Consider the following 115,343-nt stretch of genomic DNA (forward strand, 5'->3'; position numbering starts at 1 on the left):
ATTTAGCTACAAAACATCCCTTATTTACACTGTTTAACTTCAAAGCAGACGACAAGTGTATAGATTCTTCATGCATAGATGAGGGGGAGAAAAGGGGTTGCCGAGAGCAACCCCTTTTCTCCCCCTTAAAATGATTATCATTCTTGAGAAAACCTGTCTCTTGTTTTTCTTGGAATAATTTATTCTTTGGAAGTCCCTTAACCATTACCGTCAGGATCATTAACTTGGAAAAGTCATCTAGGCATATCCGACGCCAGACCATTAATGCCAGATACAAGTAAGCTGCTAAACCGAAAAAACCTGAGTCTCCCCAGATTGCTGCCCAGCCAAACAAAGGAGAGAAAAAACTGGAGTCTAGATAACTACCACGCCATACAGACCAAACTGCTTGACTGCATGGATGAATAGTAGCACCAAGTGGTTCGAGTAAATTCCAATAGTCTCTTAGCATCCAACCACCTAATCGCCCAACGGTATGACCAGGGCCCAGACCGAGAAACCAGTTTAGTAATGATTTATAATATGATGGAATAATTCGGAAAGGTGATGTTTTAAGTATTGTGGCATCACCATTAGGTCCATAAATTTCTGGTCTGATCCAGGTTTTAAAAGCTCTAAAAGCTTCTAAATTTTCTATACACCAAAAAAGTATGTAGCCAATGAGGACAGCAGCAATTACATATTGCAATGTTAATTTAATATCTTTTACACTAATTAAAATTAGGATAGCCCAGGCTACTAAATATACCAACAGTACTTGTTTAGCATCAGCAAATAGAAGTACCAGAAACCCAGCGAAAACAAAGCCAGAGCGAATCAAAATTGGCATATTTTTCGCAGTAAAGAAGTAATATAAACTGAAAGACATGGCGACCATAGCAGAGACAACATGTCCACCGCCTGTGAGATAGAAGACTCCTTGAATGTTATCTTCAATAGTCATGCGATTTCTTTGCAGAATTCCAGTTTCTAAAAGAATTTTTTGGATCAAGGCCAATGAAATATGGATAATCATAAAACCCAGTATCCAGCGTCTAAATTGTTTCAAGCTTTCTAAAGAAAAAGGAATACAAATAATCGCTATTAACATGATGAATGGCTCAGCAAGTAACATAAATGCCACAAATACATTAATCAGACCTGCACCATTCAAAAGTGCGCTTGCGGTCATAACTCCTAGCAGAATTACTAGAGCAGACGTTAGCGACCAAGTAATTAAGATTTGCTTTCTGTTTTTAACTCTGGTTTTTGTGATGACAATGCCACATGCTAGGGGTACTATTGCGAAGTGAACAAAGTTGATCGGATCAGGTGCACCAACACTATTAATAATTCGCGGGAAGAAGGCGGTCGCAAAGGCTAGCAATACCAAAATTGTATTTTTGATATATCCCTGCTGAGATTTATAAACTGCTGTCTGTGCATTCATTTATTTTCTTTCCTCAGTTGGCACAACTTTTCATCAGTGATGCCAAGATTATTATGAAAAACTATGTCATTATTGTATATTTTTGAGCAAAATATTGTAATTACTGAGATTCAAGTACAGAAACAATCAATTGTCTGAAGTAGAGGTAGCTTGTGCTTGAAGATAAATTTCCATCATTCTTTGGTAGTTCTTTACAGCAGTGTACTTGGTTTCAAATTCGGCTCTTGCTTGTTGCCGCATCTGAGAGAGGTTAGAGGGATTGGCTAGCAGCCACTTTACCTTGGCTGTTAAATCATCAGCATCACCAGGGCGAAAATGCAGCCCAGTTCGACCAGAATCTACTAACTCTGCGATCGCACCAATATTAGCAGCAATTACTGGAGTACCTTTAGCAAATGCTTCAATGGCAACACGTCCGAAGGTTTCATACCATTTTGATGGAAAAACTAAAAACATTGCCTCCCCCATCAGGTCATGTACTTCGCTCATCGTTTTGCGTCCCAGCCATTCCACTTGTGGAAGTGTTTTTGCCGCTGCCAATACTTGGTCGGCTAAGGGGCCATCCCCTACAATTTTGAGAGGTATTTGTGTCCCAAGATGTTCCCAAGCTTGTAAAATTGTATCTAAACCCTTTTCCACTGAAAGTCTGCCGACAAACAGAGCATAGCCGCCACATCCATTACCAACAGTAGGTTCAAGACTGACAAAGTTTGGCTTGACCACAATTTTTTCTGCTGGTAAACCACCCGCAATAAATTTTTGTCGAGCAAATTCAGTCAGAGCAATGTATAAATCAACTGTTTTACTCCAAGTAGCCATCAGGCGATGTACAGTCAGCATCGTTGCAACACCGCCACTAGCGACTTTACTATCGCGGTAACAACCATGTACAACGCCAGAATAGGGAATGAATTGCCCTAAGCAATCTTCACAAACTTGCCCATCACGAAAAAATAAAGCGTTGGGGCATAACAGTCGATAGTTGTGTAAGGTCTGCACGACAGGAACACCTTCTGTTTTAGCTGCATAGTAAACTGAAGGTGAGACAATAGGAAAAAAATTATGAACATGAACCACATCAAAAGGTTTTGATGCTAGTAAACCCTTGACTGTTTGATAAGATTCATCAGACCAAACTGTTCTCGTAGCTATGTTTAATTTCCCTAAAACTGCTACTTTGTCATTATTTTCTTCATAAATTTCAACTTCATGTCCCATTTGTCGTAACAGGTTTACTTCTGCTTCAAAGCACTCATCTTCTCCTCCTTTAATTTGATAACGGTTGTGGATAGTCAAGATACGCATTAGCGTTGCTTCTCTTATGTATGGGGTATAATCTCAAAAAATTGTAGTTGCTATGTTGGAATCAAAAATTTGCGGTAGCCTGGACAGCTAAAAAGTGTAAAAAGAGCGATCGCCTTTTGCTTAAAAATCTTAAGGTTCAATAAAAACTACCGAGACGAGGTGATTGTCTCATACAGATGAACTAATTCCTTACCCTTAGCCTGCCAGCTGTGCGACTCATAGACTAATTTTTTTCCTGCTTGTCCCATCTGTAGACGCAAGTCTGCATCTTTTGCTAGGCGAATCATGGCTTCAGCCAAACCTTGAACAGCTTGCTCAGGATTACCCGGTGGGATTTTAAAGCCTGTGTCCTTTGTCACTTGTACAGCCGGGCCTCCTAAATTAAGACAAATTACTGGTCTTCCTGCTGCCATTGCTTCCATGCACACCCAACCTCCAGAATCATGTAAGCTAGGATGAACTAATACATGGCACTCTCCTAGTTTGCTTAAAGTTTGCTCACGGGGTAATCTACCCCAAAACTTGACTCTTGGAGCAATACCCAATGTTTCGGCGAGAGTCTGAAGCCGTTGTGATTCCGGGCCATCTCCAACAATCCAGTATTCTGCGGTTGCTAAATTGGCTTGAGCAAAAGCACGCAATCCCAAGTGGAAACCCTTCCAGTGCAGCAGCCGTCCCATGCTGATAAATCGGATGGGGGCACTATCGGGCATAGGATATTGACCAAGGCGTGCTATTTCTTCCTCTGGTAAACCAGATTCGGGTAAAATATCCACATCATTTACACCCATGCGATAAAGTCGCTGTGCTGTATCTTCTGTAGTTGCTCTGACTACAGCACTTTTTTTAGCAGTTAGATATACAAAAGGATCGAGTTCTCCAAATCCACGCACAATATTTCTAGCAATTTCGTAAGCCTTAGCACGTCCACTAAAATCTTGCCAAAACGATTTAGGTGCCGATTCGCCACCACCAACTGGCCCCCAAATGAAGGGAACTGGTAATAGTGAAAGGAAGCTAGGACTGGAATATTTTACAAAAGTAACGTGGTGAATTAAATCAAAGCCAATTTCACGATGTAATTTCCGGGCAATGAAATATGCTTGAATTTGCCAAAGGTAGTAATGGATTTGCATTGCTCCGGATTGCCCCCATCGCAAACTATCTTGCCAAAAAGGCAGGGTAAAGTAAACAAAATGCAAGTTGGGGACTGGGTTACGAGTTAATTCTGCTTCAATTATTTCTTTACTTTCATCCGGTCGAGTCAATACCCAGACTTTGTGATATTTAGCAATTTCCCTAGGAATATTCCAACCTACACCAGGCTCTGAGCCTCTACCAGGTTCACAAGAATAGGCTGATATCAGAACTTTCATACTTAGAATGCCTCTGAAAATTAAGTTAAACAATAGAAAGTTTTCTAGAATTATTGAGGAATATAATTTGTCACAATAAATTTTGCTCTAATTAGTTTGGGCTTTATTTTTCTCAAGTAGTTCCTCATATACTTCAGCGATTTTCTCTGCGGTTCTTTCCCAAGTAAAGGATTTTACTCTTGCCAAACCTGCATCTTTTAATTTTTGATAATCAATAGGGTTATTGTGGAGATGATATACTGCCTCGGCAATTTCCTGAGCATTTGTTGGATCAACTAAAACTCCCGCATCTCCTGCAACTTCAGGCATAGCAGAAACTTTGGAGGTAATTACTGGGGTACCACAAGCCATTGCTTCAAGAATAGTAATTCCAAATCCTTCGTGGGTTGAAGGAGCGATTAAGATATCAGCAGCATTATAAATTTGCACTAAAGTCTGTTTATCTGGTTGTCCGAGATAGGTAATATAATTTTCTAGGGCTTGCGTTTGAATATAGTTTTGCTCTTCTGAAGTAAATGCTGCACCTGCTTTCCAAAAATGAATGTTTAGTCCTTTTTGTTGTAATATTTTGACGACTTGAAGAATGGTAGAGATATTTTTCCGTGGGTGATTTCCGCCAACGTTCAGCAAACAGATAGTTTCTGGTGAGATTCCCTGTTTATGCCGAAAAGAGGCAATCTGATTGTCGGGTAATATGTGGAATGCAGACTCAACAGCATTGGGAGTGACGGTAATCTGCTGCGGATGAATGTTTAATATTTGTGTCACATCTTGAGCAGTGGCAGAAGATACAGCCAGAATATGGTTGGCATTCTGCATTGCTTTTACAGAGTGAAACCACAAATTGCTACTGACAAAAGGCACTTGCACTGAACCTTGAAGATTATCAGGATAAAAGTAGTTAATTAAGTCATGGCAAGTAACAACAATTGGTTTACCTTGGTTTTTTACCCAATTAACAATATGTCCCTCGCTATGGTCGATGATATGAAAAATGTCTGCTACTTGGTTTTGTATGGTGCGAGGAAATCCCCAAAAACGCTCATAAAATTTTTTCGCTCTCAGCAATAAAGAGCGGCTATTTCTATCTATGGAACAAGGTGCTAACTCCACAATTTCCCATTGTGGTCTCACAACTTTTAGTCCGGAGATTATGCCGTCGGCGTAAATGTCCATACTAAAATTAGGCATGGTACGCACAATCAGTACACGCATTAGTACCTCATTTGGTAATTAAATAAGTTCATCACAGTTAAACTCCACAGATTTAGTGATTAGCTATTGACGGTAGTTACATATTTTCCTATTTTTTGCTTTAGGACTCTGTTCCAGAGGTTGATTAAACGTTCGGCAATGCGTTCGTGGGTATAATTTTGAGTCACCCTGGTAATGCAGTAGTGCTCTAGTTCTTGTCGCCAATTGAGATCACAGATCATGCGCTCGAGAATTGCTGCTAATGCTTGGGCATTTCCTTCGGGAAATACTAAGTCAGCACGCCCAATGACGTTAGGAATTTCTCCACTATTAGAGCCAATTACAGGAACACCCATTGCCATTGCTTCGATTAGCACATGACCAAATTGCTCTTTCCAAGTAGAAGCAGTGCGAGATGGTAAAATCAATACATCAAACTGACTGATTTCTTCTGGTGCTTGTTTGTGGGATACCGATCCTCGCCAAATTACTAAGTCTGCAACTTGCTGTTTTTGAGCTTCTTGTCTAAGTGCGTCTTCATGGGAACCCGAACCACAAAGAATTACCTGAGACTTCAGTCCACGTTCTTGAAGTATGCGAGCGGCTGCCAATATAGTATCTATACCTTTTTCTGGGACTAATCTTCCTAAAAAACCGATGCGAAACTCTGGATTTTGGCGATCGCCTTGGCGTGGACTAAATAAACTAGTATCTACTCCCATCTGAGGGATGACTTCCATTAATCCGGTGTAACCCCACTTTTGCAGTAGATTAGCTCCGTCTTGGTTACCAGGAAGCATGAGTTTGGCTGTGTCGATCACAAATTGACGCACCCAACGGCGTGGCATGGATAAGGTTCTATCCATGTTCTCCCAACCGAAAACTACTAATGGCTTACCTGTAATTCGGCTCCAAAGTGCTAACTCAAAGGCACATAGGGAAAAGACTTCTTCTTCCACCTGCACCAAATCCGGTTGAAAATCGTTGACTACTTGCCAGATTTTCCAAGGTGCGTAGATATGAGCGCCACCTTTACCTGTAAACAACACGGGGGCTGTATAAACTTTAATTTTGGGGTAGGGTTTTTCTACTGCAAATACACGATTCCATTCTAGGGCTTTCCAGTTGCTAGGAGCCAGCAAGCCGACTTCTACTTCACCTGTTTGGGCGATCGCATTTAGCTTGCCTTGATTCACGCCAACTACGTATGTGTGGCTGATAAACAGTACCCGGAGTGCAGACACATTCTCGGCGATAGCTTGTTTCATGTTCTTATCACTCCTTTATTTAGTACAAAAATAAACATCTTCGGTGTTAGTATCTTCACTCACCAAGCGATATTTTTCGGCTAAATCCGTTCCTAGTTCTTGAATGTAATCATGTACTTGGACTTGAAAACCTGCTTCTAACCTATTTTTATAGTCTTGTCCGTAAAGCCGCACATGGTCTTTTTGACCGTAAAATTTGATTCTATCTGACTCAGAAGTAATCTGCGGATCTTCAAATGTTTCTGCTAAATTATTATCTAGATGTACTTGGAGAATTGCCCAACCATTTGGTTTGAGTACTCTGTAGAGTTCCCTCATTGCTTTACCGTCATCGGGGATACGCTCTAATACGTGATTGCAAAGAATTGCATCAAAAGATGCATCAGCGAAAGGTATATTGGGAATATTTATATTCATCATTACCCTTAAGTCAATCATGCTCTTATGTTCAATGCAAAAATATGTGATGACATCAATGAGGATCGATTTAGGTTTGTTGTAATGTGTGCAATATATCTGGTCTCAAGCGGTGGGGAATAGACAAAGATGGCTTGATTCTGACTGCAAGCAGATCGTGATAGCGAGAATAATCCTCCGGATCACTGAAATGATCTAAGTAGGTTTGGCTGCCTTTATTTTTGACTCCAAATAAAGTAAAGCCGTTCCCTGTCATTGACTCAAACAGATGTTTCCTTTCTTGTATTGGTAAGTGTGTATTTTCAAAAACAACAAAACGCATCTGTTGCTGCTGAATCAACCAGGGCAAAAGATAAGGTTCAGCCCCTTCCACATCAACCTTTGAGCCAAAAGACCTTCCAGCCAATAATGGAGGCAAATAGGTAGCGATGTTTTTGACCTCCAGGCGGATTTTATTTGCCGATTCCTGTTGGTTAAACACAAAGCTGGCTTCGCCTGAGTGATTGTCCAGCAAAGACATTTCGAGCACGTCGTCTCGATCCATCAAACCCACCTCATGAAGTTGGACGCGAGATAAATTTTGTTCTTCAATGGCAGCACGCAAGCGCTGACACAAATTTGGTTGTGGTTCAAACAAATACACACCACCATCAGCCCCCACAATATCGCTGCACGATAAACCAACAGCACCATAGTTAGCGCCAATATCCAGAAAACAATCTCCAGATCGCAACAAATAGCGACAAGTATCAACCACTTCTGGATAAGCCATGCCACACAGATACAGCATTCGTCCGTTATAGTCTTTGACATCAACTGTAATGAAGATGCCATTATCCAGCCGTGCAACCATCTGAGTGTAATGGTGTGGCAAAAACAATTTTATATATCGACTATTAGTTAGTTTTTTGTAGAGGCTTCTCTTGGTTGGTAGGATTTGAAAACAGTTTCTAATCAACTGTAAAACTAGTAGATTAAAACTAATTTTGGGAGAGCGAATTTCTTGCAGCATACTTAGGAATTGCTCCTTAAATCAAATAGTTTTTTAGACTTTTAATACATGTTCCAGTCCTGCTTTTTAGGGTTATAACTCTGGTGTTTTGCAGTTTCAATACCTTGGAGAATTGCCATTGCAGTTTGTTCCCAAGAAAATCTTTGGGTGACGCGATCGCGTCCTGCCATTCCCATTTGAAAAGCCTTGTCTGGATTTTCCATAGCTTCCACAATTGCATTGGCTAGCAAATCCACTCTTTGAACTGGTACTAACCATCCTGTTACTCCATTTTCAAGAATTTCTGGAATTGAGCCGCTATCGTAAGAAACCACTGGTAATCCAGAAGCTTGGGCTTCAGCGATCGCTCTGCCAAAAGACTCTATTCGTGATGGTAAAATTGCCAACTCAGCATCTTCCAGTTCTCGAATTAGTTCTTGGGTATTTAGCTGTCCCAACATTAAGACGTGGCTTTCAATTTGGTGTTCGCGGATTGCTTGCTTTATCTGGGCTTCATATTCCCAACCAGCTAATTTGAGAGTCCAATTTTTATAACCTTTGGCTGCTACTTGACCTAAAGCCGCAATCGCATCAAAAACTCCTTTAGGGGGAGCAAAGGAGCCGTAAAAAATCAAATTGGATACTGATTGTTTTGGCGATCGGTTAACTTTGCTAAATGCATCATCTATTCCGCGATGAGTAATTTTAATTTTTTCCTCATTGACTGCAAATAAATTCAGCAATTCTTGCCTGGTAAAATTTGAGGAAACAAAAATCACATCCGCACATTTAAAAAGTCGCCAACGAAACCAGCGATCGCTCAACCTTTTGATGGCTTGCAATCCTGTTTGCCGATTTACCCATGTTGTGTAAGAAGGATGAGCTGCTATCATCCCAAACACAATTTTTTTCGATTTTAATACTTCTGGTAAAAATGCAGCTTCATGTTCCCAGCTTAAAACTGCATCAACTGGCTTTTCTGTCAGCAGATTTTTGACAATCTTGGCAACTGAACTGCCATCCCAAAGATCGTGTAAGCGACTTGGTGGTGCGGGGATAACTGGTACTGGTTTACCTTTTAGTTTCTCAGTAGCAGCATCAGAAGAGACAGATACAATAATGACTTCATTACCCATCTGTTGTAGCTGATGAGCAATTTGTAAACAACTCCTCGTTCCTCCTCCTGGACTAGTAAGAGAGCGGGGATAAGTGATAATAATGCTTTTACTCATCTTCTACTTAGCTCATGTATACAAAAAAACAAATTTCAATTAGTTTTGACAACTTTAGATTTCATATAGTAGTAAGCTGCTCTTAAATTAATTTCCAGTTGTTCTACTAGGGAAGTAACATTCATATATTTTTCTAGAATTTCCTGGGTGACAGCATCTTTTTTATTGTTCTGCCATTTATTAGAAAGTCCCACAGAAACTAGCTTATTAGCAAATTTTTTCAACTCTGGAAACTCCTGTCTAATCCAAGAACCATTGCTTATATACTGCACAGCCCGAAGGCTTTGGTTATCAACTTTTAAAGTAGCTGCATTATTACCATGTATTCTGTGAAATGCTAAAACCTCACCAAGGAAGTAACCCTTGCTAAGTGCTACTGCCATAAATTTGAAATAGAAATCAGTAGATTTAACAGCTTTAGATATAGGCATAGGCAAAAATTTTGCTAATAGCGATCTTCTGAAGCATAATGCAGATGTTGCGGGAAGAGGAGGAGGAATTCTCCCTGATTTGACAACATCTCTAAAATCACATTCAATAGTAGGACGTTGCGTACTTAATTGGGGTAATAATTCCCCCTTTTCATCTACCCACCGGAGATTGTGAAAGCACCATTCCACTTCTGAAGAAGTATTAAATATTTCCACAACTTTTGCAACTTTTTCCGGCAGATAAATATCATCGGCATCTAAAAAGCAAATAATTTCTCCGCGACTAGCCTCAAAACCTGCATTGAAGCATGAACATTGTCCACCATTTTCTTTGAGGATAGGAACAATGCGATCGCCATAACTTGCTATAATTTTTCGGGAATTATCTTTTGAATCATCATCAACAACAATAACTTCAATATTTTTATATGTTTGATTTAAAGCAGTATCTATTGCTTCTTTCAAAAAACGTTCGTAGTTATAATTGTCGATGATTATACTAACTAGCGGTTTTGCTTCTATAGATGAGAAATTAGTTGAGGATGTCATATTGATGAATTAGTAGAAAAGGGAACTATAAATACAGATATAGATAATGTTAGAATTATGCCTAGCCATTTTACATGAGTTACAAATAATTATTTTCCTTGTCTTCCCTATCCTTTTTGTTCATATATCAAATAGGAGGGCTATCACAAATTCAAGCTCGCTTAGATTTACCTCCCATATATAATCTTAATTTTTCGGAAATATTTACATATCTTATAAAAAGCATTACCAAAGTAAACTGCAACTTTTGGCTAACTCCATGCAGTTTCTCATCGTTCCAAATTATATAAAAACTTCTAAAGGGAGGTTTGAAAGTTTCCAATAAATCTACTGCTATTTCCCTTAATGAAGGATTTTTACTCATCAAGCGATCGTGGCTTCCTCCAGCAAAACGAGCAACTCGCTGGCGAAGCTGGGAAAATGAATGTCTAGCAGGGTGAGCGACAAAAGCGTTATCGGCATAAATTTGCTGGTATCCAGCCGCGTAAACTCGCTGTCCCCATTCCCTGTCGCCACCAGACTTGAGAGTATCATTAAAACAACCAACACTGTCAATTACATATTTGAATGTAAAAAGATTTGCTGTAACACCATAGCGGCTTTGTTTTAAGCATCTTTCTTGGGGAAAATCCATAGCAATGCTTTCGTATAGTTCCACAGGAGTTGGCTTATCGGGATTTTGGAAAAAAAGGTCTATTTTTCCAGCCACTAATCCACAATTAGGTGTACTAAGCAGACTTTTCACTCCATTTTCAATCCAATTTACGGCTGGAATGCAATCTGAATCTGTAAAAGCTAAAATTTCACCTTTCGCAATTGAGATTCCTTTGTTGCGAGCCGCATAAGAACCAGTTTTTAGCTCTTGCGTAAAGACAGATTTATGAAATTTTTCTACAATACTTTTAATATCATCATCTGAACCATTATCAACTACAATAATTTCATACATATTATGTGGATAACTTTGGTTTTCTAAAGCTTGCAGGCAAAGCTTTAATCGTTCAGAATCATTAAATACTGGAATAATTACCGAAACAAAAGATAGTGTCATAAGGCTATACCGTTAATCATGCTCTATTTCAAAAATATTTACTTAGTGGATGCAGACTTAAAAATAGGGCTTGATATTACTTAATAATTAAGATAATGTTCATAAACATTAAGTGTTAACTTGGCAACATAATTCCAATTCCATTGGCTCGCTAACTTATAATTATAATTGCCCATATTAGATAGAACACTTCGTTTATCAACTACAGAACTCAAAGCTTTTAACAAACCTTCTTCACTATCTGGATCGTATAAAAAGCCTCCTTGATCGTTTAAAACTTCACCGATGTAGCCCTTATCCGGTGCAATGCAGACTTTGCCAAATGACATAGCTAAAATCAAAGCACCTGATGTAAGAAATTCACGATAGGGTAATGCAACTAGATCACAAGCATTCATATATACCTGAACTTCCTTATTCTCTACAAATCCAGGTATAAATTTAATATTTTTGTTATCTTCTGCTTCTTTGCTAAGTTGAGCAGCCATAACTTCATCACATGGTTTACCAGCGATTAAAAGGAATACGTCATCGTATTTTAGTTGCTTAAAGGCTTGTATTAGTTTCAATACACCTTTATAAGGATGAATTAATCCAAAAAATAATAATACTAAACTTGAATGGGGAATATTTAACTGCTTTCTTGCTTCTAGCTGGCTGATACTGTTTTCGTAAATATCAATGTAATTACCATGCGGGATGATAAAGATGTTATTATCTTTCCGTAAATAAAATGTTTTCATAACCTCATGTTTAGCTGATTCACTATGAACTATAAGTCCATGTGCTATTCTAGACACCAAAATAGAACCAAGTCTGTCTAGTATTAAGTGCTGATTTCTGTGATTTTTAAGATTATGAACAGTCCAAATAACTTTAACGTTTGTTAACCTCAAAATTAATAACTGAATAGTAAATAAAGTTAGTTTCAATAAAGACTTTAAAAAGCTAACTTTTCGTAAAAAGAAATGGTCTAGCCAATGTATGTGCAAGATATTGGCTTTTTTTTGTTTAATTGTGGATAATAAATTTAAAGTACTACAACTAGTAGGTTCTATGTTAACACCCAAGGCAATCAAGTTTTCAGTCAACTGTGTTTGATATGGATTCTCCTGAGTGTACCAGGGTGCAAATACTACTCGTAAGCTAGTCATTCTGTCATGATTTGTTGCTAAATTCATTATTTTCATAAACTATTTCTATGTTTTTCAAGTCGATCAGCAATGATTTAAACTGAAGTTCTAGTATACATTTCTAATCTTAGAACCATTTTTGAGAAGCTTCTTGCAAAAGAAGCAAATTTCTTTGCTAGGTATATATAGTTTCTAAAAACAATCACAAATTATTCCAAATTTGTAAAATTATGAGAATCCAAACTACTGCCTGTGCATAGAGAAAAAGATGTGTTTGATAGAAAAGGAACACCATAATAAAAAGGGTTTAATGGTTTAATTTTCATGCTTGTCTTTGAAAAAATTGGATTACATAAATGTCTGCTAAACTATATAATTTATCCAGAGAAGCAACATAATCTAGAAACATTTTTTTGTGATTTATTAAAAAATATCTTGACAAGTATTGCCAAAAATCTATATTTCATAATGATATGTTGCTAAACTGGATTCTTCTTGTCTAGGTTTTCTTACATCTGATTTAATATCAGAGAAATCATTTCAAAGTTACTTTCTGAATCTTTCTTAACCCTTGGCAATACCTCTTTGAGTTGAGCGGCTATTTCTTGTCGGCAGTTCCAGGCATTACAGATAGCAGTATAGGTTTTATCAGGGTCAAGAAACTGATCAATTGGGATGAGCAAACCTTTATGAAGAGACTCGGTTCCCAATAGGTTGGTCATAATTCCTTCTGCCTTGATAGAATACCCAACTGCAACAGTGCAGATACCACTGGAGAGTCCGGCAATAGCAGCGTGCATCCGCTCGGCAATCACCATGTCGCAGGCTCCAATCAGCCCTTTGAACTCCGCAGCTGAGTGATCGGCTCCAACCAAGCGAATGCGTGGATCGAAATCAAAGCTTCTGAGCAGGTGTGTTGCAGCAATCCGATCATCATTACTTGCGTAAGTCTCCTGGACATGGGGAATAATCAGAACTTGGGCATTGAGTTCATCAATAATTGTTTTGATTACCTGTTGCCAAGCCTTTATATGTGTTTCGTAATCGCAACCAGAATACTTACTTATCCCCTGACTCACTGCGACAGCAATAACTGGCCGGTCTTTTTTAATGCAGTAAGAACTCAGCATATTAGCTACCTGCTGAGGCGGAGGTGGAGCCAGCAAGAAAGCAGGGTCAGCAGTAAGTTTGACCAAATCTGTCGAAAGACCAAGTTTTTGAATTAAGTATTTGTATGAAATCTCCTCCCGAACCGTAATCAGCTTTGAGCGGCGGGCAACGTTTACAAAAGCCTGGGCTTCTTCATCGGTTTTGAATGGCCCGATGGATTGAGCCAAAAACACTACGGGTAAATTCGCTTCTAATGCTAATTGCAGTGGTTGGAGATGTCTGTGGAGAGAGCCATAATCAGAGCTAAAGACATCGCCGCCAGAAGCAATCACAACTGATGCTTCACGCATTGCTTTCATAGCAGGTGTTTCTTGAGGTTCAACAGTCTTAGAAAATGGGAGCTTGGCACGCCATCGTTGAAGACGACTACGCAAAGAAGAATTAGAAAAAGGGGTAGCTTCAATTAATTTGGTGTCATACTGATGCAGTCGAATTTCATCATAATCAGGCGTTCTTGTCAAAATACTAATTGGGAGATGAGGAGAACGCTGACGCAACTGCTCCACTGTGGGTACAACTAATGCTTCTACTCCGCGATTGCGTAACCCTGTAATCCCTGTAATCAATACGTTCACTGTTCAACTCCTATTAACACTAAATAACTATTTACATCTAATACTTCATATACGCGATGCAAGTAAGTCCCATCCCATTTCTTGAAATCGACGCTTAAGATATTTCTTAATACGTGATAACCCTTTTTTCCATAAGGGTGGTTGGTAAAGAGAATCATAAGTTGTAACAAGAGGCTCCATCATTTTTTTGAAAACATCAAAACTGTTCATTTGTATAGATTTATAGAATGCAATATGACTCTCATTTGCCATTAGCATTCTCAATATATAAATCTTTTTGAGTCTCTCGTTAAGATGCTTAGCCGCTGCTTTAACTCGCTTATTAGGTCGCCACTGCTTTGCTTTATCTTTCAAATATAAACGGTAGGCTAGACCCTCACGCCGATGACGTAAACCACTATCCTGTGATTTAGCTACAGCATCTGCATTAATATAATCTAAATGTAGCCGTCCACCGTTTATCCCATCCTCAATTAGATGTTTGATAACTGGATTACGTACAACAATAACATTAGTTCCCTGGCTATCTTTGACATAATCAGGAAGCCAAGCATCTCCAACTGTGACATCGGCCGTTTCAGCAACTACATCATCGCAATAATCACATGCTTCATATTTAAAGAAGCCATGTCCCCACAGATAACCAAAGAATTCAAAATTTGATTTAGTTATGCTAACTTCCTGATGATTCTGAGATCCTTTAACCTCAACACCATATTTATTAGCATCCTGTCCAGGTATTTTTTTGCGAAAGTCAATAGATTGGAGTTTTCCAGGTGCAATTCCACACTGCCAAGCAAACATTTCCGCAAAGCGAGTGCTTTTCAGATGTCCGCATACAAGACCAACACAGAAATGAATGCGATCGCTAATTACTTGATCTTTTTTTGCCAGCAAACGAACTGCTTTAATAAAGCATGGAACTCCCACTATTGCATATCTTCCTGGTCGGTTCCGTACAATGCTCAGTACTTCTGACATTTCAACTGGATAGTAACGTGACTTTGCACCTGCACGGATTTGCTCAACCGATTCAGAAATTCTAAAACTAAACAGCTTGGAATCAGTTTCTGAGGGTTTTTGCTCATGCACATGAATGACGGCATCAATTAATCCATGATTGAAAAGTTCAGTTATAATCCATGTACCCATTCCCCCAGAACTACCGTATTTACGAAAATTATTTTCTGTAACATATCCAGCATAAGTTGCTAGATGATAACCAATTCGACTATGATGCTGACATTCTTGAGCGAAAAGCTCTTTCCCTATCTCATCTTCATTAGGAGCAGTATCAGAAAAAGGACATACATCTAGTATGGCTAAATTTTCATTTTTTTGTTCATTTGATTGTTCCAGCGATGCACAAAAACGACCGTATCTATCTAATTTTATGGTGATGGGTGAATCGGAAACTGATGCACATGCACCGCAGCCAATACAATACCCACCATCAACTACAGTCTGAAATAGTTTAGAGATATCATTGGGTTGTTCTTCATTGAATGTTGTATTCATACTGAAATTTTTGTAAGTTAGTACTCGGATAAATTCTTAACTTCCACCAAACCCAATCCTTAGAGCTTTATTTTTGTATATCTTTCCTTTTTCGTTTAAAGATGACAGGAATTAAGTCCTTAAAATCCTGAAGTGCCTTCCTTCCTGCCGGAAAAGCCGCAAGTATTAATAAAGTTGTTCCTAGGTTGATGACAAATGCGATAACAATACCAATTAGAGGATGGGGAAAATCAATATACCGACGAACGGCAATCATAACTACAAAGGCGCATAATGAAGCAAAGGTAGAAGGAGCTATTGTGCGGTAAATGTCTTTGGTTCTCACTGAACCAGCACGTCCAACAAACCAAAACAGTATTGGGGTACGAATCAGAAGCCCTGATATAGAATAAGATGCAGCTACTCCGCTTGCGCCCCAAGGTAACCCAGCAATAATCGAAATTATTGATAAAGTACTACCAATTGCGCCCCATTGCACCATATGATTAGTACGATTTTGGGTAATAAAAATCCATCCAGTAGTATTTGCCACAGGTTGAGTAAAAGCTGCAATACCTAAAATAGAAAATATACGACCCACTTCCGCCCATTGATCGCCTAAAAGTAACCACACTAACCAGTCAGATGTGGCAATCATAAAGGCAACGAGTGGTGTTGTGAGCATACTTATTTTTTCCAGAACTCGCAGATATGTCTGTCGATACCGTTCTGGAGAATCTGTCAATCTACTCAAGGTCGGTACAGCTACAGCCGCAATGGGTGAGTTAATTTGATTGAGTGGTAAGAGTAATAACTGGTAAGCTTTGGCATATACACCTAATTGCTGCGCACCCCAAACTCTCCCAATCAGTACGTTATCTAGATTGCGGGAAAAGTAATTCATGATACTGAAACCTGTGAGGTTACGGCCAAAGGCTAGCATGGAGCGAGTATCTGATTTTCGACTAGGAAAACCTGGACGCCAACTACAAACCATCCAAAGTCCCACAGTACCAACCAATCCTGTAACCAAAGGCATAATTACCAAGGCCCAGTAACTCAATCCATACCAAGCAGCAACAATCGCCGCCGCCAAACCAATCCCCATTGAGAGAAGATCGTTAATAACTAGGGCTTTAAAATCCATCTGGCGATTGAGCAACGCAGAGTGTTGAACACCCAAACTGCCAATGATGAACCCAGTTGCTAGTGCTAGACTAATCCAAATTAAACGGGGTTCATGATAAAAAGCTGCAATTACAGGTGCGATCGCCATAGTGACGATCGCGGTCAATACACCTAATCCTACATTAATCCAAAATAGATTACTAACTTGTTGGTGATTAATCTCCTCCTTCTGGACTGTAGCCATTGACAATCCCAAATCCTTAAACAGGAGAACGAACCCAGTAACCGTAGTGACCATACCAATTAAGCCATAATCTTGCGGTGTTAGTAGTCGAGCCAACACTGTATTAGATACCAAATTCAAGCTGAACTTGAAGATTTGGGCAATCATGGTAAATGCACCACCCCTAACAGACCGACTTTTGAGATCGGCCTTGAGATGATCGGTACGGAAGTACTTTATATTCTTGTCGCTAGAAGAAATATTTTTCATGAAACATGGCTAGATGAAAAATTATTGGTGGCTTCCGTTAATCCAGAAACAGCAATATGGCTGGAACACTTTAATTAGGTAGCAGATGGCTTTTAGTTTTCACGACTAAAGGCAGGATATCCAACAGCATGGATTTCCCTGATGCTTAAGAGTAAATGACTATAATAGTGAATGATTCAATCTCCAGTGCTGTCAACTAAGACTTCTGTGGCACGATTGGATGAAAGTATTTGTTTAATTGCCAGCCACATAAAAGGCGGAATTGTTTTCATATAGCGTCCCCACAACCGTCGCGGTTCTTGAATCCAGCGATAAAGCCACTCAAATCCTAATTCTCTCACTAGTCTTGGCGCTCGCTTGTGAATGCCTGCGTACACTGGGAAAACTCCACCAATACCAATCATGACAGCCTGGATTTTCCCTTTATGCTGAGCCATCCATTTTTCTTGCTTGGGACATCCTAGAGATACGAATACCAAACCTGCACCACTAGCATTAATTTTTTGGTTTAAAGCTGTGTCTTCAGCTTCGGTAAGAGGGCGAAATGGTAAAGGTTCCATCGCCGCTATTTTCAGTTTGGGAAATTCTTGCTCTAGTCTTTTCCGCATTCTTGACAGAACTTCTGTGTGCGAACCGAGAAAGTAGACGCTTAAATTTTGTATTTGCGCTAGCTTACATAATTCTTGGAGAATATCCATTCCTGCTACGCGATCTTGGGAACGCGCACCCATTAGCCGCATCATCCACACTAAAGGCATACCATCAGGCGTAACGACATCTGCATTTTTAACTACAGTAGCAAACTCTGGATTCCAATGAGCTTCCATGAGCATGTGGACATTGGCTACGCATACTGTTCTACTTTCGCGGGCGATCGCCCAGTCAACGATCGTTTGCATCTGATCTTTAAATCTTAAGGCAGTAATGGGAAAATCCAGAACTTCTTTTGTAGGCAAAATCGCTATCTCTCCCATAAATTCCTCCTGGTGTCAAAGACAAAAATTATCAACATCAACTAGTACATTTCCAACTGGGAAACAATTAGGTGGTACTATTGCTGTTTTTCTTCCTAAGCTTATGGCATGGTCTGGCACACACACGCGGAGATGCAATAGCTTTATCCGTAAATTCTGGTAACCCTGGTATTTTTAAATATATTACCACCGTATATAAGCTTACACGTTGAACTAAGGATTTTCCCAATACTCCGAACAAACTTTATGGTTACTTCATAATTAGTTTACTTTTGCTTTATGCAAACATTACATTGAGTTTAAATGTAATTCAATTATCGGCTTAGATTAATCACTTTTTAACTATTTGGTCAAATAAGGCTGGGAAGGTAGAGCCATTTGTCTTGAATATATAAATTTGGTCAATTAGAATACCCTATGACAAGGAATAAAAAATCAGGTTAAGTTTTGGTTAATCTAGATTATTGTGGCTGAATATTTTTGATTCGCATTAAGTGTGGTTAGTTATTGATGATTTTTACAGGGTAAAATATACTATCGGCTGTAATTTGTAAGTACAGACAATTAAATTAATTTGATATTAAAATGCAGATAAATATAAAAATTTACTTACTTTTATTTTTTCGTAAATAGTAAATATTAATTTTTAGTCCTGGAAAAACATTTTACTATCCAAACACCTCAAACCCTTCTGCCAGAAGTCTTTTCGCTGTTTGTCAAAAATCAAAAAAATGATTTTTAAGTAGTTTTTAATTGCATAATTAATTATTTAATATACTTCCATAGTGATTTACATCTACCTGAATGAGGATTTACACAAAAGTAATGATAAATTCGATTTTTATTCTTAAATTCAAAATATTTATTTATATAAAGTAGTTATTTGTGATTTTTGTAACTGCCGAGCAGTTCACATATAAGATAAAATTTTTCGCTCTTTGATAAAAATAAAAAAAGAGAAGATTAACTTATCTTCTCCCTTACCATTATTTTTAGTATCGTCTGCTTTTTTCTCTGATTTTAAGCGTTGGCGCAACATTTGCCTTTGTTTTTTTAGTTGTCGTTTTCTGGCTGAACCGCCTTTACCTTTATCGTTTCGCCCTTCTCTACGGGGCGATTCCCATCTTTTTAATCTCATATTTTCACCTTTAATCCTTAATGACTATTATACATCCTTCATATTTAATTAACAAATTTGAACATAACACCTCTAGGAAGATGGCATCTTTATTTAAGTATAAATACGTAAGCATTTGTTGAAAATTATACTTAATAACTTGAACCTGTTAAGAAATAAAGTATAAATCATAACAATGCTAATCCGTGGCAGGCATCAGAAGCACCTCAATAAAACTAATGACACATTCTTCAATCTCTTATGAGTTCCCTGTGCAATATTCCATCTCCTCAACCGTAACTTGAATTTTGCCTAATTTAGTTAATATTGAAGGTTGCAGTTTGAGATTTGGATATGGATGCCTATGTAACTTTCATACAACAGTAGACACGTTTCCTGGCTATAAGTTCCGTGTTTGAAAAAATATTTAGCAACTACTAAAACTGCATCAAGGAATAAAAGTCTATAGCTTTAGACTGTAAAGCTATGTTAGTTGCAGAATGCATATTGCTAGAGTTAGTTGAAAATTTTTTATAGATGATAAATCAGCTTTTTAACAGTGGGCAGGAGGAGAATCGAACTCCTATGACCGCAAGGTCGCCACATTTTGAGTGTGGTGCGTCTACCAGTTTCGCCACCCGCCCTTGGATGCAACTTTCCTATCATAATCTATTCATCTAGTTTCTGGCAAGTACTCTAATAATTATTTAGGGGCATGGGAAGCAATAATTAAAGAAGCATCGATGTCCTGTAGGTTTTGACAGCCGCTCAAGGCCATAGCTAGGCTGAACTCATTTTGTAGCAGTGTGAGAATATGAGATACGCCTGCTTCTCCGGCTACAGCTAGTCCCCATAAAATTGGGCGACCGATGAGTACTGCTTTTGCGCCTAATGCTAGGGCTTTGAGAATATCTGTACCCCGACGAATACCGCCATCAACTAGTACTTCAGCTCGATTATCTACAGTGGTGACAATCTCTGCTAAGGCATCTAAAGATGCGATCGCACTATCTAATTGTCTGCCACCATGATTAGAGACAATAATTGCCTTGACTCCGCAGTCCACTGCACGTATAGCATCATCTCCGCGTAAGATACCTTTTATTACCAAGGGTAGAGGACAAATTGATTGCAACCATGCTAAGTCTTTCCAAGTCAACGCTGGGTTGAGTTGTTTGGCAAAGTAAGTAAATAAGCCAGATTCCCCTTGGGCGTGGGGAATATCTAAGTCTTTGATAGTTGCAATATTGGCAGCCTGTAAACCTAATGGTAAAGAAAATTCGTTACGGCGATCGCGTTCTCTTTGTCCGAGTAAAGGCGCATCTACCGTCAGACATAATGCTTTGTAACCTGCGGCGTAGGCTCTTTCAACTAAGGCGCGAGTTAAACCTCTATCTTTATGTATATACAACTGAAACCATTGCAAAGCGTTGGGAAAATTTTGCCCCACGGCTGCGACTTCTTCAATAGTTTTCGTGGCTAAAGTACTCAAAATCATCGCGACACCTGCGGAAGCGGCGGCTTTGGCTGTGGCGATTTCCCCATCGGGATGGGCTAGACATTGAAAAGCCATCGGTGCGATGAGTAAGGGTAGTGCTAGGGGCTGCCCTAATATAGATGTAGTTAAATTGCGATCGCTTACATCAACTAACATGCGCGGGCGTAATTTCCAGCGCTCAAAAGCGGCGCGGTTATCTCGTAATGTAATTTCATCCCACGCACCGCTACTGTAGTAATCTAGCGCCATTTGTGAGAGGTGCTGTGTTGCTAGCTGTTCGTATTCAAAAAGGTTGATCGGTTGCAAGTGATTTTCGCCTAGATGTGAAATATTTTTAGGATCTCACAAAAAAGGCAGAGGGCAGAGGGCAGGAGGCAGAAGGTAATACAGTTTTACTTTAAGTTTGATACAAATAAGTTGCAGGGGGCAAGGGGAAAGAATTAAATGTATCAAGATTTTCGTGAAATGGTATAAGAATCGGTTTCTGCCTCTGCTAAAGAAGTGTCAATGCAATTAAATTTTTTATCAATCAGGTATCAAAAATTGTCAATAAAATAGTGCATGGATAAGGATGTCGTTCAATCCACTTCCTTCTGCCTTCTGCCTTCTGCCTTCTTCTTTACCAATTCCGCCATCCCCCTTTAGGGGTAATTTCTTGGGATTTCTGCCCGTGATTATGCAATAAATTTTGATATTCTTTACTACTAGCCCAACGGTCAATTTCTCTGGCGCGTAATACGGGTACGGGGTGACTTAATTGGGCAGTGCGGGCGGCTTTGACCATTTCCCCTAGTTCGGTTTTACTAATATCATCGTAGGCGCGGGCTTGGGCTACGAAAGCATCGAGGTTGAGTTGGGGCGCTAAGGTGGGGGAACCGCCAGCCAACTTCATTAAGACTGACATGACGACTTTAGGATTTTGGGTAGCTAGTAAAGCGGCGCGATCGCAGGTAAACTCAGCACAGCGTACCCATTCTAAAAGCTGTGTCTGGATGGCTTGGGCAATTACCGCACCTACATTGGGGACAATGGCGGCGGCTAAGATTAATAAATTTACCGGAGTTAGGTAAACGCTGTGGTCACATTTGAGGTGTCCTAACTCATGGGCAATGACTGCTTGAATTTCCTCTGGTGTCAGCATATCAATTAATGAGGTATGCAATACCACAAATGGTTGCTGACCCCGCATAGCGAAAGTGTAGGCGTTAGGGGCTGGATGTTGCCTAACGTACAACTGGGGAGGCTCGATATCTAATACTTTGCAAGCTTCTACCAACAATTTGTGTAAATCTGGCAGTTGATTTTCACCTACCAGCACGCTAGAAGCAATATTTTCCACATAGAAAATCTGCTCTGCCATTGGCCCGAGCCAATTCCGCACCATCATATCCAAACCTGGTATTTGCTTGAGAGTTTTGGTAGCTTCCAAGTCTAAGGGATGACGAAAGGAGTCAGCTTTTAAACCAATTAGCGGCGTTTTGAATAATGACATGGTGTAACGAGCTTGAAAATAATAGCATTATGGAACGCTGTTAATTAGATAAACAGCCTCCCTAAAGCTAGTATAACGATTTAGTAAGGGTGGGCATTGCCCACCTACCTAACTATGTCGTTATCGATGCAGCAGAGTTGTTAGAGCTGGGGGTCAGTTCTGCATTGGTAGTTGATTCATTGACTCGCAAAATTTTCGCGCCCAATTGCTGCAACTTCAGATCCAGTTGATCGTAGCCGCGATCTAGGTGGTGCAATCCCTGAATTATTGTTGTGCCTTCTGCTGCCAAACCAGCTAAGACTAAAGCTGCGGATGCCCGCAAATCTGTAGCTAATACTGGTGCGCCTGATAACATAGGCACTCCCCTAACAAATGCTGTGTTGCCTTTAACGCGAATATCTGCCCCTAAGCGGTTTAGCTCAGACGCATGACGCAAGCGATTTTCAAACACAGATTCGTTGATTAGGCTGTCACCTTCTGCCAAAGTCAGCAAGGCCATAAACGGCGCTTGCATATCTGTGGGAAAGCCTGGATGGGGTAAAGTGTCGATATCAGTAGCTTTAAGGCTAGTTGCTGGGAGCACCCGTAAGCAATCCGGAGCTTCTTCGATGATCGTCACGCCAATATCACGCAATTTGGCAATTACGGGGATTAAATGATCTGCGCAAACGCTAGAGAGAGTCAGTTCTGAGCGTGTAATTGCGCCGGCGACTAAAAAAGTACCAGCTTCAATGCGATCGGGAATAATGCTGTATTCCACTGAATGCAACTTATTCACGCCCACGATGGTAATTGTACTGGTACCAGCACCTTGAATCTTGGCTCCCATTGCGTTACAGAAATTAGCCAAATCGACTACTTCCGGTTCCCGTGCCGCATTTTCGATGATGGTTTCGCCATCCGCTAAGGTAGCCGCCATCATCAATGTTTCGGTTGCGCCCACACTGGGGGTGTCCAGGTAAATTCTGGCTCCTTTCAATCTGCCATTGCTCCCAGGAACATAGGCATTACAAATACCATGTTCAATTTGGACTTCGGCTCCCATTGCTTGCAGTCCGCGAACATGCAAATCTACTGGTCTAGCACCAATGGCACAACCGCCTGGTAATGGCATCTGAGCTACTCCCAGCCTGGCCAAAATTGGGCCGATCGCAAAAAAGCTCGCCCGCAGTTGGGTAACTAATTCGTAGGGAGCTTTAGATGTAGTAATTTCACGAGCATTGATGTCTAAAGTGTCACCATTTCTGCTTAAATGTACACCCAAAGCTGATAAAACCTGACCCATGCGTTCCACATCCGCCAATAATGGGACATTACGGATGCGGCAATCGCCTGAACATAGCAGGGTTCCAGCCATGATTACCAATGCTGAATTTTTCGCCCCGCTAATTTTTACATGACCTCGCAAAGGATGCCCTCCCCAAATTTGCAAGACTGAGGAGTCTGCTTCAAGCGGGGACTTAGCATCTGGTAAGCTGCTAGAAGGATTAATAAGCCTACCTCCAGAATAAATACGTCAATTTTAAAGGGTTGAAGTTGGTTTTGATTCTACAGTAAAGATTTGATTTGTCTACATTTTGTCCCCGGATTGGGGGTAAATAAAAGCTGGTTTTGGGTAGTTAGTGAATCTTCAAATCTACTCTAGGCAAGGGTTACAAGAATTTTGAAATTATTCAGACCAGACACAAGAGAAATTCTGTCTTTGGCAAAACTCTATACTCGGTAACAGATGGACAAATGACTTGACAAATATTGATAAATGAGTAATAGTTAGAAATTGTCGATTGTAAATAATTGCCAGCGGAACTGGCGGAATTGGCAGACGCGCTAGATTCAGGTTCTAGTGCCGCAAGGCTTCCGGGTTCAAGTCCCGGGTTCCGCATAATTAATTTTGGATTTTAGATTGCCGATTTTGGATTAATCTAAGAACAAGACAGTTGTATCCACGGGAAGCAGGCTCCAGATGCTTCAAGTCTGGCGACCAAATGGAATGGCTACAAAATCTCAAGTCTAAAATCGTGTTGACCAGTTTACAAAATCCCTTAGTCAAGCAAATTCGCAAATTGCACTCCGCGAAGGAGCGACACAAGCAGCAGCTATTTTTATTAGAAGGGACGCATCTGCTGGAAGAAGCTTTTGCCGTCAATTATCCGTTGGTGGCGGTGTGTTGTACGCCAGAATGGCAAGCAGATCATCCTGTACTGTGGGAGGAGGCTTGTAGGCGATGCGATCGCAGTGAAATTGTCAGTCCGGAAGTTCTCGCCGCGATCGCCACGACAGTCCAACCAGATGGTGTAGTCGCCACAGCCAAAAAAAGCGATCGCTCCTCCCCATTACCTGTGACTGGCGTTGTCCTCGCAGTGGAAACTTTGCAAGATCCCGGTAATTTGGGGACGATTATTCGCACTGCGGCGGCGGCTGGAGCCTCAGGATTATGGCTGAGTGGGGATAGTGTAGATTTAGATAACCCAAAAGTTTTACGCGCTTCTGCTGGACAATGGTTTCGTCTAGCAATGGCGGTGACGGAGAATTTAAAACAGACAATTCAAACAAGTCAGCAAGCAGGAATGCAAGTCATCGCCACCTTACCCAGTGCGACTTTAACTTACTGGGAAGTAGACTGGCGCAAACCCAGTTTGATTTTATTAGGAAATGAAGGTGCTGGTTTATCACCAGAAATCGCCGCAATGGCAGATCGACAAGTAAAAATTCCTCTAAGTCCAGGCGTAGAGTCTTTGAATGTGGCGATCGCCGCAGCTTTAATGTTATACGAAGTCCAGCGGCAAAAAATCCATTAATAAGGCAATTATAGTTGACGTTCAGCTAAATATTGCTCAATATCCGCTACTGCATCCTCAAAAGCTTCTATATCAATAGATGCTAAATCTTGTTCTTCTTGAGCTAGTTGGGCATCACTGACACTCCCATCATTAAATCCTGCCTTAGCTTTATCCTCAGGACGCTTGTCTTGTAAAATCTCCTCTAATTCCTCCAAGGCTGCTTGAAACTCTTGAGCAGCGGTTTCGCGTTCTTCTTGTTGGTGTTGCTCCATAATCTTGACCTGGGAATCTGAATTTACTGGCATAATCTTGAGTGGTGTGACTACAGGCTGATATTTTGTATATTTCACATCATTGTCTCGAATATCGGGAATAATTTTCCTTAACTGTATCAAATTTACATAGTTAAGGTAAAAAAGTCTAATATCATCTCCTGAAAAATAATAAATTTGTGCTGATATTGAAGGCTAAACTCAAGACTTTAGGGTTTGTTGAAATTTCTCTAACATTAGGCTGGGAATCGGTCGTGGGCGCATTGTTTTCCCATCCACCCATACCCACAGCGCTTCGGCTGTGACCAACAAATCCTCTTGGTCTTGTTTGCGAATTTCGTATTTTCGGAAAGCACGAGTCCCCCGTATTTCCCGCAGCCAGGTAGTAACTTCTAAAGTGTCACCTGCAACTGCTGGACGCAGATAATCAATTTCTACCCGACGCATCACAAATACACCGCCTGATTCTCGATAGACATCTAAGCCTAAATCTAAATGTTCTGAGTGCTCAATAGCTGCTTGTTCTAGATAATTTTGGTAGACAGCGTTGTTGACATGTCCGAGAGCATCCATCTCGTAGTGTCGAACCCGTAAAAGAGTTTTGAATATTTGCATGGTTGAGATTAATTTGAGATTTTCATTCAAGGGTATTGACAACAAGCTCAACTATTTTATACCCAACTTTTAGCCCAAATAGGCGATCGCTTGTTTATATTTACCTTGGCTTGTCTTCTTGTGCTTTAATTGGCGTACACCAGGGAGTAATTAGTTCAATTTTTGCCTGCTGCATCAATTCTTCAATTTGCAAATAATTGCAACCATAGGTAGATGTTAGCAATTGTTCAGCCTTTTTTTGGACTTCATTAACAGATCCACCAAAAGTCATAATTTCTTCTTCTTGGTTCCCTGTAAGACTCTCAATGGGAATCATACAAACATATTGTGGTTGATTAGATTGGATTTGTTGCACCATTATTGATTTACCTAACTCATAGTTCAGAATTAATCTATATTTAATATATTGATCGTCTAGTTTAAGAGCGATTTTTCAGAAACTTTGTAAATAATGTAGAGATTGGTATATGTCTATGGCACAACTTATTAGTCTATTGATTTTGCATATTTGCGTGACTATAGTACTTTAGGCAGATTTTTAGGCATATTTCTCAAGCATTGACTATTGAGAAATGAGATTTTGGATTTTGGAGTAAAAATGCCTCACTTTAAATTTATTAAATGTGTGGTTTTTTCTAATTAAACTTAATTACAATCGTCCTATATTTAGCATTTATTTTATGAATAAAATAATTCTGACACTGGTTTTATTAGCAACTAATGTGAGTTTAATAAAAACCGCAGAGGCTCAAGATTCTATTCAAAATGAACCGAAAAACTCCAATCAAGTGATTAATGCTTGCATTCAGAATCAAGCAGAGACTTTACCAAATCCCTTTAGCGATGTCCCATCAGATCATTGGGCTTTTAAAGCAGTAATGACTATGCATTATTGCGGAGCATTTCGCAATGCTACACCCCCTGCTTTGTTTCAGCAATTAAAACCCGCTGAAAATCCCCAAACATTGCCGCCAAATCAGCAACAATTTCAACAATAATATAAAATTATGCTAACTAACTTATACCAATTTGTTAAAAGTGGCATAATAATGTTGTGCTCTAATGAATCATTTATTTGCTGCAAACATTATTTCCCTGAGTATTAGATATTAGATTATATAAGTCTAGAGTTAATTAGGTCTATAACTTAAAATTTGGCTCCTAATTTATGCAGATATTGCCACATTTGCTGTGCTTGTATTTCATCTCCTAAAGATTTATAAATTCTGTATGCTTGATAGCAATAGTAAATTGCTTCTTGATATCGGTTTAATTTTTGCAGAGTCGCGCTAAGAGTAAGTGATATTTGCGCTTCTTCAAAATTATTTTTCCTTGCTTGAGCTAGGATAAGGGCAGATTCTAAAAATTGTCTAGATTTAAAGAATTGACCTTCACTGTAATATATAGCACCAATATTAAATAGCAACTGTTGCTGGCTGGGTTTAATTCCCAGATCTTGCACAATTTTTAAAGATTGTTGGTAGTATTCTAAAGCGCGATCGTTTCTTCCTAAATGTTGATATGTAGCACCTATTCTTGCTAACGCTGATGCTTCACCTAATTTATTTTCTGTTTGACGACTAATACTTAAGGATTCTATATTATATTCTATCGCTTGCTGAAGTAAATTTATTTGGCTACATACATCACTTAAACCTTGCAAAATTGCGCTACGAACTCGTTGATTACCAATCTTCGTGGAAATTTCTAAAGCAGTTCGCAAAAAATCCATTGCTTTTTCATACTCACCAATCCCTTTATGTGATTGACCGAGAATGTGAAGACTAATCATTACCAAGTTTTGGTTTTCAATTTCCCTGGCGAGTAATAGTGATTGATTACAAGAAATAATTGCTTTTTGCCACTGCTGTAAATGAAGATAAATTCCGCCAAGATTAGCGAGTGATTCTCCTGTCGCTTGAATATCTTCCATTTCTTGAGCAATGCGGAGAGCTTTTTGTTCATACTCAAGTGCTTGTTGATAATCTCCTAGACATTGGTAAATATTTGCCAATGAGCCTAAAGCGTTTTTCTCGCACATACGCTCATTTATCTCACAACTAATTACCAACTGATTCTGGAAAAATTCAATGGCTGTTGTATATTGTCCGAGATTATAGTGATTCGTTCCTAATCCCCATATAGCTGATATTTGTAATACTCTATTACCTGTATTATAAGTAACGTTTAGTAATTGAGTAAAATATTTAATTGAATCATGATACTGACAGAGTTGAAGATAACAATTGCCTATGTTGTATAGAGCAATTTCCTGCCAATCTACTACATCTATTTGCTGAGATAAAGCAAGTAACAGCTTATAATATTGCAGAGCTTGCGAAAACTCAAATAATTTTTCGTATATTGCGCCTAACTGGCTCAAGCAAGCTAGCTCTTCTTGTTGATTTTGGCTTTGTCTGCTAATGGATAACTTCTCCAGATAGTAACTAAGTTTTCGCTGGAGAATTTGTGTGAGATTTTGTTCATTTTCCTCTATCATGTTAAGTATTATAAAATATAAACTCCTTTAAACATGACTGTATTTAGATGCAGCCAAGATGATTTACAGTAATACCTAGCATTTTCTAGGTATATTGTTATGTATTAATTTAGTAAAGATTTTGCTTTTTTAGGTAAAAGCTAACTTTGATGAATAGAAAATAGGGTATTGTACTTGCTGCATAGGTTATGGGCAAAATATACCAGCTTGTTAAGTTCAAAGCCTAGTGTTGCTTGTAATGATTAGGAAGTAGTCAACGCGCTCTAATATGGAAAACCGGGTAAACAGAACTGTTTTTTAGTTTGAATTTGCTAGCAAATTATTAAAGATTCGATGAAGTTAGTATTGGTGTGCGGAAATTAAAAGTCAAAATTTACTCAAATTTTATTTGTAGCTTTTATATTTTTATGAAGCTTCAGTATATAAGCGTAAATAATGTATAATTTAATCTAGTATAATATAGGGTCTATCATCTTAGCCTAAAGCTAATTTGTGCCTTATTCTAACTTGAAAAAGGGCTTTGGGCATTGGGAGAGATTTTTATATTTGGTTGTGAGATTTTCTCGTAATTAGCTAGCTTGAAAAAGCAGGGGGATTAATGAATTTTTCATCCGTTGTGGTGTACGCAGTTCATGATGGCTACTTATTAGCTTAAAAGTCTTAAGCCTATTTTGTGTAGATCTACATTGTTGTTAAATTTAGTAGCGCATCTTAATACAATACAAAAACATTAAATATTCTCAAAGATTATCATAACCATGACACCAGCAGACCTCAAAGGTTACCTCGATAACCTGTTGAGCAAAAATATATCTCTCAGTACGATGATTTGGGGCCCGCCAGGAATCGGTAAATCTAGTATTGTTGCTCAAATTGCGCGCAAATATCAAATCGATTTTGTGGATGTGCGTCTGTCTCAACTTGCGCCCACTGATTTGCGGGGTTTACCTGTAGCTGAAAACGGTATTTCTAAATGGTATCCACCGGAATTTTTACCCCGTGATGGTAAGGGTATCCTGTTTCTCGATGAACTAAATATGGCTCCCCCAGCGATGCAAGGTGTAGCCCAACAATTAATTCTTGACCGTCGCGTCGGCTCATACGTAGTTCCAGAAGGTTGGTTTGTCTGGGCGGCTGGGAACCGTAAAGAAGACCGTGCAGCAGTGTTTGATATGCCTTCCCCCCTAGCTAACCGCTTTTTACACCTGCAAGTAGAAGCTGATTTTAATAGTTTCAAAGCATACGCTTTATCTACGGAAGTTCACGAGCAAATTATTGCCTTTCTCTCCTTTCGTCCCACCTTGTTACACAAACTCGACCCCCAGCAGCCATCCTGGCCTTCACCTCGTTCTTGGGTAATGGCGAGTCAATTACACACAGCCGGATTGGATATTACCCCGGCTGTTGGGGTAGGAACGACTGCTGAATTCAATGCTTTTATTAAGCTTTATCAGAACTTACCCGATTTAACTGACATTTTCTTAGGTAAAGGCGAGCGAATTAAATTTCCGACGGAACCATCGGTTCGTTACGCGACAACCATAGGTTTAGCCATTCGCGCCGAATCAGCAAACCAAGCACATAACGCCTTTAATTGGATATCCCAAGCAGCCGCAATGGAATGGGTGCAGTTATTTGCGACAGATTTATTTCGCAGTATGCGCAGTAAAAAGCAAATAGGTGCATTAGTACAGTTAGTACAAAAAGATCCTAAACTTCAGAAATTTATGCAAGAATTTCAGGAATTAATGGGTTTTTAGGGAAAAGGCAGAAGTTAGAGAAAGGAGATGACTGTTGATTGTTGATTGTTGATTGTTGACCAATGACTAATGACCATTTAAACACACTTATCAGTGCTTCGATGCTGCGGTTGCGGATGAAATCTCCGTTTTTTGCAACTTTGGCTTTGTTTGCACAAGTGTTAATTACGCAAAGTTTTCCCACTGCGGCGACGGATGGGGAGGATATTTTTATTAATCCAGATTTTTTGCGATCGCTCTCTTCTTCACAACTTGATGGCTTATTATTACACGAAGTCTTACACGCCGCACTGTTGCATGTTACCCGGCGTGGCGCACGAGAACGCAATTTATGGAATGTAGCGGCTGATATTGTGGTTAATGGGATGATTGCGCAACAGCAAAGTTTTGAACTCCCGGCGGGTGGTGTGCGCAACCAACAGCTAGAGCATTTAAGTGTGGAAGAAATTTATGAAATTTTGTTGAAAGAGCGGAAAATTTGTCCAAAATGCCAACCTGATTTAATATACGAGCCAATAGGCGGGAAATCTGATGGTAGTTTAGATGCAACGCGCCAGAAAGCTTTAGAAACCCATTGGCGTAATGCGATGCAACAGGCGATCGCAGTTGCCCACAGCTGCAATAATCAAGGTAGTATTCCCGCAGGAATTCAGCGAGAACTTACAGCCCTCACAGAAGGGCAATTAGATTGGCGTTCTTATCTCTGGCGCTACTTAGTACGAACGCCTACAGATTTTACAGGCTTTGACCGTCGCTTTATCAGCCAGCGACTTTACCTAGAATCACTCGAAGGCGAAAGCGTCAAGGTATTTGTGGCAGTTGACACCAGTGGTTCGGTAGGCGAAGCAGAACTGCGGCTATTTTTCAGCGAAGTTGTGGGAATTCTCAATTCTTACCCCCATCTTCAATGTCAACTTTATTACGCTGATGCCGAAGCTTACAGCCCTTACGAACTTACTAAAAATAGTCCCCTTCCCAAACCAGTAGGCGGTGGCGGTACATCTTTCGTTCCTTTCTTCGATACAGTTAACAAACAGAGTGATTGGTACAGTAATGGTGTTTGTGTATACCTTACAGATGGCTATGGTACATTCCCTCAACAACCGCCAAACCTCCCCGTATTGTGGGTAGTTACTCCTGGTGGGCTAGACTTAAATCAATTCCCCTTTGGTGAAGCTGTTAGGCTGTTTTCAAATAGTCAATAGTCAATGGTCAGTTGTAAATCTTATCCCCCTGCCTCGTTAGCCGGGCAAAGCCGAGGCGCTGCCTTCTTAAATTAATCTCCCTATGTCAGATATTCCTCATTCTTTAACTCAAACTGAAATGCTGTCCCTACTACAAAAAGGTGTAGATTTTTGGAATGAATGGAGAGCAGAGAATTTAAAATTATTAGAGTATATATCCGAAGTAGAATTCAGTGAATATTTAGCGTTAAATTTAAGTGAAGTTAACCTCAGTAGAGCTAACTTAAAAAAATTCAATTTTCGCCAAGTTGATTTAAGTTGGACAGATTTAAGCGCTGCTGATTTGAGTGGAGCTAAACTCTACAAAGCTAACCTTAGCGGCGCAAATTTGAGTGGGGCAAATTTGAGTGGGGCAAATCTTAATGGGGCTAACTTAACTGCGGCGATTTTACAAGGAGCAAATCTTCACGGTACCAACCTCAGCCGCACTGATTTAAGTGAATTTGATTTTAGTCAAGCTACCCTGCATAAAGTAAATTTTTTTAAAGCAAATCTGAGCAAAGCTAGCTTTAGAAAAGCGAATCTCAGTAAATGTAAATTTACAGGCGCAAATTTAGAAGCAGCAGATTTCCGCGAAGCTAATATGATTGGTGTCAAACTAGGCGAAGCTAAATTAGTTAGAGCAAATTTGAGTGAATTAAATTTAGCTGGATTGAACTTGAGTAGAGCAGATTTAAAAGCAGCTAATCTCAGTAAAACTAATTTGACAGCAGCAAATTTGAGTGGTGCGAAATTAGATGAAACCAAAGTTAGTGGTGCAAAATTTCACAAAGCGAATTTGTGTAATATTATTCTTGTCACACCTGACCTACATGAAGCTGATTTAAGCGGAGCTAATTGGAAAAACTCTCAGCTTTGGGGATTTAATTTTAGTGGATTTAATCTTAATAGTATTAACTTCAGTGGTTCACATCTTAGACAAGCAAATTTCTACAAAGCCAATCTCATTGGCGCTGATTTCCGCAATGTAAACTTAGTAGGTGCAAATTTTCAAGAAGCAAACCTTTTAGGCGCTGACTTCAGCCAAGCCTATCTATATGATGCCAATTTCTCAGGTGCAAATATTTTAGGTGCTGACTTCAGTAGTGCTAAATTAACAGGTGCGATTATGCCTAACGGGACAAAGTATAAATAAATTAGAGAATTGTTGATGGTTGACGGTTGACGGTTGATGGTTGATGGTTGATGGTTGACTGTTGACTGTTGCCCAATGCCCAATGCCCAATGCCCAATACCCAATACCCAATGCCCAATGCCCAATACCCAATACCCAATGCCCAATGCCCAATACCCAATACCCAATGCCCAATGCCCAAACAACAACGTTGCATTGTCTGCAAAGCAACTTTTGTACAAGAACATAATTTTTACACTGGCATTTGTAATAATTGCGGAAATCTTAACTACAGCAAACGTCAGCAAAGTTCTGATTTGCAGGGGATGACGGCTGTTGTCACTGGAGCTAGGGTGAAAATTGGCTATGCTGTAGCGTTGAGATTGTTACGAGATGGTGCTGCTGTCATAGTCACAACGCGCTTTCCTCATGATGCGGCAAAACGATACGCTGCTGAACCAGATGTTCAAACATGGCGAAATCGCTTACAAATTTATGGGCTAGATTTGCGACATCTCCATAGTGTTGAGCAGTTTACCCAACATATCCTCAAATTCTATCCCCGACTCGATATTATTATTAACAACGCCGCGCAAACAGTACGCCGTCCACCTGCTTTTTATCAGCATTTAATTGAGTTTGAATCATTACCTGTGCAAAATTTACCGCCAGAATTGCAAGGTTTACTGAGTCAGACTCATATTTTAAGCGCCGGCAACTCTGATAATTTCCTGCCAACCTTAGCTTCTCCAGAAATACCACCAGAAAACTCAGCATTTCTCTCCCAAATTCCCCTAATTCCTGAGGATAAGTTAGATAATTCTGCTTTATTCCCACCAGGAATGTATGGCGATGACGGACAACAGCTTGACTTGCGTCAATTTAATAGCTGGCTGATGAAAGATGATGAAGTCAGTATTTGGGAATTATTGGAAGTGCATATCATTAATGCGATCGCACCTTTTGTAATTAATAGCAGACTCAAGCCGTTAATGAGCAACCAAAAAGAAACTGCCAAATACATCATCAACGTTTCCTCAATGGAAGGGCGATTTAACGACGTTGACAAACCTTGGCGACATCCCCACACCAACATGGCAAAAGCTGCACTCAACCAAATGACTCGTACCTGTGCCAAAGAATATGCCAAACACCGAATTTTTATGAATGCTGTAGACCCCGGCTGGATTAGCTTTCAACATCCTTATCACCAAGGCAAATCCATGCAAGAACGCGGCGTGCATCCCCCTTTTGATATTGTTGATGCAGCTGCGCGAATTTGCGACCTCATTTATTTGGGTATTAATGAAGGAAAGACCCCTTTTGGTAAATTCTTTAAAGATTACACAGAAATAGACTGGTAGAAAAATGAGAACAAGGAGAATCAGGACGAAAAATTTTCAATGCCCCATGCCCCATACCCCATCGTCGTTGCTATTTTTTTTAAAATGCGATATTACTTGATATAAGTCCGGGTAATTACTATTATTAATCTCCCCGCGTCCTCGCTTCCCCGCCGCCCCTAATCCCCAATCTGTGCGGTTCCGAGTTCCCCGCGTCATCCCTAATAGTAGGTTTTTAACCGGACACAATAATTAACTATAACTATAATTAACTAAGTAAATAACTAGGCAGTGTGGCTTAGTGGTAGAGCGCCTACTCTTCAAGTAGGAGACGACCGTTTGATTCGGTTCACTGCCACCAGCAACGTAGTTCAAGCAGTAGAATTCCTTGGAGTAAACCAGGAGATACGGGTGCGAATCCCGTCGTTGCTATTGCTGAGAGAATAATATATTAATTAACCCGGCAGTGTAGCTTAGTGGTAAAGCGCCTACCCTCTCAAGGTAGGAGGATAACCGTTTGATTCGGTTCACTGCCACCAGCAACGTAGTTCAAGCAGTAGAATTCCTTGGAGTAAACCAGGAGATGCGGGTGCGAATCCCGTCGTTGCTATCGAGAATGTATGATTTCATGGAAGTCGGCGGGAAACTCCACCCACAAGGGGGTGGAGTTTTTCATCTACTGCTATGCTTTCGTAGCCTGTGCTGGTGGCAAATTTAAATCCTTTGCCAAGCCAACTGTTTTTAAACACCAAATCGCCCACCAAGTAATATCAATTTCCCACCAACGCCAACCACACCTGGCTACATGGGGATAAGCATGGTGATTGTTGTGCCAGCCTTCGCCGTAGGTTAGTAAAGCTGCCCACCAGAGATTGCGGGAGTTATCGTTAATTTCAAAGGTGCGGTATCCCCACATATGAGTGACTGAGTTAATCAGCCAGGTTGTATGCCAAAGAATCACGGCTCTGACAAATACACCATACACGACAAATGACCAACCGCCCAAAGCATACAGCAACAATGCAACGGGAATTTGCAGAAAAAGAAAGTTAGTATTTAGCCAGCGATAAAAGGGATCTCGCACTAAGTCGGGAGCATATCGCTGGTAGTAGTCATAATTAAAGAACTCTGCACGGGGATAAAAAATCCACAGCATGTGACTCCACCAGAAACCTTTGCGGGCGGAGTAAGGATCTTTATTTTCGTCTTCGGTATGTGCGTGGTGCAAACGATGTCCAGCCGCCCAAAAGATAGGCCCGCCTTGTAATGATAAAGCACCCAGAATAGCGATCGCATATTCTAAAAATCGCGGCACTTTAAAACTCCGATGGCTGAGGAGTCGGTGATAGCCTAAGCAAACACCAATGCTGCCAAACAGCCAATGCAATAACAGCATAATCCCTACAGCCGACCAAGAAAAAAACCAGGGAGCCAATAATGCCAATCCATGAATAGCCCCAAAAAATAGCACCGTTAGCCAATCCAGACGCAAAGGCTCGTCCTTTTCTGGCAAATTTTGTAATTTTAATCTCACAAATACATCCTCACACAGAATATGCAGGGGGCAGGGAGCAGGGAGCAGGGGGAAAGAAATGAAAATTGTAGAGACGCGATGAATCGCGTCTGCCCAATGCCCTATACCCAATCTTGCGGTTGCAGGAAAACTTCAGTTAGTTGTGCTTCTGGTGTGCCGGGTTCTGGCTGGTAGCAGTATTCCCAGCGTGTTAGCGGTGGTAGGGACATCAATATAGATTCGGCTCTACCATCGGTTTGCAATCCGAATACTGTTCCTCTGTCGTACACTAGGTTAAATTCTACGTAACGACCGCGACGGTATAGTTGAAATTGGCGCTGGCGATCGCTATATTCAGTTTCTTGGCGTCGGTTTACAATTGGCAAGTAAGCAGGTAAAAATGCTTTACCACAACTCTGCACAAAGGCAAATAAATCTTCCCAATTACGTGTAACTTTTCCTACTTGCTGGCTGTAAACTGCTGCTGGTGTATCCGTCTGGGAAGATACATACAGCGTTCCACTGGCATATTGATAGTCAAAAAAGATACCGCCTATACCTCTTTGTTCTTGGCGATGGCGTAAGTAGAAGTATTCATCACACCAGCGTTTGAAGGTTGGGTAATACTCTGGATGGTGAGCATCGCAAGCAGATTTAAATGTTTGGTGAAAATGAATCGCATCCTCTGCGTAGGGATAGTAAGGTGTTAAATCTGCGCCACCACCAAACCACCAAATGGGGCCTGCTTCAAAGTAGCGATAGTTAAGGTGTACCGTTGGTACGTAGGGATTACGAGGATGTAGCACCATTGAGGTTCCAGTAGCAAAAAACTGATGTCCGGCTGCTTCTGGGCGCTGAGTCAAAATTGAGGGCGGTAAAGTATCACCCCAAACTTCCGAAAAGTTGACGCCACCTTGTTCAAACACTCGCCCTTCGCGAATCACACGAGTCCGTCCTTCACCACCAGCTTTGCGTTCCCAATGATCCTCACGAAATTTGGCTTCACCATCCAGCTGTTCTAAGGCGCTGCAAATTTCATCCTGGATGTTCTGCATAAACTGCTTCACCCGTTGGCGTGAATCTGCGGGTGGTATATTCCCTGAATTTACGGGAGGTGTGAGCAATGCTGTGTGATTGATGTTTTCTTGAGAACGATTGTCTGAATTACGACCCATACTGAATATCTCTTAAACTCTTAGTAAGCGCGATTACTTTCTTGAATAACTTTATAGTTATTGAGTGTTTTAAGTACGGGTAATTTTCAAAACTTAACAAATCAGCAATGGTGGCTTCTCCTAAGGCGCGAGTCATCACTTCTAGGATCTCTAGCTTGAAAATGGGCATGGGGCATTGGGCATTGGGCATGGGAAAAACAGATTTTCACGCTTGGTTGTGCCAAAACCTGGCGTGAATGGCTAACTTGAAAATAGGGTTTAGAGGCTAGGGGCTAGGGGCTAGGGAAGAGATATTTTCATGCTCTCGTTGTGTTAAAAATCACATGACCGTCTAACTTCAACACGTCGATAAACTCAGTGACCACAGTCAACAGTCAACAGTCAACAGTCAACCACCATCACTATTTTTTCACTAAAATATACGCATTAGCATATTCAGGTAATCTGCTGATATAGCGGACAAATTCTGTTTGACTGGGAAAAATACCTGCTAAAAGATCCAGTTGATAGAGGTTAGGTAAAAAAGCTCCACCTGTATCAGCCACTACGCCCATTTGTAGCTGTTTGCTTCCACCTGCATTATGCTCTAACACAATTATTTTACCCAAACCAATATTCAGGACATCACCAGCAAAAGTTACGCCTGGTTTGATGGATATTTTCGCATCTATTTTATATCCATAACCTTTAATATCATCAACTTCTCTAAAATACCAGTAACGTTTTTGTGCAGTTGCTTTTAATCCGCGAACATAAGGTATTTCATTACTTCTATCAACATTGAAATAACCTTGCTTACCATCTGGAAACTTAATTAATATTGTGCCCTGCATGAGTGCTTCTTCCAGACCAGTGCGAGTTAAATATGCAAGGGGTTCAACTTTGCCAAATTCTTTGCCACCGGGTTCATAAATTCCTGATAATACATCCTGCTTTGTATATCTTGTATAGAATTTATCGGCGGTGAAATTGTCTTTTAAACTATAAATGGGAATATTAAATTTAGCAGTTTTTTTCCGTGAACCATTATGAATGAATACCGCATACTTTGTCAGTCGCAATTGGCGTTGATTTTTAATTTTTGGGTTATAGGCAGACCATCTGATTACTCTAAAATTAGAATTAATAAAATTAGGATCTTGTAAGCGAGTAGTGCGACGGTTCGCAATATCTTCTTTTAAGACCGCAATCATAAAATCTAAAGTTTTGAGAACATCGTCTACCGTCACGTCTTGAGTTTCAAGTATCCCTTTGCGTAATACATCAGGGTCTGCATTGGCATGGTCTTGGTAATATTTTCTCGTATTAGTAATAACAGTAAGTAAATCTGTTTGATTAAATTTTATTTTTGTACTTGGTAATTTTCCGCTTTTAAAAACTTGACTGGGATTAACATTAAATTTAAATTTTTTTAATTCATCAATAGCTCGATATGGTGTTGCAGCTGATATTAAATTCTGTCCAGATGCTTGAAGATTCTGCTCAGACCCTTGGCGATAGCTTAAAGTATCTAACACATTTGTAGCGATTAGCTGAACAGATTGAATGAAGGGTAAGGAAAGAAATGGTTGAGCTAGAGATTCTTCTTGCTGTGCAACCGCAACATTTTGTATAGTTTGCTGTTGTTGATTTATCTGTTGATTGTCTGACTGAGCAGATAAATGATTTCCACTTAATCCAACAAATAATAAAGTAGCTAAACCTGCCGCTAGGCGAAATTTTTTACTGGATAATATACTCATGAGGATGGGTAATAAACGAGACAAGAAAATACACAGATATGCAGAAAAATACCAACTGACAACTGACAACTGACAAATAACTATTTTAATCTTTCTTCTTGAATTAGGGTACGTTGATAAATTTGATGATTTTTAAACCAATGCCAAGTACGGGCACGATAGTTATTGTCAGGACTAATTTGAATCATTTCATACAAGTTCATATCTGGTGCGTTCTTATAAGCAAACCATAATATAACTGTAGAATCGTCTATTTCCCAAGCTTTGCCGGTAATGCGTTCGGTATCAAAAAATAGGGCTTTGTCACGATATATTCCCGGAAATTCATATTCTTCTTTTTTCCCGTCAGCCCAGGTATAACGATTGATTTGGTAATAGGGATGGGGGCCTGTTTCAGGGAATTGACAGCTCAAGTGAGACTGATATTTATCGAGAATTGTTCCGGCATTATCTACTACTGTATAAGTACCTCCCCATTCTCCTTCATGACGGACAAGTACGGGCATTCCTTCGCGGATTGTAGACATAGAAAACTCCTTGATATTGTTAATGGTCAATGGTCAATGGTCAATGGTCAATGGTCAATGGTCAATGGTCAATGGTCAGTTGTCAGTAGGGGCAGGTTTATGGGAGATCGTTATGGATATTTGAGGATATCTGTTAACCCGCCCGTACAGTTGTCAAACATTATCAAACCACCAAGGGTCATTTGCAGAATTAGTTTTGATCAGAAAAGCTTTTTTACGCATAAATCTTTTCAGCGCTGCTGGCCCCATGCGCGAACCACCCAAACCAGAAAATTTGAATGAATTTTTTTCGCCTTCGTGCATGATAGCAGTCAAAGCTGCATCGTTAATACTAATACCTCCTGCTTCTATTTGTTGGGCAACTTCTAAAGCTAATTCTTCTGATTCAGCAAATACAGATGCGCTTAAACCATAAATTGAGTCGTTAGCTAAATGTATTGCTTCTTCAATTTGCGAAAAAGACATGATTGGCATAATGGGGCCAAAAGTTTCTTCGGTCATAATTTTCATCGAATGATTGACCTGAGTTAAAACTGTAGGGCGACACCACCAACCGCCACCTAATTCTTCAACTTTACCGCCACAATGAATCACTGCTCCTTTATCAACAGCATCTAAAAGATGATCGCTAATAATTGCTGCTTGTCTTTCGGCAATAATGGGCCCGATTTCGCCGATTTCTAATGTGGGATGAGCTAATTTTATCTGTTGGGCTTTATTAACTAATAAGGAAACAAATTTATTAAATATAGATTCGGCAACATAAATTCGCTCAATGGAAAGACAAGACTGTCCGGTATTTACAACTGCACCCCATAAAATTGCTGAGGTTGCTAAGTCTAAATTAGCTGATTCTAAAACGATCGCCGGATCTTTACCACCTAATTCTAAAAATACGGGAATAAATCTTTTGGCTGCAACTTCGGCAACTTTTCGCCCTGTGGCGACACTACCTGTAAAACAGACTAAATCTACATATTCTATTAAAGCTGCTCCGGTTTCACCTGCTCCTTCAATAAAGGTAAAAACATCGCGTAATTTGGGCACAGCATTTAATGCTGTCATTAATGGGGCGACAAAACGGGGCGCTATTTCACTGGGTTTGACAATAACTGCACAACCTGCGAGTAATGCGGGAATAGCATCGATTGTGGAGAGTAATAAGGGAAAATTCCAGGGGCTAATTACGCCGACAAGGGGATAGGGAACGGCTGTTTGTTTTAAGGCGATAAAGGGAATGGCGGTATTTTTGGCTGAGTCTTGCAGTAACTCTGGTGCTAATCGACACCAGCGATCGATACCAGAGATGAAGGAGTCAATTTCCATCTCGGAAATTGACAATCTACCGGTATCATTGACTAAAGCTTCAGTTAAGCGATCGCGTTCTGCTACTATCGCTTGTTTCCATTCCTGTAATACTTCAATTCTCCCATCAATACTTAGTTGCTGCCAACGAACTTGCGCCCGCCGCAGCCGATTACATAACTGCGCCAGCAACTTAGGCGGCGGCGGTATAATCACATAATCAAATTTTCCAGTCCGAGGATTGCGAACATCGATTGAGTTGGGCATGGGGCATGGGGCATTGAGGATTAGTCAACAGTCAACGGTCAACAGTCAACAGTCAACAGTCAACCAGTTACCATCAAATTACGCCTAATTGGGCTAGGCGTTCAATGGTGGCTTGTTGTGTTTGCAGAAAGTGTTTTCGGTCTACTTCTGTATCCAGCATAGTGTTTGGTGGGTAAAATTGCGACTGAAGGTAACTTTGGGCATATAATTCAAATCGCTGGCGGGAAAGTAAATTATTTAACCCTGGTCTTTTGCGATCGCGTCTTAAGGCGGCTAGGTCTATCTCTGCAAAGGCTGCCATGCTTTCGCCTGTAGTTGTCTCTGTTAAAACTATTCCCTGATAATCAACAATTTTAGAACCGCCATCAGCTGAGGATATGGGGATGGGGATATTAGCGATACCTGCGGTATTAGCGGAAACAACGTATGCTGTATTTTCTACCGCACGGGTAATTTTAGCTGCGTCTTTGGGCGTTAAATTTTTGCTGTAAATTTCTGAGGTGGAATGGAGAAAAATTTCTGCGCCGCGCATGGCTAAACAACGGGCGACTTCTGGATATAAAATCTCTTCAGATGCTAAAGCGGCTAAATTCCCAATCGCAGTTTTCGCTACGGGAAAAACGCCTTCTAATCCATAGCAGTCGAGATATTTATCCCACACATCATGGGGTGTGGGTGCAAACATAGAATTTAACCGCCGATATCGTAAGACGATATTTCCGGAGGGGTCAATAACAAAGCAAGTTTGGAAGTACAATTTAGGAAAATTGGGGTCTACTTCGTAGGCATTTCCTGCTAAAAATATCCGATGCTTTTGGGCAATTTTACTGAGGGCTTCATACTCAGCCCCATGCATTTCTAAACAGGCTTTATCCCCCCACACTGTCAGAGATTCACCTAAGGGGAAACCTGTGAGGAAATATTCTGGTAAAACAATTAATTTACAGTCAAAACCAATAAATGCAATACTAGCGGCGATTTGCTGTGATAAGCGGTTAATGGTATTTTGCATTAAAGCACGAGCTTCAGTGCGATCGCTCGCTTGATTGACTGCATGACAGGTAACTTGCAGTGCTAAGGCTCGATAGGAATCTAAATTATTGGTCATTTGTCATTTGTCAGAATTTTCAATCTAGATTATGTTTTGTAATATAGTTGGGTTAATTTCCCTTGGCTTGGTTAAATTTTGATTTAATTGATTAATAAAATTAATGGTTCGATAATGGCGATAATTTAAAATACTACTTAGGGAAATTTATTATTACTTATTTAATAAAAATTTTAGCTAACATTATTCAGGATACCACCCAATGCTCCATGCCCAATGCCCCATGCCCAATGCCCAATAATTATTCCATCGCCGCTAACACCGATTTTGGTAATAACTTATCTTTAAACCAGATAATTCTGGCTGGGACATCATTTAATTTCACTCCTGCTTTTTCTAGATTTAAGCGTTCAGAAATTGCTAAAATTAAATCATCTCTTCCCGCACGACGTACTTGAGAAAACTTTTTTTGTAAATATTCTGGACGCCAATAACCGACAATTTCTAATAAAAATGTCCGCCCATCAGGATGGACTAGGCGAAAATCGGGAATCATGACGCTACCAGGAATGGGAATTAAATCAACTTCTCGCTCTAATACCCATTCAGATTTTAAAGCATCCCATTTATCAGCAAAAGAGGCTTCGAGCATACTGTCGTAGGGTTTACCTGGGGAGTAATGAGTGACTAAACCACATTCAGAATTGAGGGTAAAACGTCCAGTTCTCCAAGTATTGGTATAGGTGTCGCGGGTTTGGAGAGTGGAAGAAAGACTCCAGCGGGTAACGTGAAGTAAAGCGGGGATAAGTTTGGCGATCGCTAATCCATACCTTGTACTAGGATTAAATAAACTTGTCGGCCCGTCAATGGTAATTGTAAACCCATGATCGGCATCACCTTCGATATAAGCCATTAATTGAAAGAGCTTAAGATAGCGGAATAATAGTTTATATTCTCCGGGAATATTGCGATGAGCATTTAATATTAATTGGCTGGCTTTATAAAATACTCCCTGTACCTGGGATAAATTATAGCGATGTAATAAATCTTGCGGTTTAGGTGCATCAAAAACCGTTAAAATTTTATTTTCATTTAAATCGGCATATAAGCCATTATGAACTTGTTCTGGTAATATTTCTCGTTCTAATTCGTGAGTTAATTCATCAGCTATTTTAGTTAAAGTCGCTTGGGTTGATTCGCGGCTAGGAACAGATTTCGCAGATAGTGCAAATACCCTTTCACGTAACATCTGCGGTTCTAAGGGACTAACAACTTCAAAGGTACAAAAGCTACTTTTAAGAATATAAGCTAAACCGCGTTTTACACGGTAATCTGTAGTGTCACCTTCAAATTCTGCTAGTTGGCGTTCTAGTATACCTTGAGTTTTACCAACGGCTGATTGAAAATAATTAATTAATTCGGTAGCGAGATTTAAATGTTTATCATCTATTTTTAACCGCTTGGGGATAATTTCTTCGCCGTTGTGGCGGTGCATTAATAAATCTGAGGGTAGCATAGATAATAATTCGTAATTCGTAATTCGTAATTCGTAATTCGTAATTTAAGTAATATTTTTTATCTCACGCAGAGACGCATACTTCGACTCCGCTCAGTAACCAGAGGCGCAGAGAGGAAAGTTGTATTGAGTAACTAAGTTAAATCAGAAGAATCTTCATCGCGCTTTGTTGAATAATTGATTTCTAATTGTTCCGCCGCTTTTGCACTTTTATGCTTTCCACTTCCATATACAACTTGTAAATGTCCTCTCTTATCCTTCTTCCCTTCGTGTTCTTGGCGTCTTCTCTGCGAGACGCTATGCGAAGGTGGTTCATTACTCTTATCCACCCCTCTCCGTCGCGCCGAAGTTCTTTCTTCACTAGTATCTTCAGCCACTACTTCATATAATATCGCCTGCTTATTTTCCACATTTCCCTTACGTAAAACTCTCCCCAAACGTTGAATATATTCTCTTGTCGAACCAGTACCCGATAAAATAATTGCAATCGAAGCAGCAGGAACATCAACCCCTTCATTCAACACATGGGAAGCTATTAAAGTGTTATATTCACCCTCACGAAATTTAGTTAATATCTCATGACGTTCTTTGACTGGTGTTTGATGGGTAATTGCCGGAATTAACAACTCTTGGGAAATGCGGTAAACCGTAGCATTATCAGCCGTAAAAATAATGATTCTTTCCGGATAATGCTTCGCCAATAAATTCGCTAAAATCCGCAACTTCCCATCAGTACCTAAAGCGATTTCTTTGGCTTCGCGATGTGCTAACATAGCTCTACGCCCAGGTTGCGATCGCGCGCTCATTTGCACAAACATTTGCCAACCTTGAATACTTCCCAGAGAAATCCGCGAATCGCGTAAAAAATCGTTACGAGTTTGAATTAACTCGTTGTATTTCTCACGCTCGTGTTGGGATAATTTCACCTTAATTTGGACAATTTCATGCTCTGCTAACGCCTTACCCGCTAAATCTTCAGCCCGTTTGCGATATACTTCTCTACCAATGAGGATATTTAAGTCAGCGTGTTTCCCATCGGTGCGTTCTGGAGTAGCGGAGAGTCCTAAGCGATAGGGTGCGATCGCATATTCGGCAATTACTCGATTAAAATCTGTCGGTAAATGATGACATTCATCGAAAATTAGCAATCCATAGCGATTTCCCAAGGCTTCGGCGTGAATTGCTGCACTATCGTAGGTTGCAATTAGGATAGCTGTCTTATCCTTGGAACCACCCCCCAATAAACCCACCTCCGCATCGGGAAAGGCTGCGACTAGATGGGCATACCATTGATGCATTAAATCCAAGGTTGGCACTACAATCAGCGTACTGCGGGGTGTGGCTTGCATTGCCATTTGCGCTAAATAAGTCTTACCCGCTGCGGTAGGAAGTACCACTACCCCTTGTCTCCCCGCGAGTTTCCACGCTGCTAAGGCTTCACTTTGATGGGGGTAGGGTTCCATTTCCATAGTGGCGACTAAATCTAAAGCATAAAATTCCTTAGCTTCATCGATAAAGTACGCCTCTTGTGCTTGCAGTGCTTCTACTAGAGAACGATACTGAATTGCGGGTACGCGAAATTTTTCCACTCTATCATCCCAAGTGGCATAGTCCATCCAGGCTTTACCCTTTGGTGGGGGATGTAGTATGAGTGTACCGCGATCGAAAGTTAATGTAGGGGTACGAGCCATTTAGCGCTTTATGCCAACGGTTTCACATTTATCTACTAATAACGCAAAATGTACTTAGTTGAGCATGAGCAAGCAAAACCCGCAGAATTACATTTTTAGCTACCTGAAAAATACTTAGATACTTTTCTCTATCAAAGCTAATTTCTATACCATTATTATTATCGAATGATTGCTAAAATATTGCTCCAAAAAAATCTCTTTTCCTAAAGTAAATTACTCTCATTGGAATCAAGAGAATTTCTACTAAGAAAACATCAATAAAATCTATGTATACTATTATTACCAAATAATAAATTAGACTAAATTCAATGACAGCAATCGTCATTATATATAGATTGTCAAAATTACTGCATTCATGTAAGTTCTATGCAGTGGCAAATTCTCATTAGGCAATAGAATTTTCAGCAATAGCAGACAAATGAATTTTTTCTCAGTAGATTGTTATACAATAATAGTAATTAATGTCGGCTATGAGTTTTTATTACTTTAGATAGATTTACTAGAAGTTCTTATCTGTTCCCTATTTATTCAAGATAAAATAACTAATCTACAATCGCTTTGTTTAGCTAATTGTGGCGAAATTGGCTGCGATTAGCTGCATCAAAGGAGAGGCCACATTGAAAGGAATAATCCTCCGAATTTTGCCTTATACAGTAGCAGTTTTGGCAGTTGGTAGCGCATTACTACTGACTTTCTTATTAGAGCCACTGCTAAGTCCAACTATTTTTTTGCTGTTTTTTGCTGCTGTGGCGGTAAGTGCTTGGTATGGCGGTATGAAATCAGGGTTATTTGCCACTACTTTAGCAACTATCTCTGTGGCATACTTTTTTTTAACGCCAGTATTTTCGCCTTTGATTTATTCTCTAGATAGCCTCTTGCGCTTAGCCTTGTTTGTATTGGTAACAACACTTATTAGCTGGCTGAACTCACAATTGCGCACTGCTAAGCGTCGTTTAGAGAAAAGTATACAACAGCTACAAGCCAGCGAAACCAGATTTAGACGGTTAGCAGAGTCTAATATTATTGGCGTAGTTGTAGCTGATATGAATGGGGCAATTATTGAAGCTAACGATGCTTTCTTAAAAATGGTAGGTTACACCAGGGAAGAATTATTATTTGGCAAAATGAACTGGCGCGAGATGACACCGCCAGAATATCAAGAAATTAGCGATCGCGCAATTGTTGAACTGCGCCATCAAGGTATTAACCAAGCTTTTGAAAAAGAATATTTCCGCAAAGATGGTAGCCGCGTTCCCATTCTTCTCGGTTCCGCTTTATTAACTAATGGTGTAGAAGAAATCATTAGTTTTGTACTGGATTTAAGTAATATTAAACAAACAGAAAATGCTTTACGCGAAAGCCAAAGTAGATTTCATGCCTTAGCGGATGCTACCGTTGAAGGAGTTTTAATTCACGACAATGGTAAAGTCCTTGATGCTAACCCAGCTTTTGCTAACATATTCGGTTATGAAATTGATGAAATAATCGGCATTTCCATTACAGAATTCCTGACCCCAGAATCGCGCCCTATTCTCCAAGACAATCTGCAATCTGGGTATGAAAAGACTTATGAAGTCATGGGTCTGAGAAAAGATAAAACAATTTTAAATTTAGAAATAGTCGGTAAAAATTGTCTATATAAAGGTCGTAACGTCAGAGTTTCCACATGGCGTAACATCACCGAACGTAAGCAAGCAGAAGCAGCAATCAGGCAAAGAGAAGAACAATTGCGATTGATTACTAATGCTTTACCCGTATTTATTTCTTATGTCGATAGCCAGCAACGTTATCGCTTTAATAATCGTAAATATGAAGAATGGTCTGGCATGAAAGCCTCAGAAATGTATGGTAAGCAAGTTAAAGAAATTGTGGGCGATATAGTTTATCAAGAAATTAGTCCTTATATAGAAACGGTATTATCAGGAGTACGCATCAATTACGAAACACTAATTAATACCCCAACTGGTGAAAAACGTGCTGTAAATGTAACTTATGTTCCCCAATTTAATCAACAGTCTGAAGTAGAAGGATTTGTTGCCCTCATCAATGATATTACAGAGACCAAACAAGCTCAAAAAGCTCTACAACAGAGTGAAGAAAGGTTTAGAAAACTAACAGAAAAAGTTCGGGTAATTCCTTGGGAAGTAGATGCGAATACGGGACAGTTTACTTATGTTGGGCCACAAACAGAAGAGATTCTCGGTTATCCCGCAACAGAGTGGTATACCCAGAATTTTTGGGAAGAACACATCCACCCAGAGGATCGAGAATGGGCAGTTGAGTATTGTTTACAATCTGCTCTAACATTGGATAATTATGAATTTGAATACAGAATGTTGGCAGCCGATGGCAGATTAGTCTGGATATATGACATTGTCAATGTAGTGCGTCAAGGAGAAAAACCGCAGTTATTACATGGATTTTTGATTGATATTACCGAACGCAAACTCTCAGAACAAGAACGCGAAAGACTGCTAATAGAAGCCGAAACCGCCAACCGCCTGAAAGATGAGTTTTTAGGGATTCTTTCCCATGAACTGCGTACCCCACTCAACGCCATCACTGGTTGGATACAGCTACTCAAAAAGCGCAAATTAGACGAAACGACAACCACCCGCGCTTTGGACACCATTGACCGCAATAGCAAGATCCTCGCACAATTAATTGAAGATGTATTAGATGTATCGGGAATTATTCACGGTCAACTCTCCTTAAATCTTCAGCTAGTAGAACTGATACCCATTTTAGAAGCAGCAATTGAGACATTACAACCCGCCGCAGCTGCTAAAGAAATTCACATCACCAGCCAATACGATCCGGCAGTGGGGATAGTATTGGTCGATGTCAACCGTTTGCAACAAATCTTTTGGAATTTATTTTCCAACGCCGTCAAATTCACACCCAAAGGCGGGAGAGTGGAAATACAACTAGAACGGATACAAGATCGCATTCAACTGCAAGTCAGCGATACAGGTGGCGGAATTGCTCCTGACTTTCTACCCTATGTATTTGAACGCTTTCGCCAAGCCGACAGTTCCAGCACGCGATCGCACGGTGGGCTAGGATTAGGATTAGCCATCGTTCGCCATCTCGTAGAATTGCATGGCGGTACAGTCGAAGCCCAAAGCCAGGGAATTGGCCAAGGCGCAACATTTATTGTCAATTTGCCGATGAAAGCGGTTAGTCATTAGTCATTTGTCAATGGGCATGGGGCATTGGGCATGGTATTTCTTCGCATCTCTCTTTCTCCTTCTCTCCCTCTGCCCCGCGCACGCTTCGACTTCTCCCAAGGGGAGACGCTACGCGAACGCTCAGCGTGCTCCGTCTGCCACGACAACAATTAAAATAAAGATGACGTACATTCATCAGTAGCTAAAGTGTCAGACTCTCTCCCATTGCGCGATCGCTACCTGGCTTTAATTGACGAAATTGTGGACACCACCCTCAAGGGCAAAATTAGCTCTGTAGAGCAGGTGTATCAAATGTTGCTCAAAGGGGTGAATCCTGGGACAGGAGAAGTATTTGAGTTAGTTTTGAGCGATCGCTCTACAGCCATCCAAAACCAAGTAGATGGGGAAAAGGATGAACTCAAAAAAGCTAAGGCTACCCGCAGTTTAAGGGCAATTAAGACTATTCAAACTCAATGGCAACGGTGGCAAGAACACAACAAAGCTACACAAGCGATCGTTTCTGCTGTCAAAGAAATTACCACAGCTGCCGCTGATGAACGACTAGCAACTTTTCTTAGGTTTACCGATCCCAATCAAAAGCAGCCCCTCAATTCTCAACAGCTACAGCAGTTGTCAAAATCTATACAGCAATTTGCCCAGCCAGAATCAGATTTACAGCAGATATCTGAAGGAATTAACCGAGGTTTAGCGAGTTGGCAGCGATTGCAAGAACATTTAGTTAGCTGGATGTACGAGCAAAATCAATCACTAGGGTTTGGTGGCGTACCCGGAGAAAGCGGCCCTTGGGCAACTTGGGCAAAGCAGGTAAATAGTCAAGTACCCCACAGCCTACTGCGTACCTTAGCAATAGAAGGTTCAGCAATTGAATTCGCCGCTAATCAGCAAATTACCCTAAGTGATTGGGTAGAAATGGCATTAATTCTGCAATATTTGCAAAGGGGTTTAGTTAACTGGTTTGACCAACAAGCTTATAATGTGCAAGCTGGTTCTAAGTTATCGATTTCCACCTATTTAACCTTTGCAGTGATTTGGAGTCAATTAGCTAGCGGTTTTCACAACCTAGCCCCAGTTTACAGTAATGGCGCATCCCAAATCATGCTGCAAATTCTCCGTAATTTTGCCCTGCGTCCTTATTTTCCCCTTTACGGTGGGATTTTTGCTTCATTTTCCGGTAACTATTTGCGGGATGCTTTAGATTATTTAGATGAACCACTGCGCAGAGTCGAGAAAACCCAAGAAAAAGCCAGAATTTTAACTTTATTAGGCTATTCACAACGCGCTTTAGGACAATATCAACGTTCTATTGAATTTCATCAACAAGCATTAGAAATCGCCAGAACCGCAGGCGATCGCCCCTGTGAAATTGCCAATCTTAACCACCTCAGCCGTACCTATGTGCAAGAGCAAGATTACGTAGAAGCCATTAACCACAGCCAACGCGCCTTAATTCTTAGCCGTCAAGTAGGCGATGCCTACGGCGGGCAAAGCCTACGTACAGGCGAAGCCAACGCCCTAATTAACTTAGGCTACAGCGAAGTCATGCACGCCCAAGAACTAGAACAGCTAGAACCCGAAACCTATGAAATGGCAATTAACTATTTACAACAAGGTTTAAAACTAACCGAACAATTAGGTGATATTCAAAGTAAAGCCCTATGTTTTAGTAGCTTAGGAATTGCCCATTTAGTAATTGGCGAATCACAAGCCGCCATTAAATATTTAGAAGAAGGCTTTAAAACAGCACAAATTTCTGGCGATTTATATCTCCAAGGACGCAATTTAGCATACTTAGCTGAAGCTTATTATCAACTACAAAATTTTGAAAAAACCATTTACACTGGTAGTTTGGGCATGTATCTTTTAGAGCAAATTGCTTCTCGTGAATGGCGACAAGCAGCCGGACTCTTAACAATATTACAAGGGCAAATAGGGGAGGAAGCCTTTACAAATTTCCTCCAACAACATCGCCCGAAAATTATTGCAATTATTGGCGTGGATGGATACGATCACATTCCCCAATTATTAGAGACTTACAAAAAATAAATTATCCCAAATTGTAGGGGCGGGGTCACCCCCATTAGTGTCAACTTAACGTGAAACCCTTTTGGTTGACAAGGTTTTGTCCTCACTCCCAACCCCTCGCTTACCCAACAAACCGCCGTCACCCTGCAAGGGTGCGGCTAACTGAACAAAGCCCACAAAGGTGGGCTTAGAAAATTTAGCCCACCTTTGTGGGCTTTGTAGCGTTAGCCCCAGGCTTACAGCCTGTGGGCGGTCTGTTGGGTAAGCCAGAGAACTTAAGTTGACACCAATGGGTCACCCCGCCCCTACGAGTTGCGGGCTTGGCAAGTTAATAATTGGGATGTTTTTTTATTTGGAAGTCCCTTAGCAACATATAAAAATTGACAATCTCCTGGTAGTAGTGGCGATCGCCAATGAGGCGAGACAACTCTTGTCTCACCCCATTTCAAAATGTCTCAACAGCCTTGATTGCAGACGTTAATTAGAACGGGAGGCTGATTATTTCGGCAAACATCTCAGCCTTGATATCGCGCCCACCCAGTCCGGAATTGGGTAGTTGTACTGCTAGTTGATAACCTGCTGTAAGCGAATATTCTCCCGGCTGTGTCAAGGTAAATTTCTCTTCTAAAATTCCATCCGGTGTCTCATTGACAACATGAGGCTGAGAAAATGAAGGCCCATTGAGTTTAATTTCAATAATGTCCAGATCACTTTCAATGTTGGTGCGGAGGATAATTGTCACTGGGCGATCGCCTGGAAGTTGTGGCAAATTAAAGCCCATTTGCAGTCGATCTTGCACAATACCCAAAGCTTGAACTCCTTTGTCCCTTGGTAGATAGATCGCGGCGGTACTTTTCAACCTCAAACCAGAGCATTCTCCAACTTGATAATCTAAAAACTCTGATTGAGTATTCAAGCTGACCTTCAGTAGATTATTTTCATCTCCTTGCTGAACTTCAAGGTAACGGCTAACTGGCGCATTCTGATTTTCACCCGGATCGATATTGTAGGAAGATGCATTTGCATCACCGTATCCTACAACCTCAGCAAAAACTCGACCGCTACGATTGTCCTGATAAACTGAGAATTTGGGTTGAATCATGATACTTAACTCCTAAAATTAAATGTACTGGTTGTTTGTGTGATATGTAACATTACATACTTAGCGTTTGCGGATCTCTGCACCACCTGTAAAAGCAATGGTGAATGAGCCAAAGACTGTTTGTGGTACTACCATTGACTCAGATTCCACCTGACACATCACAACTTGGGTGGAAGCGAGAAGATCGCCTTGAAGGTCTTCAAGTTGCACCTCAATTTCTCGCCCTACAAGGCTTGCAGGCAAAATATCCGTAGGGACAAAGTGAGCAATCAGAAGTTCATTCATTGCTCTCGGTTCTGTGCCGATATAGAGGAGGTAACCGTTAGGTCGATCGTTGTTGGGTAAAAACTTGGTTGTCTTAACTGTGAGTACGCCATTGCAATAAAACGTTTGCTGACCGTCAATCAGTTTCAGCCGCGCTGGCTCTTGTGACCCACCTTTGCGCCCGATCCAGCGACGACCCGGTATAATCGCCCGTCCCCAACAACCTGCAAGTACGGGAAGGGTGGTAAGTGTTGGATCGAGGGGGAGTGATGGATCGCTGGCTAGTTTGCGCCCGCTGAGGATCTCGCCACAGAAGTAGTCTGCACAACCTAACATGATGGCAATATCTGCGGGGATTTCCAGGGTTGATAAAGGTGCATCAGGTAGGGGCAGGACGTTAATTGCGATCGCTTCTATGGAGCGTTGAAATGCCTCAATCTCCTTAGCCAGCATCGGGTAAGCTTCTTTGACAAAATATTCAAGTCCATTCTCATAGGTACCCAAGACATCAGGGACGCTGTAAGCTTCCATTAACAGGCGCATACCTTGAAGTTGCCGCAGCAATACTTGCATAAACTTCTTCTCGATTGCTTCATAAATACGTAGCAGTTGCCCATCTTGCCAACCCCGCTCATTTACCTCCTCAATTGCAAGGTTAGTCCAAATTTCCAAGAAGCCACGCACCTTCTCCGCTTCTACTCCCACTTCTTTGCCTAAAAGTCTAGTGCAAGTGAGATTGATATTCACTGGCACATCACTATCAAGGATTTTTTGGGCAATCTCACGGGCTTTTTGCTTGATTTGGTCAAGGTTCGCTGAAGTTCCATTTTTTTTGATATCTCGTCCCAACTGACTAATTTTTGGATAGAAGAATTGCACTTTTTCCTCATAATCGAGAATGTCCTTCCACAGGTCTTCTTCACGCTCCTCATAAAACTTGGTATTTACACTCCATTTGAATTTTTGCAACTCATTTCTTAGCTTTTCAAGATCCCGATTCACCTGGTCGATGCGCCGATCTAGCTCGGCAAATCGCAACTCTGTCTGCTTCTCAAAGCTGAGATCGGGAACGAGTCCTTCACCAAAAAAGATACCCAGAACTATCTGTTCTCCCCATTGTCCTAGTCCACGCTCTTGAACTTCGATCGCGAGAATTTTGTTGATCGCTATAGTGGCAACTTTAGAGGCGATCGCTTTACCAATTGCCCCAGCAATCACTACTGAAATACCCATAATCTTCCATCTCCTAGTTCCTATTGTTAGCTAGTGTCGATTGGTGATATTACCTGTGCTGTTGACTTACACGGTCAGGGTTAGCAGTTTATGCACCTCGAATTCAGAAATTGAAAATAAAAAATTCTATCCCCTGGTGTTTTCCATGAATTGAAAGCTCGTTTCAAGCATTTAGCAGCTTTTTTATGCCAGTATTCAGCAATTTTAAAAATAGCGATCGCAAAATTTGTTGCTGGCGACTGCATAAATCTTAAAAGCTAACCGTACCGATAATGGTGTATGGCACAAACACTTTGACGACAAATGGTATGAATGGCAGGCACTAGGTGGCGTGGTTACTTTTACTCACAAATATAGGAATCCAATTTGATTATTGAAAAATCTAAGTATGTGTCGTAGCGTAAAAAGTCTAAAATATTACAATAATTTTATAGATGAATTTGAGGAACAAACCTGGGGTGGGCGAGCCTTAAAACCCAGTTTTTCGGTAAGGCTATTTTTTCTAATCTCTGTTATCCTTGACTCCATAGACGAATTTTCTTAACTTAACCGTATTAATATATAAAGACCTCTTTTATTTTTTATCCTGATTAAAAAGATTAAATAAAAATACTGGGCAAGTAGTGACTTTTACCAACCGAAGTATTAATCTGTGTATGCAAAGATGAAGAGGATATATAAAAATTAGAGATATGACCAAAATCATCGTTACAGGGGCAGCTGGATTTATCGGTTCTCACATTGCCGAAGCATTACTGCAACAAGATAAAGAAGTAATAGGTATTGATGAATTTAATGATTACTACGATCCCACATTAAAACACAAGAATATAGCAATTTTAAAAGCATATCCTAACTTTAAACTTGTTGAAGGCGATATTCAATTATTAGATTGGCCGACACTACTCCAAGATGTAGAGGTAGTTTACCATCAAGCAGCACAAGCAGGAGTCAGAGCCAGTTGGGGTAGCGGCTTCCGTGCTTACACTGAACGCAACATTAACGCGACACAAATTTTACTAGAAGCAGCCAAAGATGCAAAAAACCTGCAAAGGCTAGTATTTGCCTCTACATCCAGTGTATACGGTGATGCTGAAACCTTACCTACCCACGAAAATATTCCACCTCGCCCTGTTTCTCCTTATGGTATTACCAAACTAGCAGCCGAGCGTTTATGCGGTCTGTATCACAAAAACTTTGGCGTACCTTTTGTATCTCTACGCTACTTTACAGTTTATGGCCCCAGACAGCGCCCGGATATGGCATTCCATAAATTTTTCAAAGCTGTATTGCAAGATGAAGCCATTCCCATCTATGGTGATGGACAGCAAACAAGAGACTTTACCTTTGTTAGTGATGCTGTCGCCGCTAACCTAGCCGCCGCTACTGCGCCTGATGCTGTGGGCGAAATCTTCAATATTGGTGGTGGTAGCAGAGTAGTTTTAACAGAAGTATTAGACACAATGGCAGAAATCGTTGGTAAACCAATTAAAACCAACCATATAGAAAAAGCTATGGGAGATGCACGCCATACCGCAGCTGATGTATCGAAAGCCAGAAAAATTCTCCAATATCAGCCAGCAGTCTCTCTCAAAGAAGGTTTGACTCAAGAATGGCATTGGATCAAATCTTTGTATAGCTAAATATCAATAGCTTACAGGCTGTAGCTAAATTTGTTGACTGCAATATTAGGTGTGTTACGCCGTCGGCTAACGCACCTTTAATTTTGGAATTTTGTTTTGTAATTTTGAGTAATTTGGTGCGTTGCGCTACGCGACAACACACCCTACTAAACACCCCATTGAATGGCTATTCTTTAACCCATTTTCAAAACCTATCAGCTTGTGATTTTTGGCTAGAAACAGCATGTTCTTGGAAGTCACTTTCCTTGGTGAAATAGTAGTAACTATGGCTTTCATTTTGGGGAATAACAGCATTGATAACTTGTCCCAAAACATTCTGACCAGATTTTTCTAAAATCTCCGCAGCAAGCGCCGCATTCACAGAATCAACTACGCCAGGACGAACTACTAATAAAACACCATCAGCCATTTGTCCCAATGTCGCTGCATCAGCCGCAACGTTTAAAGAGGGCGCGTCAATAATCACAAAATCATAGCTAGAACCAAAATTTTGGATTAAAGAAGCCATCCGTTTTGAGTCTAACAACGAGGCTGGTGAGGGAGGTACAACACCGGCAGTCAAAATATCTAAATTAACCATGACTTTTTTGACAGCATGATTAATTTCTGACTGTCCGACAATTAAATTGCTGAGTCCTTGGCTATTAGTTAATTCCCAAATTTGATGTTGTACTGGTTGGTGCAAGTCTGCATCTACTAATAATACTTGACGCTCCATTTGCGCCATTGCTAAGGCTAAATTAGCAGCGATTGTTGATTTACCTTCTCCTGGTACAGAACTGGTAATGACAATCACTTTTAATTCCTTATCAGCGCTCATGAATTTTAAGTTGGCTCTGAGCATCCGGAAGGCTTCGCTAATTGGCGATCGCGGCATATCTCTGACTACTAGGCTAGATGCAGGAAATTCTAATGATTCTTCGCCACGAATGTACTTTTTAGACTTATTAAATGTGGGAATTACACCCAATATAGTCAATCCCAATAAATCTTTGGCTTCATCGAAGGTCTTAATAGTCTTATCGCGAACGTCTAAAATATACATAGTTGCTAAAGCAGCTAGACTAGCAAGTAACCCGCCACTCAGGTAATAAACTAAAGCAGAGGAAATAGGCGATCGCGGCACAATTGCTTCTGATATTTTACTAGCATTACCTACTGTTTGATTTTCGGCTATGCGGCTCTCTTGCAATTTTTGCAGCAGCAAGGAATAGGTAGATTGGGAGGCTCGTACTTTTCCTTCTAATTGACGTTCTTGTTGTTCTAAACGAGGAATTTTGGTGAGTCTTTGCTTGTAGTTATTTTCATAATTAGATGCAGAAGCTAATTCACTCACTAAACCTTGACGAGTAGACTCTAATTCTACTAGCCTGCTACTTAATTGTTGTTTAATTTGTCCTATTTGTAAATTGCTATTTGCTGTTACTGGCGAACCTCCAGCAACCTGTTGGATTCGCCCTTGGAGTAACTGCTTTAAAGCCGCTAATTTGCTTTGTAATTGCACAACTTGCGGATGATTATCATTAAAAACAGTCCGCTTTTCAGCAAGTTGCACCTCGACTTGCTGAATTTGTTGTATGGTGTCTTGAACTCCTGCTGACTGGCTGAGAGAACTCTGTGTTACTGCTTCTTTTGAGTTCATCTGCAATTGCTTACGGATCTCTTGCGCTTGCGAAGTCAGATTGGCAATTTGATTTTTAATTTCCGCAGTTTTACTTTGAATCTGCGTTATCTCTTTCACTGATTCTGATTTTTCATCTTGGAGAGAAACAACATTATTGTTCTCTCTAAAAGCTGCTAAATTAGCTTCTGCTTGTCTAACAATTCTTTCTGCTATGGGTAACTGCTTTTCGAGAAACCTCCGCGCCGCCGAAACTTCTGCTTTATAGAGTGACTCATAATGTTCTAAATAGACATTCATCAGCATATTTACAACAGCTGCAGCTGTCTCAGGATTTTGATCCTGATAAGCAATTTCTAGAACATCCGAACCCGGAACATTTTTGACAGTTAAGCGGCTGATAAATTTATCAAATATTACAGGTTCTCCTTCGTCATCTGTTAAGTTGAGCCGACTAATAGTTTTATTCACAATTGATACAGAACGAATTACTTCCGCTTCTGTATTTAAAGGGCTACTTTCAGTATTTCTGGTTAATGCTTCTAACCTGTTAATTTCAGTTCCTACGCCTGTCAGAGAAGAAATAGTATTATTTTTCTGAAACAATAATTTTCCTTGGGCTTCAAATAAAGGTTGTCTTATAGAAGCAGCTATGGATGTGAGGAACATTATCGGTATAAATACTGCTAATCCTGGTAACCAACGGCGATTAAATACAGCCCAGATTTTTTTTGTACTGATAAAATTGCTATCAGATGTTGGTAAGTTTTCCATGTCTAATTTTTGTTATTAAGTTGGCATCAGGTAGATGTTTTATTTATGAAAAATTGGCAGTTTTTTAAGTCAATTCAAAAACAGGCAACTACTTCGACACCTGTAAGTACGCTGATACTTAAGTAGTTTAATCGATTTGAGCTAAATTTTGTCTAATGTGCCACAATCTGTAAAAAAATGTAGCGCAGATCAAGCTAATATTTCCTTGATTGCCGCGATCGCTCTTTCGACATCATCTAAGGTCATGCGCGTATAAATCGGTAAACTAACTATACGTTCATAAGTAGATAAGGCGATGGGAAAATCTTCTGGCCGAAGATTATATGTATCGCGCCAATAAGGATGGAGATGCAACGGAATATAGTGAACGCTACAGCCAATTCCTCTGGTAGCCATCTGCTCAATAAAGCTATTGCGGCTAATTTTGACAGTATCATCTAAGCGAATTACATATAAGTGCCAAGAATGAATATCATCACCTGGCACTTTGGGTGGCAAAATTAAAGGTAAATTTTGGAGATGTTCATCATACAAGGCAGCGATTTTTGCTCTTTGTTGCTGAAGCATCCAGGCTTTTTTTAATTGATGGATACCCAAGGAAGCGGCTAAATCGGTCATATTATATTTAAAGCCAGGAGCAATCACTTCATAATGCCAACTCGGTTTAGTTGAAGTGTATCTATCAAAAGCATCGCGACTAATACCATGTAATCGCATCACGCGACAACGTTGGGCAATTTCGGGATTGCGGGTTACTAACATTCCCCCTTCACCGGTGGCAATGGTTTTAGTAGCGTAGAAACTATAAACAGTGGCATCACTTTCTAAACTACCTATAAGTTCTCCTTTATAGGTAGTAGGAATTGCATGGGCTGCATCTTCAACTACTTTTAAGTTATGTTTACGGGCTATGTTGAAAATTGGCTGCATATCCGCAGCTAGCCCACCATAATGCACGGGTATAATTGCTTTAGTTTTTGGTGTAATTACTGCCTCAATTTTTGTCGGATCTATATTTAATGTTTGCGGATCGATATCGACAAATACAGGATTTGCACCCAGGTAACGAATTACTTCGGCTGTTGCAGTGAATGTATAAGTTGTAGTGATTACTTCATCACCAACACCAACACCTAAAGCTTCCAGGGCTAAGTGCAATCCTGATGTTGCCGAATTCACCGCGATCGCTTCGACATCATTACCAATAAATTCCGCAAAATCTGTTTCAAAACGTTTAGTTTTCGGCCCGGTAGTTAGCCAACCAGACCTTAAAGAATCTAAAACTTCGGCAATTTCTTCTTCACCAATATCGGGTAAAGCAAAAGGAAGGAATTCTGTCATAAATATGGGGATGTTAAATTAAATTTGTTAATGGGGTATGGGGCATTGGGCATTGGGCATGGGGCATGGGGTATGGGGCATTAAGTATTTATTTACCCCCTCTGCCTCCTCTGCCTCCTCTGCTTCCTCCGCACCCCTGCCCCCTTGTCTCTTCAACTGCTGCCATTTAAATATTCTTCAACGTTGGTATATCCATCTGCATCTGCATCTTGGGAACCATCCAAGGGATTATCGGGGTTAAAACCATGTTTGAGTTCCCATTCATCTGGCATCCCATCGCGATCGCGATCGCTACATACACTACCCTTTGCTATCTGGGGATAACCACCTACAACACTGGGATTTAGAATAGCGTCTTTTGGGCCTGTGTTGTTGCGGACATCGTTGAGAATTCTTTTATCAACTGCATCAGCATTTTCTATCCAATTTCCTAAGCAATCTAATCTGGCATTAGCACCAACATCAGCCAAAACTGAATTGTAAGCTGCATCAGCAGATTCAATAGTTACGGGAATTTTTGGTTGGGTTAATCGATGATAACGGCGAAATTTATCTGGTAAAGGTTTATAAGAAAAATTATATTGCCAGAGTCCCCAATTATCTGCTTTTGTATTTACCTGAACCGCCGCAACTACATTACCGCTCGTATAAATAGAAGGGTCAGGATAGGGCAGGTCGTTAGGTCTTTGGGGATTGTGATCCTCATGCAAAAATAACCTTTTTGTATTGGACATTGGCCCTGGTTTCGCATAGTTATTAACCACATCAATAATTGACCCGCGAGTAGTTTCGCCAATTTGATATTTCCAGTTGTACATGACATTGTTGATAATTTCCGAAGCAGCAGATGTCACTCTAGGATTGCGATGGGTATTATGGGCAAATAGATTGTGATGAATAGAAATTTGTGAGATTTTACGCCAATCTTCTATCGGGTTTGTGGGATCGGTTTCATTCACTCTTCCAGTGACAATTAAACCGTTACTATGACCTTTCAAACCTTCAGCCATAATTGAACGTTGAATGGTGACGTTATATATTCCTGGGTCTTTTGTAGTTCTAAAAAGTGAAGCGTTTTCATCTGTACTCCAACTCAGAGAAACATGGTCAACAATAATGTTATATCCCCCATTAATTGTTAAATTATCGTGACCGGAACCATTGGCTTTTCCTGAACCATTGCGCAATCTTAAATATCTAATAATTATGTCATGGGCACCCTTACGAATATTTAATATATTGTTATCAGTTCCTTTGAGAATAATTCCGCCCCCTGGTGCAGTTTGTCCAGCAACGGTGAGATAGGAATTTTTGATGCGGATGGTATCTTTTAGCGTAATTACCCCAGCCACGCGAAACACTACTATCCGCGCACCTTCAGCTTCCAAGGCGGCGCGCAAACTTCCCGGGCCGCTGTCGTTGAGATTGGTAACTTCTATCACGCGACCGCCACGACCACCTACTGAAGTAGCGCCAAAACCTTCTGCACCAGGGAAAGCTAAAGGATGTTGGGAATTTGTTGTGGTATTTTTCACAACATAGTTTTTGACTCGTTCCTCTGCACTGTTACCAACAGCACAGCTGGAGACGAGAAGTACTATTCCCCAAGATAATCCAGCTAGCAGTAGGTTTAATTGGTTCATGGGCTGTATTATCGTTGAATTTCTCTCACCAAAAAAAATGGCTCTGCTGCTCCTGCGGCGATCGCACTTCCCCAATGCATTGCACGAATCCGCAAGGCTTCTAAGGAGCGAGGATGGGGAAAAGTCCCTAACTCTGTAGCATAGGCAGACATGGCGTATAATTTCTGTTCTAAATAGGGTGTAATATCTACATAGAGATTAGGGATAAATTGCTTTTCAGGATAGGAACCTGCCCATTCAGTCGAAGAGGGTGTTTCGTAACACAGAATACGCTCGACATAAGGCGTACTATAGGGACGAGCCGCAGTTAAAGTAGCTTCCTGGACAATTTGATGATCGCGATTCATATCGCCGCGATGGTGGGTGTAGATAATCTGCGGTTGGATATCTTTGACAACTTTCTCAATCCATTGAGTAATTTCTAGGATAGGTAAGGTATCCAGTTTTTGATCGGCGAAACCCGCAAATAACACCTTCTCCACACCCAGCCTATGGGCGGCTTCGTAAGCATTTTGTCGCACAGAATTAATGGTGTCATCTTCATAGCGAGCCGTACCATTATCGGCAATAATGACAGTGGTAACGCGATCGCCCTCAGCCACATGTCGGGCAATTGTTCCCCCTAAACCGAGAATTTCATCATCTGGATGAGCCGCTACTACTAGAACCTGTTTTGCCATATTTCTCCTTGCTTCACGTATGGGATAGGTAGAACAGAGGGCAGGGGTGCAGAGGAAGCAGAGGAAGCAGAGGAAGCAGAGGAAGCAGAGGGGGTAAATAAATACTTAATGCCCAATGCCTAATGCCTAATGCCTAATGCCCAATGCCCAATGCCCAATGCCCAATGCCCAATGCCCAATGCCCAATGCCCAATGCCCAATGCCCTTATCTCAACTCGCTGTATCGCTTAATGACACTCGTTGCCGTTTCGGTGGTGCCCAGGAATACATCAATATGGCCAAGGCGATTTGTACCATCAATTTCAAATCAAAGAGGAAGCTTTGCTGTTCCATATAATTAAATGCTTCATCGATGATAATTGGCAAGTGTCTTTGGATATAGTCTTCTTGCGCAGATACACCAGCAGGGCAAGGATGATGGTAGGTGATATCTGGATACCAATTAAGATCGGTGATCGAAGCTAGCCCCGGCACAATTTCTAGGGTTAAGCGTTGTTCGGGAGTGTAATATTTTTCTACGAGATCCCAATCTTCTGGACGAGGGCCAATAATTGACATATCTCCAGTTAACACGTTCCAAAATTGCGGTAATTCGTCAATTTTCAGCTTTCTGAGAATAGCGCCTACAGGGGTAATCCGACTGTCATTTTTCTCTGTAATTCTCCGGTCTACAGTGTCACTATTGACATACATAGAACGGATTTTCAGCATATAAAATGGTTTACCGCCTAATCCAGCCCGTTTAGCTTTGTAAAAGGCTGGGCCGGGAGAAGTTAGCTTAACTAATAATGCACCTATAAGAATTAAGGGAGCAAATAATAATAATACAGAAGCCGAAACCGCAATATCAAATAAACGTTTGCTGAGGTAATATAAAGGCTGCTTTTTGCGGTAAATTAAGGTTTTTGGTTCGATTCTGGGTTTAAGTTGCAAAGACATGGCTAGATTCGCCCTCTAAATTAAATAATCAAATTAAGTAAAATCGGTCACACCAGCGAACTAGCACTGGTTAAATACAAGCCTTTTGCTGCTAGTAATTCGCGATAGGCTGAGCTTGTCTGCTCAGCAATGACGGCGATATCAAAACGTTCAATCGCCCGTTGACGCGAGATTTTGCCGAAGCTTTGCCGGAGTTCTGGCTGAGCAATCAGGCGCTCAATTGCCTGGGTGAGTTCTGCCACATTCCCAGGTGCGATTAAGAACCCGTTGACATCATTCTCAACGACTTCGTTGCAACCCGGTGAATCTGTCGCAATCAAAGGTAGCGCCATCGATGCAGCTTCTAACAACACGCGGGGGATACCTTCGCGGTAAGCTGAGGGAAAGACAAAAATATCAGAGATACCTAAAACGACTGGTATATCTCGTCTAGGGCCTGGCCATGTTACGTTTTGCTTGAGTTTGCTTAGTTCGGTGGGAGTCAGAAAATCGAGATTTTCTTTGTCTTCATCGCCTATTAACAAGAAACGTACTTTTGGGTATTGCGTCTGGAGCTTTAAAGCTGCTTCCATAAACTCCAGTACACCCTTGGAACGGATGACACGAGAGATCATGGTGACGACGATTTCATCAGATTGGATACCTAATTCTGTTCTCAGTTGCGATCGCTCTTTCTCACTCACCCTCTGAGGATCGAAAACTTTGGTAGATACCCCAGAACCTAAAATAATCTTGGCTTTTTCCTGAGTAACTACCCCAGTGGCGAGAAATTCCTCAGCGTCGTCATGATTTTGAAAAATCGTCAAATCGCAACTGTGACAAATTAATGTCTGCAACCATTGGTAAATCGTCCAAGTAAGTTTAGTTTTCCAGTTATCTCTGGCGTAGAGGGAACCTAACCCCGTCACAGTCCCGACAATTACGGGAACACCAGCGATTTTAGCGGCTAAACGACCCCAAATGTCGGGTTTTTTATCAAAAGCGTGGACTACCTGCGGTTTTAACTGCCAAAACAGAGATACTAATTGGATGACACTGATAAAATCTGCGATCGGGTTCACCCGGCGATCGAGATGATAGAGGTTATATGCAAAACCAGCTTTGGAGAATTTCTCTTGTAGCAATGGTTCAGAACCGATCGCACTCACCTGAAAGTCTGTTTTGAGCAAATCCATTAACTCTATTCGCGCATCTACATCGGGGCCGCCCAAAATAGCGACTTTTGGTAATGAATTCATCTTGTTTACTCCTTGAAGCTTGATTTTGCGTGAGTTAGCTTCTTCTCCCACTCCAAAGCTGTTCCCACAATTGCATCCAGGCGATCGTATTGCGGCTTCCATCCCAACAGTTTACGAATCTCCTCTGATGTCGCTACCACACAAGCTGGATCTCCCAAGCGTCTTGGTGCTTCAATTACCGGGAAATCCACTCCCGAAAATTCCTTCACCTTGGCTATGACTTGGCGCACGCTGTAACCATGTCCATAACCGCAATTCAACACCCGACTTTTACCCCCCGTCTGTAAATACCGCAATGCATCGATGTGCGCCGTTGCTAAATCTTCCACATGGATATAATCGCGAATGCCTGTACCATCAACTGTGGGAAAATCAGTACCAAAGATACTCAACGAGGGACGTTTACCTAAAGCTGCTTCACAAGCCACTTTAATTAAATGTGTTGCATTGGGAGTAAATTGACCAATCCGCATTGCTGGATCGGCACCAGCTACATTGAAATAGCGTAAAATTATATATTGTAATTCTGAAGCTAATCCATAATCTTGAATCATCCACTCACTCATTAATTTCGAGCGTCCATAGGGATTAATGGGGATGGTGGGAAATGATTCTGATACTGGACTTTCTTCCGGACTGCCATATACGGCGGCGGTACTAGAAAATACTAATTTTTTGACGCCAAAAGTTTGACAACAACGCAATAAATTTAAGGTATTACGAGTGTTATTTGCATAATAATCTAAGGGCTGGGCAACAGATTCAGGAACCACTGTACTCGCAGCAAAATGTAAAACTGCTGCAAATTGATTTTGGGCAAAAGTGCGGTACAAACTCTCGATATCTGCTAAATCTCCGACTACCAATTTTCCCGACAGCACCGCAGTAGCAACACCTGTAGAGCAGTTATCATAAACTACTACGTCATACCCTGCTTCTCCTAGCTGGCGCACTACATGGGAACCGATATAACCCGCTCCCCCAGTGATGAGAATTTGATGTGTCATAGATTTTCACCCCGATCAATTAAATGCAACCTAATAATCTAAATAGTCAAGTCATTTGTCATTTGTCATTGGTAAGAAGTTTTCTTAAGAGTCAACAGTCAACAGTCAGTAGGGGCGGGTTTATGGGAGATCTTCATGAATCAGTGAGGATATCTATGAACCCGCCCGTACAACAGTCAACAGTCAACAAAATTTATATTCTCCTTATTCACTTTTATTCCTTGTTCTAGTAGTCCCTTCGCTACCAGTAGAGATGAATTATTTTGATTATCTGTCGCTGTGTGGATGTTGCGCTCAGCATCTACTACTAATAAATTATTTTTAATAGTAGAAAATTTGATTAGCTCATCAAAGATAGATACAGCAAATTTAATAAACCGCTCTACTTGCGCATAGGAATTATTGGGAATGCGTTTATGTCCCCTGGTTAAAGTTCTCTCAATCAAAACCGCTTCTTGCTGCTGAAGATAAATCGCCACATCTGGCACAGGAATTAATTTAGCAAAGGTTGCTAAATCTTGGCTATTAGGTTCCACAGAAACATGGACAAAGAGGTAATGGGCTATATGTAATGTCCCTTCATCCAATAAAATAATTTCTTGTGGATAACTGAGATGCTGGATGATTTCATAAACCCCCAGGTTTCTCAGAAAATTCCTGGTAATCATGATTTTTTGTACCAGGTTTATTGTACCAGGTAGATTACTAATAATCTTGCTAGCAAATAGATATAGTTTAAAGTTTCTGTAAAGTTTCAGCCAGCAAGCAAATAATGCCAACAAATCTACAATAAACCTTTGCCAGAAATAGCTTTTAATCCCATTGAGGCGAAATTTTTGCAAGACAAAGTCATCACCTGTAACAGCTGCAACGCCCTGTTGTTGGCAAACTTGGAGTAGATGCTTAATTAATGTAGATTTACCTGCACTTGTACAGCCAATTAATTCAATTTGCATGATGTTTGTCAATGGTCAATGGTGATGGGGAATTTCTGATTTTTTTTCTCTGTTTGATGAGCTTGCTGATAATGGTGGCGATAAACTGCTTCATATCCTTGATGCATGGCGGTTAAGCTGAATTTTTCTTCTACGAGTTGTCTACATTTTTGACCAATTTCTGCTCTTTGAGAGGCGGACATTTGACGAAACCGGGTTATTTCTTCAGCAAATCCAACTGCATCGTCAGGATGAATCAAAGGTACAAAATCGACGCCATCAGCAATTTCTCGGTGTGGTGGGATATCCGATAAAATTACGGGACAGCCACAACCCATTGCTTCTAAAACTGCTACGGGAAGTCCTTCCACCCAAGAGGTAGAGACAAATAAATCGGCGTTGGCTAAATGCTGATATACCGCTTCTCTGGCAATTAATCCGGTCATTTTGATGCGATTTTCTAACTGACGATTGATCATTTCGGCGATGAAGTTAGATTTCATGGCACCATCACCTATTAATAGTAGGTTAATAGTGCGATCGCTAATTTCTTGAAAAATTCTCAAAAGACATAGCGGATTTTTAACTTTGATTAATCTCCCAATAGATATAACCATAAAATCTTGGGTGACATCATCATTTTTTAGAGTTTTTTCACGCTCTACTAAAACGCGATCGATTCTAGATAAATCCACACCATTCTGCACAATTTGTAACTTTTTACCGCCTAAATTTTTGAGAAATTTTGGCAAGCTTGTAAAAGAAGCATGACTACAAGGTATGACTTTTTTAAAAGTAGCAAATATGGGAATAATCAGCAGACGATTTCTGGGTTTTAAATTTGCGTAAGAAGTGTGAATTGTATAGACGGTTGCATCAATGAACTGCTGATATTTACCAAAAATAATCATCCCTAACAGCAATAATATGCCAGTAGGTACTGCATGGGCATGAATCGCATCATATTCTTGATAATCTAAAGCTGCTTTGAGAGCGCGAAAGAAACCAATCAAAGTATTATCGCCCTCAAAAGTAGCAATTTCTGAAGGAATTTTTTTCGCTGATTTATAGTAAGTACAAATAGCGATGTTGCGTTTATCCATCATCGGTAGACAATGGTCATTAAATTGACTATTAGTATCAGTTACCGAAATAATGATATGCAATATATTCAGGGGTTTATTGTGCTGATTCATCATCTAAATTCCTTACCTAAGCACCAAGTAGCCATTTAAAACGTTCGTAATTTTTTCTCATCAAAGGCGTGAGTTTCAGCCGAAAAACTGATGGTGTAGTTTGTTGATAAATACCAACTCGTCTGAGGGTGTAAGGATTTAAAGGAATTCCCGAACGCTTGGGTGTAACAACAGCACCGCGATAACCAGCTTGTTCAACTAGTTGAATTACTTCTGTATTCAGTTTTCCGCGCGGGTAGCAAAAAGATACAACTTCTCGTCCTAATTTCGCCTCTAAATCCTGACGAGAACGAGTGATTTCTTCGATACATTGCTCCCGCGATAGACTAGATAATTCCGGATGGGTACAGGTGTGAGAACCAAATTCAATCCCATAATCCAGCATTTCTTGTACTTGTTCCCAAGTCAGCAATTTATACAAACTTTGTTCATAATTGTTGGAAATTTTGGGAACATCCCAGTAAAATATCTGGTCTGTATTGATATAATCTGATACTAGAAAGATAGTGGCGACAAATCCATATCGCTTTAAAATTGGGAACGCCAAATGGTAATTGTCTGCATAACCATCATCAAAAGTAATAATGACAACTTTTTCCCCCTTTTTCACAGGCTGAAGCAGAAATTCTGCTAAAGTCAGAGAACGATAGCCTTGTTTTTTTAACCAGGCTAGTTGATTGTCAAAATCAATTGTGCTGACAGCTAAGGAATCTTTACGTTCTTGATTGACACTGTGATAAGCCAGAATTAACGGCCAATCATAGTCAATATTTTTGTTATTTCTCTTGTCTTGATGTAGCATCATTTGCTGATTCATAAAAAATCAAAAATCAAAAATTTCAAATTTGCTTGATTGAGTTTTCGTGATTTAATACATATCGCTTAAAGATACTCTTAGTCCGCGATAGATAATAATCTCTAAATAACGTACCACTGACAACAGCTAAACTAAAAAATAGCCATGTTTGCTTGCGCCATTCCCAAGTTAAAGTAGAAGCACCTATCGTCCAAATTATTAGTAAAGTCAGCCAAAACATTGAGTGAACTTTTGGTTGGCGCAATGCTAAATAACAAACCAATAGGAAGATAGCTAAAAACAGCAATAAGCCAATTCCACCAACTTCTACCAAAACGGAAATAAACGAATTATGGGCTACTTTACCTAGACTATTAGTTGTGCGAATTGCACCTAAACCTACCCCTAGAAATGGATGTTGTAAAAACGAAGCAAAACCTTCTCGCCAAATAATTAATCGACCATTGAGGTCACCTGATGTGATTTCACTACCAGTACTTTGTAACCGCAGAAACAGTGTCTCTGGTACAAAAAACTGTAAACTAAATACGACTCCAGAAAATAAGATAATTAAAATAATCCTAGTAGATACTTTAAGACGTTTAAAAGAACTTAAAATCAGCAAAATGGTAGGTAAAGTACAAATTAAAGCTGTTCTAGTTCCAGTTAAAATAATCCCTATCAAAGCTGCTGGGATAAATATATAGTTAATCAGTTTCCACCAATGAGAATCTTGATTATTAGTTGTAGAAGCCAGATACCAAGCAATTGGTATACCTAATGCCATATTAAAGCCACTATCATCAGGCTGAAAACCTGTAACGGCGAAGCGTTGATAATTTCCTCCAGTATTATTAGTTAAAAAGTTAAATAAGGTGAATATAACGGCTACATATACGCCTAGCACATATGCTTGTAACCCATTTTTTAAGTTAGTAAATGTGGTATATGTGTCCCAAATTAGCAGAGTTAATCCTAATCTTTGAATGTAACTAAATAGAAAACTAAATGATTTAGTAGGCTCTACGCTCCAAAAAACAGAAGCTGCATTCCAGGCGATAAAAATTAAAAATAAAATGTGAAAAGCATGAAGTTGACGAAAACGACCGCTAGTCACAATCGCAATTAACCAGCAAGCGCCAGCAAATAATTCAACAAAGTTATTCAGTTTTCCTAAAACAGGAATATCAATGGCAAATTCCCAAGGAAGGAGAAAAATTACTAGCAAAGATAACCGATAAATAAACCGTCTCATGATTAGCTCGCAAACAGAATGTTGATATATTGATTGACAACTGTTTCTAATTCAAAAGGACGCCAACTTTCCACAGGTGCTGGTGGGATTTTATCGACTAGAACCTTTTCTATAGCTTGAGCTATTGCATTGACATCGCCAATTGGTACTAGTTGACCGTATTGTCCATCTTTGAGAATTTCTCGCGCACCACTGAGACAATCTGTTGCCACAATTGGAATACCACAATAAAGTGCTTCGATTAAAACTGTGGGTAAACCTTCCCATCGAGAGGAAAGGACAAAGACGGAGGCGCGAGTCATATATGCATAGGGATTTTTCACAAAGCCAGCGAGACTGACATCATTTTCTAAACCCAACTGTTTGATTAAGTCTTCTAGCGCGTTTCTATCTGGCCCTTCGCCCAAAATTAACAATCTGGCTGTTTGAGTTCGCCGTACTTGCGCAAAAGCTTGAATCAGGGTAGGAAAATCTTTCTGGATAGTAAGTCTACCCACAGCTATTATCACTGGCGGTTGTCCAGGCGCAAACCAAGGATGTTCTAAGGAAGCTTGGGCTTTTTGTTGCAATTCTGGCGTAACAACGGGATTATAAATAATGTCAATTTTTTGGCTATTTAATCCTATCGCTTGGCTTAAGTCATCTGCTACTCCCTGAGCATTACCAATAATTAAATCTGCCCAAGGATAGAAATTTTTCACAAACCAAGGAATTAATTGCTGGCGTTTTTGTGATGAATGTTTTGATGTTAGAGAAATGGTATTTTGTTCGTTGACTATGACTTTTTGGGGAATTTTGGCGAATTTTCTCGCCCAGAGGGCAACTATATTAGCATAGTCTAATACTGATAGTAAGGCATAAGGTTTTTCGCGGCGCAGATAACCGATGAGTTTTGGGAGACTGCTTAAGACTCGCGATGATTTGAGATTTACTAAGCGTACATTGGGGGGAATTTCATCTAAATAAGGCCCTTCTGGTCGCGCTAAGACTAAATCTACGGGGTAATTTTTATCTGCAATTCCTTGGGCGAGTCTTAACATTGAGCGTTCAGCACCGCCTTCATTCATGGAAGGAACAAAAATAGCTAATCTTTTTTCTGTGGTATTCATATTTGGGTTTGTCATTGGTCATTTGTCATTGGTCATTTGTCATTTAGTTTGGTGCATTTACTGATTTGCTTGATTTATTTTTGAAATGCTAGTCTGGCTAATTCTAATATTTTAAATATTAAGGTGCGTGCTGTTAATAAAATCATCATGACATAGCTGAGGAAGCCAATAGAGATGTAAATAAATAGACGATAAGGTAATTCGATTTCTGTCGCTATGGTTTTAACTGCAAAAATGGCGATTAGCATGAATGCTGAACTAATCAATGGTGCAGCAAATTGCAAAAGATAGGTTTTAAAATCAATTTTGATTAATTTATGTACTAACCACAAAGATGTGGGATATAGCAAGTAGCCAATGGCCACTAAAACACCAGCAACAGCGACAATTCCTAGGCGAACAACTGCCAAGAAACCCAGGACATTACAGATGGTGTTAAGTAGCATAATTTTGAATAGCCAAGCAGGTTGACCAGTGGCTTTAATGACGCTGTTATTAAAGTAGGAAATTGAGAAGAGAATGCCAATTAATGACAATATTTGCATGATGGGGACGCTAGCAGACCACTTAGCCCCAAATAATAAGGCTACTAGTTCGGGAGATAAAGCAGCGACGGCGAGGAAGATAGGAAAAGAAATTAAACTTGTATATTGGGTGACTTGATAAAATGCATTTCTGATGCGGATTGGCTCATGTTGCATCCGCGAAAATGTTGGGAATGCTACTTGAGTTGTGACTCCTGTTAGGAGCATGAAAATTACTGAGATGATGCGGTAAGCAATGGTGTAATATCCTAAGGCAATTGGCCCTAGAAAATAACCGATTAAAAAGTCATCGAAGCGCCGATTAACAACTTCTAAAATTTTAATGCCGACGACATTAAAACCAAAGCTGAATAGGTCGTGAAAATGTTTTTTAGAGAAGCGAAATCCTGGTACCCAATTACTAACTCGCCACAAAACTAAGGTAGCGACTAAACTTTGCACGAGGGTTTGAGTCACTAAACTCCAAACACCAAAACCGGAAAACGCCATGCTGACACCAACTATTCCCCCGACAAATGCTGAGGCTAAGGAACGGATTGTGAGGCTTTTAAAGGCAATTTCGCGCCGGAGAATACCTTTTTGGGTACTACTTAGGGCATCAATTGGTAAACTCAATGCCAGCCACATGATTACTGGTACTAGCTGGGGTTCCTGAAATAATCCGGCTATTGGTTTAGCTATGGCGATCGCAATTCCTGCAAGTAAAATCCCAGATAGTACGCTAGTCCAGAAGGCGGTATCTAAATGTTCTGGCTCTAGATCCTTGCGTTGGACGATCGCATCACTAAAGCCTTGATCCATGAAAATCTCAATAAAGGCGGTGAATACTGTCGCCATAGCCACCAACCCAAATGCTTTTGGTTCTAATAACCGTGATAGAAGGAGGAAGGTGACAAACGAAATAACCTGCATCCCCCATTTTTGGGCGATTGACCAGACAATTCCTTTGGTTGCTTTCTGTTCGAGAGTCATCTGATTGTTGCAGGTAATTTTTCTAGTTTGGTGTCTAAGGAAATCAGCATTTCATCTACTATTTGGGCTGGAGATTTTTGCTGGGTATCAAATTTTAAGATTGTGGTTGAGCTATTGTTAGCTATTTGGGTAATTATTTGTTGATAAGTTTGGCGATAACGTTCTAAAAATTGAAAGACTTCTGCTGGGGGTTTGTCTTTAACTTCGTGGTAGCGATCGCGCTTTTGAATTCGTTCTCTTAAGGTTGGATTTGGGGCATCGAGCCAGATAATAATATCTAAGGTATTTGTCCAATTATTCAGTAAGTTATTCCAGATTTTCTGAAATTTTTGGCTGTGGGTGATATCGGGGCCAAATTCTTGCAGTGCAGCTAGTCTAAAGATTGGGCCGTGGTCAAAAATTGTGGCGAAATGTTCGCTAGATTTTTGTTGGGCTAATCCTTGCAGCCATGCTTGTAAGTAGATGAGGGAGCGCATTTCTCCATTGTTCAACCATCGGCTATGACGGTAATTTTTGAGAAAGGTTGGTAGTAGGGAAAGGGTGTTATTTATCCAAAAGGGAATTTGGTTAATTTTGTTGATTTGTACCCCTAGTTGTATGTTTTGTTTTTGTTGGTATAGGGTTTGGATTAAGGTTGTTTTACCTACGCCTGCGACTCCGACTATTTCTATTACCAGGGGTCTGGTTTTTTGAGTGAGATTGTTCATAATGGTTGTCTGGGAGTTAATTGGGGTGGGGTTTTTATGAACCGCAGAGACGCAGCGAAAAGTCTGAGCGGAGGTTTCCTCCGATCAGAACTTTTCAAGACAGAGGGCGCGGAGAGAAGAGAGAAGAAATATTGAGATGTTTTGATTAAAGTATTGACCAAATTAAAGATTTTAATTCGGCGATCACTTCTTCTTTGGAACGGCTAGCATCGATGACATGGGCTGGTGTTTCTTGCCAATCTAATTGCCAAATTTCTGTAGAACGGGGTCGAACGTGGCTTTCTTTTTCTGTGGTTTTGCGTTGAACTGCAATTTCTGGATCTAATTTCAGAACTATTAATAAGTCGGGGAGAGTAATATATTGATACCAATGTTGTTCTAATTGCAGTAAGAATTTGCGAAATCCATTCATTTGACTAGGATCTACTAGCCGTTCGATTTGGGGGCCATCCATTAATTTGATTTGGGGGATGGGAAAGCGATCGCAAATTACAATCCCGCCATTGGTAGCAAAGCGTCGTGCTTTGGCATAATGGAGATAGCGATCGCGTGCTGCACATACTTCCCATAACAAGGGTGAATAGTTGGTTTCTGAGTCTTGTTTGCTAAATGCTGTGGAGATTATGCGGACTATTTTTAATAAACCTCTGATGAGTACGGTTGTTGCAGACCAAGGTGGTTTACCTAAATGTACTTGCATGGTTTCAAAGTCTTTAGATAACCAGCTATATAGTTGATCTATGACTGTTGATTTCCCCGCACCATCGCCACCAACTACAGCAATCATGACGCCACCATTGGTCAAGGATTTTTTGGGTAAATCTTTGACGATGCGTCGTTTCATTGCTCTAAGAAATCGCCGCCAAACTTTTAAATAAACATCTGAAATATGACTGCGGCGAGCATGAGCTTGTAATTGTTTTTGGATTTTATGCCCTAGTTGAATGCGCTCCCAAACTGGGTAATTAGTTTGTAATGATTGCACGCAGGTGCTAAATAATTCGGCATCAATATAAGGTAAATGTTGATTCAATATGCCATAAATTTGAATCCAGTCTACCCGCTCTTGTAAGTAGGCTAATTCATTCCGAGCGCTTTTTGGTAAATCGGCTTGACGACCGAGAATTGCATCCCATGTTGAATATTTGAGAATCATCCGAATCACAAACACAATGAATTCATATTCTGCTGTGGGAGTTCTAAATAATTCTCCTTGGGTGACAGAGGCGAGGAATTGTTTCTCTATTGGGAGGCGATAATTTTTTGTGCGATCGTGACCAACAATTAATTGATAATGGGCATGAACATGGACTAATTTATCTGCATCTGTATCATAGCCATAGTAGTCTATAACGCTGGGCATTTGTTCGTCTTTCGGGGCTTTGGCTTGTTTAAAACCAAAATGCCACAAAATTTCGGTGAATTTTTGTATATCTTCCCGACCTACTAGTAAATCTAGATCATTTTTCCCATTCGCAGAACGATCTAGGGCGTTATTACTTTTCCAATGACAATAATTAATTCCAGCATTTTCTAATGCTTGGCATAACTGGGCTACAAGTTTTAAGGTTGATTGTTCTTGTCTATATGTAATTTCTAACATCTAATTGATTTCCCTGATTTTTTACCAGATATTTTATTGAATTAATGCTGAATATTGCTATTACTAGTTAATATTCAGCATGTATTTAAGTTGTCATTTTTGGGATTTGTCTTGGATTTTATCCAAACAGTCTTTTAATTTTTCTGCCACTACTTGCACATTCGGCTCTTGGAATATATCAGTATGAACACCAGGAATTTCATAAATGTCTAAGCCACCTTTGACTAATTTACCCCAACCAAAATCTGGTTCGTAATCATAGGATAAAGAGATATGATCGACAGGCTTAAAGATAGATGCTTTCCCTTGATATGGTTTGAGAACATAATCTTTATATTTTACTTGTGCCTTATTTACTGCCTGTTTTTGGTTGCGAGTGAGAATTTTTTTGACTAAGTTTTTCTTCGCTCTTTGGATTACTTCACCAGGCCCAATTTTAACGATATTCAAAAGTTTATTTGGCCAAGATAGGGGTTTTGCTCCTTCTTCAATAGTCGGATCGAATAGCGCCAGCATGGCGACTTTTTCGCCTTGGGCTGTTAACTGTTGCGCCATCTCGAAGGCGATGATGCTTTCAATACACAAGCCCATGAGGTAATAAGGGCCTTGGGGTTGGATAATGCGCATTTCTTGGATGTAATGGGCGGCTAAATCTTCCATTTTTTCGGGAAGATTTGGCATATTTTCGCCATTTTCCACTGCTAGACCATAGCGCAATGCATAAATCGGTTGTTCTGTTCCCAGATAATTAGCTAAGGCATGATAGCGCGTACTGTGGATACCAAATAAAGGCGATCGCGATCCTTTTGGTTGCACTGGTACAATAGAATACCAGGGTGATGACTGTCCTTTTTGGCGTAAGGTTGTGGCTAACTGCTCAATAGTTGGTGTGGGGAACATCGCCGCTAATGGTAGTTTTTGGTGGCAAACTTTTTCGATTTGTGCCATCATGCGCACTGCTAGTAATGAATGTCCTCCTAACTCGAAGAAGTTTTCTGTGACTCCTATGGGCTGAATATTTAGAACTTCTTCCCAAATTTTGGTTAGTTGTGCTTCTAAATTGTCTCGCGGTGCGACAAAGATTTTGTCTGCATCTAGCTGAGATTGATCGGGTATGGGTAAAGCACGATGATCTACTTTGCGATTCAGGGTTAAGGGTAGAGTATCTAAAAATACAAAGGCACTGGGCACCATGTACTCAGGTAAATGTTCCTTGAGGAAAGCGCGGAGTTCGCTAGTAGTGGGTAGGGTGGAAGATTTAGCCACTAAATAAGCTACTAGGCGCTTATCGCCGGGGATATCTTCTCTAGCAATGACTATTGTTTCTTGAATGCTGTGATGTTGGGCTAGTCTGGCTTCGATTTCCCCTAATTCAATGCGGAAACCCCGGATTTTCACTTGGTTATCAATGCGTCCGAGAAATTCAATGTTTCCATCTGGTAAATAACGTGCTAAGTCGCCGGTGCGGTAAAGACGGGCTTGTGGTTGCTGGCTAAAGGGATTAGCAATGAATTTTTCGGCGGTAAGTTCTGGACGGTTGAGATAACCTTGGGCTAAAGTCTCGCCGCCAATATATAGTTCCCCTGCAATCCCGATGGGTACCGGTTGCTGATAGGAATCGAGGATGTAAGTCTGAAGATGGGCTAAGGGACGGCCAATGGGCACTTCACCAGCGATCGCTTCGCTGCTATTAGGTATGGTATAAACTGTGGCGGTAACTGTGGTTTCTGTGGGGCCGTAAGTGTTCACCAATTTTAAGCGATCGCTGTTTGGCGATTGGGCTACATATTGTTGCCAGCGCCGCACTGGTTCTGCGAGAACTTTTTCACCACCAATAATGGTTAACCGTAAGGATTCTGGTAAACTAACATCGGTGTTTTTTAATTCACCGGCTAGTTGATGCCAATAGGCGGTGGGTAAATCTAGTACCGTTAGTTGTAAATCTTTGCAAGCTTGGAAGAATGTTGGTAAGTCGCCCAGCATTTCATCGCTACGCAAGACTAAAGTCCCACCTGCACATAAACAAGGATAAATTTCTTCTACCGCCGCATCAAAGTTTAAAGAAGCAAATTGCAAAACGCGATCGCTAGCTGTAATTTCATACTCAGCAATGGCTGTCTGTGTAAATACACTTAAAGCATTATGAGTAATAGTTACGCCTTTTGGTTTGCCTGTGGAACCTGAAGTGTAGATAATATAGGCTAAATCTTCACCTGTATTGATTGGTGTGGGGTTTTCTTGGCTACATTCGGCAATTTTTTCTTGCCAATCTAAATCTAAACAGATAACTTCCGCTTGCTCGCATGGCAGTTGCGATCGCCATTGATTGTGACTGATAATTACCGATACTTGGGCATCATCCACCATGTAAGCCAAGCGTTCAGCTGGATAAGTGGGATCGAGGGGTAGGTAAGCGGCACCGGCTTTGAGAATGGCGAAAATGCCGACTATCATGTCTAGGGAACGTTGTAAGGCAATTCCTACCAGTTGATTGACTTCGACACCCAGTGAACGCAAATAATGTGCTAGTTGATTGGCTTGGTTGTTGAGTTCGCGGTAAGTTAATTGCTCGCCAGCATATTCTACAGCGATCGCGTTGGGTGTGCGTTCTACTTGCGCTGCAAATAATTCATAAATACATTGATATTGGGAATAATTGCCTTGATCGTTCCCTTGTCCCAGCAACTGTTGTGTTTCCGCAACAGTCAGCAAAGGTAATTGTGCAATTGGTTGTTGCAAATCGGCAATAATCCCGGAAAGTAGGGTTTGATAATGTCCCATCATTCTGGTAATGGTGGCATCATCAAATAAATCGGTGTTATAGTGCCATTTGCCAATCAGCACTCCGTCTATCTCTTCCATTGACAAAGTTAAGTCAAATAATGACTTTTGTTCGGCAATGTCTACAGGCGTGGTGGTACAACCAAATAGTTCACCTGCTTGTACTGGTACATTTTGCAGGATAAACATCACCTGAAATAAAGAGTGATAACTAAGCGATCGCTCTGGGTGTAGTTCTTCGACTAATTTCTCAAAGGGTAAATCTTGATGGGTAAAGGCGTCTAATGTTACCGAACGCACTCGCTTGAGTAATTCTTGAAAACTGGGATTACCTGATAAATCAGTGCGAATAACTAAAGTTTTAATAAAAAAGCCGATTAAATTTTCAACTTCCAGCCGATTCCGCCCAGCGAAGGGAGAACCAACAATAATATCTGTTTGTTTGCTGTAGCGATAAAGCAAGGTTTGAAAGGCTGCCAGCAAAATCATGTATAGAGTGACACCTTCTTGGCGACAAATCTGTTGCAGTCCCTCGCTGAGGCTGGATGGTATTGTTAATAACTGGCTAGCACCCCGGTAAGTCTGCACTGCGGGACGAGGGCGATCGGTGGGTAATTCTAATAAAGGATTTGCCCCTGCTAGTTGCTGTTTCCAGTAGTTGAGTTGTTGCTCTAATACTTCACCTGTGAGCCATGCTTTTTCCCAAGTTGCATAGTCTGCATATTGAATGGGTAATGTTGGCAGTGGATTTGGTTGATTGTCCAAGAAAGCTTGGTAAAGTTCGCCTAATTGTTGCCACACTAGGCTGATTGACCAACCATCAGAGACAATGTGGTGCATCGCTAGCAATAGAATATGCTCTTGGGGAGCTAATTTCAGCAAGCAACCCCGCAGCATTAAGTCTGATTCTAAATAGAAGGGGCGTTGGCTTTCTTGTTGCAGCAATTGAGCAATTTGGCTTTCTCGTTCTGCTTCCCCAGTCTCTTGGATATCGATAATTTTTAGTTCTACTGGCTGTGGCGGGTTAATTACTTGTCTGGGAACGCCATTTTCGGCAATAAAGTTGGTACGTACTGCTTCATGATGTACGGCGATCGCATCTAGGGCTTGTTGCAGTACTGGTAGATTTAATTCCCCTTGCAAGCGCACTGCAAAAGGTAAGTTGTAAATTGAGTTATGGGGTTCTAGTTGGTCTAATAACCACAGTGGCTCTTGAGCAAAGGATAAGGGAGCAACATCAGGGTTCTCTCTGGGAGGAATTGCTTGATATGCGCCCAGATTAACGCCTTTGGTTTGCTCTTGGGTAATTTTTGCCGCTAAAGCTGCAATTGTGGGATTTTCTAGCAGCGTGTTCAGGAGGATTTCCACTGAGAAAGCTTGGCGACTACGAGAAATTATTTGCGTTGCTAAAAGTGAATGTCCGCCGAGTTCAAAGAAGTTATCATTGATGCTGATTTTCTCTCTACCTAAGACTTGTGACCAAATATTCGCTAATAATTCTTCTGTAGGATTGCCGGGGGGGCAAAATTCTCTGTCTAAATTAATACTGGATTGTTCCGGCGCAGGTAAGGCACGGCGGTCTACTTTGCCATTAGGAGTTAAGGGCATAGTGTCTAAAAACACAAAGACACTAGGCACCATGTATTCAGGTAAATGTTCCTTGAGGAAAGCGCGGAGTTCGCTGGTGGTGGGGACGATGGATTTAGCGATCGCATAAGCCACTAGTCGCTTATCGCCAGGTACATCTTCTCTCGCAACGACTACAGCCTGTTGGATAGAGTGATGCTGATTTAACAGCGTTTCAATTTCACCCAACTCAATGCGGAAACCACGGATTTTCACCTGATAGTCAATCCGCCCAATTAGCTCGATCCTGCCATCAGCTAGATATCTCGCCAAATCACCAGTGCGATAAAGGCGATCGCCTGGATGCTTGCTAAAAGTATCATGTATAAATTTCTCCGCCGTTAAATCTGGGCGATGAAGATAACCCCTAGCTAACCCCACACCCCCAATTAACAATTCTCCCGGTACACCAATCGGTACTAATTCCACTGAACCATAATTGTAGGCATTGCTATCGATGATGTAGATTTTGGTATTAGCGATCGCATGTCCAATATCAATGGCTCCATCCCCTGGAGTAATGCAGTTAACCGTTGACCAAATCGTCGTTTCTGTCGGCCCGTACATATTCCACAGCGCCGCAGTTCTTGCGAGGAGTTGATTCGCCAAGCTGCGGGGTATAGCTTCCCCACCACAGAGAATTTTTAAGTCTGGTTTACCTTCCCAACCTGCGGTTAACAGCATTCGCCAAGTTGCAGGGGTGGCTTGCATGATTGTGGCTTGTGATTTTGCAATTACCTGCATTAATTCGATGGGGTCGGCGGCTGTTTGTCGGCTAACTATCACCACTTTTGCGCCCACGGTGATGGGTAGAAATAGCTCCAGAACAGCAATATCAAAAGAAATGGTGGTCACAGCCAATAACACATCATCTTCGGTAATTCCCGGCTGATGCTGCATCGATGTTAAAAAGTTGACCACCGCTCGCTGAATGATTTGTACACCTTTGGGTTTACCTGTGGAACCTGAGGTATAGATGGTGTAAGCTAAATTCTCTGGTTGACTGGAGACAGCTAAATTTGCTGATGATTGTTGGCTAATGATTTGCCAATCACTATCTAAACAAACCACTTGAGCAGATGTTTCTGGTAATCCTGCTTGCAAGTGGCTTTGAGTCACAATCACTGGTGCTTGGGAATCTTCCAGCATCAAGGCTATTCGCTCTTGGGGATAGGCGGGATCTAGGGGTACATAAGCGCCACCTGCTTTGAGTATGCCTAATAGCCCGACTACCATTTCTAAGGAGCGTTCTACATAAATTCCCACTAGGGTATCTGGGTGGACTCCCAGGGTTTGCAGGTAATGGGCTAGTTGATTGGCTTTGGTGTTGAGTTGTTGGTAGGTTAATTCCTGGTTTTCAAAGACGACTGCTATCTTGTCTGGTGTTTTGCTGACTTGCGCCTCGAATAATTGATGAATACATTTATCTTCAGGATATTCACTGAAGATATTATTTCCTTGCTCTAACAACTGCTGTGTTTGGTCATCTGTAAGTAAGGGTAATCGCAAAATTGATTGTTGAGGGTCTGCAACTATACCTGCTAGCAATGTCTGGAAGTTTTCCATCATCCGGGTAATAGTGCCATCATCAAACAAATCTGTGCTGTAGTTCCATGTACCGCTAATTACTCCGTCTTTTTCCTCCATTGACAAAGTTAAGTCAAATATTGCTGTGTGTGACGTGCTTTCTTCTACAGCATTTTGCAGATTAAACAATACTTGAAATAAGGGATGATAGCTGAGCGATCGCTCTGGTTGCAGTTCTTCTAACAACTTCTCAAAAGGCAAGTCTTGATGCTCATAAGCCGCTGATGTGACTGAGTTAACCCTAGCTAATAATTCTGGAAAACTCGGATTCCCTGATAAGTCAGTGCGGATTGCTGCTTGATTACGTTCCCCAATAGTCGAGCCAATAATAATATCTTCTTGTTTACTGTAGCGATAAAGTAATGTAATAAATGCTGTTAATAAAAGTGTATATAAAGTTGTCCCTTCTTGGTGACAAAGCTGTTTGAGAGCATCACTCAAGCTGACTGGGAAGATGAATGATTGGCTAGCATCCTGGTAAGTCTGCACTGCTGGACGAGGACGATCGGTAGGTAATTCTAGTAACGGGGCTGCTCCTGCTAGTTGCTGTTTCCAGTAGTTGAGTTGCCGATCTAGTACTTCTTGATTGATTATTGGGGATTCGATAATATGCATGTCTGTATTTTGTTTTTGAGTAATGTGGTAGCTAATGCAACGATGCTTAAAGCATTTCCCACAACAAACGTCTCACATTGGCGATCGTCTGTTCTGGTGTTTGATTGGAACTGATTTCAATAGTTTGAGATTTGGGATACAAAGGCACAATTCGACTAGTATGTCTGCTGACAACATACTCGGTTGGTTCCTGTTTTTGCCGTTGTTGATTGCGCTCTATCGCCACTTCTACAGGTACGCTCAAGCGGACGATGATATCTGCGGGGGGTATTTGGTTGTAAAGGCGATGTTCTAAATTAGCTAAGTATTGCAAAAACCGATTTTTTCCCCCATTATCTGGAGGAACTGTTAATCTAGGGCTATCCATTGCACCTACAGTTGGAGATGGATAGCGATCGCAAATTACTAGTTGACCATTAGCAGCTTGACGCCGGATTTTAATTGCTAATTTCCATCTGTCCCAAGCTACTAAAACAGAACGTACTGCATATAGTAAGGATACAGTTTTTCCTGGATTAGTTGTATCTGTGACTACAGTACTCATTCTATCTTGAGTAGCTACCCCTCTCAATAAAGGTACTGTTAAATTAGGTAAAAAAGTCAACAATGTTGATGGTGGTTTACCCAAATGTACTGAACTAATATGAAATACTTTCCCTAACCAGATCTGCGTATCTTTAACTAATGTTGATTTACCAGTTGCTTCCGCACCGACAAAAGCAATTACTGCACCACCAGATGTCAGTTGTTTAGATTTTCCCGAACCGTATAAACGCCACCATACCCGTTGAATAAACAGCTTTCCTCTTAATAACCATTCGGCGATAGGCGGTAATCTATTAAAAAGTTTTAACTTTTGTCGCAGTTTAATAGATAACCAAAAGAATTTCAAAAATGGCGCTTCTTGTCGCAGACAATCAAGACATTGATTAAATAGATTAATGTCTACAGATGGTAAATATTCTTGCAGGAGTAATGGATATTGTTTTTGCGCCTCTTCATCAAATAAATAATCCAGTTCTTGTTTTAAATTTTCTCCACTCCGCTTTAACAACAGATATTCTAAAATTGCCGCGTGCTTCACCATCATCCGCAGCACAAACACGATTAATTCTCCGCCTTTTGCTGGTATGGGCACGCCTGCTACATTTGTAGTGTTATGTAGCAGTACGTTTTCTAGGGGTAGACAGTAGTTTTTTAATAAACTTTCCCCTGTAACCACACGATAATAAACGTGCAGGTGTACCAATTGTCCTGTGGGAATATCCAGTCCATAAAAATGCTGAATTGCTGGGTAATTGACAGGTAGGATTTCTCTTGCTCTTTTAAAATTTAAAGTTGCTAAAACACTTTCAAATTTTTGCGAGTCTTTGCGGTCTACTAAAATATCTAGATCGCCAATCCCTGATAACGCATCTGCTAGGAACAAATTACTTTTCCAATGGCAGTAAGCAATTCCCTGATACTCTAATTTGCTAATTAAATCTTTTACAATGCTTAACATGAAAATTGTTTGTCTTATATATTCAATATTTTCTTACACATATAAACTGATAAACCAGATTTTTACCAAAGTTTATATTTGTGAGATTCGCTATTTTGTTAGAGAAATAAAAATAGCTGTAAACAGCAGAAGTAAAAAATCAAAATATGCGCGCTCGCTTGCTGCTTAAATTTTCCTGATTGCTCAGGACTACCGATTAGCTGATAACTATTGCCTCCTCCCCAAACGTTTAGTTACTTGAACAATCCAAAAGAGTAAGTCTTTCTCAGCGCAAGCAGTTACTTTAATTGAATTGCTTTTCACTTTTCACTTCTGCTAGACATTTTCCCCTCAACGAAATCTAGGCAGTAAATTCTACGTGCAACACAGGAGAACCAACACCGAGTGGCGTGCGATCGAAAGATTGAGCGACTCGCGATCCAGTTCCACTAATAATAGTTGCTAGAGAATTACCACTACTCCAACCCGAACGATTAACAATTTCTTGAATCACATCCTTGAGATTTGGAGTACGTTGTTCAACACCTGCTAAATTTACAGTATTCCAAATAGGTACATCTTTCCAAAGAACACTAGCATCTGTTCTTACTCTGGAAGAAATATTCCTTGAGATAGTTGTAAATGTGGCAGCATTATCAACATCTTCTCCATGAATTGTCAGGTTGGTTGCTACTGAATTAGCTTCATCAACTTTGAACTGAATATAAGCATTAGTAATGATAGCTTTTTGCGGAATATTCACGCCAACAAAACGTAAACCTACAAGTTGGTCATTACCACCATCATTAATTAACTCTAGATCGGAACTGTCCAAGTTCATTTTTCCAGAGATTCTTTGTTCGGCATCATCGCTACTAGATGAAACCTTGACTTCAATCACCTTGGTAGATGTTGGCAATTTATAACCAAAATCCCAATCGAGCTTGTTTTCTCCTGCTGCCAGGGTAAATGTTGAGGTATTATCCTTAATAGTATCTGGGTCACCAGTTTGCGTAGTACCACTAGGTAACTTACTGCTATCTACTTGCACAGTATAAGTTCCTGCCTGGAGATTATTAAACAAGTAGTTACCATTACTACCAGTTACCTTAGTGGCAAGAATCTTATTATCTGAATCCAGCAGTTTGACGCTAACGCCTGCAATCCCGCTTTCACCAGCATCTTCTATGCCATCGCTATTCGCGTCATTCCAAATGCGATCGCCAATTGAGCCTAAAGGCGGAAGTTGATAACCAAAGTCCTGATTGAGGTTGTTCTCTGTTTCAGCCAAGATAACTTTTGCCGTATTATCGTTACCACCATCAGGATCGCCAGCTTGCGTAGCCCCGCTAGGTAGCGTATTCTTATCTACCTCCACATAATAAGTATCTGTCGGGAGATTATTAAATAAGTAGTTGCCATTACTACCCGTTACCTGAGTGGTTATGATATTCTTAGAAGAGTTAAGTAGTTTTACGGTAACGCCCGCAATGCCACTTTCTCCAGAATCTTGTACGCCATCGCCATCGATATCATGCCAAATGCGATCGCCTATTGAACCTAGGGGTTGGGTAGTAAAACTACTTTCCCAAGCTCCCAAATCTGGGGCATTACCTTTATATGCACTACTAGGGAGATTAAGTACATCTTTCCCCCGCCATTGGAACGCAGCAATTCCCGCATCAATCGCCGGACTATCTGTTTGTAATTGCAAGTTTGCATCTAACAGGGGATTGGCAAATAACGTTGTATTGGCATTGACATTACTATCGAGAATGTCAGTCCCATTTTGCCAAAACAAGTTATATGCAGCAGTGGAACCACCATTCACACCCTTCATGGCAATCTTAGTATGACCGGCAAATATATTATTCAGGGCTACTAAATTATCTCCCCCGGTTAGCCCATAGTTATTGCCATAAAATGTGTTATTCAAAACATCTATGGATTCAGGAATACTAGCCGCTCGATAGTCTTCAGTGGTTTCTTCATTATCCATCAACCCCAAACCAGCTTGATTATTTTTTTCAATCCGGTTTCCTTCGATGCGAATGTAGCGATTAGATAAACCAGCAGAATCTATGAGCTGAATTCCATCATTATTATTGCCAGAAATGAGATTATTGCGAATGATAATGTCTAAGGTGTTACCAGTGTAAGGTTGCAGTCGGATTTCCAATCCATCACCATCGTTATTGCGGATAGTATTATCTTCCACAATCACGGACGCATCCTTGTTTAAATCAACACCATCATCAGTATTATTTTCTAGGGTATTTTTGCGAATTACACCACTAGTTTTCCCTTTAAAATCGATGGCATCAACTGTATTAGTGATGCGGTTATTAATAATTTCTACACCAGTACTATTATTGATTTGGATACCATCATTGCCATTTTGAATGGTAAAACCAATTATTTTTGTCCCAACAGCGCCAGTAACAGTAATTAGATCTAAAGCATCTCGACCATTGGTACCTCCATCCAGAACTGTGCCGATGATATCGCCTGGATCAGCAGTGTTATAAAATTCCGAAGCTAAGGTAATTCTCTTCCCAGTTATCGTCAGTGCTTCTTTATATATACCTTGAGAAACAATAACGATGTCACCATCTACCGCAGCATTGATAGCTTGTTGAATGGAGGAACCAGGGGAAACTCGAATTGTAGCCATAGTAAATCCTCTTCATCATTACTGATGTCATGTTGAGGGCTTTTTTTAACCCTAATTTTCTGTGATTTGTCTTCATGAAATTGATAAATTTGGAAGAAAAACAGGACTTACACATTGATAATAACTGCCAAATATAAGCGATAGAAAAACACATTTTTTGTATGGGTTTAGCACTGCTAAACCCTGAATAGTGCGGATCTATTTATTGTCAAAGTGTTGATTAATCAAAGCCTGAAACTCCCAATTTTGGTAAATTCATAAAACGCTCGATGAGTAAAGTACGTCAGTTTCAAAAAATAAGTCATTAGTGGCAAAATTTAGCGTAAAAGTCAGATTTAAAACTTATTACACAGTAAATTCCACATGGAGTAAAGGCGCACCGAGTCGGTCACCATCAAAGGATTCCGCCACCCGTTCCCCAGTACCGCTAATAATTGTTGCCAAGGCATTACCGCTACTCCAACCAGGACGATTGACAATTTCTTGAATCACCGCAGCCAGATTCGGAGTACGTTGATCGACACCTGCGGCACCCATAGTATTCCAGGTAGGTACAGAATTCCAGACAGCATTAGCATCTGTGAGGAGTCGGGAAGAAATATCACCCCTGGTGGTGGTAAATGTGGCAGCATTATCCGCATCTTGCCCACGAATTGTCAGATTAGTTGCGACTGAAGTCAGTTCATCAACCTTAAATTGAATATAAGCATTAGTAATGTTGGCTCCTTGAGGAATATTTACGCCGACAAAACGCAAACCTACAAGTTGATCTCTGCTACCATCACGAATTAGTTCTAAATCCGTACTAGTCAAACTCATGCTTCCAGAAAGACTTTGTTCCGCATCATCGCTACTATTTGCGACTCTCACCTGGATAACCGTTGGGGCTGTTGAGAATTGATAACCAAAGTCCTGGGTGAGGTTGTTTTGCCCTGCTGTTAAGGTAACTTGGGATTTGTTATCTTTAATACTATCAGGATCGCCAGTTTGTCTAACTCCCGTAGGTAAGGTATTAGTATCTACCTCAACTGTGTAAGTACCCGCTTGAAGATTACTAAATGTGTATGTACCATTAGCACCTGTTGTCTGGGTGCCAAGAACATTACTACCAGAGAGCAGCTTGACAGTAACACCCGTCAGCCCGCTTTCACCAGTATCTTGGACGCCATTGCCGTTAGCGTCATTCCAAATGCGATCGCCTATTGAACCACCTGCGGAAAGTTGATAACCAAAGTCCTGGTTGAGGTTGTTTTGCCCTGCTGCTAAAGTAACTTGGGAACTGTTATCTTTATTAGTATCAGGATCGCCAGTTTGTGTATATCCACTAGGTTGAACTACTTCAACTTTATAAGTACCCGCTTGAAGATTACTAAATGTGTATGTACCATTAGCACCTGTTACCTGTGTGCCAAGAACATTACTACCAGAGAGCAGCTTAACAGTAACACCCGTAAGTCCGCTTTCACCAGTATCTTGGATACCATTACCATTAGCATCATTCCAAATGCGATCGCCAATTGAACCCAGAGGTGCTGTTGGTTCGATATATTCGATCCGCAATAGAGGCGCTCCCAGCGCATCGCCCTCGAATGCTTCCGCTACCCGTTTACCAGTACCCGTAATAATTGTGGCGATGGAATTACCACTTTGCCATCCCGGTCGATTGATAATCTCTTGCACGATCGCAGCAATATTACTCGTGCGTTGGTTAGTACCTGCTGCACCGACAACACTCCAGTCAGCCGGATTCCATGCTACAGATGCTGAGGTTCTACTACGGCTAGAAATATTGTTGCTAACTGTGGTAAATGTGGTGGCATTATCAGTTGCTTCTCCCTGAATTAACAGGTTAGTTGCGTCTGTAGAAGTTTCATCAGCTTTAAATTGAATATAAGCATTGGTGATAATCACACCTTTGGGTACTATGATGTTGTTGAAGCGCAACCCAACGGTTTGATTACTACCATCATTGACCAATTCTAAATCGGAACTATCTATATCAACGCTCGTTCCTTTTTGTTCGGCATCATCACTACTAGCATTAATCCTAATTTCCCTGGTGATGACTTGTGGCCCAAAAGTAGCACTGGCTTGATCATCTTCGTTGGGGTTGTTGTTGTTTGGTGTGGAGTCGGGGTCAGCTTTAGATGAGGCTATTACCTCTGCGGTGTTGGTAATGAGATTGCTTGGTGTGTTTTGTACTGTTGTTACCAAGCTGAGAGTAGCAGTACTATCACTGTTAAGCGCGTTTACAGTCCAAACACCTGTAGTGCTGTTGTAAGTACCTTGACTGGGGTTTCCTTGAAAGGTGAATCCCGCCGGTAAGTAGTTTTTAACTTGGATGCTGGTGGCGTTTTCTGGGCCTCTGTTTCTTAATGTTAGGGTGAAGGTGACTGTATCGCCGGCTTTGGGGGTGGGGTTACTAACTGTCTGTGTGAGTTCTAAATCTGCACCTGTGGGTGGAGGTGGTAGGGTAAACTCAAAGATTTTACCATCATTTTCATTGGGGTTGCTGTCATTATCAACACCGCGATCGGCAACATATATACTTAAGCTATTGGGGTCATTGCTAGTAGGCGCAATTGTTAAACCGGCTGGTTTGAGTAGACCTGGTGCAGAAATAGTCAAATTGCGAATTAAATTTCCAGTTGTGCTAATTTCGGCGATGGTATTTATCGGTTCCCCAATGATGTAGATGGAATTAGTTAGCGGATTATAATCGATACCCTCCGGATCGCGAATTCCTAAACTAGCCGTATCAAATTGGTTGATAACTTCTCCCGACAATCTGTCTATCTGATATACTTCTGCGTTCACCCCATCAAGCACAAAAATCGTTCCGTTGGGGCCCCAAGCTACGCCTTCAGGGTCGCCACTACCAAAACCTCTCGTAGACAAGATTTCCCGGCTATCACCAGCATCGCCATAAATTCCATTTATGGGATCAATAATATAAATTTCCCGTTGATCGTCATCAGAAATCAGCATCCGTCCGTTCAACGGATCGTTTGGATTATTAGGATTAAAGTATATATCTACACCAGTTGGCTCATCGGAGAAAGATGTTGTACTCCATCGGCGATCCCAAGCTGTTTGCGTACTATTGATACCCAGTTCAAAGACGTTAGATCCCTGAAAGATTGACATCTCTTCAACTTCGCCATCAACAATCACTAGCCGATTGGTATATGGGTCGTAAGCGATACCTGATGGATCGGGACTAGCGGGCGAAAATCTTGATGTATCAATGGTGCGTCGTAATGTCAAATTAACCATAATTTTTACTTAATATGTAACTTTGCGTTGAAAACTTTTAACTGTGCTGATCTGAGATATTTCTTAAATTGAAAATACGAACTTAAACTTCGTTATGTGAGGAGGCGATCGCACTTTGGTGACTAAATTGAGCATGAGGAATCAAGAATAAAGTACTGGTTATGAATTGGAAATTAAGAGCGCAAAATAAAGATAATTCGTAATTAATAATTGGGAAGTTTTTTCTATGTAATTTGTTTGGGGAAAGTTGGGGATTCAGGAGTTGAGAAATTTACATCAGAAATTAACCGCCAATTAACAATTACGAATTACCAATTACCAGACAGCGCTACTAAAATATCTGGAAGCCATCAACGCCACTTTCCAAACCGGCGCTAGCAGCATCCCAAAAAGTAGTAACACTACCAATAGTGTTGTCACTATTGAGAGCGACTTTAAAGATAGAAGCACCAGTACCAGTGATACTGGTATCACCTATGCCAAGAACGGCATCTCTTCTGCTACTGAGTAAAATGTTGCCTGAGCTATGAATCCAGGCACTATCCACATCTTCATCGATGTTAGTATCCAGACCTATTTGCGCACCAACAAAATAGAGTTCCCAGGTTTGACTACTGGAATTGAATCTCAGTAAGTCTTCATCTTTAGCAGTCACCCCACCTGCATTAAAGTTACCGTTGACGCTGATAACTAAATCGCCATTTGGTGCAAAGGTAATGGCATCAATGTTTTCTCTTTCGGTATCTTCCAATCCTACTGCGGAACCATCGAGGAATAATTCGTAGGCTCCAGTGCTGTAATCACCTGGTGTTGTTGGTTTAAAGCGGATAATGTCAGAACTATCCACAATTAAATCGCCTAATACAACACCACTCTTGTCAAGGCTAATTAAAATGCTGCCATCGTCTTCAACATAGAAAGCATCGACATCTACACCTCTAGCACCCAACCCAGCTTCGGAACCATCAAAGAATTTTGACCAGGTTCCTTCTTTGCTGTCATACACCAAAATATCTTCATCTGAGTAATCGATACCACTGACAGTACCAGTTTCATTGGCGCTGACATAGTATTTGTCGCTAGCTTTCTCGAAGACGTAAGCTGCACCTGTGTTGGGTTGACTACCGTCATCTCCAAAGGCACCAATTACCAGTGCATTACCGCCATCAAGATCGACGGCATTACCAAAGAGATCGCCTTCATAAGCACTGGGGTTAATAAAAGTTTCTAACAACTTGCCTGTGGTGGCATCAAATCGGTAAGCTGCTCCACTGTTAGCTGCGCCTGTGTCGTCACCACTGGCACCAATCAATACTTGATTTTTGGAAATGGCGACAGAAACGCCAAACTTATCACCTGGCTCTGGAGTGGGGTTTGCTAAGGTTTTTAACAACTCCCCTGTGACAGCATCGAACAGATAAGCTGCACCAGCATCAACGGCACCTACATCGTCAGCGCGAGCACCAACTACGATTTTGTCGCCATCAATATCTACGGCATTACCAAATAGATCGGCATCACCCGGTTGAGGGTTGAGTATTGTATGTAAAAGTTTGCCAGTATCAGCATCATATACAAAGACACTTCCCGCATCAGCAATTTCACCAATATCATCTAAGAAAGCACCAATGACAACTTTGTTACCCGATATCGCCACCGAGAAGCCAAATAAGTCTCCAGCATCAGCTTCAGGATGCTCAAAAGTGTGCAAAAGTTCTCCAGTTTTGGCGTCATACAAGTAAGCTCTGCCACTGTTTGAGGCCCCGCGATCGTCATAGGGCGTACCAATCAGCACTTTGTCTCCAGACATTGCTACTGAGTAACCAAAGTAGTCTCCTCCTGAGCCATTGGGTTTGGAGAAAGTTTGTAAAAGTTTTCCTGATAGCTTGTCGTAGAGATAAACTTCCCCTTTATCGTTATGACGAGGGGCACTAATCAGTACAGTTGTCTCAGAGATGGCTATGGAATTACCAAACATATCACCACTCTTAGCAGAGGGGTTGAGATATTTCTGTACCGCTGTCCCTGTAAGGGTGTCAAAGAGATAGACTGTTGCTAGACCAGACTCACCTTCCTCACCACCAACTGAGGAAATCAGTGCTTGAGTCCCCAAAATAGCCACTGTATTGGCAAACAGTGTGCTATTAGGTAAGGGATTTTCTAAAGTTTGAGTCAGGGTGAATTGAGAAGTAGCCATAATGATGCTTTTTATCTCTGGGTTATCGAAAAAATGGCGATCGCCATCAATACGTCAGTAAAAATCTTGGTTGCAAAGTAGTCAGGGAAAACTAATTAGCTAGAAAAATCAGCCATCAATAATCCCAGAAAATCCACTAGCGGAGCCGTTCCAAAATGAACTGTAGTTACCGCTTGTGTTTAAACCTCATGAGCTAGGGCTAACTTTGAAGATGTCATCACCTCCTTCAATACATTAGAAAAGTTGAAAAACCTGTATTTAGTTAGGTAAAGGCCTCTATTGCTGTCAATTTCTACAGCGTTAATATCTTTGCTGTCCGCATTGTTGAGATCTACGTCAGAGCCATCCACACTCAATAAGGTACTACCAATAAGTATGCGGTTGGTGAAATCATCAACAGTGGTGGTAATGGCCTCACTTTCTCTTGGTGCAAAATTCGTGGCTATTATTTCCCCTGAAGGAGCGATATCCGTAATTTCCGATTGTATCCGAGCGTCTTTACCTTTTCTTAACAAAAAAAATCTTTTGTTTTTTGCTGGGTAAATAACACCCTGAGGTTGAGGTTGGTGAATCAAGCCATCATTGCTGGCTTTTATCACAAATGCACTCTTAATCTTGATCAAATTATTGTCTGTTTTCTGATTCATCAACCCTGCAACACCCAATTGTCTTAGTAGTCTTCAAGTTCCTAGCTTTGTTTATTTTTCAGGGGTTTAGCCTATAGCGAAACCATCGATGCTGTTAGCAGAATCTAACCCAGCAGCCGTACCATTCCAAAATGAAATGACATTACCACTAGTATTTAAACCGGTAGAATTAGGAATGAATGTGAAGATTGTGTTTCCGTTTCCACTAACGGTAGTATTAGTACCGACAACATCGTATTTTCTCTTAAAATTTAAGTATATATTGTTACTATGGCTTCCCCAATTAGCATCAATATCTTCGTCACTGCTAGTATTCATCAGGGATTTCTCAAGCAAACCAGGAGGTATGTTCTTTGTCGAACGTTTAGGATCTCGTTCTTGCTGAGAATCAATAGCGATGATTTGGTTTTTTTCGACAGCAAAGAATCGTTTAGCTTTGTGTGAGTAAGCCAAACTCTGTGGTATCGGAAGTTTAACACCTTTAACGCAATGGTCGAAAATTTGTACTAGTTTTAAGGGACTGAAATTATCTAAATCTTTGTCTTGAAGCATGATGTTTGTTGCACTGAATTAAGTTGTGAAGAATGTTTCTGGAGTTTGTTCATAACCTTTACAAGAACATAGTTGTTTCTCAACAAGAGTGATTAACTCTATTCAGGTGATTTTGATTGAGATGTGAATCTGAGTGAGACATTTTGAGGATATTGGCTAATAGTATTTTGAGCTTCGGTTAATATGCGATCGCTTAAGGATTTAGGCTTGTAACCGGGAACTATTTGCTCTAGTAGACATACTATAGATTTACCATCGTTAATTTCTGCTGCTTTACGCAATTTTTCGACAGTCACCTCCAAGTTTTGGGGAATAAATAAACTAGCGTTTTTCACGACTAATAGCTTTTCGTGTTGGGTTAATTTATATTCTTCTCCAGGAATAAACAATTCCTCAAATAATTTTTCTCCTGGTCTCAACCCGGTAAACACAATCTCAATATCTTTATTGACTTCATAGCCAGAAAGACGAATGAGTTCTTCAGCTAAATCGACAATTTTTACAGGTTCGCCCATATTGAGCATTAACAATTCACCAGTACGACCGAGTACAGAGGCCTGTAATACGAGTTGTACTGCCTCTGGTATGGTCATAAAATAACGGCGAATTTCTGGATGGGTGACAGTTACCGGGCCGCCTGCTGCTATTTGTTTTTTGAAGGTGGGAACAACGCTACCACGACTACCTAAAACGTTGCCAAAACGCACGACGTTATAAGCCTTATTGTTGTCTTTCGCAGCTTGCAGTACCAACATCTCAGCTACTCTTTTACTCGCACCCATAATGTTAGTTGGGTTAACTGCTTTATCTGTAGAAATCATGATGAAATTTTCTACATCATATTGCTTGGCCAGTTCTAGCAAGTTTTTGGTTCCCAGTACATTATTCGTGATTGCTTCTGCTGCATTTATTTCCATTAAGGGGACGTGTTTATGTGCAGCTGCGTGAAAAATTACATCTGGTTGGAATTGCTTAAAGGCCTCTTCTAATCGCGACTGAAAGCGAATGTCAGCAATGAATGCAGAAATATATGGGGTGCGTTGTCGGCCGTTGCTATCTTGTTTAATTAGTCGAGATACTTGTTCTAATTCTTGTTGGATATTGAAAACAGAATTTTCTCCATGTCCTACCATAATTATTTCCGCAGGACAGCATTTAAAAATTTGCCGACAAAGTTCGCTCCCAATCGATCCACCTGCACCAGTCACTAGTACTTTCTTCCCTTGAAGGAAACTGGCGACTTTTTCAATATCCGTCTCTACACATTCCCTTCTTAACAAGTCTTCAATGCGAACATCACGAATAGCATCTACCCGCACGCGACCATTGAGAATTTGGTGTACCCCTGGTAAAGTATTAGTTTGAATTCCTGTGGCTTGGCAAATATCTACGATGTCTCGAATTACTTTTCCTGATACTGTAGGCATAGCAATCACTACTTTTTGAATTTGCAAAGATTTAACAAATTCTGGTATTTGCCAGCGATCTCCGACTACAGGAATTCCACAAATTTTTAAGTTTAATTTTTCTGGATTATCGTCAATATAAGCTACCGGGTAAAAACCTAATTGGGGATTTCTTTGCATTTCTTGAACTAGTGCTACTCCTGCATAACCAGCACCCACTACTAAAACCCGTTCGCCTGATTTTACTGCTTTTGGTTTTCGCTTACCTCTGGCTACAGCACGCACGCTAAATCGTAAACCACCAATAAATATAAATGAAAGCAATCCCTCAATAAATGGTAGCGAGTGTGGCAGTTTTTCTAGGGTAAAATACGGTAGATAATAAAAAGCATCAAACAACAAGTTTTGGATAATTACCGCAGCCAAAACTAGCATACCTATATATATCAGTTCTTCGATACTGGCATAGCGCCAATAGCGTTTATAAAAGCCAAGACTCCAAAACAAAGTTAGTTTGACTGATAAAAACAATATTGTTGCAATTCCCAACTCTCTCATGTATTCCTGGAGGGAAAAATTACCGTCTAACCGGATAATTAGAGCCAATAATGGTGTGAATACAAATAGAATTAAATCACAAATAAATAAGTCTCTATTTCTCAAATTCAGCAGTTTTCTAGAAAAAGTATTGCTAAATTTTTGAGCCGCTAAATGAAATTTGAAGAGTGGGTAATTCATGCTAGTAAAGCAATTAAGCTCTGATAATGTACTTTTTTAAATGGCTAAAGCCTTTGAGCTTCATTTAAGCTGTCATACAAAAAGTTTCTCTTTTTATGTGAATTTTGAATCAGAAATTTTACAAAAATTTTATAATCAAACAAATCTGACATGTATGATTTCGATCTGCTGAAAAAGAACAGAATATGAAGATTTTCATGACAACAGATCGTCGCAAAAATTATTGCGATCGCAACTTTTCTACAGTAGGAATTAATAGTTAAGATTCCCTTCCCTACTGACTGATGTAGCTAAAGAATAAAGACAAACCTATATTCCTGCAACCATATACTTATGCATACTTGCAATAAGCTAGTTCCAGGTGCTCTTGATAAATGAATGACTTGATGAGAGCATGGATGTGGATATATATTTAACTGATTTATCCGATGCATCCTAATTTGGCGAAGGCTATATCTAGCCAATGATTTTTGCCAGCCAAAAAAATTTATCTAACTGAGTACGTCTAAGCAAGCTAATTTATAGTCTGAGTGAGTAGTCAGACTGTTATCTGGTAAGGCGCTTTAAGTCTGCGTGTTAACATCAGCAACTTCCAGCCTGAAAGCGATTTTTCCAAATTAGGTATGCATATCTATCGCATGATGCATTTGAGCTAAAACTGTCTTGCACAACTAGTTTAGTTATGTAAGAATCATTCACCTTGTGAATCTATCTGATAAACAAGAGATTTCCAAAGAGTTTGTTTTAATTTAGGCTGTCAATACCTAGCTTCCCTCGTCAGTTTTATTTGACTGACTATTAACTATCCTCCTCAAAATAGATGACCCTTAAATTAGTGAAACAAGTTTCAATAAGACTATTATTACTTGATTTCACTGAATCTGGATCTCAGTTTATAAACTGCAATATCTGAGATATTACAGTTATCTTTGAGTTTTATAGCACTTCTTAGACAGTAAATTTATATAGATTTTATGAATTAACCCACTAATGTTCAGCAAATATATATAGATTTCATTAAGTAGAGGAACTCACCGACTATTTCCGTAGCGTTAGCCGTTCTCATCTAGCAGATATAAGGTTATTTGCTAGATAAGATTGGTTCCAGTGGAAGGATTGGTTTTTTGTATATAAAGCAAAATACATAGCTGGCGATCGCTATGATAGAACAAATATTCTGTCTCTCAAGGGACTTGACAGCAAAGCAATTTTCTGTATTAGGGTTGGGATTAGGGAAGGATAGGTCTGACTACTACTAGGATTAAGACAGTTTAGATAGGTTACTGAGCAAACATCTGCGATTTGAATGAATACATATTACGAGGCTTTAGGTTAAGAAAATGTTATTAAACAGCATATTTTTGATTAAAGTTTGACGGTTGACGGTTGATATTCTGGGATTGCTTCCCTAGACTACCCTTCGGGAAGCCGCCTTTCAGGTGTCTACGTTCCAGTCGCAATGATAAATTTTGCTTGCGTAAGTCCTGAAAGAAATAAACTGTGATGCCAAAGTATAGGTAAAAATCAGTTTTCCGCCTGCGTAGCTAAGCTCTAGTACGTATAAACTCAGGTATTGGTTCCTGAAGACTTTGGAGACTTTTAGGTACGCTAAAGCGCGTTTTAAAAGCAATATTGCTATTGTACTTTTAAGTAATTCAACAAACAGACTGATGTTAAAAGTTTTTGCCGATCGCGGTGGGACATTTACAGATATTGTAGCTGTAACTAACAATCAAGCGATTGTAGAAAGATTATCCAGGCATAGAGAACGTTTTTTGATTGTGCCGCTTCCTAAGAGAGAATGGATTATAGTCTACAAGTTACTTTCGGAAAATCCAGAACAATATCAAGATGCAGCGATTCAAGGGATTCGGGATATTATCGGTTTGGCTAGCGATCAATCTATCCCCAGTGCCGCAATAGAAGTAGTGAAAATGGGGACAACGGTGGCGACAAATGCGCTGTTAGAAAGAAAAGGCGATAGAGTTGCACTGTTGATTACCAAAGGTTTTAAAGATGCGTTGCGGATTGGTTATCAAAACCGTCCAGATATCTTTGCACGTCAGATAGTTTTACCCACAATGCTTTACGAGCAAGTGATTGAGGTAGAGGAACGCTATGATGCTGAAGGTCAAGAATTAACTCCAGTCAATATTGCCCAGGTAAAACAAGACCTAGAAAGATTATACAGCATGGGGATACGCAGTTGTGCAATTGTGTTTATGCATAGCGATCGCTATCCGCACCACGAACAACAAGTTCAGCAACTCGCCCAAGCAGTAGGATTTACCCAAATTTCAGTATCCCATGAAGTTAGTCCGTTGATGAAATTGGTCAGTCGAGGCGATACAACCGTTGTTGATGCTTATCTGACGCCGATTTTGCGGCGCTATGTCAACCAAGTAGCGAGTCAGTTACCTGGTGTGAAATTAATGTTTATGAAATCTGACGGCGGTTTAGTTGCGGCACAGAAATTTCAAGGTAAAGATAGTATTTTAAGCGGCCCGGCTGGGGGAATTGTTGGTGCGGTACAAACTAGTAAAAGGGCGGGTTTTGACTTAGTTATTACCTTTGACATGGGTGGAACGAGTACAGATGTTGCTCATTTTCAAGGAGAGTACGAACGACAATTAGATTCAGAAATTGCTGGCGCGAGAATGCGAGTCCCCGTATTAGCAATTAATACTATCGCGGCTGGGGGCGGTTCAATTTTATTTTTTGACGGTTCTAGTTATCGCGTCGGCCCGGAATCGGCGGGTTCAAATCCCGGCCCGGCTTGTTATCGCCGTGGTGGGTCTTTAGCGGTAACTGATGCTAATGTAATGTTAGGTAAAATTCACCCGCAATATTTCCCTGCGGTGTTTGGTGTTGCGGGGAATTTACCTCTTGATCAAGAGATTGTGGTGGAGAAATTTCGCCAATTAGCTCAAGAAATTGCTACAGCTACAGGTAACTATCGTACACCAGAACAGGTAGCAGCAGGATTTATTGCGATCGCTGTTGAGAATATGGCGAATGCAATTAAAAAGATTAGCTTGCAAAGAGGTTATGATGTCAGCCGATATGTACTTTGTTGTTTTGGTGGTGCTGGCGCACAAGTTGCTTGTTTAATTGCTGATACTTTAGGAATGAAGCAGATATTTCTCCATCCTTATGCGGGGGTTTTATCAGCTTATGGAATGGGATTAGCTGATGTCCGCGCTATCAGAGAAAAAGGAGTAGAACAACCTTTAACGGCTGCATTAATTCCTCAATTACAACAGTTAATGCAGAGTTTGCTGATTCAAGCGAGAACCGAACTCAGCGAGGGAGATATTGGAAATAATCAGGTGGTGCAAAAAGTTAATTTAAAATATCAAGGAACTAACTCAATCTTGACCATTGATTTTGATACAGATGTAGCGATAATGCAAGCGAAATTTGAGAGCGAGCATAAATCGCGTTATGGGTTTGTGCAATTAGAGAAACCCTTAATTGTTGAGTCTGTTTCTGTAGAATTAATTCAGAAAATGGATACACCAGAGGAATCTTTAATAATTCGCGATCGCGCTTTAGATGAATATCCGCAATCGGTGGAGATAGTGAAGATGTTTGCAGGCGATATATGGCATGATACACCAGTTTATCGTCGGGAAGATTTACAGCCTGAAGATATTATTAATGGCCCGGCGATTATTGTGGAGAAAATTAGCACAATTATTGTAGAGCCTAACTGGATAGCTCAGTTGACTGAACGCAATCATTTGATTTTACAGGTTAAAAATTGATTAATTTATCAGGATTTATGGGTATTTGTGAGAAAATTAGTAATGTTTGATTTTTTTCATCAACTGAAATAATGCCACCTTACATTTACCCAGTTATTGAAACCGCAGAATTAGAAATTACATTTTTAGAATTAGCAGAACAATGGCGACAGGAAACAGGAATGCTATCTGCGATCGCTAAAATATCAATGCATCCTGCTTATCAAAGAATCATTGGTATGGGACAACCTGTTGTACCTTTAATTCTGCGGGAACTTGAACGCCAGCCAGATCATTGGTTTTGGGCTTTAAATGCTATTACAGGCGCAAATCCTGTAAAACCAGAACAACGGGGGAGAATCAAGCAAATGGCTCAAGCTTGGATTGATTGGGGAAAAACTAATGGCTACAGATGGTAGGTTAGAAAGTTATAAAGAAAATAAGTTTCCTAACTTATCCCATACTGAGTATTGTGTAACTAGTAAGCAAAGTACATCATATAATTGTTTTGCTTGGGCTGCCGGTGAGGATGACCGTTGGTGGAGTCCAATAGATCCAGATAATATGTATTACTGGGTAGAAGGTATAACAGCAGAGTTAACTATTTCAGCTTTTATCCAAGCATATCAAAGTTTAAATTATCAACTTTGTGATAATTCTGAGGTTGAAGTCGGTTTTGAAAAGATAGCAATATATGCTACAGAGGATGGCGAACCAACTCACGCTGCTAGACAATTACCAAATGGGAAATGGACAAGTAAATTGGGGCGGTGGGAAGATATAGAGCATGAACTTGAAGGTTTAGTAGGCGAAATGTATGGTTCTGTACAGCAAATTTTAAAACGTCAAATATCTTAAAATGTCACCTGAATGTAATTAATGAATTTTGCATAAAATAAATATGTAATTTAACATGAATTTTAAAAGTAATAATAAATATAAATTTGCGGCTGCTTGCGAACAGGAAAAAATTGTATTTGGTGCTGCAAAACCTGCATATAGTGATGTGCAGATTCAGCAATGGCTCGAATTTATGCAAAGCCAAAATATTCAACGTGTTTGCTGTTTACTTGCTCCTGTTCAACTAAATAAATATTCAGATTTGCTCGGAATATATCAAGATAAATTTGGTAGTGAAAGGGTATGTTGGGCACCAATTGAAGATTTTCAATTAGTCAGTCGGGAAACTTTACAAGAGAAAATTTTACCTTTTCTACTACTAGCAAATCAGCAAAATGAAAAAGTAGTAGTTCACTGTGCTGGGGGAATTGGACGCACAGGACATATTTTAGCTGCTTGGTTAGTTAGAGGACGAGGATTTTCCAATCAAGCAGCAATATCAGCAGTGAGAAAAACTGGTAGAAATCCCTATGAAGCAGCGATTGCAGCTTTTTTAAAAGGTCGAAATCCTTGGAAAGTAATTGCGGAGTTAAACGCACTGCTTGATGATTGTGTTGTTCACAAAACTGGTAGTTGAATGCAGAACTCGCTGCCTTTACCTAACTGAGATTGTACTTCTAAACTACCGCCATGTTTTTCTACCACGATTTGCCGAGCGATCGCTAATCCTAAGCCTGTTCCTTTACCTACGCCTTTAGTGGTAAATAAATGGTCGAATATTCTTGCTTTTACATCTTCGCTCATCCCCTTACCATTATCTGCAATCGAAATGAGAACTTGATTTTCTCCCATTGCTGTGCGAATCTTGATGTGTTGGGGATTGGCTTTAATTTCTTGATAAGATTGAGATTTAGCCATTTCATCGAACATATCAATGGCATTAGCCAGGATATTCATAAATACCTGATTTAATTGTCCTGGGAAGCATTGTATTTCTGGTAACTGACCATATTCGGTAATTACTTGAATGGCGGGACGGGAATCATTAGCTTTCAGGCGATATTTTAAAATTAGTATTGTGCTGTTGATACCTTCGTGCAGGTTAGCCCTGACTTTATACTCAGTATCAGCACGGGAGAAGGTGCGGAGGCTAGTGCTGATAGACTGAATGCGATCGCTTGCACCTTGCATGGAATTAAGTAACTTTGGTAAATCCTCGCTTAAATATTCTAAATCAATGTCTTCTGCCTTTTCTTGCACAGGTGCGGCGGCATCGGGATGATATTGTTGATAGAGGGCGATATAGTCGAGTAAATCCTGCACATATTCTTGGGCATTATTAATACTGCCATTCAAGAAGCCGATGGGGTTGTTGATTTCGTGGGCGACACCTGCAACTAAGTTACCCAAGGATGCCATTTTTTCACTCTGGACGATTTGCAGTTGCGATTGTTCTAGTTTTTGGGCGTAGGTTTGCGCTTTTTGATAAAGTCGGGCATTTTCTAGAGAAATCGCCGCCTGAGTGCAGAGGAAGTTAAGAACGAAAATGCGATCGCTAGTAAATACTCCACTAGTGGAGCGATTTTTTAAGGATACAATGCCAATTAATTGTCCGTGGCTAATAATTGGCAAGCATAACAAACTCTTTGGTTGTTGACGAATAAGATATTCATCTATGATTGGTAAATCAGTTTTGAGATTGTCAATCGTTACGATTTGTTGCGTGTTCTTGACATACTGAATCAATTTTACAGGTAGATTGGGATTACCATTGAGTAGTTCTGAGCAAAGTTGTGTGGTTTGTGGTGTAGCTATAGCGACAACTTGCCATTCACCCTCAGAATTAGGACAGATTAAAGCACAGCGATCGCCCCCGGAGTTTTGTAAAATAATTTTTGTGAGTTGATGTAGTAAATCATCAAGTTGCAGAGTTGCAGATAGACTTTGAGAAGCTTTGATCATAGTGGCAATATCGATAGCGTTATTGATGTTTGTGCTATGACCTAGGCTAGATTCTGAGGTATTCAGGGAAATATCTGGAATTGTGCTTGTCAAGCTTTCCCACAGTTTCATGGGTTGGGAAACTGATTGCAGAATCGGACGCAGTAAATGAGGATAGCGATGTTCTAGATCGTTACTTTTTGCTTTCGCTCCCCAACGAGCATAGCAGTAATAAGCTTCCTGCATATAGACAGCAGCAATTTTTTCTTTGCCCCAACCAAGGTAGAATTTAGCAGTAAGTTCATTAGCGATCGCTTGTTCTAAGATATAGCCATTTTCCTCAGCTTGAGAAATAGCGCGATCGTAGAAATCTATTGCTTGTTGTGGATGTCCTAAAACACGCTGTTCTTCAGCACAAATCAAATCATATCGGTGCTGACAATTCATGGGTGCATAGGTAGCCCAATTTTGCAGCTTTTCTTTAGCATCCGCAATTAATAACCATAACTCATCTGTCTGAGAATTTTCTGATAACTGGGTGAAACAGGCTAAAGCTGTATAAAAATACAGTATTGGTACATTCAGCATCCCAGTACCACCGCCAGCATTTAGCTTTGCTTGTTGACAATGATAAAATGTCTGGTCATGGCACTCAAATAAATAGGTTAAAGTTACTTTGCACATATGGAAATGCCATAACCCCGTTTTGTCGTTGGCTTTTTCCAGATTGGCTAAAGTTACCCCTTCATCAAAAATTGTGCCTCCTAATTTAATTGGGTTCTCACATTTTCCTAAGAGATTGGCAACGGTTTGATGGACGATATGCAAATAGCCTAAAAGTGCTTGTTGTTTGATATTTGCCAAGCCTATGCTGTAAGCCTGACATTCTGTTTCTAAAGCTGTGAGTTCTTTGCCAACAAAATAAGCATGAAAGGCGTAGGTATAACCAGAATAGCCAGCATAAGCAAGATCGCCAACTTTTAGTCCCAGGGTATAGGCTTCTTGTAAAGGTTGTAAAGTTGTCGCCGCATTTTTCACCCAGTGAACAGTAAACTTATTGGTCATGTATAAAACTTTAGCGGCATATTCCTGATTATTAAATTTATCTAATAACTGTAAAGCTAATTGACCAAATTCATAACCTGTTTTAATATCACCAACGACAGCACAAAGTAATAATCCGTAAACCACATATCCAAAGCTGGAGGCGGGAATATTACCGTGGGTGACTGATAGCTGCACCTGCTGACAGCAAATCAAGGGATACAGGGGTGGACATGCTAAGTATGTAGTTGGGCTAATCTTAACTAAGATTTGCAGCAGTGCTTGGAATTGAGGCGAAGTCATCACAGGTAAGTTTAACAGCTCATCTGTGGAACGTCCTGCTAATTGCTGTCGGGTTTGCTGGAGAAAATCAGCAAAATCTTGTTTCTCAGGCTGACTGGGAAATTCAATTCCAAAAGATTGGAGAAAGTTTAAACCCGTGGTTAAAGCTTTGCTAAATTCACCTTGGCTAGTGTAAGCATCGATTTTAATTTCATATACCTTGGCAGCATCCAACAAACTCCGCGCTTGTTGCAAGACAATTTCCGCCAATGTTTCCATCTGCGCCAAATCTGTATTGAGATAAGCAGCTTCAGCCGCGCTACTATAGCAAGCTAATGCTAGATCATACTGAGTTTGCCAGCTATCAGTCGGCAGCAAATTACAAGCATATTTTAAGCAATAGGTAGCAGTATCATAGGCAGTAGTAGCGATCGCTTTTCTTCCGGCTCTCAAGTTTAACTCTACCAGCCTTCCTTGCTCTAGGGTATCACTGATCAGCGTACAGCCAATATTCAATTGGTTGACGATATCAAAAATTTCCTCCTCTAATTGTTCCGCAGATGTATGGTTTAATAAGTGACGACCAATGCTAAGATGTACAACCTGTTTCTCTTGTTGGGGAATCAGGGAATAAGCAGCTTGCTGGACGCGATCGTGAAGGAATTTGTAAGCAACGGTAATTCCATCACTGTAGTTATCATTTAAACCATCACCTTGAAAAAACTTGTAGGTTTCACTGATGGGTAAAATGAATCCTTCCTGTAACCCTTTCCACAAGTCAGTTGCTACCTGCTGCGGCAATTGTTCTGAAACGATCGCCAAAGTATTCAAGTCAAATTGATTACCAATACAAGCTGCCAGTTTGAGGATATTTTGAGTCTCATCAGGTAATTTTTGCAACTGCTTGGCCATGAACTCTACCACATCATCGGTTAATGCAGCCTCGCGTACCTGAGTAATATTACATTGCCAATGTCCAGCTTGGATATTAAAGGTAATAAATTGCTCTTGATGCAGAGTTTTGAGAAATTGTGTGGCAAAAAAGGGATTCCCTTGGGTTTTTTGATAGACTAATTCTGCTAGAGGTTGTGCCAAGGTTTCAGCACATTTGAGCATATCTGCCACTAACTGATTCAGGCTGGTTCTACTCAAAGATGCTAAAGTAATTCTGTTGATTGTAGCTCCTACTTTGCTGACTTCGTTTAAAGTCAGCATTAACGGATGTCCGGGAAATACTTCGTTATCCCGATAAGCCCCAATCAGCAGTAAATACCCCTGTTCCCTCTCACTCATCAACAACTGCATCAATTTTAATGATGCGGCATCTGCCCATTGCAAGTCATCCAAAAACATCACCAAAGGATGTTCGGGAGTGGTAAAAACTTGAGTAAATTTCTGGAACAGCAAATTAAACCGATTTTGCGCCGCCGTACCCGATAGTTCTGCTACAGGTGGTTGTATACCAAGAATACATTCCAATTCCGGGATGAAATCAATAATTACTTGGGCATTCTCTCCCAAAGCCTCAAGAATCTTGGCTTTCCACGCTTGTAATTGAGTATCCGATTCTGAAAGCAACTGTCCCATCAAATCCCGAAAGGCTTGGACAAAGGCAGAGAAAGGGATATTACGATTATACTGGTCAAATTTACCTTTAATAAAATAACCCCTCTGCCGCACAATGGGTTTATGAACTTCATTGACAACCGCCGTCTTCCCAATCCCAGAGAACCCAGCTACTAGCAGTAATTCTGAGGTACCGTTGCTGACTCGCGCAAAAGCATCTAATAGTGTTTGAACTTCTGCTTCTCGCCCATAGAGTTTTTCCGGGATGGAAAAGCGATCGCAAATATCCCGTTGCCCAATGATAAACTGTTCAATATGTCCTGTTTGCTTTAACTGTTCTAAGCAAATTGCCAAATCATGCTTTAAGCCTAAAGCACTTTGGTAGCGATCTTCGGCATTTTTACACATTAACTTAGCGACAATTTGCGCGATCGCTTCTGGTATTTCTGAATTAATTTCATCTACCCTGGGTGCAGGTTTGGCAATGTGACTATGCACCAGTTCTAAAGGATCGTTACTAGCAAAAGGTAACTGTCCCGTCAACAATTCAAACAACGTCACACCTAGACTATAAAAGTCTGTACGGTAGTCAACGCCCCGATTCATCCGCCCGGTTTGCTCTGGTGCAATATAGCCTAATGTGCCTTCCAATACATTGGGGTGTTTGATTTCTTCGTTTTCTTTCGGTAATAGGGAAGCGATACTAAAATCAATGAGTTTGACTTGTTGCGATTCTGGATGAATTAGGATATTAGCGGGTTTGATGTCCTTATGAATTACCCGATGCTGATAAAGCTCATGAAGAATATCGGCTATTTGCAGCGCGATCGCTATTGTATCTAATAGTATTAACTGATGGCTGTGGCTATATGTTGATAGCGCCACACCGCCAAAATCTTCCATTACTAGGGCATAACTATTGCGATATGCTATCAGGCGATCGGGACGAATCACACCAGAAATATTCAAGTTTTTGGCAATAGTATATTGATTACGAAAACGTAACAATTCGCTGAAGCTAGGATAATCTTGTTGCAATAATTTGATGACAACCTGACGCTGGCTTAATTCTTCCACTGCTTGATAAACAATCGTCCGAGAACCCACATATAATTGCTCAACTATTTCATAGCCAGGAATTTCGGGGAATAGATTCGCGTAGCTGCTTGCCGCCAGTGTCATAGTATCAACTAAAAGTATGTAGGAAATTTATCTCATCGTTATAATTCCCCCAAAAATTAGAAAGTCAACTATTACATCGCATTATGTATTAAAAATTCAAAAATTCTTTCTCCCCCTGCTTACCAAAGTGGTTGTATATTTTTTAGTGGGAAGTATCTTAAGGTATCTTCTAAACTGCGATCGCGGCAATGGGGATTGTTTGCAAAATTCTCCTTCACCAAGCACCCCCAATACTCGCCACCCCAAAACCAACTAAGATAAATACCGGGATACGTAATCTCTAATTTGAATGCAGTGCTAACCCAATTATACCTAACCAATAACAAAAAATCTGTAGGGGCACGGCACCGACAATCTTTTGGTACATACAATAATTTTACTGATGCCGTGCCCCTACGACAGATGTGGTTCTCTGATTTCAATAACTAGGAACTAAAATGCAACCGATATCTCAACCAGATCCAGTACGTTTAGAAATATTTAAAAACCTTTATCAATTTATCGCGGAACAAATGGGAATTGTGCTGCAAAATACAGCAGCATCAGTGAATATCAAAGAACGCTTAGATTTTTCCTGCGCTATCTTTGATGAATCTGGATTATTAGTAGCTAATGCTCCTCACATACCTGTACATTTAGGCTCAATGAGTGAAAGCGTCCGCAGTTTAATTAATGATAAGAGCAATAATATTCAACCGGGAAACGTCTATTTATCAAATAATCCCTATAACGGCGGAACTCACCTACCAGATGTCACAGCCATTACCCCTGTATTTTTGGCAAGCGGTGAAAATAATCTCTGCCCCATGCCCAATGCCCCATGCCCAATGCCCATTTTCTATGTCGCTTCACGCGGACATCAAGCAGATATTGGCGGAATTACTCCCGGTTCTATGCCTCCCCATAGTACCACGGTAGCAGAAGAAGGTATTTTATTTGATAATTTTTTATTAGTTGAAGAAGGTAATTTTCGCGAAACAGCAGTCAGAGAAATTTTAGCCAATCATCCCTATCCGGCGCGTAATCCCAACCAAAATATTGCTGATTTTCAAGCCCAAATTGCAGCTAACGAACGGGGAGTACAAGAACTTCGCAAGATGGTTGAGCAATATGGATTAGAAACTGTACAAGCTTACATGAAATTTGTCCAAAATAATGCAGAAGAGGCAGTGAGAAAGGCAATTTCTGTCCTCAAAGATGGTGAATTTATCTATGAAATGGATAGCGGTGCTAAAATTCAAGTTAAAGTTACAATTAACCAAGCAAATCGCAGTGCAATTATTGATTTTACTGGCACATCTGCCCAATTAAACAGTAACTTTAATGCCCCCAGAGCCGTTACCCAAGCCGCAGTTTTATATGTCTTCCGAACTTTAGTTGATGATAGTATTCCCCTAAATGCGGGATGTTTAAAACCTTTAGAAATTATTGTGCCTGAAGGTTGTATGCTCAATCCTACCTACCCAGCCGCAGTAGTAGCGGGTAATGTAGAGACATCCCAGACTATTGTTGATGCTTTATATGGTGCCTTAAGTGCGATCGCAGCTTCTCAAGGAACCATGAATAATTTTACCTTTGGCAATCAACGCTATCAATATTATGAAACCATTTGCGGTGGTTCTGGTGCAGGCGTTAACTTTCATGGTACTGATGCAGTTCACACCCACATGACAAACTCTCGCCTAACTGACCCAGAAGTTTTAGAAACCCGCTATCCTGTATTGGTAGAAAGCTTTAGTCTGCGTCCCGATAGCGGTGGTAAAGGAAAGTATTCTGGGGGTAATGGGGTGATTCGTCGCATCAAGTTTTTAGAACCGATGACAGCGAATATTCTTTCTAATCATCGCCGTGTTTCTCCCTTTGGTTTAAATGGTGGGGAACCGGGAAAAGTTGGACGCAACTGGATACAGCGTCAAGATGGAACGCAACAGGAGTTAGATAGTACTGCAACCGTTGAGATGGAAGCTGGAGATATTTTTGTCATAGAAACGCCTGGGGGAGGGGGTTTTGGTGATAGATGAAGTGCAAATCTCAATCTTTTTAGCTAAAAACAGCAACTTTTATAAGTTTGAGTCGAGCATTCATAAGTTTGATTTAATTGTTAAGCTAAAAGTATAAGTCTTTATAAGTTTGAGTCGAGCATTCATAAGTTTGACTCGATTTTTTAGCTAAAAGTAGCAGCCTTTATCAGTTTGACTCGATTTTTTAGCTAAAAGTAGCAGCTTTTATCAGTTTGTTTGCAGTATGAGTAAGTTTTGCGGGAAATTTACCAAAGACCTGGGTCTAAAGCCCCGTCCTTAGAGGACGGCTTTAATTATGCTAGAATATTTGCGTAGAAGTTTTCCACACAAATGATTGTTTTAGAATTCAAAGCCAAGGGGAAAACAACTCAATACAATGCTATTGATGAGGCGATGAGAACTGCTCAATTTGTCCGCAACAAAGCTATCCGTTTTTGGATGGATAACCGAGGTGTAGGACAAAAAGACTTATATCGCCTGAGCAAGTCATTGAGAGGTGAATTCCCATTTGTAACAGCTTTGAATTCTAGCGCTTGCCAAGCCTCTATCGAACGGGCTTATAGTTCTATTGCTCGTTTTTACGACAACTGTAAAAAGTCTGTTCCGGGCAAAAAAGGATATCCAAAGTTTAAGAAGAATTCTCGCTCAGTGGAATATAAAACATCTGGATGGTCACTTTCCCAGACGAGAAAACAAATAACCTTCACCGACAAAAAAGGTATTGGCAAGCTCAAACTTAAAGGAACGTGGGATTTAAACTTCTACCAAATAGAACAGATAAAACGAGTTAGGTTAGTACGTCGTGCAGACGGGTACTATGTTCAATTTTTGGTGAGTGTAGATAACAAAGTAGAAACACAACCAACTGGTAAAACTATCGGTTTGGACGTTGGACTAAAAGAGTTCTACACAGACAGTAATGGACACAGTGAACCTAATCCAAGGTTTTATCGCACAACAGAGAAACGCCTCAAGTTTCGACAAAGGCGCGTTTCTAGAAAAAAAAGGGCTTCTGCCAACCGTAAGAAAGCTATTAATCAATTAGGGCGAGTACACCTCAAAATAAGTAGGCAACGTCAAGAACACGCTAAGAGAGTAGCGCGTTGCGTCATCCAATCTCACGATTTGGTCGCCTATGAAGACTTGAGGATTAAAAATTTAGTTAAAAATCACTGTCTCGCCAAATCGATTAATGATGCTGGTTGGTATCAATTCAGGAAATGGTTAGAGTATTTTGGGGTGAAGTTTGGCAGAATAACTGTTGCGGTTAATCCTGCCTACACATCGCAACAATGCTCTAACTGTGGTGCAATAGTCAAAAAATCTCTATCTACAAGAACCCATGTTTGTGAATGTGGCTTTGTGATGGATAGAGATTGGAATGCTGCCATCAACATTCTGAAATTAGCCTTAAGTACGGTAGGGCATACCGGAACTTGGGTCATAGACTCGAACGCTTCAGGAGATTCGACCTCTACTCATGCAGGAGTAATCCTGTCTGAGCAAGTTGGGTCAAAGATTGAAGAATCTTCGCCCTTATAGGGCGGAGAGTGTCAACGAAAAGCGAATTCAACAAATGGAAGGTTGATGTCTTGGAGAGTAACAATCGCAAATATGATCATTGTGGTGTAGAGGATTCGCGGTTTTTGGGGAATAGGCTGATCAATGTGCGTAAAGCTTGGTTCACAGCTTCTCCATCAGGAAAATACTCTCGCACATCAGGATCGAGCATTACAGCACCATCTTCGACAGTAAAGTGCTGTACAGTAGTTGTACCATCAGCTTGATGAATGGTAACATTATGCCCCAGGCGATAAGCTTGGTAGTGCTTTCCACGTACACCAGTTGTAAAATCGTATTCTGGGAGCATATCATCTTTATCTGTGTTATCTGTCATATCAGCTGGCTCAGAATTAACTTTGTTGATAAACTTTTTGTTCTAATTTTGTGGCTTGACGGCAACTGATGATGCGAATATTGAGTTGACGTTCTGTATACACTACAACAAGTAATTTACCTCTTGTAGAAAGACCAATATCAATGAATCTTTCTTCATCAATTGAGTGTTCAGGGTCATTAATAGTAATTGCAAAAGGATCGTTGAATACGGTTTTTGCTTCTTCAAAGCTAATTCCATGCTTTCTTAGATTTTCTTTAGCTTTTTCTTCATCCCATTCAAACCCCAATTCCACAAAATTATCCTTTTTGAGAATAGTTTAGTAACCTTTCATAACATTTCACTTTAGATTGTACCTTGTTCTGAATTCCTAAAGCTAGGAGCGATCGCCCTGAATCGGTCACGATGCTTTAAGATTAATGCATAGATGCAACACCTAACACCAGCGATATGCAACAACTATTTCCCGGTGAAGTATTTGCCAAAACTGCTGATTTTGATGCAGGAATTCGCCAGTTATTACCGCGATATGACGAAATGCTGGAGGTAATTAGCCGTTGTGTACCTTTGAGTTGCGATCGCATTTTAGAATTAGGTTGCGGTACAGGCGAATTAAGTCTGAAAATACTCCAACGCTGTCCACAGGCGCAAGTAGTAGCGTTAGATTACTCACCGCGAATGCTGGAATATGCTCAAAATAAAATCGCCGCCGCTGGGTATGCAAATCGCTGGAGTGGTATCGAAGCGGATTTTGGCGATTGGGCAAATAATCCGGAGAAATTTGGTATAGGTAGAGAATTTACTGCTTGTGTGTCATCTTTGGCGATTCACCATCTCCAAGATGAAATGAAATTCCAGCTATTTCAACAAATTGCTGCTAGTCTCAGTTCTGATGGTTGTTTTTGGAATGCTGACCCAACTTTACCCGAATCACCCTTATTAGTGGAAGTCTACCAAGCCGCACGAGAAGAATGGGCAGCCCAACAAGGTAAAACCCTAGCGGAAGTTCGTGCTAAGGTGGGTACAAGTAGCACTCAAGGCTATTCCAGCCAAGACCAATTAGCAACTTTAAACGCACATTTGCAAATGCTGACAAATGCTGGTTTTGAGACTGTAGCGGTACCTTGGAAATATTACGGCTTAGCAGTTTTTGGTGGTTGGTTGCGCAAATTGTAGTTTGACAATAGTCAATAGTCAATAGTCTTCCTTGTCCCCCCACCCCCTGCACACTTCGACTTCTCTGCGAGACGCTACGCGCTAAGCGAAGCTATGCCGCAGGCTTTACGCTCAGTGTGCGCCCTGTTTTCTGCCCTGTAAGTAACAAATCGGTAATAAATTACACGTTTCTTGATAACAAGGCTTATTATATAAGGCCGTTGGGTCGTCAAGGAGGTTGTGCATCACAAGATTAAAAGATTTTGGCGGAAATTTGCGGAATCTGATTTTTTCTTGTGTTTTTATGTCATGTCCCAACATCAAAATATTTTGAGATGCTACTGTCCCCGATCAACAGAACTATCCTAAAAAATAGAGTAGAAAGTTTTCTAAATTAGAAAAATAGGGACAAGCAACATAAATTAATTTTTCTGCTCCTTTGTCTGCCATCAGTTAGTTAAAAAAGGAGAATATCTCGGATGGCTCGAAATAAGAAGAAATCTACTAGTTTTAACTGTAAACATCCAGGCTACTCTAGATGCCCTATCTGTTGTATTATTCCCCCACATATGCTGGAAAATGTTGTCGTAAATGGTAACCCAGAACAGCGTAGTTGGGCTTTTCAAACATTAAATGTTTCCGCACAATTGCGCGGTAGAAGAAATATCATTGGTGCTGTCTCCTTTGCACCATCCCCAGGTGAAAAGCGCCGTACTATTTATGATGCTCAATTTTCAGAAAATTTACCTGGTAAATTAGTACGGGGTGAAGGCGACCCACCAAGCACTGATGAAGCTGTGAATGAAGCTTATGACTCTGCTGGTGCGACATACGACATGTTTTATGAGATATTCGATCGCAATTCTATTGATGACAAAGGACTGCGTTTAGATTCTACCGTTCATTACGGCATTAAATATGATAATGCCTTCTGGAATGGCGACCAAATGGTCTATGGTGATGGTGATGGCGAATTATTCCAACGCTTTACTAAATCGATAGATGTGATTGCCCATGAATTAACTCATGGCGTAACTCAATATGAAGCCGGTTTACAGTATTATGCTGAACCAGGGGCGCTGAATGAGTCATTTTCTGATGTATTTGGCGCGTTAGTTAAGCAGAAAAGTAAAAATCAAACAGCCGAGGAAGCCGACTGGATTATTGGCGAAGGACTTTTGACTCCGGCTGTCAATGGCGTGGGTATTCGTTCCCTGAAAGCACCAGGAACTGCATATGACGATCCAGTTCTAGGTAAAGATCCCCAACCGGCATATATGAAAGATAAATATACTGGTACGGAGGATAACGCCGGAGTGCATATTAATTCAGGTATTCCTAACCATGCTTTTTACCTAGCATCTGTGGAAATTGGCGGCTATGCTTGGGAAAAGGCTGGGAAAATTTGGTATATAACTTTGCGCGATCGCCTACGTGCTAATTCTAATTTTAAAACAGCTGCTAACACCACAATTAAAGTAGCTGGCGAACTGTACGGTAACAATAGTCAGGAACAAAAAGCTGTACAGAATGCTTGGCAAAAGGTAGGTGTAATCAAATAGCCAATGGTTAGGGGCTTCCAAGTAAAAAATATTTCATTGCTATTGTTGACTGTTGACTGTTGACTGTGAACTGTGAACTGTCAACCGTCAACCATCAACGAAATGAAGCTGTTGTTTATTGTTTGGGGTTCCTTTAGTACATGATGAAGTTTTCATCACTCATCATTCAGTATTCAGCATTTATACTAAGTTGTCCTTTGTTGTTACACTGGAAGATGACAGTTAAAATCTTCCAGTTTTTTTATTTCCCCTAAACAGGAAAGCGGAGAGTAAACAATGCGGATCTCCTTTGAACGCACAGGTGGCTTTGCGGGAATTAGTAAAAAAACAACCGTTGATACAGCTACTCTCCCACTAAACGAAGCCCAAGAATTACCAAGACTAGTGGAAGCGGCGGGTTTATTTAATTTACCAGAAAAAATTACTTCACCTAATCCCCAGAGCGATCGCTTTCAATATAAGTTGACAGTAGAAGACCAAGGTAAGCAACATACAGTTACCGTCAGCGAAGCAGCATTACCAGGAACTTTAAGACCCCTGATTGACTGGCTTAATCAAGTAGCAAAGCGTCCTTCTTGAGACAAAACAAAGACAGCAAAAAATAACAAATGACAAATTCTGAGCAGAGGTTTTCTCCACTCAGAATTTGTCATTATGACCAATGACTATTGTAAATTCGCAGGAATATTTTCTGGAACTACCCAATAATAAATAGTTTTACCATCAACAGTTAGTGTCTGTTCAGGTTTCCAATCACCCATATCAAAGGCGTGGGAAACAATCCGCGTACCGGGTTTGAGTTCTTTAAATAGTTTGGGGCGCAGTTTGAGGTTGACATCAGGTAGTAAGTAGAGTGTGACTACCGTGGCTTTACTCAAATCCGTGTTGAATAAATCTTGCTGGACAAACTTGACGCGATCTGTTACTCCAGCTTTTTGCGCATTTTGATTAGCTTCTGCAATCCGTTCTGGATTGATATCTATACCTACGCCTTGGGTACCGAATTTTTGAGCGGCGGTAACTACAATTCTGCCATCACCGCTACCAAGGTCGTAAAGCACATCATTTTTACCAACCTTTGCAACTTGTAGCATTGCATCTACCACAGGTTGTGGTGTTGGGACGTAGGGAACATCAGCAGGACGTTCTTGGGGTTGGGTGCTTGGTGTCTCGGTTTGCTGAACAGTCACCGCAGGTTGTTGGGTTTCTGTTTCTGAACTTTGCTGTTGAGCTGTACAACCAGTAATTCCCAAGCTGACAATACTAAACCCTGTAGTCAGTAAAAGCAGAATTTTGGACAAATTCATCACAATACTCCTGATTATTTTGGTATTCGCTATCTTGAATCAATTAAGCTCTACCTTGGCGGTAGTTATTCCATAGCAGTAGTGGTATTCCTGCTACCACAACGGCAACACCAACCCCTGCTCCTATGCCGGTATAAACTAAACTGGAGTAGAGCAGATAGGCGCAAACTGCACAAAAAAGTAAGGGCGTAAAAGGATACAAAGGTACGCGAAACGATCGCGGTATTTGGGGGTCGCGTTGTCGTAAAACCAACAGCGATATTCCTGAAAGTAGGAAGAAAAACCAAAAGACTGGGGCGGTGTAATCTACCATTGTTTCAAAGCCTTTGCGGGTTAGGGTACCCAAGATCACCAGCCCTAAGGCGATCGCACCTTGCAAAAGTAAAGCATAGCTAGGTGTGCTGGGTCTTTGTCGCCAATGTCCCATAAAACCAAACAGGGAAAAATCTTGACCCAAAGCGTAATTAGTCCGCGCCCCGGTGAAAATTGTGGCGTTGGTTGCCCCTAATGTACAAATGGCGATCAGTAGACTGACAAAAAAGGCTCCTGGCGCACCCCAAAGCGATCGCATCAAATCTGCGGCGACGGCTTCAGATTGAGCCATATTTGCTAATCCCAGACCTCGCAGGTAAGCCCAATTGATTAACAGGTAAATGGCGGTAATAATACCAATACTTAATAGCAGCGATCGCAAAATATTGCGTTTTCTATTTTGAATTTCTGCCGCAATATAGGCTGCTTCGTTCCATCCCCCGTAGGACAACAGCACAAACACCATTGCCAATCCCCAGTTACTTGAGGCTGTAGATTCTACAGGGACAGTGGTATCAGCTGTCGCAGTTAAGCCAATCAGTACCACCAGCAATAAACCTAAAATTTTTGCCGCACTGAGTAAATTTTGCGTCCACTTACCTTGTTGCAAACCGACAATATTCAAAGCTGTCAAAAGAGCGATCGCTACTGCTGCATAGATAGACGGTGAAAATCTACCTAGTCGCCATATCTGAGAAGCATAGTCACCAAAGACAAATGCCAACAGTGCAATAGAACCTGTTTGAATCACAGTCATTCGCGCCCAGGCGAATAAAAAAGCAACTCCCCGGCCAAAAGCTCGTTTCAAATAATAATAAACACCACCCACATCAGGATAAGTTGTTGCTAACTCTGCATAGCATAATGCTCCTACTAGAGACACTACACCACCTATTAGCCAAAACAGCAGCACAGCTTGATCGCTACCTGCATAATTCGCTACCAAAGCCGGAGTCTGAAAAATTCCTGCCCCGATGACAATTCCGACAATCAGCGCCACAGCATCTAGTAATGTTAGCGATTGCTTAGGCGCGGCTATTTCCGGTGATTTTAGCTGCCCAATTAAACTGTAGTTTTCACGTCTAGTCACTTGAACTCCCGATCGTTGTTGAGTAATCAATAGAGATTCTGCATTTGAGTTTTATTGTCTTGACCCCAACAGAATAATCCTCCTTTTTGATACTCAAGACTTGAAAAAGTACTCAGCATGAGAAAGACTAGAACATTTAATCATTTGTCAGGAATGTATTATGGTTCTAGTTTAAGTTACATTTCTGCTGACACAGATTTACTCAATTATTTGTGCAGCTTAAATCGACAATGTTTATATATAAGAGGATTTATTTTCATTTATACATCTATACAAAGATAGATAATTTGTTTATTTCTCTAGATAGAAAGAAATGCGATAATTTTTTCTTAATATTTTGTAATACACTATGATTTAAAATTATTGAATTGAGTAAAATTTTCATATTTTTCTCAGTGAAGCATTAAGAGAGCAAACAGCAAAATATTTTCTCAAGAAAGGAAACCAGCAGGTTAAGGTTTACGAAAATATTAATATAGTCAAAATACCCTTCTGCCTCTTGCTTGATCATTAGGACTAGCTGAAGTGCTACTTGATTCGATAATTAACCCAGAAGCCTTTAAAAAATAGGAATAAATCATCATCATTTCTTCTCTATCTTCTGATTGTAATATTTATCCCAACTGGTAGAAACAATTTGGATTTTTTCTAGATAAATTAAGGATAACCAGACAAGATTTCTGAAGAGTTTATGAATATTATTGCTTGGGTTATTTTAGGACTTTTAGCTGGTGCGATCGCGAAAGCAATTTATCCAGGTTATCAAGGTGGCGGCATTCTTTCGACAATGGTATTAGGTATTGTCGGTGCTTTCATTGGAGGAAGTCTTTATACACTTTTACAAACAGGAACGCTACAAATTACAGCTGCTGGTGCTGGTTTTAGTCTAACAGGTCTATTTATAGCTGTAATTGGTGCAATTATTGCTATTTACTTATGGGGACTATTGAGCAGAAGTAGTAGAGTTTAATCATCAATTCGTAATTCGTTAATTAGGAAAGATAAGTATTAAACTAAGTCTATTTTTCCAATAGTCAGCATTAATTGCGAATTACTTTGACCACATTATTGTTTCAGGAAGAATCAAAACATGTTTTTTCATAAAAAAGAACCGATTCATGCAGTAAACGTTAGTGATGCAAATCCTCGTTTTGCTCAGTTACTCCTCGAACAATTTGGTGGAGCCACAGGAGAACTTACAGCTGCTCTACAATACTGGGTGCAATCTTTCCATGTCGAAAATGCGGGCATTAAAGATATGCTGCAAGACATTGCCATTGAGGAGTTTAGCCATTTAGAAATGGTGGGTAAACTCATCGAAGCCCATACAAAAAATACGGATCAAACAGAGGCTTATAAGAGTACTCTCTTTGCTATCCGCGGAATCGGGCCGCACTTTTTAGATAGTCAAGGTAGCGCTTGGACTGCAAATTATCTTAATGAAGGTGGCGATGTAGTCCGCGATTTAAGAGCCAATATTGCAGCTGAAGCTGGGGCGCGTCAGACTTACGAAGAGTTGATTAAGTTAGCCACAGATGATGGTACTAAAAAAACATTAGTTCATCTGTTAACCAGAGAAATTTCTCATACCCAAATGTTTATGAAGGCGCTGGATTCTCTGGGTAAATTAACAGATCCCTTGTTTGGTAATATTCAGCCTGACGAAACTGTCGCTCTCTACTACAATTTATCTACAAATGGTAGTCAAGATGAGCGCGGCCCTTGGAATTCTGAACCCACATTTAAATATATTGCCGATCCGCTAAAACAACACTCCTAATAAACTGAAATAGGAGAGAAGATGAGCCAGTTAGAAGTTGATTCTCTGGCTCATTTTTCCGGAAAAATTAAAATTTAGACTATGGAGAATTAACTAGTGATTGTCAATGCTACACCCAATGGTTGGGAAATTATTTATCATCGGGCACATGCTTTATTAGCCGCGCAATTAGCGGGACAGTGGCGGCGCAAAAATGCTCCAGCCAGATTATATGAAACCTTAGCTGCAATTTCTCATCATGACGATTTAGAGAAAGAATGGGAAGAGGATATTGTCACTGAAGCGGGTGCGCCAATGGATTTCACCCTCAAACATTCAACTAATCTAGATAAAATTGATAAACTAGCAAAAAATGCACTCTATCGCGGTCGCTGGGTAGCTTTATTAATATCTAAGCATATCAGTCGTCTCTATGAAGGAAAACGCGGTCAAGGTGCAGAATTTGACCAATTTTTAGATGAGCAATTAGAGAATCAAAAGCGTTGGCGTCAGGAATTGGGAATTGAAAAAACATCTGTGGAAGCAGCTTATGCATTTATGCAATGGTGCGATCGCCTTTCCCTGATTCTCTGTCAACAAGAACTACCCGCCGATGAACGATGGTTAGAAATTAGCAAAGGGCCTGACGATCGGCGTTATGACATCATGTTACGTGGCGATTCTTTAGTAACTGTTAACCCTTGGCCTTTTGAGGATGAAAAATTTACAGTCAATATTGAAGCCTGCGATATTACTCAATTGAAATTCAAAGACAGCACTGAACTTTCCCAAGCACTCCAAGAAGCACCCATTAAAATATTGGAATGGACGTTTGTGAAGAGTTAGTTATTTAGTTAACTGTTGACTGTTGACTGTTGACTGTTGACTGTTGACTGTTGACATTTTTATCGCTTAATTGGGTAATACACATTGCAATTCCTTTTTCGTAATAAGCGGCTTCATTAATGAAGACGGGATACACAGTTGCTTCCCCTTCATAATTAATTTCTTTACCGTCAAAAGTTAAAAACATCGGCTCTCCCGGATGCAGGGGTTGATAATCCTGAAATTGCAATTGTGGATGAATCATCGCTTGAATTTCTCCTAACTCATTTCTGGGATAGTCGATTGTTTCAATGCTGTGATAAACGTTGATAGTATCTTTTACAGGCGGTGTTTTTCCCTGATTATAGCTTTCTAAATAATCTAAAATAGCGTGAATGATCGCTTCAGTTTCTTGAAATAAAGTTGCATCCAACACATTTTGCGCAACTGCGCCAACTTCCAAGGTACAGCCAAATTCACAAATTGAATCTAAGTGCGGTCTCACCTGTTTTTGGCTGGTAGAGTAAAGTATTTTTACTTTGGGATTTATAGATGTCAAATAAGCCGCTAAACTCAGATTTAATAAATTCTCATTGCCTAAAATAATAGACAGCCCCATATTGGCTGTAGAACTATGTAAATCAATCACAAAATCTGCTGGCTGACTACCTTGTAAGCCAAAGG

General features: G+C 40.5%; 85 protein-coding genes and 5 tRNA genes (1 of these 90 running past the window's edge). 25 read left to right on the top strand and 65 right to left on the bottom strand.

From position 1 onward, the window contains the following. From H6G41_RS14400 to murA, 20 genes are all read right to left on the bottom strand, one after another. Positions 1 to 1,429: hypothetical protein (locus H6G41_RS14400; RefSeq protein WP_190746872.1), on the bottom strand; the 1,429-nt coding region annotated here is incomplete at its 3' end. A 126-nt stretch (positions 1,430 to 1,555) separates the two neighbouring features. Beyond that, positions 1,556 to 2,734 (bottom strand): glycosyltransferase family 4 protein, encoded by a 1,179-nt coding sequence (locus H6G41_RS14405; RefSeq protein WP_190746873.1) that lies wholly within the window; start codon positions 2,732 to 2,734, stop codon positions 1,556 to 1,558. 146 nt (positions 2,735 to 2,880) lie between these two features. Then, entirely contained in the window at positions 2,881 to 4,110 is a 1,230-nt protein-coding gene (locus tag H6G41_RS14410) for a glycosyltransferase family 4 protein (RefSeq protein ID WP_190746874.1), read from the bottom strand. A gap of 87 nt (positions 4,111 to 4,197) precedes the next feature. Next, positions 4,198 to 5,325, bottom strand: a complete 1,128-nt coding sequence (locus tag H6G41_RS14415; protein WP_190746875.1) for a glycosyltransferase family 1 protein — start codon at positions 5,323 to 5,325, stop codon at positions 4,198 to 4,200. A 59-nt stretch (positions 5,326 to 5,384) separates the two neighbouring features. Further along, positions 5,385 to 6,572: a glycosyltransferase gene (locus H6G41_RS14420; RefSeq protein WP_190746876.1), complete on the bottom strand. Its 1,188-nt coding sequence runs from the start codon at positions 6,570 to 6,572 to the stop codon at positions 5,385 to 5,387. A 15-nt stretch (positions 6,573 to 6,587) separates the two neighbouring features. Further along, positions 6,588 to 7,010 carry a class I SAM-dependent methyltransferase gene (locus H6G41_RS14425; protein WP_242037930.1) on the bottom strand — a complete coding sequence of 141 codons (423 nt, stop codon included), beginning with the start codon at positions 7,008 to 7,010 and terminating at the stop codon, positions 6,588 to 6,590. Positions 7,011 to 7,059: 49 nt separating this feature from the next. Further along, complete coding sequence (locus H6G41_RS14430) at positions 7,060 to 7,842, bottom strand: FkbM family methyltransferase (RefSeq protein WP_190746877.1); 783 nt, start codon at positions 7,840 to 7,842, stop codon at positions 7,060 to 7,062. Positions 7,843 to 8,042: 200 nt separating this feature from the next. Further along, positions 8,043 to 9,212, bottom strand: coding sequence for a glycosyltransferase family 4 protein (locus H6G41_RS14435; protein WP_190746878.1), 1,170 nt, complete (start codon positions 9,210 to 9,212; stop codon positions 8,043 to 8,045). 35 nt (positions 9,213 to 9,247) lie between these two features. Further along, positions 9,248 to 10,108 carry a glycosyltransferase gene (locus H6G41_RS14440; RefSeq protein WP_199316171.1) on the bottom strand — a complete coding sequence of 287 codons (861 nt, stop codon included), beginning with the start codon at positions 10,106 to 10,108 and terminating at the stop codon, positions 9,248 to 9,250. A 235-nt stretch (positions 10,109 to 10,343) separates the two neighbouring features. Further along, positions 10,344 to 11,243: a glycosyltransferase family 2 protein gene (locus H6G41_RS14445; protein WP_190746880.1), complete on the bottom strand. Its 900-nt coding sequence runs from the start codon at positions 11,241 to 11,243 to the stop codon at positions 10,344 to 10,346. Between the two features lie 80 nt (positions 11,244 to 11,323). After that, positions 11,324 to 12,433, bottom strand: coding sequence for a glycosyltransferase family 4 protein (locus H6G41_RS14450; RefSeq protein WP_190746881.1), 1,110 nt, complete (start codon positions 12,431 to 12,433; stop codon positions 11,324 to 11,326). 452 nt (positions 12,434 to 12,885) lie between these two features. After that, entirely contained in the window at positions 12,886 to 14,121 is a 1,236-nt protein-coding gene (locus H6G41_RS14455) for a polysaccharide pyruvyl transferase family protein (protein WP_190746882.1), read from the bottom strand. Between the two features lie 45 nt (positions 14,122 to 14,166). Beyond that, positions 14,167 to 15,639 carry a Coenzyme F420 hydrogenase/dehydrogenase, beta subunit C-terminal domain gene (locus tag H6G41_RS14460; RefSeq protein WP_190746883.1) on the bottom strand — a complete coding sequence of 491 codons (1,473 nt, stop codon included), beginning with the start codon at positions 15,637 to 15,639 and terminating at the stop codon, positions 14,167 to 14,169. 67 nt (positions 15,640 to 15,706) lie between these two features. Then, positions 15,707 to 17,239, bottom strand: coding sequence for a lipopolysaccharide biosynthesis protein (locus H6G41_RS14465; protein WP_190746884.1), 1,533 nt, complete (start codon positions 17,237 to 17,239; stop codon positions 15,707 to 15,709). Positions 17,240 to 17,415: 176 nt separating this feature from the next. Continuing rightward, a complete protein-coding gene (locus tag H6G41_RS14470; protein WP_190746885.1) occupies positions 17,416 to 18,213 on the bottom strand; it encodes a WecB/TagA/CpsF family glycosyltransferase in 798 nt (265 codons plus the stop codon). 910 nt (positions 18,214 to 19,123) lie between these two features. Then, positions 19,124 to 19,351, bottom strand: coding sequence for a hypothetical protein (locus H6G41_RS14475; RefSeq protein ID WP_190746886.1), 228 nt, complete (start codon positions 19,349 to 19,351; stop codon positions 19,124 to 19,126). A gap of 539 nt (positions 19,352 to 19,890) precedes the next feature. Then, positions 19,891 to 19,974 (bottom strand) — tRNA-Leu (locus tag H6G41_RS14480). A gap of 59 nt (positions 19,975 to 20,033) precedes the next feature. Continuing rightward, a complete protein-coding gene (locus H6G41_RS14485; RefSeq protein WP_199316172.1) occupies positions 20,034 to 21,134 on the bottom strand; it encodes an alpha-hydroxy acid oxidase in 1,101 nt (366 codons plus the stop codon). Positions 21,135 to 21,447: 313 nt separating this feature from the next. Next, on the bottom strand, positions 21,448 to 22,320 hold the full coding sequence (locus H6G41_RS14490) for a M48 family metallopeptidase (RefSeq protein WP_190746887.1): 873 nt from the start codon (positions 22,318 to 22,320) through the stop codon (positions 21,448 to 21,450). A gap of 112 nt (positions 22,321 to 22,432) precedes the next feature. Further along, positions 22,433 to 23,812, bottom strand: coding sequence for a UDP-N-acetylglucosamine 1-carboxyvinyltransferase (gene murA, locus H6G41_RS14495; protein WP_190746959.1), 1,380 nt, complete (start codon positions 23,810 to 23,812; stop codon positions 22,433 to 22,435). 308 nt (positions 23,813 to 24,120) lie between these two features. Between murA and H6G41_RS14500 the strand changes: the two genes are divergently transcribed. Next, positions 24,121 to 24,202: transfer RNA gene (locus H6G41_RS14500), tRNA-Leu, on the top strand. Positions 24,203 to 24,338: 136 nt separating this feature from the next. Then, on the top strand, positions 24,339 to 25,118 hold the full coding sequence (locus H6G41_RS14505) for an RNA methyltransferase (protein WP_190746888.1): 780 nt from the start codon (positions 24,339 to 24,341) through the stop codon (positions 25,116 to 25,118). Between the two features lie 8 nt (positions 25,119 to 25,126). Here the strand turns inward: H6G41_RS14505 and H6G41_RS14510 are convergent, their stop codons facing one another. The 3 genes from H6G41_RS14510 to H6G41_RS14520 form a co-directional block, all read right to left on the bottom strand. Further along, entirely contained in the window at positions 25,127 to 25,450 is a 324-nt protein-coding gene (locus H6G41_RS14510; protein WP_308796214.1) for a hypothetical protein, read from the bottom strand. A 123-nt stretch (positions 25,451 to 25,573) separates the two neighbouring features. Next, on the bottom strand, positions 25,574 to 25,987 hold the full coding sequence (locus tag H6G41_RS14515; protein ID WP_190746889.1) for a thioesterase family protein: 414 nt from the start codon (positions 25,985 to 25,987) through the stop codon (positions 25,574 to 25,576). Between the two features lie 100 nt (positions 25,988 to 26,087). Further along, the gene (locus H6G41_RS14520) at positions 26,088 to 26,345 is read right to left on the bottom strand and encodes a hypothetical protein (RefSeq protein ID WP_190746890.1); all 258 of its coding nucleotides are present in this window, start codon (positions 26,343 to 26,345) and stop codon (positions 26,088 to 26,090) included. 322 nt (positions 26,346 to 26,667) lie between these two features. On the opposite strand from H6G41_RS14520, the gene H6G41_RS14525 reads away from it, so the two are divergent. Further along, a complete protein-coding gene (locus H6G41_RS14525) occupies positions 26,668 to 26,985 on the top strand; it encodes an S-layer protein (protein WP_190746891.1) in 318 nt (105 codons plus the stop codon). 149 nt (positions 26,986 to 27,134) lie between these two features. Here H6G41_RS14525 and H6G41_RS14530 read toward each other — a convergent pair whose 3' ends face one another. Continuing rightward, positions 27,135 to 28,487, bottom strand: coding sequence for a tetratricopeptide repeat protein (locus H6G41_RS14530; RefSeq protein WP_190746892.1), 1,353 nt, complete (start codon positions 28,485 to 28,487; stop codon positions 27,135 to 27,137). A 758-nt stretch (positions 28,488 to 29,245) separates the two neighbouring features. Between H6G41_RS14530 and H6G41_RS14535 the strand changes: the two genes are divergently transcribed. The 7 genes from H6G41_RS14535 (at position 29,246) to H6G41_RS14565 (ending at position 34,558) form a co-directional block, all read left to right on the top strand. Then, positions 29,246 to 30,247 carry an AAA family ATPase gene (locus H6G41_RS14535; RefSeq protein WP_190746893.1) on the top strand — a complete coding sequence of 334 codons (1,002 nt, stop codon included), beginning with the start codon at positions 29,246 to 29,248 and terminating at the stop codon, positions 30,245 to 30,247. 62 nt (positions 30,248 to 30,309) lie between these two features. Next, entirely contained in the window at positions 30,310 to 31,452 is a 1,143-nt protein-coding gene (locus H6G41_RS14540) for a VWA-like domain-containing protein (protein ID WP_190746894.1), read from the top strand. 82 nt (positions 31,453 to 31,534) lie between these two features. After that, on the top strand, positions 31,535 to 32,626 hold the full coding sequence (locus H6G41_RS14545; protein WP_190746895.1) for a pentapeptide repeat-containing protein: 1,092 nt from the start codon (positions 31,535 to 31,537) through the stop codon (positions 32,624 to 32,626). A gap of 89 nt (positions 32,627 to 32,715) precedes the next feature. After that, positions 32,716 to 33,969 (top strand): SDR family NAD(P)-dependent oxidoreductase, encoded by a 1,254-nt coding sequence (locus H6G41_RS14550; protein ID WP_242037931.1) that lies wholly within the window; start codon positions 32,716 to 32,718, stop codon positions 33,967 to 33,969. A 266-nt stretch (positions 33,970 to 34,235) separates the two neighbouring features. Further along, a tRNA-Glu gene (locus tag H6G41_RS14555) sits at positions 34,236 to 34,309 on the top strand. Between the two features lie 101 nt (positions 34,310 to 34,410). Next, positions 34,411 to 34,487: transfer RNA gene (locus tag H6G41_RS14560), tRNA-Glu, on the top strand. Next, a tRNA-Tyr gene (locus H6G41_RS14565) sits at positions 34,487 to 34,558 on the top strand. The genes H6G41_RS14560 and H6G41_RS14565 overlap by 1 nt, the downstream gene beginning before the upstream one ends. Before the next feature lie 72 nt (positions 34,559 to 34,630). On the opposite strand, the gene H6G41_RS14570 is transcribed toward H6G41_RS14565, so the two are convergent. From H6G41_RS14570 to H6G41_RS14610, 9 genes are all read right to left on the bottom strand, one after another. Further along, on the bottom strand, positions 34,631 to 35,482 hold the full coding sequence (locus H6G41_RS14570; RefSeq protein WP_308796215.1) for a fatty acid desaturase: 852 nt from the start codon (positions 35,480 to 35,482) through the stop codon (positions 34,631 to 34,633). Between the two features lie 101 nt (positions 35,483 to 35,583). Further along, a complete protein-coding gene (hemF, locus tag H6G41_RS14575; protein ID WP_190746896.1) occupies positions 35,584 to 36,636 on the bottom strand; it encodes an oxygen-dependent coproporphyrinogen oxidase in 1,053 nt (350 codons plus the stop codon). Beyond that, a complete protein-coding gene (locus H6G41_RS14580) occupies positions 36,626 to 36,805 on the bottom strand; it encodes a hypothetical protein (RefSeq protein WP_190746897.1) in 180 nt (59 codons plus the stop codon). The genes hemF and H6G41_RS14580 overlap by 11 nt, the downstream gene beginning before the upstream one ends. Before the next feature lie 232 nt (positions 36,806 to 37,037). Continuing rightward, positions 37,038 to 38,378 carry a hypothetical protein gene (locus tag H6G41_RS14585; RefSeq protein WP_190746898.1) on the bottom strand — a complete coding sequence of 447 codons (1,341 nt, stop codon included), beginning with the start codon at positions 38,376 to 38,378 and terminating at the stop codon, positions 37,038 to 37,040. 80 nt (positions 38,379 to 38,458) lie between these two features. Beyond that, a complete protein-coding gene (locus H6G41_RS14590; protein WP_190746899.1) occupies positions 38,459 to 38,905 on the bottom strand; it encodes a DUF3598 family protein in 447 nt (148 codons plus the stop codon). A 153-nt stretch (positions 38,906 to 39,058) separates the two neighbouring features. Continuing rightward, the gene (locus H6G41_RS14595; RefSeq protein ID WP_190746900.1) at positions 39,059 to 40,477 is read right to left on the bottom strand and encodes an aldehyde dehydrogenase family protein; all 1,419 of its coding nucleotides are present in this window, start codon (positions 40,475 to 40,477) and stop codon (positions 39,059 to 39,061) included. A 73-nt stretch (positions 40,478 to 40,550) separates the two neighbouring features. Then, positions 40,551 to 41,585 carry a nitrilase-related carbon-nitrogen hydrolase gene (locus H6G41_RS14600; protein WP_190746901.1) on the bottom strand — a complete coding sequence of 345 codons (1,035 nt, stop codon included), beginning with the start codon at positions 41,583 to 41,585 and terminating at the stop codon, positions 40,551 to 40,553. A gap of 241 nt (positions 41,586 to 41,826) precedes the next feature. Continuing rightward, complete coding sequence (locus H6G41_RS14605) at positions 41,827 to 43,041, bottom strand: DUF790 family protein (protein ID WP_190746902.1); 1,215 nt, start codon at positions 43,039 to 43,041, stop codon at positions 41,827 to 41,829. Positions 43,042 to 43,175: 134 nt separating this feature from the next. Next, positions 43,176 to 44,732: a DEAD/DEAH box helicase family protein gene (locus H6G41_RS14610; protein WP_190746903.1), complete on the bottom strand. Its 1,557-nt coding sequence runs from the start codon at positions 44,730 to 44,732 to the stop codon at positions 43,176 to 43,178. Positions 44,733 to 45,349: 617 nt separating this feature from the next. Between H6G41_RS14610 and H6G41_RS14615 the strand changes: the two genes are divergently transcribed. Both H6G41_RS14615 and H6G41_RS14620 read left to right on the top strand, forming a co-directional pair. Next, positions 45,350 to 47,923, top strand: coding sequence for a PAS domain S-box protein (locus H6G41_RS14615; RefSeq protein ID WP_190746904.1), 2,574 nt, complete (start codon positions 45,350 to 45,352; stop codon positions 47,921 to 47,923). Between the two features lie 186 nt (positions 47,924 to 48,109). After that, positions 48,110 to 49,966, top strand: a complete 1,857-nt coding sequence (locus H6G41_RS14620; RefSeq protein ID WP_190746905.1) for a tetratricopeptide repeat protein — start codon at positions 48,110 to 48,112, stop codon at positions 49,964 to 49,966. Positions 49,967 to 50,426: 460 nt separating this feature from the next. Here the strand turns inward: H6G41_RS14620 and H6G41_RS14625 are convergent, their stop codons facing one another. Both H6G41_RS14625 and H6G41_RS14630 read right to left on the bottom strand, forming a co-directional pair. Next, positions 50,427 to 51,047, bottom strand: a complete 621-nt coding sequence (locus H6G41_RS14625; RefSeq protein WP_190746906.1) for a hypothetical protein — start codon at positions 51,045 to 51,047, stop codon at positions 50,427 to 50,429. 60 nt (positions 51,048 to 51,107) lie between these two features. Next, positions 51,108 to 52,544, bottom strand: a complete 1,437-nt coding sequence (locus H6G41_RS14630; protein WP_190746907.1) for a hypothetical protein — start codon at positions 52,542 to 52,544, stop codon at positions 51,108 to 51,110. 692 nt (positions 52,545 to 53,236) lie between these two features. On the opposite strand from H6G41_RS14630, the gene H6G41_RS14635 reads away from it, so the two are divergent. Beyond that, the gene (locus H6G41_RS14635) at positions 53,237 to 54,187 is read left to right on the top strand and encodes an NAD-dependent epimerase/dehydratase family protein (protein ID WP_190746908.1); all 951 of its coding nucleotides are present in this window, start codon (positions 53,237 to 53,239) and stop codon (positions 54,185 to 54,187) included. Positions 54,188 to 54,371: 184 nt separating this feature from the next. Here the strand turns inward: H6G41_RS14635 and H6G41_RS14640 are convergent, their stop codons facing one another. The 24 genes from H6G41_RS14640 to H6G41_RS14750 form a co-directional block, all read right to left on the bottom strand. After that, the gene (locus H6G41_RS14640; protein ID WP_190746909.1) at positions 54,372 to 56,582 is read right to left on the bottom strand and encodes a polysaccharide biosynthesis tyrosine autokinase; all 2,211 of its coding nucleotides are present in this window, start codon (positions 56,580 to 56,582) and stop codon (positions 54,372 to 54,374) included. Positions 56,583 to 56,771: 189 nt separating this feature from the next. Further along, positions 56,772 to 57,923, bottom strand: a complete 1,152-nt coding sequence (locus H6G41_RS14645; RefSeq protein WP_190746910.1) for a DegT/DnrJ/EryC1/StrS aminotransferase family protein — start codon at positions 57,921 to 57,923, stop codon at positions 56,772 to 56,774. Positions 57,924 to 57,950: 27 nt separating this feature from the next. Further along, entirely contained in the window at positions 57,951 to 58,079 is a 129-nt protein-coding gene (locus H6G41_RS35760) for a hypothetical protein (protein ID WP_277878122.1), read from the bottom strand. After that, positions 58,076 to 59,566, bottom strand: coding sequence for a polysaccharide lyase family 1 protein (locus tag H6G41_RS14650; protein WP_190746911.1), 1,491 nt, complete (start codon positions 59,564 to 59,566; stop codon positions 58,076 to 58,078). The genes H6G41_RS35760 and H6G41_RS14650 overlap by 4 nt, the downstream gene beginning before the upstream one ends. An 8-nt stretch (positions 59,567 to 59,574) precedes the next feature. After that, positions 59,575 to 60,246: a PIG-L deacetylase family protein gene (locus H6G41_RS14655; protein WP_190746912.1), complete on the bottom strand. Its 672-nt coding sequence runs from the start codon at positions 60,244 to 60,246 to the stop codon at positions 59,575 to 59,577. A gap of 210 nt (positions 60,247 to 60,456) precedes the next feature. Next, complete coding sequence (locus H6G41_RS14660) at positions 60,457 to 61,185, bottom strand: sugar transferase (RefSeq protein ID WP_190746913.1); 729 nt, start codon at positions 61,183 to 61,185, stop codon at positions 60,457 to 60,459. Between the two features lie 47 nt (positions 61,186 to 61,232). Next, the gene (locus H6G41_RS14665) at positions 61,233 to 62,423 is read right to left on the bottom strand and encodes a glycosyltransferase family 4 protein (RefSeq protein WP_190746914.1); all 1,191 of its coding nucleotides are present in this window, start codon (positions 62,421 to 62,423) and stop codon (positions 61,233 to 61,235) included. 5 nt (positions 62,424 to 62,428) lie between these two features. Then, positions 62,429 to 63,430 (bottom strand): UDP-glucose 4-epimerase GalE, encoded by a 1,002-nt coding sequence (galE, locus tag H6G41_RS14670; protein ID WP_190746915.1) that lies wholly within the window; start codon positions 63,428 to 63,430, stop codon positions 62,429 to 62,431. Positions 63,431 to 63,606: 176 nt separating this feature from the next. Further along, positions 63,607 to 64,386 (bottom strand): hypothetical protein, encoded by a 780-nt coding sequence (locus H6G41_RS14675; RefSeq protein ID WP_190746916.1) that lies wholly within the window; start codon positions 64,384 to 64,386, stop codon positions 63,607 to 63,609. Positions 64,387 to 64,394: 8 nt separating this feature from the next. After that, entirely contained in the window at positions 64,395 to 65,564 is a 1,170-nt protein-coding gene (locus tag H6G41_RS14680; RefSeq protein WP_190746917.1) for a glycosyltransferase family 4 protein, read from the bottom strand. A gap of 13 nt (positions 65,565 to 65,577) precedes the next feature. Then, entirely contained in the window at positions 65,578 to 66,378 is an 801-nt protein-coding gene (locus H6G41_RS14685) for a polysaccharide deacetylase family protein (RefSeq protein WP_190746918.1), read from the bottom strand. Positions 66,379 to 66,400: 22 nt separating this feature from the next. Further along, on the bottom strand, positions 66,401 to 67,612 hold the full coding sequence (locus tag H6G41_RS14690) for an O-antigen ligase (protein ID WP_190746919.1): 1,212 nt from the start codon (positions 67,610 to 67,612) through the stop codon (positions 66,401 to 66,403). Between the two features lie 2 nt (positions 67,613 to 67,614). Continuing rightward, positions 67,615 to 68,736: a glycosyltransferase gene (locus tag H6G41_RS14695; protein ID WP_199316175.1), complete on the bottom strand. Its 1,122-nt coding sequence runs from the start codon at positions 68,734 to 68,736 to the stop codon at positions 67,615 to 67,617. A gap of 59 nt (positions 68,737 to 68,795) precedes the next feature. Next, a complete protein-coding gene (locus H6G41_RS14700) occupies positions 68,796 to 70,238 on the bottom strand; it encodes an MOP flippase family protein (RefSeq protein ID WP_190746920.1) in 1,443 nt (480 codons plus the stop codon). Next, a complete protein-coding gene (locus H6G41_RS14705) occupies positions 70,235 to 70,945 on the bottom strand; it encodes a deoxynucleoside kinase (protein WP_190746921.1) in 711 nt (236 codons plus the stop codon). The genes H6G41_RS14700 and H6G41_RS14705 overlap by 4 nt, the downstream gene beginning before the upstream one ends. A 145-nt stretch (positions 70,946 to 71,090) precedes the next feature. Beyond that, positions 71,091 to 72,548, bottom strand: coding sequence for a hypothetical protein (locus tag H6G41_RS14710; RefSeq protein WP_190746922.1), 1,458 nt, complete (start codon positions 72,546 to 72,548; stop codon positions 71,091 to 71,093). A gap of 93 nt (positions 72,549 to 72,641) precedes the next feature. After that, positions 72,642 to 79,157: a non-ribosomal peptide synthetase gene (locus tag H6G41_RS14715; RefSeq protein WP_190746923.1), complete on the bottom strand. Its 6,516-nt coding sequence runs from the start codon at positions 79,155 to 79,157 to the stop codon at positions 72,642 to 72,644. Positions 79,158 to 79,203: 46 nt separating this feature from the next. After that, a complete protein-coding gene (locus tag H6G41_RS14720; protein ID WP_190746924.1) occupies positions 79,204 to 80,661 on the bottom strand; it encodes a hypothetical protein in 1,458 nt (485 codons plus the stop codon). A gap of 340 nt (positions 80,662 to 81,001) precedes the next feature. Then, positions 81,002 to 83,314, bottom strand: a complete 2,313-nt coding sequence (locus H6G41_RS14725) for an SdrD B-like domain-containing protein (protein ID WP_190746925.1) — start codon at positions 83,312 to 83,314, stop codon at positions 81,002 to 81,004. Positions 83,315 to 83,659: 345 nt separating this feature from the next. Continuing rightward, positions 83,660 to 86,590: an SdrD B-like domain-containing protein gene (locus tag H6G41_RS14730; RefSeq protein ID WP_190746926.1), complete on the bottom strand. Its 2,931-nt coding sequence runs from the start codon at positions 86,588 to 86,590 to the stop codon at positions 83,660 to 83,662. Between the two features lie 331 nt (positions 86,591 to 86,921). Continuing rightward, positions 86,922 to 88,787, bottom strand: coding sequence for a PQQ-binding-like beta-propeller repeat protein (locus H6G41_RS14735; protein WP_190746927.1), 1,866 nt, complete (start codon positions 88,785 to 88,787; stop codon positions 86,922 to 86,924). A 179-nt stretch (positions 88,788 to 88,966) separates the two neighbouring features. Next, positions 88,967 to 89,434 (bottom strand): hypothetical protein, encoded by a 468-nt coding sequence (locus tag H6G41_RS14740; RefSeq protein WP_190746928.1) that lies wholly within the window; start codon positions 89,432 to 89,434, stop codon positions 88,967 to 88,969. Between the two features lie 66 nt (positions 89,435 to 89,500). Next, positions 89,501 to 89,986 (bottom strand): hypothetical protein, encoded by a 486-nt coding sequence (locus H6G41_RS14745; RefSeq protein WP_190746929.1) that lies wholly within the window; start codon positions 89,984 to 89,986, stop codon positions 89,501 to 89,503. A 98-nt stretch (positions 89,987 to 90,084) separates the two neighbouring features. Then, on the bottom strand, positions 90,085 to 92,130 hold the full coding sequence (locus H6G41_RS14750) for a nucleoside-diphosphate sugar epimerase/dehydratase (protein ID WP_190746930.1): 2,046 nt from the start codon (positions 92,128 to 92,130) through the stop codon (positions 90,085 to 90,087). Positions 92,131 to 93,800: 1,670 nt separating this feature from the next. Between H6G41_RS14750 and H6G41_RS14755 the strand changes: the two genes are divergently transcribed. From H6G41_RS14755 to H6G41_RS14770, 4 genes are all read left to right on the top strand, one after another. Beyond that, the gene (locus tag H6G41_RS14755; protein WP_190746931.1) at positions 93,801 to 95,897 is read left to right on the top strand and encodes a hydantoinase/oxoprolinase family protein; all 2,097 of its coding nucleotides are present in this window, start codon (positions 93,801 to 93,803) and stop codon (positions 95,895 to 95,897) included. 71 nt (positions 95,898 to 95,968) lie between these two features. Further along, positions 95,969 to 96,295 carry a hypothetical protein gene (locus tag H6G41_RS14760; protein ID WP_190746932.1) on the top strand — a complete coding sequence of 109 codons (327 nt, stop codon included), beginning with the start codon at positions 95,969 to 95,971 and terminating at the stop codon, positions 96,293 to 96,295. Further along, complete coding sequence (locus H6G41_RS14765) at positions 96,279 to 96,734, top strand: hypothetical protein (RefSeq protein ID WP_190746933.1); 456 nt, start codon at positions 96,279 to 96,281, stop codon at positions 96,732 to 96,734. Before H6G41_RS14760 ends, H6G41_RS14765 begins: the two co-directional genes overlap by 17 nt. A 55-nt stretch (positions 96,735 to 96,789) precedes the next feature. After that, complete coding sequence (locus H6G41_RS14770; protein ID WP_190746934.1) at positions 96,790 to 97,353, top strand: dual specificity protein phosphatase family protein; 564 nt, start codon at positions 96,790 to 96,792, stop codon at positions 97,351 to 97,353. Here H6G41_RS14770 and H6G41_RS14775 read toward each other — a convergent pair. Continuing rightward, positions 97,335 to 102,731, bottom strand: a complete 5,397-nt coding sequence (locus H6G41_RS14775) for an ATP-binding sensor histidine kinase (RefSeq protein ID WP_190746935.1) — start codon at positions 102,729 to 102,731, stop codon at positions 97,335 to 97,337. The two genes, H6G41_RS14770 and H6G41_RS14775, sit on opposite strands and share 19 nt — an antisense overlap. A gap of 437 nt (positions 102,732 to 103,168) precedes the next feature. Between H6G41_RS14775 and H6G41_RS14780 the strand changes: the two genes are divergently transcribed. Both H6G41_RS14780 and H6G41_RS14785 read left to right on the top strand, forming a co-directional pair. Next, positions 103,169 to 104,752: a hydantoinase B/oxoprolinase family protein gene (locus H6G41_RS14780; protein WP_190746936.1), complete on the top strand. Its 1,584-nt coding sequence runs from the start codon at positions 103,169 to 103,171 to the stop codon at positions 104,750 to 104,752. A 330-nt stretch (positions 104,753 to 105,082) separates the two neighbouring features. After that, positions 105,083 to 106,294 (top strand): RNA-guided endonuclease TnpB family protein, encoded by a 1,212-nt coding sequence (locus H6G41_RS14785; RefSeq protein ID WP_190746937.1) that lies wholly within the window; start codon positions 105,083 to 105,085, stop codon positions 106,292 to 106,294. A 76-nt stretch (positions 106,295 to 106,370) separates the two neighbouring features. Here H6G41_RS14785 and H6G41_RS14790 read toward each other — a convergent pair whose 3' ends face one another. Continuing rightward, the gene (locus tag H6G41_RS14790) at positions 106,371 to 106,649 is read right to left on the bottom strand and encodes a hypothetical protein (RefSeq protein WP_190746938.1); all 279 of its coding nucleotides are present in this window, start codon (positions 106,647 to 106,649) and stop codon (positions 106,371 to 106,373) included. A 16-nt stretch (positions 106,650 to 106,665) separates the two neighbouring features. Beyond that, complete coding sequence (locus tag H6G41_RS14795; protein WP_190746939.1) at positions 106,666 to 106,944, bottom strand: BrnT family toxin; 279 nt, start codon at positions 106,942 to 106,944, stop codon at positions 106,666 to 106,668. Positions 106,945 to 107,099: 155 nt separating this feature from the next. Between H6G41_RS14795 and H6G41_RS14800 the strand changes: the two genes are divergently transcribed. The 3 genes from H6G41_RS14800 to H6G41_RS14810 all read left to right on the top strand — a co-directional run bounded on the left by H6G41_RS14800 (position 107,100) and on the right by H6G41_RS14810 (position 109,945). Continuing rightward, positions 107,100 to 107,825, top strand: coding sequence for a trans-aconitate 2-methyltransferase (locus tag H6G41_RS14800; RefSeq protein ID WP_190746940.1), 726 nt, complete (start codon positions 107,100 to 107,102; stop codon positions 107,823 to 107,825). A 458-nt stretch (positions 107,826 to 108,283) separates the two neighbouring features. Next, positions 108,284 to 109,366, top strand: a complete 1,083-nt coding sequence (locus tag H6G41_RS14805) for a M4 family metallopeptidase (protein WP_190746941.1) — start codon at positions 108,284 to 108,286, stop codon at positions 109,364 to 109,366. A 276-nt stretch (positions 109,367 to 109,642) separates the two neighbouring features. Further along, positions 109,643 to 109,945: a protealysin inhibitor emfourin gene (locus tag H6G41_RS14810; protein ID WP_190746942.1), complete on the top strand. Its 303-nt coding sequence runs from the start codon at positions 109,643 to 109,645 to the stop codon at positions 109,943 to 109,945. 86 nt (positions 109,946 to 110,031) lie between these two features. On the opposite strand, the gene H6G41_RS14815 is transcribed toward H6G41_RS14810, so the two are convergent. Beyond that, positions 110,032 to 110,673, bottom strand: coding sequence for a cyclopropane-fatty-acyl-phospholipid synthase family protein (locus H6G41_RS14815; RefSeq protein ID WP_190746943.1), 642 nt, complete (start codon positions 110,671 to 110,673; stop codon positions 110,032 to 110,034). A 43-nt stretch (positions 110,674 to 110,716) separates the two neighbouring features. Beyond that, on the bottom strand, positions 110,717 to 112,075 hold the full coding sequence (locus H6G41_RS14820) for an amino acid permease (protein ID WP_190746964.1): 1,359 nt from the start codon (positions 112,073 to 112,075) through the stop codon (positions 110,717 to 110,719). A gap of 691 nt (positions 112,076 to 112,766) precedes the next feature. Here H6G41_RS14820 and H6G41_RS14825 point away from each other — a divergent pair. From H6G41_RS14825 to H6G41_RS14835, 3 genes are all read left to right on the top strand, one after another. Continuing rightward, complete coding sequence (locus tag H6G41_RS14825) at positions 112,767 to 113,045, top strand: GlsB/YeaQ/YmgE family stress response membrane protein (protein ID WP_190746944.1); 279 nt, start codon at positions 112,767 to 112,769, stop codon at positions 113,043 to 113,045. Positions 113,046 to 113,165: 120 nt separating this feature from the next. Next, a complete protein-coding gene (locus tag H6G41_RS14830) occupies positions 113,166 to 113,855 on the top strand; it encodes a manganese catalase family protein (RefSeq protein WP_190746945.1) in 690 nt (229 codons plus the stop codon). A 96-nt stretch (positions 113,856 to 113,951) separates the two neighbouring features. Continuing rightward, a complete protein-coding gene (locus H6G41_RS14835) occupies positions 113,952 to 114,680 on the top strand; it encodes a DUF3891 family protein (RefSeq protein WP_190746946.1) in 729 nt (242 codons plus the stop codon). 4 nt (positions 114,681 to 114,684) lie between these two features. On the opposite strand, the gene H6G41_RS14840 is transcribed toward H6G41_RS14835, so the two are convergent. Beyond that, positions 114,685 to 115,343 carry the 3' portion of an aspartoacylase gene (locus H6G41_RS14840; RefSeq protein WP_190746947.1) on the bottom strand. Its footprint extends 268 nt past the window's final position, so only the last 659 of its 927 coding nucleotides appear in the window; the start codon falls outside the window, past its right edge — the gene reads right to left on this strand; it ends in the stop codon at positions 114,685 to 114,687.

This window comes from Tolypothrix sp. FACHB-123, assembly GCF_014697075.1.
Taxonomy (GTDB): domain Bacteria; phylum Cyanobacteriota; class Cyanobacteriia; order Cyanobacteriales; family Nostocaceae; genus Aulosira.

What these genes read in the sequence shown, in the direction of transcription:
- H6G41_RS14715 (WP_190746923.1), bottom strand. Translation starts at nt 79,157, where the DNA reads ATGCATATTATCGAATCCCCAATAATCAATCAAGAAGTACTAGATCGG.
- H6G41_RS14775 (WP_190746935.1), bottom strand. Translation starts at nt 102,731, where the DNA reads ATGACACTGGCGGCAAGCAGCTACGCGAATCTATTCCCCGAAATTCCT.
- H6G41_RS14625 (WP_190746906.1), bottom strand. Translation starts at nt 51,047, where the DNA reads ATGATTCAACCCAAATTCTCAGTTTATCAGGACAATCGTAGCGGTCGA.
- H6G41_RS14430 (WP_190746877.1), bottom strand. Translation starts at nt 7,842, where the DNA reads ATGGTTGCACGGCTGGATAATGGCATCTTCATTACAGTTGATGTCAAA.
- H6G41_RS14580 (WP_190746897.1), bottom strand. Translation starts at nt 36,805, where the DNA reads ATGCCCATTTTCAAGCTAGAGATCCTAGAAGTGATGACTCGCGCCTTA.
- galE (WP_190746915.1), bottom strand. Translation starts at nt 63,430, where the DNA reads ATGACACATCAAATTCTCATCACTGGGGGAGCGGGTTATATCGGTTCC.
- H6G41_RS14635 (WP_190746908.1), top strand. Translation starts at nt 53,237, where the DNA reads ATGACCAAAATCATCGTTACAGGGGCAGCTGGATTTATCGGTTCTCAC.
- H6G41_RS14490 (WP_190746887.1), bottom strand. Translation starts at nt 22,320, where the DNA reads ATGTCATTATTCAAAACGCCGCTAATTGGTTTAAAAGCTGACTCCTTT.
- H6G41_RS14830 (WP_190746945.1), top strand. Translation starts at nt 113,166, where the DNA reads ATGTTTTTTCATAAAAAAGAACCGATTCATGCAGTAAACGTTAGTGAT.
- H6G41_RS14435 (WP_190746878.1), bottom strand. Translation starts at nt 9,212, where the DNA reads ATGAGTAAAAGCATTATTATCACTTATCCCCGCTCTCTTACTAGTCCA.
- H6G41_RS14610 (WP_190746903.1), bottom strand. Translation starts at nt 44,732, where the DNA reads ATGGCTCGTACCCCTACATTAACTTTCGATCGCGGTACACTCATACTA.
- H6G41_RS14685 (WP_190746918.1), bottom strand. Translation starts at nt 66,378, where the DNA reads ATGAATCAGCAAATGATGCTACATCAAGACAAGAGAAATAACAAAAAT.
- H6G41_RS14655 (WP_190746912.1), bottom strand. Translation starts at nt 60,246, where the DNA reads ATGGCAAAACAGGTTCTAGTAGTAGCGGCTCATCCAGATGATGAAATT.
- H6G41_RS14520 (WP_190746890.1), bottom strand. Translation starts at nt 26,345, where the DNA reads ATGGTGCAACAAATCCAATCTAATCAACCACAATATGTTTGTATGATT.
- H6G41_RS14750 (WP_190746930.1), bottom strand. Translation starts at nt 92,130, where the DNA reads ATGAATTACCCACTCTTCAAATTTCATTTAGCGGCTCAAAAATTTAGC.
- H6G41_RS14660 (WP_190746913.1), bottom strand. Translation starts at nt 61,185, where the DNA reads ATGTCTTTGCAACTTAAACCCAGAATCGAACCAAAAACCTTAATTTAC.
- H6G41_RS14755 (WP_190746931.1), top strand. Translation starts at nt 93,801, where the DNA reads ATGTTAAAAGTTTTTGCCGATCGCGGTGGGACATTTACAGATATTGTA.
- H6G41_RS14735 (WP_190746927.1), bottom strand. Translation starts at nt 88,787, where the DNA reads ATGGCTACTTCTCAATTCACCCTGACTCAAACTTTAGAAAATCCCTTA.
- H6G41_RS14740 (WP_190746928.1), bottom strand. Translation starts at nt 89,434, where the DNA reads ATGAATCAGAAAACAGACAATAATTTGATCAAGATTAAGAGTGCATTT.
- H6G41_RS14810 (WP_190746942.1), top strand. Translation starts at nt 109,643, where the DNA reads ATGCGGATCTCCTTTGAACGCACAGGTGGCTTTGCGGGAATTAGTAAA.
- H6G41_RS14545 (WP_190746895.1), top strand. Translation starts at nt 31,535, where the DNA reads ATGTCAGATATTCCTCATTCTTTAACTCAAACTGAAATGCTGTCCCTA.
- H6G41_RS14645 (WP_190746910.1), bottom strand. Translation starts at nt 57,923, where the DNA reads ATGACAGAATTCCTTCCTTTTGCTTTACCCGATATTGGTGAAGAAGAA.
- H6G41_RS14720 (WP_190746924.1), bottom strand. Translation starts at nt 80,661, where the DNA reads ATGTTAAGCATTGTAAAAGATTTAATTAGCAAATTAGAGTATCAGGGA.
- H6G41_RS14790 (WP_190746938.1), bottom strand. Translation starts at nt 106,649, where the DNA reads ATGACAGATAACACAGATAAAGATGATATGCTCCCAGAATACGATTTT.
- H6G41_RS14710 (WP_190746922.1), bottom strand. Translation starts at nt 72,548, where the DNA reads ATGTTAGAAATTACATATAGACAAGAACAATCAACCTTAAAACTTGTA.
- H6G41_RS14525 (WP_190746891.1), top strand. Translation starts at nt 26,668, where the DNA reads ATGAATAAAATAATTCTGACACTGGTTTTATTAGCAACTAATGTGAGT.
- H6G41_RS14405 (WP_190746873.1), bottom strand. Translation starts at nt 2,734, where the DNA reads ATGCGTATCTTGACTATCCACAACCGTTATCAAATTAAAGGAGGAGAA.
- H6G41_RS14595 (WP_190746900.1), bottom strand. Translation starts at nt 40,477, where the DNA reads ATGCCCAACTCAATCGATGTTCGCAATCCTCGGACTGGAAAATTTGAT.
- H6G41_RS14475 (WP_190746886.1), bottom strand. Translation starts at nt 19,351, where the DNA reads ATGAGATTAAAAAGATGGGAATCGCCCCGTAGAGAAGGGCGAAACGAT.
- H6G41_RS14470 (WP_190746885.1), bottom strand. Translation starts at nt 18,213, where the DNA reads ATGGGAGAGATAGCGATTTTGCCTACAAAAGAAGTTCTGGATTTTCCC.
- H6G41_RS14815 (WP_190746943.1), bottom strand. Translation starts at nt 110,673, where the DNA reads ATGAATTTGTCCAAAATTCTGCTTTTACTGACTACAGGGTTTAGTATT.
- hemF (WP_190746896.1), bottom strand. Translation starts at nt 36,636, where the DNA reads ATGGGTCGTAATTCAGACAATCGTTCTCAAGAAAACATCAATCACACA.
- H6G41_RS14585 (WP_190746898.1), bottom strand. Translation starts at nt 38,378, where the DNA reads ATGAGTATATTATCCAGTAAAAAATTTCGCCTAGCGGCAGGTTTAGCT.
- H6G41_RS14785 (WP_190746937.1), top strand. Translation starts at nt 105,083, where the DNA reads ATGATTGTTTTAGAATTCAAAGCCAAGGGGAAAACAACTCAATACAAT.
- H6G41_RS14515 (WP_190746889.1), bottom strand. Translation starts at nt 25,987, where the DNA reads ATGCAAATATTCAAAACTCTTTTACGGGTTCGACACTACGAGATGGAT.
- H6G41_RS14705 (WP_190746921.1), bottom strand. Translation starts at nt 70,945, where the DNA reads ATGAACAATCTCACTCAAAAAACCAGACCCCTGGTAATAGAAATAGTC.
- H6G41_RS14805 (WP_190746941.1), top strand. Translation starts at nt 108,284, where the DNA reads ATGGCTCGAAATAAGAAGAAATCTACTAGTTTTAACTGTAAACATCCA.
- H6G41_RS14745 (WP_190746929.1), bottom strand. Translation starts at nt 89,986, where the DNA reads ATGCTTCAAGACAAAGATTTAGATAATTTCAGTCCCTTAAAACTAGTA.
- H6G41_RS14460 (WP_190746883.1), bottom strand. Translation starts at nt 15,639, where the DNA reads ATGAATACAACATTCAATGAAGAACAACCCAATGATATCTCTAAACTA.
- H6G41_RS14425 (WP_242037930.1), bottom strand. Translation starts at nt 7,010, where the DNA reads ATGATTGACTTAAGGGTAATGATGAATATAAATATTCCCAATATACCT.
- H6G41_RS14800 (WP_190746940.1), top strand. Translation starts at nt 107,100, where the DNA reads ATGCAACAACTATTTCCCGGTGAAGTATTTGCCAAAACTGCTGATTTT.
- H6G41_RS14600 (WP_190746901.1), bottom strand. Translation starts at nt 41,585, where the DNA reads ATGACCAATAATTTAGATTCCTATCGAGCCTTAGCACTGCAAGTTACC.
- H6G41_RS14605 (WP_190746902.1), bottom strand. Translation starts at nt 43,041, where the DNA reads ATGCTACCCTCAGATTTATTAATGCACCGCCACAACGGCGAAGAAATT.
- H6G41_RS14415 (WP_190746875.1), bottom strand. Translation starts at nt 5,325, where the DNA reads ATGCGTGTACTGATTGTGCGTACCATGCCTAATTTTAGTATGGACATT.
- H6G41_RS14445 (WP_190746880.1), bottom strand. Translation starts at nt 11,243, where the DNA reads ATGACACTATCTTTTGTTTCGGTAATTATTCCAGTATTTAATGATTCT.
- H6G41_RS14450 (WP_190746881.1), bottom strand. Translation starts at nt 12,433, where the DNA reads ATGAAAATAATGAATTTAGCAACAAATCATGACAGAATGACTAGCTTA.
- H6G41_RS14680 (WP_190746917.1), bottom strand. Translation starts at nt 65,564, where the DNA reads ATGATGAATCAGCACAATAAACCCCTGAATATATTGCATATCATTATT.
- H6G41_RS14535 (WP_190746893.1), top strand. Translation starts at nt 29,246, where the DNA reads ATGACACCAGCAGACCTCAAAGGTTACCTCGATAACCTGTTGAGCAAA.
- H6G41_RS14760 (WP_190746932.1), top strand. Translation starts at nt 95,969, where the DNA reads ATGCCACCTTACATTTACCCAGTTATTGAAACCGCAGAATTAGAAATT.
- H6G41_RS14465 (WP_190746884.1), bottom strand. Translation starts at nt 17,239, where the DNA reads ATGAAAAATATTTCTTCTAGCGACAAGAATATAAAGTACTTCCGTACC.
- H6G41_RS14725 (WP_190746925.1), bottom strand. Translation starts at nt 83,314, where the DNA reads ATGGCTACAATTCGAGTTTCCCCTGGTTCCTCCATTCAACAAGCTATC.
- H6G41_RS14650 (WP_190746911.1), bottom strand. Translation starts at nt 59,566, where the DNA reads ATGAACCAATTAAACCTACTGCTAGCTGGATTATCTTGGGGAATAGTA.
- H6G41_RS14410 (WP_190746874.1), bottom strand. Translation starts at nt 4,110, where the DNA reads ATGAAAGTTCTGATATCAGCCTATTCTTGTGAACCTGGTAGAGGCTCA.
- H6G41_RS14690 (WP_190746919.1), bottom strand. Translation starts at nt 67,612, where the DNA reads ATGAGACGGTTTATTTATCGGTTATCTTTGCTAGTAATTTTTCTCCTT.
- H6G41_RS14730 (WP_190746926.1), bottom strand. Translation starts at nt 86,590, where the DNA reads ATGGTTAATTTGACATTACGACGCACCATTGATACATCAAGATTTTCG.
- H6G41_RS14665 (WP_190746914.1), bottom strand. Translation starts at nt 62,423, where the DNA reads ATGAATTCATTACCAAAAGTCGCTATTTTGGGCGGCCCCGATGTAGAT.
- H6G41_RS14695 (WP_199316175.1), bottom strand. Translation starts at nt 68,736, where the DNA reads ATGACAAACCCAAATATGAATACCACAGAAAAAAGATTAGCTATTTTT.
- H6G41_RS14765 (WP_190746933.1), top strand. Translation starts at nt 96,279, where the DNA reads ATGGCTACAGATGGTAGGTTAGAAAGTTATAAAGAAAATAAGTTTCCT.
- H6G41_RS14530 (WP_190746892.1), bottom strand. Translation starts at nt 28,487, where the DNA reads ATGATAGAGGAAAATGAACAAAATCTCACACAAATTCTCCAGCGAAAA.
- H6G41_RS14770 (WP_190746934.1), top strand. Translation starts at nt 96,790, where the DNA reads ATGAATTTTAAAAGTAATAATAAATATAAATTTGCGGCTGCTTGCGAA.
- H6G41_RS14550 (WP_242037931.1), top strand. Translation starts at nt 32,716, where the DNA reads ATGCCCAATACCCAATACCCAATGCCCAATGCCCAATACCCAATACCC.
- H6G41_RS14675 (WP_190746916.1), bottom strand. Translation starts at nt 64,386, where the DNA reads ATGCAAATTGAATTAATTGGCTGTACAAGTGCAGGTAAATCTACATTA.
- H6G41_RS14540 (WP_190746894.1), top strand. Translation starts at nt 30,310, where the DNA reads ATGACTAATGACCATTTAAACACACTTATCAGTGCTTCGATGCTGCGG.
- H6G41_RS14825 (WP_190746944.1), top strand. Translation starts at nt 112,767, where the DNA reads ATGAATATTATTGCTTGGGTTATTTTAGGACTTTTAGCTGGTGCGATC.
- H6G41_RS14700 (WP_190746920.1), bottom strand. Translation starts at nt 70,238, where the DNA reads ATGACTCTCGAACAGAAAGCAACCAAAGGAATTGTCTGGTCAATCGCC.
- H6G41_RS14590 (WP_190746899.1), bottom strand. Translation starts at nt 38,905, where the DNA reads ATGTCTACAATCCGCGAAGGAATGCCCGTACTTGTCCGTCATGAAGGA.
- H6G41_RS14420 (WP_190746876.1), bottom strand. Translation starts at nt 6,572, where the DNA reads ATGAAACAAGCTATCGCCGAGAATGTGTCTGCACTCCGGGTACTGTTT.
- H6G41_RS14780 (WP_190746936.1), top strand. Translation starts at nt 103,169, where the DNA reads ATGCAACCGATATCTCAACCAGATCCAGTACGTTTAGAAATATTTAAA.
- H6G41_RS14640 (WP_190746909.1), bottom strand. Translation starts at nt 56,582, where the DNA reads ATGGAAAACTTACCAACATCTGATAGCAATTTTATCAGTACAAAAAAA.
- H6G41_RS14630 (WP_190746907.1), bottom strand. Translation starts at nt 52,544, where the DNA reads ATGGGTATTTCAGTAGTGATTGCTGGGGCAATTGGTAAAGCGATCGCC.